General features: G+C 35.1%; 86 protein-coding genes, 5 pseudogenes, 1 riboswitch and 2 other annotated features. Of the genes and pseudogenes, 60 read left to right on the top strand and 31 right to left on the bottom strand.

Features of this window, described 5'->3' with window-relative positions; genetic code table 11:
* Positions 1-1,379: IS200/IS605 family accessory protein TnpB-related protein (locus tag KFD70_RS20695; protein ID WP_431613310.1), on the top strand; the 1,379-nt coding region annotated here is incomplete at its 5' end.
* A gap of 293 nt (positions 1,380-1,672) precedes the next feature.
* On the opposite strand, the gene KFD70_RS20690 is transcribed toward KFD70_RS20695, so the two are convergent.
* Positions 1,673-2,434: a class I SAM-dependent methyltransferase gene (locus KFD70_RS20690; RefSeq protein ID WP_336451397.1), complete on the bottom strand. Its 762-nt coding sequence runs from the start codon at positions 2,432-2,434 to the stop codon at positions 1,673-1,675.
* 581 nt (positions 2,435-3,015) lie between these two features.
* Between KFD70_RS20690 and KFD70_RS20685 the strand changes: the two genes are divergently transcribed.
* Entirely contained in the window at positions 3,016-3,792 is a 777-nt protein-coding gene (locus tag KFD70_RS20685) for a TerC family protein (protein ID WP_336451396.1), read from the top strand.
* Between the two features lie 46 nt (positions 3,793-3,838).
* Here KFD70_RS20685 and KFD70_RS20680 read toward each other — a convergent pair whose 3' ends face one another.
* The 5 genes from KFD70_RS20680 to KFD70_RS20660 form a co-directional block, all read right to left on the bottom strand.
* Positions 3,839-4,138 carry a Fe-S cluster assembly protein HesB gene (locus KFD70_RS20680; RefSeq protein WP_336451395.1) on the bottom strand — a complete coding sequence of 100 codons (300 nt, stop codon included), beginning with the start codon at positions 4,136-4,138 and terminating at the stop codon, positions 3,839-3,841.
* A gap of 97 nt (positions 4,139-4,235) precedes the next feature.
* Positions 4,236-4,745, bottom strand: coding sequence for a GNAT family N-acetyltransferase (locus KFD70_RS20675; RefSeq protein ID WP_336451394.1), 510 nt, complete (start codon positions 4,743-4,745; stop codon positions 4,236-4,238).
* Positions 4,742-5,347, bottom strand: coding sequence for a GNAT family N-acetyltransferase (locus tag KFD70_RS20670; RefSeq protein WP_336451393.1), 606 nt, complete (start codon positions 5,345-5,347; stop codon positions 4,742-4,744). The genes KFD70_RS20675 and KFD70_RS20670 overlap by 4 nt, the downstream gene beginning before the upstream one ends.
* Before the next feature lie 103 nt (positions 5,348-5,450).
* Complete coding sequence (locus tag KFD70_RS20665; RefSeq protein WP_336451392.1) at positions 5,451-6,914, bottom strand: amino acid permease; 1,464 nt, start codon at positions 6,912-6,914, stop codon at positions 5,451-5,453.
* Between the two features lie 113 nt (positions 6,915-7,027).
* A riboswitch (Lysine riboswitch) is annotated at positions 7,028-7,220 on the bottom strand.
* Positions 7,221-7,630: 410 nt separating this feature from the next.
* Positions 7,631-8,530: a sulfite exporter TauE/SafE family protein gene (locus KFD70_RS20660; protein ID WP_336451391.1), complete on the bottom strand. Its 900-nt coding sequence runs from the start codon at positions 8,528-8,530 to the stop codon at positions 7,631-7,633.
* 209 nt (positions 8,531-8,739) lie between these two features.
* On the opposite strand from KFD70_RS20660, the gene KFD70_RS20655 reads away from it, so the two are divergent.
* From KFD70_RS20655 to KFD70_RS20620, 8 genes and pseudogenes are all read left to right on the top strand, one after another.
* Positions 8,740-9,543: a VOC family protein gene (locus tag KFD70_RS20655; protein ID WP_336451390.1), complete on the top strand. Its 804-nt coding sequence runs from the start codon at positions 8,740-8,742 to the stop codon at positions 9,541-9,543.
* 14 nt (positions 9,544-9,557) lie between these two features.
* Complete coding sequence (locus KFD70_RS20650; protein WP_336451389.1) at positions 9,558-10,499, top strand: aminoglycoside phosphotransferase family protein; 942 nt, start codon at positions 9,558-9,560, stop codon at positions 10,497-10,499.
* A 14-nt stretch (positions 10,500-10,513) separates the two neighbouring features.
* Complete coding sequence (locus KFD70_RS20645; protein ID WP_336451388.1) at positions 10,514-11,254, top strand: metallophosphoesterase family protein; 741 nt, start codon at positions 10,514-10,516, stop codon at positions 11,252-11,254.
* Positions 11,255-11,403: 149 nt separating this feature from the next.
* Positions 11,404-11,601, top strand: coding sequence for a hypothetical protein (locus KFD70_RS20640; RefSeq protein WP_336451387.1), 198 nt, complete (start codon positions 11,404-11,406; stop codon positions 11,599-11,601).
* A 688-nt stretch (positions 11,602-12,289) separates the two neighbouring features.
* A complete protein-coding gene (locus KFD70_RS20635; RefSeq protein ID WP_098125440.1) occupies positions 12,290-12,772 on the top strand; it encodes a DUF2975 domain-containing protein in 483 nt (160 codons plus the stop codon).
* An 11-nt stretch (positions 12,773-12,783) separates the two neighbouring features.
* Positions 12,784-12,999, top strand: a complete 216-nt coding sequence (locus tag KFD70_RS20630; protein ID WP_336451386.1) for a helix-turn-helix domain-containing protein — start codon at positions 12,784-12,786, stop codon at positions 12,997-12,999.
* A 48-nt stretch (positions 13,000-13,047) separates the two neighbouring features.
* Positions 13,048-14,295, top strand: a complete 1,248-nt coding sequence (locus tag KFD70_RS20625) for a DUF4153 domain-containing protein (RefSeq protein WP_336451385.1) — start codon at positions 13,048-13,050, stop codon at positions 14,293-14,295.
* A gap of 302 nt (positions 14,296-14,597) precedes the next feature.
* Positions 14,598-16,266: pseudogene (locus tag KFD70_RS20620) on the top strand (IS200/IS605 family accessory protein TnpB-related protein).
* 285 nt (positions 16,267-16,551) lie between these two features.
* Here the strand turns inward: KFD70_RS20620 and pdxR are convergent.
* On the bottom strand, positions 16,552-18,015 hold the full coding sequence (pdxR, locus tag KFD70_RS20615) for a MocR-like pyridoxine biosynthesis transcription factor PdxR (RefSeq protein ID WP_336451384.1): 1,464 nt from the start codon (positions 18,013-18,015) through the stop codon (positions 16,552-16,554).
* A 128-nt stretch (positions 18,016-18,143) separates the two neighbouring features.
* On the opposite strand from pdxR, the gene KFD70_RS20610 reads away from it, so the two are divergent.
* Positions 18,144-19,055, top strand: a complete 912-nt coding sequence (locus KFD70_RS20610; protein ID WP_336451383.1) for a DMT family transporter — start codon at positions 18,144-18,146, stop codon at positions 19,053-19,055.
* A gap of 36 nt (positions 19,056-19,091) precedes the next feature.
* Here KFD70_RS20610 and KFD70_RS20605 read toward each other — a convergent pair whose 3' ends face one another.
* Positions 19,092-19,538: an NUDIX hydrolase gene (locus KFD70_RS20605; RefSeq protein ID WP_336451382.1), complete on the bottom strand. Its 447-nt coding sequence runs from the start codon at positions 19,536-19,538 to the stop codon at positions 19,092-19,094.
* 129 nt (positions 19,539-19,667) lie between these two features.
* Between KFD70_RS20605 and KFD70_RS20600 the strand changes: the two genes are divergently transcribed.
* Positions 19,668-20,069: a DUF3980 domain-containing protein gene (locus tag KFD70_RS20600; protein WP_336451381.1), complete on the top strand. Its 402-nt coding sequence runs from the start codon at positions 19,668-19,670 to the stop codon at positions 20,067-20,069.
* Between the two features lie 184 nt (positions 20,070-20,253).
* Here the strand turns inward: KFD70_RS20600 and KFD70_RS20595 are convergent, their stop codons facing one another.
* Positions 20,254-21,237 (bottom strand): ornithine cyclodeaminase family protein, encoded by a 984-nt coding sequence (locus KFD70_RS20595; protein WP_336451380.1) that lies wholly within the window; start codon positions 21,235-21,237, stop codon positions 20,254-20,256.
* Positions 21,238-21,291: 54 nt separating this feature from the next.
* Positions 21,292-22,593, bottom strand: a complete 1,302-nt coding sequence (locus tag KFD70_RS20590) for an MFS transporter (RefSeq protein ID WP_336451379.1) — start codon at positions 22,591-22,593, stop codon at positions 21,292-21,294.
* Positions 22,594-22,779: 186 nt separating this feature from the next.
* Here KFD70_RS20590 and KFD70_RS20585 point away from each other — a divergent pair, with 186 nt between their 5' ends.
* From KFD70_RS20585 to KFD70_RS20570, 4 genes are all read left to right on the top strand, one after another.
* Positions 22,780-23,250 (top strand): GNAT family N-acetyltransferase, encoded by a 471-nt coding sequence (locus KFD70_RS20585; protein WP_336451378.1) that lies wholly within the window; start codon positions 22,780-22,782, stop codon positions 23,248-23,250.
* A 31-nt stretch (positions 23,251-23,281) separates the two neighbouring features.
* Complete coding sequence (locus tag KFD70_RS20580; protein WP_336451377.1) at positions 23,282-23,851, top strand: histidine phosphatase family protein; 570 nt, start codon at positions 23,282-23,284, stop codon at positions 23,849-23,851.
* A gap of 170 nt (positions 23,852-24,021) precedes the next feature.
* Entirely contained in the window at positions 24,022-25,059 is a 1,038-nt protein-coding gene (locus KFD70_RS20575) for an NAD-dependent epimerase/dehydratase family protein (protein WP_336451376.1), read from the top strand.
* 240 nt (positions 25,060-25,299) lie between these two features.
* Positions 25,300-25,518 carry a penicillin-binding protein gene (locus KFD70_RS20570; RefSeq protein WP_336451375.1) on the top strand — a complete coding sequence of 73 codons (219 nt, stop codon included), beginning with the start codon at positions 25,300-25,302 and terminating at the stop codon, positions 25,516-25,518.
* Positions 25,519-25,617: 99 nt separating this feature from the next.
* On the opposite strand, the gene KFD70_RS20565 is transcribed toward KFD70_RS20570, so the two are convergent.
* Positions 25,618-26,145, bottom strand: a complete 528-nt coding sequence (locus KFD70_RS20565; RefSeq protein WP_431613309.1) for a hypothetical protein — start codon at positions 26,143-26,145, stop codon at positions 25,618-25,620.
* Between the two features lie 214 nt (positions 26,146-26,359).
* On the opposite strand from KFD70_RS20565, the gene KFD70_RS20560 reads away from it, so the two are divergent.
* The 10 genes from KFD70_RS20560 (at position 26,360) to KFD70_RS20515 (ending at position 33,806) form a co-directional block, all read left to right on the top strand.
* Positions 26,360-26,701 carry a PadR family transcriptional regulator gene (locus tag KFD70_RS20560; RefSeq protein ID WP_336451373.1) on the top strand — a complete coding sequence of 114 codons (342 nt, stop codon included), beginning with the start codon at positions 26,360-26,362 and terminating at the stop codon, positions 26,699-26,701.
* Complete coding sequence (locus tag KFD70_RS20555; protein WP_336451372.1) at positions 26,698-27,210, top strand: hypothetical protein; 513 nt, start codon at positions 26,698-26,700, stop codon at positions 27,208-27,210. Before KFD70_RS20560 ends, KFD70_RS20555 begins: the two co-directional genes overlap by 4 nt.
* An 8-nt stretch (positions 27,211-27,218) precedes the next feature.
* Positions 27,219-28,688 carry a serine hydrolase domain-containing protein gene (locus KFD70_RS20550; protein WP_336451371.1) on the top strand — a complete coding sequence of 490 codons (1,470 nt, stop codon included), beginning with the start codon at positions 27,219-27,221 and terminating at the stop codon, positions 28,686-28,688.
* Positions 28,689-28,719: 31 nt separating this feature from the next.
* Positions 28,720-29,187, top strand: a complete 468-nt coding sequence (locus KFD70_RS20545) for an NUDIX hydrolase (RefSeq protein WP_336451370.1) — start codon at positions 28,720-28,722, stop codon at positions 29,185-29,187.
* 115 nt (positions 29,188-29,302) lie between these two features.
* Positions 29,303-30,286 carry a DUF4003 domain-containing protein gene (locus KFD70_RS20540; RefSeq protein ID WP_336451369.1) on the top strand — a complete coding sequence of 328 codons (984 nt, stop codon included), beginning with the start codon at positions 29,303-29,305 and terminating at the stop codon, positions 30,284-30,286.
* Between the two features lie 314 nt (positions 30,287-30,600).
* Positions 30,601-31,503 carry an alpha/beta hydrolase gene (locus KFD70_RS20535; RefSeq protein WP_336451368.1) on the top strand — a complete coding sequence of 301 codons (903 nt, stop codon included), beginning with the start codon at positions 30,601-30,603 and terminating at the stop codon, positions 31,501-31,503.
* A 166-nt stretch (positions 31,504-31,669) separates the two neighbouring features.
* Positions 31,670-32,212: a TetR/AcrR family transcriptional regulator gene (locus tag KFD70_RS20530; RefSeq protein ID WP_336451367.1), complete on the top strand. Its 543-nt coding sequence runs from the start codon at positions 31,670-31,672 to the stop codon at positions 32,210-32,212.
* Between the two features lie 178 nt (positions 32,213-32,390).
* Positions 32,391-32,819 carry a MarR family winged helix-turn-helix transcriptional regulator gene (locus tag KFD70_RS20525; RefSeq protein WP_336451366.1) on the top strand — a complete coding sequence of 143 codons (429 nt, stop codon included), beginning with the start codon at positions 32,391-32,393 and terminating at the stop codon, positions 32,817-32,819.
* Between the two features lie 29 nt (positions 32,820-32,848).
* Positions 32,849-33,487, top strand: coding sequence for a nitroreductase family protein (locus KFD70_RS20520; protein ID WP_336451365.1), 639 nt, complete (start codon positions 32,849-32,851; stop codon positions 33,485-33,487).
* 25 nt (positions 33,488-33,512) lie between these two features.
* Complete coding sequence (locus KFD70_RS20515; RefSeq protein ID WP_336451364.1) at positions 33,513-33,806, top strand: putative quinol monooxygenase; 294 nt, start codon at positions 33,513-33,515, stop codon at positions 33,804-33,806.
* A 48-nt stretch (positions 33,807-33,854) separates the two neighbouring features.
* Here KFD70_RS20515 and KFD70_RS20510 read toward each other — a convergent pair whose 3' ends face one another.
* Genes KFD70_RS20510 through KFD70_RS20500 form a run of 3 tightly spaced genes read right to left on the bottom strand, consistent with a single transcriptional unit; the run spans position 33,855 to position 37,025 of the window.
* Positions 33,855-34,955: a DUF4018 domain-containing protein gene (locus KFD70_RS20510; protein WP_420792335.1), complete on the bottom strand. Its 1,101-nt coding sequence runs from the start codon at positions 34,953-34,955 to the stop codon at positions 33,855-33,857.
* Positions 34,933-36,099, bottom strand: a complete 1,167-nt coding sequence (locus tag KFD70_RS20505) for a DUF58 domain-containing protein (protein ID WP_336451362.1) — start codon at positions 36,097-36,099, stop codon at positions 34,933-34,935. The genes KFD70_RS20510 and KFD70_RS20505 overlap by 23 nt, the downstream gene beginning before the upstream one ends.
* On the bottom strand, positions 36,096-37,025 hold the full coding sequence (locus tag KFD70_RS20500) for an AAA family ATPase (protein ID WP_336451361.1): 930 nt from the start codon (positions 37,023-37,025) through the stop codon (positions 36,096-36,098). Before KFD70_RS20500 ends, KFD70_RS20505 begins: the two co-directional genes overlap by 4 nt.
* Before the next feature lie 217 nt (positions 37,026-37,242).
* Between KFD70_RS20500 and KFD70_RS20495 the strand changes: the two genes are divergently transcribed.
* The 3 genes from KFD70_RS20495 to KFD70_RS20485 all read left to right on the top strand — a co-directional run bounded on the left by KFD70_RS20495 (position 37,243) and on the right by KFD70_RS20485 (position 38,546).
* Positions 37,243-37,566, top strand: a complete 324-nt coding sequence (locus KFD70_RS20495) for a PadR family transcriptional regulator (protein WP_336451360.1) — start codon at positions 37,243-37,245, stop codon at positions 37,564-37,566.
* A gap of 1 nt (position 37,567) precedes the next feature.
* Positions 37,568-38,101, top strand: a complete 534-nt coding sequence (locus tag KFD70_RS20490; RefSeq protein WP_336451359.1) for a DUF2812 domain-containing protein — start codon at positions 37,568-37,570, stop codon at positions 38,099-38,101.
* Positions 38,102-38,273: 172 nt separating this feature from the next.
* Positions 38,274-38,546, top strand: a complete 273-nt coding sequence (locus tag KFD70_RS20485; protein ID WP_336451358.1) for a hypothetical protein — start codon at positions 38,274-38,276, stop codon at positions 38,544-38,546.
* 74 nt (positions 38,547-38,620) lie between these two features.
* Here the strand turns inward: KFD70_RS20485 and KFD70_RS20480 are convergent, their stop codons facing one another.
* Positions 38,621-38,866 (bottom strand): DNA alkylation repair protein, encoded by a 246-nt coding sequence (locus KFD70_RS20480; RefSeq protein WP_336451357.1) that lies wholly within the window; start codon positions 38,864-38,866, stop codon positions 38,621-38,623.
* Between the two features lie 327 nt (positions 38,867-39,193).
* Between KFD70_RS20480 and KFD70_RS20475 the strand changes: the two genes are divergently transcribed.
* From KFD70_RS20475 to KFD70_RS20455, 5 genes are all read left to right on the top strand, one after another.
* A complete protein-coding gene (locus KFD70_RS20475; RefSeq protein WP_336451356.1) occupies positions 39,194-39,577 on the top strand; it encodes a VOC family protein in 384 nt (127 codons plus the stop codon).
* 14 nt (positions 39,578-39,591) lie between these two features.
* Positions 39,592-40,134: a GNAT family N-acetyltransferase gene (locus tag KFD70_RS20470; RefSeq protein ID WP_336451355.1), complete on the top strand. Its 543-nt coding sequence runs from the start codon at positions 39,592-39,594 to the stop codon at positions 40,132-40,134.
* A gap of 4 nt (positions 40,135-40,138) precedes the next feature.
* Positions 40,139-40,717 carry a kinase gene (locus tag KFD70_RS20465; RefSeq protein ID WP_336451354.1) on the top strand — a complete coding sequence of 193 codons (579 nt, stop codon included), beginning with the start codon at positions 40,139-40,141 and terminating at the stop codon, positions 40,715-40,717.
* A 90-nt stretch (positions 40,718-40,807) separates the two neighbouring features.
* On the top strand, positions 40,808-41,311 hold the full coding sequence (locus KFD70_RS20460) for a GNAT family N-acetyltransferase (protein ID WP_336451353.1): 504 nt from the start codon (positions 40,808-40,810) through the stop codon (positions 41,309-41,311).
* Positions 41,312-41,478: 167 nt separating this feature from the next.
* Positions 41,479-42,039, top strand: coding sequence for a class I SAM-dependent methyltransferase (locus tag KFD70_RS20455; RefSeq protein WP_336451352.1), 561 nt, complete (start codon positions 41,479-41,481; stop codon positions 42,037-42,039).
* Between the two features lie 330 nt (positions 42,040-42,369).
* Here the strand turns inward: KFD70_RS20455 and KFD70_RS20450 are convergent, their stop codons facing one another.
* Complete coding sequence (locus KFD70_RS20450) at positions 42,370-43,014, bottom strand: alpha/beta family hydrolase (RefSeq protein ID WP_336451351.1); 645 nt, start codon at positions 43,012-43,014, stop codon at positions 42,370-42,372.
* Positions 43,015-43,176: 162 nt separating this feature from the next.
* Here KFD70_RS20450 and KFD70_RS20445 point away from each other — a divergent pair, with 162 nt between their 5' ends.
* The 5 genes from KFD70_RS20445 (at position 43,177) to KFD70_RS20425 (ending at position 48,021) form a co-directional block, all read left to right on the top strand.
* A complete protein-coding gene (locus KFD70_RS20445; protein ID WP_336451350.1) occupies positions 43,177-44,220 on the top strand; it encodes an ArsR/SmtB family transcription factor in 1,044 nt (347 codons plus the stop codon).
* An 81-nt stretch (positions 44,221-44,301) separates the two neighbouring features.
* Complete coding sequence (locus KFD70_RS20440; RefSeq protein WP_336451349.1) at positions 44,302-45,519, top strand: MFS transporter; 1,218 nt, start codon at positions 44,302-44,304, stop codon at positions 45,517-45,519.
* Between the two features lie 82 nt (positions 45,520-45,601).
* Positions 45,602-45,928 carry an antibiotic biosynthesis monooxygenase family protein gene (locus KFD70_RS20435; RefSeq protein ID WP_241818558.1) on the top strand — a complete coding sequence of 109 codons (327 nt, stop codon included), beginning with the start codon at positions 45,602-45,604 and terminating at the stop codon, positions 45,926-45,928.
* Positions 45,929-46,672: 744 nt separating this feature from the next.
* Positions 46,673-47,197: an RNA polymerase sigma factor gene (locus tag KFD70_RS20430; RefSeq protein WP_336451348.1), complete on the top strand. Its 525-nt coding sequence runs from the start codon at positions 46,673-46,675 to the stop codon at positions 47,195-47,197.
* Positions 47,194-48,021, top strand: coding sequence for an SH3 domain-containing protein (locus KFD70_RS20425; RefSeq protein ID WP_336451347.1), 828 nt, complete (start codon positions 47,194-47,196; stop codon positions 48,019-48,021). The genes KFD70_RS20430 and KFD70_RS20425 overlap by 4 nt, the downstream gene beginning before the upstream one ends.
* A gap of 11 nt (positions 48,022-48,032) precedes the next feature.
* Here KFD70_RS20425 and KFD70_RS20420 read toward each other — a convergent pair.
* Positions 48,033-49,812, bottom strand: a pseudogene (locus KFD70_RS20420) (peptidoglycan D,D-transpeptidase FtsI family protein).
* Positions 49,813-49,968: 156 nt separating this feature from the next.
* Between KFD70_RS20420 and bla the strand changes: the two are divergent.
* The 3 genes from bla (at position 49,969) to KFD70_RS20405 (ending at position 55,626) form a co-directional block, all read left to right on the top strand.
* Complete coding sequence (bla, locus tag KFD70_RS20415; protein WP_479845600.1) at positions 49,969-50,745, top strand: subclass B1 metallo-beta-lactamase; 777 nt, start codon at positions 49,969-49,971, stop codon at positions 50,743-50,745.
* Positions 50,746-51,131: 386 nt separating this feature from the next.
* Positions 51,132-53,264, top strand: coding sequence for a peptidoglycan D,D-transpeptidase FtsI family protein (locus KFD70_RS20410; protein ID WP_336451344.1), 2,133 nt, complete (start codon positions 51,132-51,134; stop codon positions 53,262-53,264).
* 382 nt (positions 53,265-53,646) lie between these two features.
* Positions 53,647-55,626 (top strand): penicillin-binding transpeptidase domain-containing protein, encoded by a 1,980-nt coding sequence (locus KFD70_RS20405; RefSeq protein ID WP_336451343.1) that lies wholly within the window; start codon positions 53,647-53,649, stop codon positions 55,624-55,626.
* Positions 55,627-55,710: 84 nt separating this feature from the next.
* On the opposite strand, the gene lsrF is transcribed toward KFD70_RS20405, so the two are convergent.
* Genes lsrF through KFD70_RS20385 form a run of 4 tightly spaced genes read right to left on the bottom strand, consistent with a single transcriptional unit; the run spans position 55,711 to position 59,400 of the window.
* Positions 55,711-56,493, bottom strand: a complete 783-nt coding sequence (gene lsrF / locus KFD70_RS20400; RefSeq protein WP_336451342.1) for a 3-hydroxy-5-phosphonooxypentane-2,4-dione thiolase — start codon at positions 56,491-56,493, stop codon at positions 55,711-55,713.
* A gap of 6 nt (positions 56,494-56,499) precedes the next feature.
* Positions 56,500-56,862: a cupin domain-containing protein gene (locus KFD70_RS20395; protein ID WP_336451341.1), complete on the bottom strand. Its 363-nt coding sequence runs from the start codon at positions 56,860-56,862 to the stop codon at positions 56,500-56,502.
* A 25-nt stretch (positions 56,863-56,887) separates the two neighbouring features.
* Entirely contained in the window at positions 56,888-58,450 is a 1,563-nt protein-coding gene (gene lsrK / locus KFD70_RS20390) for an autoinducer-2 kinase (RefSeq protein WP_336451340.1), read from the bottom strand.
* Positions 58,450-59,400 (bottom strand): sugar-binding transcriptional regulator, encoded by a 951-nt coding sequence (locus KFD70_RS20385; RefSeq protein ID WP_336451410.1) that lies wholly within the window; start codon positions 59,398-59,400, stop codon positions 58,450-58,452. The genes lsrK and KFD70_RS20385 overlap by 1 nt, the downstream gene beginning before the upstream one ends.
* Positions 59,401-59,580: 180 nt before the next feature.
* Between KFD70_RS20385 and KFD70_RS20380 the strand changes: the two genes are divergently transcribed.
* The 8 genes and pseudogenes from KFD70_RS20380 to KFD70_RS20345 all read left to right on the top strand — a co-directional run bounded on the left by KFD70_RS20380 (position 59,581) and on the right by KFD70_RS20345 (position 67,731).
* Positions 59,581-61,074: a sugar ABC transporter ATP-binding protein gene (locus tag KFD70_RS20380; protein WP_336451339.1), complete on the top strand. Its 1,494-nt coding sequence runs from the start codon at positions 59,581-59,583 to the stop codon at positions 61,072-61,074.
* Positions 61,071-62,048 (top strand): ABC transporter permease subunit, encoded by a 978-nt coding sequence (locus KFD70_RS20375; protein WP_336451338.1) that lies wholly within the window; start codon positions 61,071-61,073, stop codon positions 62,046-62,048. The genes KFD70_RS20380 and KFD70_RS20375 overlap by 4 nt, the downstream gene beginning before the upstream one ends.
* Positions 62,045-63,043 carry an ABC transporter permease gene (locus tag KFD70_RS20370; protein WP_336451337.1) on the top strand — a complete coding sequence of 333 codons (999 nt, stop codon included), beginning with the start codon at positions 62,045-62,047 and terminating at the stop codon, positions 63,041-63,043. Before KFD70_RS20375 ends, KFD70_RS20370 begins: the two co-directional genes overlap by 4 nt.
* Positions 63,040-64,083, top strand: a complete 1,044-nt coding sequence (gene lsrB, locus KFD70_RS20365; protein WP_336451336.1) for an autoinducer 2 ABC transporter substrate-binding protein LsrB — start codon at positions 63,040-63,042, stop codon at positions 64,081-64,083. Before KFD70_RS20370 ends, lsrB begins: the two co-directional genes overlap by 4 nt.
* A gap of 175 nt (positions 64,084-64,258) precedes the next feature.
* On the top strand, positions 64,259-64,858 hold the full coding sequence (locus tag KFD70_RS20360) for a VOC family protein (RefSeq protein ID WP_336451335.1): 600 nt from the start codon (positions 64,259-64,261) through the stop codon (positions 64,856-64,858).
* 115 nt (positions 64,859-64,973) lie between these two features.
* On the top strand, positions 64,974-66,020 hold the full coding sequence (locus tag KFD70_RS20355; protein WP_336451334.1) for a DUF2332 domain-containing protein: 1,047 nt from the start codon (positions 64,974-64,976) through the stop codon (positions 66,018-66,020).
* Between the two features lie 149 nt (positions 66,021-66,169).
* Positions 66,170-66,745, top strand: a complete 576-nt coding sequence (locus tag KFD70_RS20350) for a sigma-70 family RNA polymerase sigma factor (protein ID WP_336451333.1) — start codon at positions 66,170-66,172, stop codon at positions 66,743-66,745.
* Positions 66,735-67,731 (top strand): annotated as a pseudogene (locus tag KFD70_RS20345) (hypothetical protein). The gene KFD70_RS20350 and the pseudogene KFD70_RS20345 overlap by 11 nt, the downstream one beginning before the upstream one ends.
* A gap of 159 nt (positions 67,732-67,890) precedes the next feature.
* Here KFD70_RS20345 and KFD70_RS20340 read toward each other — a convergent pair.
* The 3 genes and pseudogenes from KFD70_RS20340 to KFD70_RS20330 all read right to left on the bottom strand — a co-directional run.
* A pseudogene (locus tag KFD70_RS20340) lies at positions 67,891-68,148 on the bottom strand (transposase domain-containing protein); the annotation flags it as partial.
* 195 nt (positions 68,149-68,343) lie between these two features.
* Entirely contained in the window at positions 68,344-68,889 is a 546-nt protein-coding gene (locus tag KFD70_RS20335) for a hypothetical protein (RefSeq protein WP_336451332.1), read from the bottom strand.
* Positions 68,890-69,231: 342 nt separating this feature from the next.
* The gene (locus KFD70_RS20330) at positions 69,232-69,840 is read right to left on the bottom strand and encodes a TetR/AcrR family transcriptional regulator (protein WP_336451331.1); all 609 of its coding nucleotides are present in this window, start codon (positions 69,838-69,840) and stop codon (positions 69,232-69,234) included.
* 182 nt (positions 69,841-70,022) lie between these two features.
* Here KFD70_RS20330 and KFD70_RS20325 point away from each other — a divergent pair, with 182 nt between their 5' ends.
* Positions 70,023-70,457, top strand: a complete 435-nt coding sequence (locus KFD70_RS20325) for a hypothetical protein (protein WP_336451330.1) — start codon at positions 70,023-70,025, stop codon at positions 70,455-70,457.
* A gap of 287 nt (positions 70,458-70,744) precedes the next feature.
* Here KFD70_RS20325 and KFD70_RS20320 read toward each other — a convergent pair.
* Positions 70,745-71,104, bottom strand: a pseudogene (locus tag KFD70_RS20320) (IS6 family transposase); the annotation flags it as partial.
* A 269-nt stretch (positions 71,105-71,373) separates the two neighbouring features.
* On the opposite strand from KFD70_RS20320, the gene KFD70_RS20315 reads away from it, so the two are divergent.
* Together KFD70_RS20315 and KFD70_RS20310 are read left to right on the top strand one after the other, a co-directional pair.
* Entirely contained in the window at positions 71,374-72,252 is an 879-nt protein-coding gene (locus tag KFD70_RS20315) for an aminoglycoside phosphotransferase family protein (RefSeq protein ID WP_336451329.1), read from the top strand.
* Between the two features lie 210 nt (positions 72,253-72,462).
* On the top strand, positions 72,463-72,843 hold the full coding sequence (locus KFD70_RS20310) for a VOC family protein (RefSeq protein WP_241816274.1): 381 nt from the start codon (positions 72,463-72,465) through the stop codon (positions 72,841-72,843).
* A gap of 147 nt (positions 72,844-72,990) precedes the next feature.
* Here KFD70_RS20310 and KFD70_RS20305 read toward each other — a convergent pair whose 3' ends face one another.
* A complete protein-coding gene (locus KFD70_RS20305; RefSeq protein WP_336451328.1) occupies positions 72,991-73,575 on the bottom strand; it encodes an HAD-IA family hydrolase in 585 nt (194 codons plus the stop codon).
* Between the two features lie 266 nt (positions 73,576-73,841).
* Here KFD70_RS20305 and KFD70_RS20300 point away from each other — a divergent pair, with 266 nt between their 5' ends.
* On the top strand, positions 73,842-74,594 hold the full coding sequence (locus tag KFD70_RS20300; protein ID WP_336451327.1) for a phosphotransferase: 753 nt from the start codon (positions 73,842-73,844) through the stop codon (positions 74,592-74,594).
* 149 nt (positions 74,595-74,743) lie between these two features.
* On the opposite strand, the gene KFD70_RS20295 is transcribed toward KFD70_RS20300, so the two are convergent.
* Complete coding sequence (locus KFD70_RS20295; RefSeq protein ID WP_336451326.1) at positions 74,744-75,124, bottom strand: VOC family protein; 381 nt, start codon at positions 75,122-75,124, stop codon at positions 74,744-74,746.
* A 302-nt stretch (positions 75,125-75,426) separates the two neighbouring features.
* Here KFD70_RS20295 and KFD70_RS20290 point away from each other — a divergent pair, with 302 nt between their 5' ends.
* Together KFD70_RS20290 and KFD70_RS20285 are read left to right on the top strand one after the other, a co-directional pair.
* A complete protein-coding gene (locus tag KFD70_RS20290) occupies positions 75,427-75,918 on the top strand; it encodes a nitroreductase (protein ID WP_336451325.1) in 492 nt (163 codons plus the stop codon).
* Positions 75,919-75,957: 39 nt separating this feature from the next.
* On the top strand, positions 75,958-76,524 hold the full coding sequence (locus tag KFD70_RS20285; protein ID WP_336451324.1) for a GNAT family N-acetyltransferase: 567 nt from the start codon (positions 75,958-75,960) through the stop codon (positions 76,522-76,524).
* Between the two features lie 317 nt (positions 76,525-76,841).
* Here the strand turns inward: KFD70_RS20285 and KFD70_RS20280 are convergent, their stop codons facing one another.
* Genes KFD70_RS20280 through KFD70_RS20270 form a run of 3 tightly spaced genes read right to left on the bottom strand, consistent with a single transcriptional unit; the run spans position 76,842 to position 78,234 of the window.
* Positions 76,842-77,294: a VOC family protein gene (locus KFD70_RS20280; RefSeq protein ID WP_336451323.1), complete on the bottom strand. Its 453-nt coding sequence runs from the start codon at positions 77,292-77,294 to the stop codon at positions 76,842-76,844.
* Positions 77,295-77,774 (bottom strand): GNAT family N-acetyltransferase, encoded by a 480-nt coding sequence (locus tag KFD70_RS20275; RefSeq protein ID WP_336451322.1) that lies wholly within the window; start codon positions 77,772-77,774, stop codon positions 77,295-77,297.
* Positions 77,775-77,814: 40 nt separating this feature from the next.
* Positions 77,815-78,234, bottom strand: coding sequence for an SgcJ/EcaC family oxidoreductase (locus KFD70_RS20270; protein ID WP_336451321.1), 420 nt, complete (start codon positions 78,232-78,234; stop codon positions 77,815-77,817).
* Between the two features lie 201 nt (positions 78,235-78,435).
* On the opposite strand from KFD70_RS20270, the gene KFD70_RS20265 reads away from it, so the two are divergent.
* Together KFD70_RS20265 and KFD70_RS20260 are read left to right on the top strand one after the other, a co-directional pair.
* Complete coding sequence (locus KFD70_RS20265; RefSeq protein WP_336451320.1) at positions 78,436-78,972, top strand: GNAT family N-acetyltransferase; 537 nt, start codon at positions 78,436-78,438, stop codon at positions 78,970-78,972.
* A 20-nt stretch (positions 78,973-78,992) separates the two neighbouring features.
* The gene (locus KFD70_RS20260) at positions 78,993-79,517 is read left to right on the top strand and encodes a cysteine hydrolase family protein (RefSeq protein ID WP_336451319.1); all 525 of its coding nucleotides are present in this window, start codon (positions 78,993-78,995) and stop codon (positions 79,515-79,517) included.
* A 132-nt stretch (positions 79,518-79,649) separates the two neighbouring features.
* On the opposite strand, the gene KFD70_RS20255 is transcribed toward KFD70_RS20260, so the two are convergent.
* Positions 79,650-80,087, bottom strand: coding sequence for a YndM family protein (locus tag KFD70_RS20255; protein ID WP_241816258.1), 438 nt, complete (start codon positions 80,085-80,087; stop codon positions 79,650-79,652).
* Between the two features lie 178 nt (positions 80,088-80,265).
* Between KFD70_RS20255 and KFD70_RS20250 the strand changes: the two genes are divergently transcribed.
* Both KFD70_RS20250 and KFD70_RS20245 read left to right on the top strand, forming a co-directional pair.
* On the top strand, positions 80,266-83,763 hold the full coding sequence (locus KFD70_RS20250) for a DUF4020 domain-containing protein (RefSeq protein ID WP_336451318.1): 3,498 nt from the start codon (positions 80,266-80,268) through the stop codon (positions 83,761-83,763).
* A 112-nt stretch (positions 83,764-83,875) separates the two neighbouring features.
* Positions 83,876-84,108 (top strand) — a binding site (T-box leader).
* 56 nt (positions 84,109-84,164) lie between these two features.
* Positions 84,165-84,399 (top strand) — a binding site (T-box leader).
* Between the two features lie 139 nt (positions 84,400-84,538).
* A partial coding sequence (locus tag KFD70_RS20245) for a bifunctional 3-deoxy-7-phosphoheptulonate synthase/chorismate mutase (protein ID WP_431613308.1) occupies positions 84,539-85,431 on the top strand: 893 nt, incomplete at its 3' end.

Here is an 85,431-nt window from a genome sequence, read left to right as displayed (position 1 = left end):
AGAAGCTTAAGAAGCTCAAGAAAAAGTTGAAACAAGAACGGACAAAACTAACAAATCTTCGCAAAATCAAACAAAGTTGTGTGAAAGGGACGCTGACGTTTCTGAAAAACACCCGCTTCGCAAAGCACAACAACCTCATCTCTTTATCCCGTAAAAAAGACACCTTAATTTGGCTAAATGAATATCTGTTTGAACACCAATACTTAGATGTTCAAATCAAAAGAATTCAGGCGAAAATCGGTCATCTCACTCACAGACAATCCCGTTTAACGCAAAAACTTTCATCTGATCAAACGCATATTCCAAGCGCAGTATTTGGAAGTAAAAAACTGTTTCGCTCGCAATTTACCATCCGCGAGTTTGTACGGAACCATGACAAATGGAAAACATTATTTTCTCGTGCTCGAAATAAACAACTGATCCTATCTGGCCGGAAAGATGCCAAACATGGCAATTTTGTATTTCAGTATGTGCTGGAGACAAAAGAATTGTGGATGACGACAAGTTCCGGAAAAACACTTATGTTTCCAGCTGTTATGTTCCCATATGGGCAAGAAATGATTGAAGAAGTAATCACAACTCAATTACAGTGTAAGAATAAGAAAAAGGATGGCAAACCGATTGCGTGGTCTGTGGAAGACTATGGTTCCTATTATATTGTGAAATGTGTAGTCGATGTACCAGAAAATCCACACACGAATTACAGTACATCAGATGGTGTGATCGGTGTAGATTGTAATCTTGAGCATTTTGCTTGGGCACATGTAACGAAGGATGGGAATTATAAAGGAAGTGGTTCCCTTCGTTTTTCTATTATGGGTAAATCTACAGGACAAATCACAAAAATCATCGAAGTGGAAGCCATTCGCTTAGTCGACTTAGCGGAGCGGTATAATAAAACGATTGTCATCGAGAAGTTAGATACAACCCAATCGAAAACAGGAGATCGATACGGAAATAAACAAGCAAATCGAATGAAGAGTATGTTCGCGTATGAGAAGATGACAAGTGCAATTCTGAATCGTGCTGATAAAAGAGGTGTGGCTGTCTTTCAAGTGAATCCCGCTTACACTTCAATCTCTGGAAAGATGAAATACATGCGGAAATTCGGCATCTCTATTCATCAATCCGCTGCTTTTACGATTGGGCGTCGTGGATTAGGATATAAAGAAAAAGTGCCTCGGGTGCTTCAGCCTTATATTCCAAAGAAAGACGCACATCACTGGAGTCATTGGCATCAATTAAACAATCAATTGGATATTCGCATACATCATTTCTATCAGCTATACGATGTAGATCAACCGACAGAAGCTTTACAAATCGAACAGTTACACTTGTTTGAAAATGAAAAGAAAAAACTAGAGAAATTGTTTGCATAAAGAAACAGAGCACTTTGTCCCAGATTTTTACGCTTATTACCAGAGCAGATAATAGGTCTAGGAACTGGATGCATGACAAAGTGTTCTGGCCTCGATATAAGAAAAAGTAGTTGTACCTATTTTGTTTGCCTTTTGTCGGAAGATAGAATGGGTCGTCTTACTACATATAGACACTACCGAACTCTATATCGTTGTATCCTCTTTGTTGAACGAGAGGAACTGTTTTTGTGAGGACAGAGACAGGGGAATCCCCAACCTCAAGCTCTTGTAGAGGTAGGTGGGGGTAGTTCAATTTATATATTTTGAGTGTTAATCATAAAGCGATGTTGTTTCGCATCAAAATACCCTTTTTGCAAGATAATCTGATGTATCTTATATAATTCATTTATATATGTTTCAGTTTTGAAATCAGGTACTTGCCATGAGATTACTTGTAAATAATAGACGAGAGCGCCGATATCATAAAACCTTTGAACAGGAAACTCTTCTTTATATGTTAAAACTTTAAAACCATGTTGCTTAATCTCACTTAGAGCAGTTTCTAAATTCCAATTTGTAAATTCAGAATTAAGCGGTACCCCTAGCGCTTCATTGATTTCAGCGCAATCCAGTCCACCTACTTGCTGAGTAAGAAAGATGCCATTTGGAGAGAGGATTCTCTTTACTTCGGAAGGTGAGTAAGATTCATGTTGATTTAAAATGAAATCGAACTGACCATTTTCAAATGGTAATGCGTTATCATCTGTTACTTCTACAACTTCTATACCTAAAGGTTCTAACTGCTTTTTGGAGATAGGAATATTAGGAGCATAGCCTTCCGTCGCGTAAATAGTAGCAGGAAAAGGGCGTAACAAGGATAAAAATTCTCCCCCGCCTGTTCCCATATCAAGCATAGAAGTAGCATGTTGCATAAGCGAGAAAGCCATGCTTCCGTAAGACCACGAAAGTAATTGACTTTTCATACGCCCCGTTTCCGTAATAAAGGAAAAATCCCATCCACTAAAACTCGCATTTGCATTTTCTAAAAGTGCTAAAAATAATTTGTCATTTTTCATATTAGATCCTCCTGTTTATTATATGAGTAGTGAATAAACAGTGGGGGAGGACCTCTAATTACAATATACGGTTGTTACGTTTCGTGTTCTAGTATATTCATAAGGAATCACTCCTGGAAAAGTCTGTTGTTTTATCTTCTAGGTTTGTAAGTAGGATACCTGCTAACAGTAATAAATAAAATAGGTGTAGCTGTAGTATTTATTGTACGAACCTGAAACGAGAAAATTGATATCTCTAGATGATGATATGCAAACTTTTTGTTTTGGGGGCACTTCAACCTACACCGAAAACAAATTATTAAAACTGTAAAAACGTTTCTAGCCAAAATAATCTTTAGCGCAAAGGTGTCATAGTTTTTATTTCAAATCATGTTTCATAATAATAAAGTTGTTTAAAAATGTCATTCATGTTAGTTAGCGGTACTTTTTTGTTTTGGTTGAAATTACAATAAATAGAAGACGAAGAAGTAACTGTCAAAATATTTTAGCCATAAGTTTTAGGATTTCATTTGGCTTAATGGGAAATTCTATTGTTAGCAAAGCTTTTACCTAATTTTTAGTTTTAGAAAGGAGAGAAGTGGATGGAGTCATTATGGCTAGAGTATGCTTGGGCACTATTAATTCTAATCGGATTAGAAGGATTGTTATCGGCTGACAATGCCCTTGTACTAGCAGTGATAGCCAAGCATTTACCCGAAGATCAGAAAAAAAGAGCTATAAATTACGGAATCATTATGGCCTTCGCTTTCCGATTTGCTGCCCTTTTTGCTATTTCATTTATTGCAAATGTCTGGCAGATACAGGCAATAGGAGCAGCTTATCTTCTTTACCTAGGATTAAAGCATGTCATTCAGGCACGATTCGGAAAAGAGAATAAGAATATTCATAAGGACGATGAAAAGGAATCGGCAGGTAAAGGGTACTGGTTCACAGTAGGAAAGATTGCATTAGCTGACCTTGCTTTTGCAATTGATTCGATACTAGCTGCGGTTGCTCTTGCCCTGGGTCTTCCAGATTCACCGCTAGACGATTTCGGTGGTATGGATGGAGGACAGTTCATTGTTGTTCTTCTTGGAGGTATTGCCGGACTTATCTTAATTAAATTTGCAGCAACCTGGTTTGTACAACTTCTTGAAAAACGTCCAGCATTGGAAACAACAGCATATGCAATTGTTGCCTGGGTCGGTGTCAAACTTGCTGTAATTACACTTGCCCATGAGGATATTGGTGTCTTAGACCATGATTTTCCACACAGTACAGCTTGGACTTTGATCTTCTATGGCGTATTAGTCGGTATTGCCCTAATTGGTTGGTTTGCGCCGGGAAATAAGTCAGTTCAGAAAAGTTCTACAAAGTAAAAATGAAGAATTCCCCATGCTTCGGTTAAGAAACAGGGGGGACTCTTCATTTTTTTATCGATAAACCATACACAAGTGTTTCACTAGGAGTCGTAATACTAAAACCAGTCGTTTTATAATCAAGTTTTAATGTATCGCCAACATAGTCTTTTGCAAACTCATCCATTTGAATAATCAGTTGTTCCTCTTCATAAACAACTTCATTTGAGTTATATTCATCAAAAATTAAATCAACATCAACAAATATACTGCAAGAATTCGTCATCGTACCTCTAATACGTATAATAGTTTTATCGTTTGATTTATGTAATATTGCTTTTGCCTCATCTGTTACGCGAATGTTCATGGAATCCCAACTTTCGTTTATAGTTCTTATTCTATTATTGCAAAAACATGAGGAATAGGGAAGTAAAGGGATTCGTTGAATGATACACGCATAGAGATTATGGTTTGGAAAGTAAAGATCGAACTGTAAATGTTTGTGTGAAGCATAATTCGTTATCAATTATTTTCTCAACTTCTTGATACATGATTTCATTCTTTTGATAAAATTTTTTCCAGAAGTTTACCGCTTTTGTGTTATTTTTTAGTTGCATGACATAATAAGTTCCGTTGTACTGTTTCAATAGTTCTAAAATCGCTTGATTTGCTATCTTTTTACCGCGATATGCTTTTAATAGAAAAAAGTCGTTAATACAATAATTGGTTTCAGGTGTGGTGAATGGTGAACGTGCAAACAGAAGAAAACCAATATATTTTTCTTCATATTTAATCAAGTAGGGAACAAGCTCTTCTCGAGTACAAATAAGTTCAAAAGCATCAAATTCAAAAAATCCCTTTTCATTCGGATGAAGGGTAGGAGAGAATTCGGATAAATCATGTAAGTATAACGAATAAAAATTTCTTAATATCTCTCTTTGCGCTGTAGAAACAGCTTCAAGGGTAATGTTCATTTTAATACCGCCTTTTGTAAAAATAACTCCTTTGTAATCTGAAAGTACAGCATACCTTCATATTCTTGAAGTGTTTTCTCCAAGTTTTGTACAGTTTCTTTGAATTCAAATCCAAGTCTATTTAATACATGAATAGATTTTTTATTTTCTGGAAAGACGGAGGCCATAATTGTCTCGATTTCAATAGTTGAAAAAGCATATTGTAAAAGAGCGGACGTTGCTTCGGTGGCAAAACCTTTTCCCCATGTATCACGCGAAAGTGCGTAATATAGTTCAGTTGAAGTTGGTTCGAAATCAGATGGACCTAATCCACAATAGCCGATTAATTTTTGAGAAGTCTTTTCTATAATAGAAAGATTAAATTTACCAATATGGTTTACAGTATTTCTTTGATTCATATCTATGCTCCAGTAAATAATATCTTCAATTTCTTTAAGAGAATAAATAGGTTCTGGAATATAGAGATTTACTTCAGGTTGTTTTTGTAATTCGTATAAGGCTGATGCATCACAGATCCTATAAGGTCGTATATGTAGTCTTTCTGTTTCAATTCGAGCATTTACAAACATGTATGTCACACCTTCTTTATGTTGATTTTTCACATGTAATACACCATTCGACAGAAAATGAGTATATCCTTTCAATATGAAAATTCATTCCAGCAAAAAAAGGTGAGCAAACATAGCGTTTGCTCACCTTTCTCACTTATAGTTCACATTTATCAAGAGGTATTACTTTTGTTTTCTTTGTAAATTTATATCCTAACCACAATACAAGGAAGAGTGGTAATCCGATATAAGAAACGAGTACACCGTTCCAATCGATTGATTCCCCCATAAATGCACCGTAGTTTTGTCCTAAGATAACAATGATACAAAGTGCAAATGCGAAAATTGGACCAAATGGGAACCATTTTGCTTTATAAGGAAGGTCATTTAAATCTTTTCCTTGTGCAATATATGCTTTTCGGAAACGATAGTGACTAATAGCAATTCCGACCCATGCGATAAAGCCAGACATTCCAGAAGCGTTTAATAGCCAAACATATACAACGCCGTCGCCGTATAAAGAAGCTAAGAAAGCAGCACATCCAACTAGAGATGTTGCAATTAAAGCGTTAACGGGTACACCACGACTATTTAGTTTACCTAAAAATTTTGGTGCTTTTCCTTGACGCGCTAAGTCCCAAAGCATACGAGTGCAAGCATACATACCAGAGTTACCAGCCGATAAAACAGCTGTTAAAATAACAGCGTTCATAACAGAAGCTGCAAATGCTACACCTGCTTTTTCAAATACAAGTGTAAATGGACTTACTGTTACATCACTTGCTGCAAGACTTTCAGTTGTATAAGGAATCAATAAACTGATAACAAGAATGGCAAAGATGTAGAATAGTAGAATACGCCAAAAGATAGAACGAATTGCTTTTGGAATACTACGTTCTGGATCAGCCGTTTCACCAGCAGCTACACCTAATAATTCAGTTCCTTGGAATGAGAAACCAGCAGCCATAAATACACCGATGATTGCCATGATACCGCCGTTAAATGGTGCATCCGCAACAGTAAAGTTTTTAAATCCAACAGGTTCGCCGCCCATAATGCCGAAAATCATCATAAATCCAACAATTAAAAAGATAATAACAGTTGCTACTTTAATAAGAGCGAACCAATACTCTGCTTCACCAAACCCTTTAACAGATAAATAATTAAAAAGAAATATAATAGCTAAACAAAGACCACTCCAAATTAAAGAAGGGGTATTTGGAAACCAAAATTTCATAATTAATGTAACTGCTGCTAGTTCAGCTGCAACAGTAATTGCCCAGTTATACCAATAATTCCAGCCGAGTGCAAAGCCAAGTGATGGATCGACAAATTTTGTTGCGTATGTGCTAAATGAGCCCGTGACAGGCATATACGCTGCTAATTCAGCTAAGCTTGTCATTAAAAAGTAAACCATAATTCCGATTGCCGCATAGGCTAAGAGAGCTCCGCCAGGTCCTGCTGTGTGAATGACACCACCACTAGCAAGAAAGAGTCCGGTACCAATTGTACCGCCGAGAGAAATCATTGTAAGGTGGCGAGATTTTAACCCACGCCTTAGTTCGCCTTTTCCTTGTGTAGATTGAGTTTTAGAGGTAGCTTGATTCGCCATGCTATTCATGTTCAACACTCCTTTTCTTATAAGATTAGGAAGGAACGGGGAAGAAAAATACAAAAAACCGCCAAAGGAATTTGGCGGAACGTTTCACAAATAACCACCCCATCATACCCTTCCGTTAAGATAGCACCCCACGTTTACACGGTATTTTGTAAACGTGACAGTTCTGTTCCTATTCGGAGACAGCCCCAGCCTATATTTCCAGAGAAGAAATACAAACTTCGGCAGCATTTCCTTTAAAGCGGAGTCATTGACATTCTCTGTGTCTCATCCGTTTTACTAATAAATGCCGCAACCTCTACCTCATCGGATTGATGAGGATTTGTTCATTGCTATGATTTTTAATATATGGCAATTGTAATTAGTTTCTGAAAATATTGCAAGGAATTTTTGTAGGAAATTATCAAAAATAATCGGTTATTGTATGGGAAACGTTTTCAAAATTCCACCCGAACCTACTGAAATATGTAAAAAATGATAAAAAAATTGTTATACAAATGTTTCGCAAAAAGATAGGGAAAATCCTCTAAAATTAAAAGAAAATTCAGAAAAGTAAATTCGACATTGTTTATGTAAACATAGTTATGAATGAATGCATGAAGTTTGTAAGTGGAAAAGAGAGGTACGACAATTGTAAATGAATAAATTTGAAGTGAGGAATTAAAAAGGTAAGCAAACACATCATTTGCTTACCTCCATACTCCACAACTCGTTCTGATTTAAGGCAAAACACGTTTTTGACCAGTCGTATATCCAACATTTTGTTTTGCAGATACGGAATGATTCCGAACTGAAATGAAAAGTGCAATAATAACGATAAGACCAACTGCAACATAGGAAAGGTTAATAATTGTTGGATCTACTTTAAATGATGTAAGCAGCGTCCGGATATTTGTAAAAATAATGAGCCCGCCAACGAGTACACCAAGTAAATGGGAAGGAACAATTCGTACTAACCATGCAGCAATTGGAGCTGCCAAAATGCCACCTAACATAAGAGCAAATACCCAAACCCAGCTCACTTGTTCCCATCCTAATGAAATGAAAAATCCAATTGTTGCGGCTAATGATACCGGAAATTCACTTGTATCAACAGAACCGATTACTTTGCGTGCTTCATTTCCTCGTGCCAGTAGTACTGGTGTAGTGATAGGACCCCAGCCACCGCCGCCAGTTGAATCAACAAACCCAGCGAATAATCCAAGTGGGATAAGTTGTTTACCAGACATACGTTTATTTGATTTCACAATTTGTTTTTGAATAATAAATCGCAATAAAATGTAGACGCCTAACGTAAATAAAAAGAGTGAAATGTACGGTTTAATTAAATCGCCTGGTAAGTTACTTAAAAAACATGCACCGACAAAAGCGCCAATTGCACCAGGCAATGTTAGTCTGGAAACAGTATATTTATCAACGTTTCCAAATCGAATATGAGATACACCAGAAGCTGCAGTTGTAACAACTTCCGCTAAATGTACGGAAGCGGAAGCGACAGCAGGTGCGATTCCAAACATTAATAATAATGAGGAAGATGTTACCCCATACGCCATCCCAAGTGCTCCGTCAATCAGTTGAGCAAAAAAACCAATAATAGCAAAGACAATTAATTTCTGCATGTATAATCCCCCTGTAATAATAAATAAAAAGGCTCTTTTCTCGAGTGAGAAAAGAGCCTTTGGTTTTTCCAATCAGCTTAACATTTAGTTTTTATTATTATAATGCATATTAATCTGATAAAGCAACTGGGTTTTTAAAGTTTTTTAAATTGATTGAAATGACAGAACAGTTATATAATAAAAAGATGTAGATAAAGGGAGGGAAAATCATGTTAGCATTTGATCATCTCGTTCATGCTGTTGGGTGCACACCAAAAGAAGCAGAAGGGAAAATGAAGGAACTTGGATTTCATACCGTGCAAGGCGGGGAACATACGAACTGGGGAACGTGGAATAGTTTATGTTATTTTGATTTATCTTATATTGAATTTTTAGCGGTGCAACATGAAGATAAAGCGAAGAAAGCGGATAATCCACTTGTTCAAGAGACTGTTGAGAAATTGCAACATGGAGAAGGAATGCTCCAAATTGCCCTTCGTACAAATCATATTGAAGAATTAGCTGTAAAGCTTATGGAAAAAGGGTTGCAAGTGAAAGGACCATTCGAAGGAAAGCGAATGAGAAACGACGGACATCTTATAGAATGGAAAATGTTATTTGTAAAGCAGGAAGAGAGTAGACCGAAATTACCTTTCTTTATACAGTGGGAAGAAGTTGATGAGGACAGAAGGAGAGACTTACAAGAAGTAGGTGTCATTGCCCCGCATCGCAATGGTGTAAAAGAAATTCAGACCATATACTATGCTGTGAAAAGTGTACGTGAAACAGTAGAAAGATGGAAAGAGATCCTTGAGGTACAAGTGACTTCACCAGAAAAACATAAAGAATGGAATGCACTTTGTCAAAGCATCGTACTAAAAAATGTAAACATCCAATTTTGTGAACCGATCGATGAAGGATTTGTGCGAGAACAGTTAGTACAACATGGGGAGTGTCCTTTTGCTGTTGAATTACAAGGAGCAAATAAGCAGAAGAGTAAAAAGCAAGTGCTAGACAGTTCATACGTATATTAATCGGGGGAATCAATGTGCAAGAAGTATTAAGGGAATTAGAAAAACAATTAAATTGGCCTCGCGCAGTAAAATGTACCGTTATTTCAAAAGGATTTTCATTAGATCAAAAGTATAAAATTGAATTAGCAAATCAGGAACGCTATTTTATTAAAGTGTGTGATAGTTTGACTCGTGAACGTAAGCTTGAAGAATATGAATATATGAGCCACTTTGAATCATTAGGGATACCAATGCCAAAACTACTTTATTTCGTAAATCTGGATAAATTAAACCAATGTGTACAAGTATTTGAATGGATTGATGGAGAAGATGGGGAAGACATACTTGGGAAATTAACTGAGAAAGAGCAATACTTAGCTGGAAAACGGGCAGGGGAAGTATTAAAGACAATTCATTCAGTGAAGAGAAAGAATATAGAAGAATCTTGGGAAGTGTTTCGGTGGAGTAAGTACGAGAGATACTTGCAAGCATTAGAAGAATATGAGACTGATTTTATTGATTTAAAATCGGTGTTAACTTTTGTAGAAAATCATAAACATTTACTGCGAGGCCGGCCTATCGTATTTTTACATGACGATTTTCACCCAGCGAATCTTATGTTTTATCGTAATGAGTTTCGTGCTGTTATTGATTTTGCAAGATTTGATTTTGGAGATCCGATTCATGATTTTTACAAAATGCCTTTGTTTACAAATGATATAAGTGTACCGTTTGCGGTTGGACAAGTTCACGGGTATTGTGGTGGTGAAGCATCGCTTCATTTTTGGAAATTGTATGCACTGTATGCAGCGATGATTTTCCCAGCAGATATTGTGTGGGCAAATCGAATCACACCTAATTTACTAGATGGAATGAAAATGAGGCTAAGAAGGACTTTAGAAGAACATGATAGTTTTACATCCTATATTCCAAGTTGGTATAAATCTTTTAATAAAGATATAATAAATATAGAATAATTGGAGGTGTTTATATGGATAAAATAGCGGTTATTTCAGATATTCATGGTAATATCCCTGCGTTAGAGGCGGTTCTTGAAGATATAAAATTAAGAGGAATAGAACGAATTTTTTGCTTAGGCGATTTAGTAGGGAAAGGGCCGCAGTCTAGTGATGTAATTGATATAGTGCAGAAAGAATGCGAGCATGTTGTGATGGGAAACTGGGATGATTTTATCACAAAACCAACTGAATTTGAGACAATAAAGTGGCATCAAAGGCAGCTTTCAGAAGAACATGAGGATTATTTAAGAGGGTTACCTTTTTCAATTGAGTTTATCATGAGCGGGAAATTCATTCGAATGTTTCATGCTTCACCTCGAAGTCTATACGAAAGAATTCAACCGTATGCATCAAGAGAAGAGCGCGTAAGCATGTTTGAAAATAGTGATCTGACAGAAAATATCGAAGGTGAAAGAAAACCAGATGTTGTTTGTTATGGAGATGTTCATCAAGCATATGTTCAAAATTTTAGAGGGAAAACATTATGTAATGCGGGAAGTGTAGGGAATCCGCTTGAAATTACACAAGCTTCTTATTTAATTTTTGAAGGAATGTATAATCAAAAAGAGGCAGCGAGTTTTTCTATTCAACTTGTTCGCGTACCGTATGACATTGAAAGGGCGATTCAGCTGGCAAAAGACGTCAGCATGCCAGAGCTTGATGAATACGCACAAGAATTGACGACTGCTATGTATCGTGGATTAAAAAAGTAGATGGGTGTTTGAAGGGAAAGGAAGCCTCCTAAAAATGTACAATTAAACACTATATTGAATTGTAAAAATCACCATATATTTCTATATTTGTTTTGTGTATAATTATTATATACATAGAATTTTTCGAAAAAAGAATAGGAGGCGATTGTATGAATAAAAAGTTTAGAATCTTAATGAAAATTACACCTCCTCTAAGTATATTCTTCATTTTAATTGGTGTAGTATTTGGCGTATTAGGAGTATTGGATCAAAATATAAAAACAATAACTGGATCACTATTTATTATTGCACAAGCCGTAATTGCAATCATATATACGAAGTCTTTTAAGAAAATATGGGGTCAGTAAGTTTGAAGGAAGCAGGTGCAAGAAATTTTTCTTGCACCTGTTTTATGTTCATTTTATCCCGCTATTCGCGGGTAGTAAGACCTCCACCTCAAAATTCAGCGAAGGCAATGTCCAATTCCGACGTCCTGCGATTCTGAGCGAGCTATTTTCACTTTTCTAATGAAGGTAGGTGGGGGATCAACTGCCCGTAAAAGCCTGATTGATGAAGGGTGATTAAAGTTTCACTTGTGGATTTGAAATAAAGTTACGAAGTTTATAAGAAAGACGCGATGTTTATAAAAAAATTGCGATGTTTTGCACCATTGGATCTGTTTATCTAAAGGGATGTTTTTATAGTGAAAAGAAGATCTGCACTGAAAGGTGAAGTAAGGAACTGTTGAGTAGCAATAAAGTTACTCTACTAAGGGGCCAGATCGTTGAACAGCACCTGTATTGAAAATTGGATATTTGTGTTTGAAATACAAAAGAGATTGTGAAGGTTTGCGCTTAAACTAAAGGGCAGGTTAGCTGTACAAGTTATAAATTTAATGGTTTAAAGTTATAGAGCGTTTCTTTGAATGAGGAATGCTTTTTATTTTTGCTTAAAAAACATACAATAAAAATATTGTTTAAATTAATAAAAATTTATTGTAAAACGATAAATTGTATATTAAAATCAAAATCAGAATAAATAAGTGAGGTGCTTTTTATGGAAAAAGTAACAACGTTGTTTTTAAAAATAGCTGTTATTCTTTTAGGAGTCCCAGTTCTTGCTCTGTGCATCTTTTTGGTGCCTGAGATGGCGAATCTTGCAGCAAAATTGCTTCCACAGTTTGCTTTTATAAAATATCTCGTTTTTATCGCTTTTGATGCATCGGCTATACCTTTTTACTTTGCTTTGTATCAGGCTTTCAAACTCTTATGCTATATTGACAAAAATAAAGCTTTCTCCGATTTATCTGTAAAAGCTTTAAAGAAAATCAAATACTGTGCCATCACAATCAGTATTTTGCATGTGCTAGTTTGGCCGCTCTTCTATATCTTTGCGGAAGTCGACGACGCACCAGGAGTTATCTTTGTCGGATTGGTTGTTCCTTTCGCTTCGATGGTTATCGCAGTCTTTGCGGCTGTTCTCCAAAAACTTTTACAAGATGCAATTAATATCAAATCAGAAAATGATTTAACGGTCTGAGGTGAATAACAATGGCAATTATAATTAATATTGATGTGATGTTAGCAAAAAGGAAAATGAGCGTAACAGAACTTTCGGAGCAGGTTGGAATAACAATGGCAAACCTTTCTATATTGAAAAATGGAAAGGCAAAAGCGATTCGATTATCCACTTTAGAGGCAATTTGTAAGGCTTTAGAATGTCAGCCTAGAGATATTTTAGAATACAAAAGTGACGAAGACAGTTAAACATTGTGGAGGAAGCTTAATATAACAATTATTAGGAGAGGTATAACGATGGACATTAACAATTTGATTATTGAAAATATTACTAACCCTCATGAGTTGGAGAGAATGTATAGAAAAGACCCGAAAGCTTTTAAAAAGTCATTCTCACACGCATGGGAACAAAATCCTGATTCTCAGGTTCTTGGTGTTTGGTATGAAAGATTGCATTTCAATGAGACGGCAAATACAGAAAAAACGTCCTTGCTTCAAAAAGGTTTCTTATTCATGGGCATTTTAGCCATTCTGGCCGGGATAAGCACCAGGATCATTTTCCATTTTGTCGAACAGGAAGCAATTGCTCCAATTAACCTAGCTTTTGGTATAATTCCCTTTATTGCTGCCTATTTTGTTTACAATAATACTCCGAAAAAAAGTGTTATTTATTCCCTTGTAGCGTTGTTCTTAATTTCTGGGTTTTATCTTAATATGCTACCATTAAATTATAAAGACAGTATTATCCTTGCTTATTTACACCTTCCTATATTCTTATGGGTATTGGTAGGGCTTGCATTTACAGGAAATGAATATTCAAAAGGCAGTACAAGACTAGCCTATATTAAATTTAATTTGGAATATTGTATTCTCTACGCCAGCATGGCAGTTAGCGGAATGGTACTAGCAGCATTAACCATGCAGTTATTTAGCTTTGTTGACTTGGATATAGAAGACTTCTATTTTAGTAATGTCGTTTTATTCGGTGCTGCCGCTCTCGCTATTGTGGCTACATACCTGGTATCAATGAATCTTAAACTTGCTAAGAATATTACACCATATATAGCTAAAATTTTTAGTCCTCTTGTCCTGGTCACATTGTTGATCTATCTTATAACGGTTATATGGGTCGGGAAAAATCCATTCTTGGACCGCAATTTCCTGATAGCCTTCAACGGAATACTCCTTGGTGTATTGGCCGTTACCATATTTTCCATTATTGAGAGCGACTCAGACGAGAAAAAGAACATTTCAGATTATATAAATTTCACCTTAATTGTTCTTGCGCTTATCATTGACAGTGTGGCTTTGTCGGCCATCGTGTTCAGACTTTCTTCTTATGGGATTACGCCTAATAGACTTGCTGTTTTAGGAGTAAACATACTTATCTGGGCAAATCTAATTTGGATTATGCTCTCCTATATACGTTTTTTACAAAACAAATCCGGACCTTCAACTATCCAAGATGCCGTTACTAAGTATTTGCCAGTCTATGGACTTTGGGCAGCTTTCGTTACATTTACTTTTCCTATAATTTTTAATTAGAAAGGCTCTGTTAATGTAACGAAAAGTTAATCTTCTATAACGTATAAAATCCTTAAAGCCGATATTATGCAGCTTTTTATACAGAGTTGCATAATATCGGCTTATTTCCCATATAATATGGGTTTGTGGAGATTTTTTGGTTAAAATTTATCGATTTAACCGGGAAGACTCCCTCCTCTAAACGAAGTGAAGGTGGGGGATGAATCGTTTTTTTCTTTTTAAAGAAAACGTCTCTTTTTTTGTGGAACAAGGGTTCGGTTTGGTGTATAATGATCTTATCAAATAAAAAGAGGTGAGAACAGGTGAAGAAAGCGTATTTTTCGAAACGAATCTACAAGATAGATCTATCGTATGAAATGGTAGGTGTATTGACAGAGACAATCGAAACATTTAATCAGGCAAAACGCTTTGCGTTTCAAACGATTGTTCGTGAAAAACGTTGGAACCGTAAGTTGTATCCAGACAGTCTTCATCTTGTTCTCAAGCGGAAATATCAATTGAATGATTATTATGCAAACAGTGCGGCGCAAGAAGCAAAGGCGTTGTTTACAGGTTTAATGGCGTTACAAAAACTATATGAGAAGCAAACGCAAGAGAAGCTTAAGAAGCTCAAGAAAAAGTTGAAACAAGAACGGACAAAACTAACAAATCTTCGCAAAATCAAACAAAGTTGTGTGAAAGGAACGCTGACGTTTCCGAAAAATACCCGCTTTGCGAAGCACAACAACCTCATCTCCTTATCCCGTAAAAAAGACACCTTAATTTGGCTAAATGAATATTTGTTTGAACACCAATACTTAGATGTGCAAATCAAAAGAATTCAGGCGAAAATTGGTCATCTCACCCACAGACAATCTCGTTTAACCCAAAAACTTTCATCTGATCAAACGCATATTCCAAGCGCAGTATTTGGAAGTAAAAAACTGTTTCGCTCGCAATTTACCATCCGCGAGTTTGTACGTAACCATGACAAATGGAAAACATTATTTTCTCGTGCTCGAAATAAACAACTGATCCTATCTGGCCGGAAAGATTCTAAACATGGCAATTTTGTATTTCAGTATGTGCCTGAGACAAAAGAATTGTGGATGACGACAAGTTCTGGGAAAACACTTATGTTTCCAGCTGTTACGTTCCCATATGGACAAGAAGCCATTGAAGAAGTAATCACAACCCAATTACAGTGTAAGAATAAGAAAAAGTATGGCAAACCGATCGCATGGTCTGTGGAAGACTATGGTTCCTATTATATTGTGAAGTGTTTAGTCGATGTACCGGAAAATCCACACACGAATTATAGCATATCAGATGGTGTCATCGGTGTAGATTGTAATCTTGAGCATGTTGCTTGGGCAAATGTAACGAAGGATGGAAATTATAAAGGAAGTGGTTCCCTTCGTTTTTCTATTATGGGGAAATCTACAGGACAAATCACAAAAATCATCGAAGTGGAAGCGATTCGCTTAGTGGACTTAGCGGAGCGATATAACAAGCCGGTTGTCATCGAGAAGTTAGATACAACCCAAACGAAAACAGGGGACTGCTATGGAAGTAAGCGAGCAAATCGAATGAAGAGTATGTTCGCGTATGCGAAGATGACAAACGCAATTTTGAATCGTGCAGATAAAAGGGGCGTGGCTGTCTTTCAAGTGAATCCCGCTTACACTTCAATTTCAGGAAAGATGAAATTGAAGTGTAAGCGGGATTTCTATTCATCAATCCGCGGCCTTTACAATTGGTCGCCGGGGATTAGGATATAAAGAAAAAGTACCTCGGGTGCTTCAGCCTTATATTCCAAAGAAAGACGCACATCACTGGAGTCATTGGCATCAATTAAACAATCAATTGGATATTCGCATACATCATTTCTATCAGCTATACGATGTAGATCAACCGACAGAAGCTTTACAAATCGAACAGTTACACTTGTTTGAAAATGAAAAGAAAAAACTAGAGAAATTGTTTGCATAAAGAAACAGAGCACTTTGTCCCAGATTTTTACGCTTATTACCAGAGCAGATAACAAGTCTAGGAACTGGATGCATGACAAAGTGTTCTAGCCTCGATATAAGAAAAAGTAGTTGTACCTATTTTGTTTGCCTTTCGTCGGAAGATAAAATAGGTCGTCTTACATACAGACACTACCGAACTCTATATCGTTGTATCCTCTTTGTTGAACGAGAGGAACTGTTTTTGTGAGGACAGAGACAGGGGAATCCCCCACCTCAAGCTCTTGTAGAGGTAGGTGGGGGTAGTTCAATTCAACTCAACATCACTTGATTGTAGACAAGCTGTTATAGCTGCATGCAAACGAGAAATCCCATCATCTATTTGATTCATATCTACTTTCCCATACGATAACCGAATGTAACCATCTTTTGCCCCGAAAATACTGCCAGGCATGAAGGCTACTTGCTGTTTTAGACTTTGCATAATAAGCTGTTTTTCATTAATAGGTTCCTTTAATTTTCCCCATATGTAAATCCCGCCATTCGGGTTTAAAAAAGAAATTTTATCTTGAAGATAGTAGTTTAAGGAATCGATAAGTATATCTCTTTTTTGTACGAGCTGTCCCCGTAATTGCTTCATATGCGTATCAAAAGGAACAGTCTCAAAAAATTGCTGCATGAGCCACTGAGGAAAAATACTCATTCCTAATTCCATTTGATGCCGTGCATCTGATAATCTTTCCACTACTGACTGCGGAGCGACAAGCCAACCAATCCGAAGACCTGGAGCAATCATTTTCGATAATGAATGAACATAAATGACAGTTCCGTTCTCATCAATCGACTTCAAAGTAGGGCAAGGTTGTTTATTTTCCAATGTTAATAAGCTGGAAGGATCATCTTCTACGATCGGAATACGTAAGTCTGCGCAGAGAGAGAGCAGCTTCTTTCTCCGGTTCGGATGAAGCATCGTACCGGTTGGGTTTTGGAAATTCGGATTTAAAAAAATCATTTTAATCCGGTGCTTTCGGTATAGTTCATGTACATCTTCCGGGTTAATTCCATTCTCATCAACAGGCAACGGAAAAATTCGAATACCTGCTGACTGGAAGAGGGGTAAAGAGTAACAATGTGACGGACTTTCAAACGCAACTGCATCACCTGGATTTAATAAGCATTGAACGATAAGATGAAGTGCTTGTTGTGCCCCAGAAGTAATCATAATCGACTGTTCGGTCGCCTCAATTTTTAGGTAATCTTTCATATATTTCGCTGCGGCTTGTCTTAATGGAAGATAGCCTTGCGGATGATCATAGCTAAGTGATTGTGTTAAAGGTTGTTTATGTAAAATTTCTTGCAACTGCTCATGGGGGAACAAGTTACAACCAAGTTCTCCATTTGCGAAATCAATTATATTTTCATTTTGCTGGACTTGCTCTCGAATATGACGAAGTAGTGGTAAATTCGGTAAAAAAGTTCCACCATCTACGAAACCTCTCCAGTTGGGCGTGAATGTTGGTGAAACACCCCACATATGTGTGCTGACACGTGTGCCTCTTCCAGTTGTACTTTCCACAATTCCCATAGCGCGTAGTTCATTATAAGCAGTTGTTACAGTGCTACGGTTCACATTTAGCTGGATTGCTAGTTTTCGTTCTGACGGCAAGAAACTACCAGGAGGAAGCTCTCCGTACATAATTCGTCTTTCGATATAGTCGACAACTTGTTGGTATATTGGGATTTTACTTTCTGTATCTAACTGCCATTCCATATAAAACGACTCCTTCAAGTTTTAGCTGTTTTCATTATAGCAAATTGGCTGGGTGAAAAAACAGCCAATTGGACGGTGCAGTATCCAGCCAATTTTACTATGCTAAAGTAGTGGAAGGGGAGATTCGGATGAAACGATGGCAAATGGAATGGCTCCTAATATCAGTTGCTTTAATATGGGGAGCAAATTACACAATTGGAAAATATGGCGTGGCGTATATGTCATCCATTCAATTTAATAGCTTACGATTTTTAGTGGCATCTCCGGTATTATTATTGATTACATTTATTTTAGAACGATCGTTACGTATTGAAAGAAAAGATTGGCTTAGATTAGTAGCCGTTGGAATTGTTGGAACAACGTTATATCAAACGTTATTTATGTTATCTGTAAAATATACATCAGCAACAAATGCGTCTTTGTTAATCGCAATGTCACCAATTTTCACAGGGATTTTAGCAGTATTACACAAACAAGAGCGCTTTTCGATGAAAATTCAGATCGGCTCTTTATTATCGTTTAGCGGAGCAGCGCTTGTATTATTGACAGGGCATACGAATCAATCTACATATGAGTATGCTTGGTTAGGAAATGGAATTGGATTAGTCGCTGCCATTGCGTGGGGCTGGTATCCAATACTTGCACAGCCGCTTATCACAAAATATTCAGCGATGCGCATAACATCTTGGTCTACATTAATTGGCATTGTGCCACTTGTTATATATTGTTTATTTAATATAAACGCATTAACATGGCCAGCAGATATGCTAAGCTGGGGATCATTAGGTTATTCCATTGTTTTTGCGACAGTCTTTGGGCTGGCAATGTGGTACGTCGGCATCAGCAAAATTGGTTCTACAAAAGTAATGGTCTATATGTATCTCGTACCACTATTTGCAGTTATTGTCGCTGCAGTAACAATTGGGGAAAGAATGAATATGATGCAATTAGTCGGCGGGTTCGTTATCTTTATCGGTTTATATGTTGTGAAAAAAGGAGCGGTAAAAAAGCCGGCTCTCAATTTGAAAAAAGTGAGTTAATGTTAAGATGAGCTCTTTCTTAGGAAGGAGCTCATCTTATTTTTGTAATGCTAAAACTTGCTTCACAGCCCATTGTTGATGTTCGTGTATCAGTAGATGTTGTGCTTCGGAAGGGGAGAGCCAATGTAACATATGATCTTGCTCCATTCTATCAGTCTGTTCATCTATCTGCTTGCAAAGATAGAAATAACCGTCATTTAAATAATATATATCTTCTTTTTCAGCATAAAAATATCGTTCAGCATTGCCGATATATTGCTTAATCTCTATCCGCCAGCCTAGTTCCTCTAATAGTTCACGGTGCAAGCACGTTTCCTGTGTTTCGTCATTTTCCATACCGCCCCCTGGCAAGAAATACTTTGTTCCTTTTTTAATAATTGCTATTTCCGTATAATGCTCATTAAAGATAACAACATAGCAACTGGGACGCAATATATAGTGTTGGTTCTCCTTTTTATAACCAAAGGAGGGCTTTAGACTCATATAAAAATTTCTCCTTTCACAATATATAATTTCGAATATGATTGTAAAAAAATTCAAATTGAAAAGGGGGTATAGTCAAAAAAGCGAATATAGTAAGTATAAATGGCATACATAGGGGAGGTAACAATTATGATTAATCGAAAGTGTTCGCGCTGTAAAGAGATAACTGGCACAATGCATGGGGGAAAAGCAATTCAAGATGAATTTTTATGTGAAGATTGCTTGCAAAAAGGGGTAGAGAATGGGGGATTTGAAATGCCACAAGAAAAACCTTCCTATCTTTCTATAAAAATATTAAAAGTGATGAGCGTTATTTATTTAGTCGTTTCAATTTTAGCTTCTGTATATACCGCTTCTCTTATAAATGGACCTAGTCATGAATTTCAAACATCTATATCTGTCGAAGGATCTGGGGCAGTGGGCTTTATTGTACTAGGTTCCATATTTCAATCCATTTTAATTTTTTGCGCGATTTGGGTATTTATTGTGTTAGTAGAAACGGTGATTAAAATTTATGAGAAAATGAAGTGAGGGAATAAATTTCCCACCGAAAAACAATGAATGTGTAAGAGGTGTTATTTGGGAGTGTCTTATATTAATAGGAGGACACAAATCATGAATAACGCAAACAAACCATGACCGGTTATAGCGGAGTTAGAGATATAACAGTGTATGAGAAAACCGCCAATTATTGGCGGTTTTTATTCGTTTTATTTCATTCCCATTCGACCGGTAACTTTTCTGTATATTTTTGATAGATCGAACCAGCCACTACTGTATCTAAAAAGGCAACCCCAACAGATTTAAATAAAGTAATTTCATCAGGATTTGCTCGCCCTTGTTTATGACCTAAAATAATATCCCCAAGCTCACTATATATATTTGAAAAATCCCATTTGTTTTGCTCACTCGCAATTAGGAAATCTCCAGCTTCATGCTGCACACCTTCTAGTGTATCTACAATAATTTTCTCGCTGCGCTGTAGTGTAATGAAATCAAGTTCTTGCATATGAGGTTGATACGAACCAATTCCATTAATATGAGTACCAGGTTTAAGGTGTGTACCATCAAATACAGGAGTAGTGGAAGTGGTACTGCAAATGATGATATCAGCCATTGCAACCGCATCGTCAGCTGATTCCATAATTTCAATGGATCCACTCCAATTTGGATATAAGGAGCGTAATTGGTTTTTAAATTCAAATGCTTTTTGTATTGTACGATTGACGAGAAGAATGCGTGTTAGGAAACGAACTTCCATTACAGCTTGTATTTGTCCGAGTGCTTGAGCGCCGCAGCCAATGACAGCGCAAACACTAGCATCTTGCCGAGCGAAATGTTCTGTCGCAATACCGCTCATTGCTCCTGTTCGAAGCGTCGTTAAATAAGATGCTTCAATTGTTGCAACATGATCACCGGTGTTTGTTTCTGTTAAAACGATTAAGCTCTGTAGTGCTTTTTTTCCTTTTTGCGTATTTTGAGGGAAGATACTAACGATTTTCGTAGATGCAAATTCGATTGGAGCTACATAAGAGGGCATATAAAGGGAATTTGCCTCTTCTTGAGAGTGCTGGATATTCAGCCTTACAGGTGTTGTAATCTCATTATTCATATAATACTGGAATGCTTTTTCTACGTCTTGCAAGCAATCTTTCATTTTATAAATGTCTTTTACCATTTCTTCTGTAATATGAATCATGTAGATCATCCTCCTTTTTAATAGAAAAGGGGGAGATGGGAATCCCCCGATGGACTAGGCTTGAATATCTTGATTTTGTACATTCTCTGCAATTTGCTTCGTTGAAACTGCAGCGATCGCAATTAAAGAGATGCAGCAAGTGAGTACAATATATAAAGCTACTGGAATCCAAGAATTGTTATATACATTCATTAAATAAGCAGCAATCATTGGTGCTGTCCCACCAGCTAGTGCAGCGCCTAATTGATAACCTAACGTAACGCCAGTATAGCGTACTTGAGTAGAGAAAATTTCAGAGAATAATGTACCTAATACAGCTGTTACCGGTGCCCATAAAATGCCTAAACCGATAACAGTTGCGATAATGATCGAGAAAGTTGTTCCTTGGTTTAGTAGTAAGAAATAGGGAAATGCATATAAGAGAATTGCAACGGTACCCCATATGTACATTTTCTTTCTTCCAATTGAATCTGAAAGTTTTCCCATAATCGGAATCATAATAGTTGTAATGAGCATAGCGATTGTAACTGCGTTTAGGACAGTTGTATTTGGTAATTTCAGCTGCGATGTACCATAGAAAACAATGAATGTCGAGAAAATATAGAAAGGACCTGTTTCCGCTACCTTTGCGCCGGTCGCGATAAGTACTGATTTCCAATGATGACGCAAAGTATCAGCAATAGGTAGTTTGGAAATATTTCCGTTTTCTTTTGCCTTTTTGAAATCAGGTGTTTCATCTAATCCATTTCGAATCCATAATCCTATGAATACGAGTACCGCACTAAGAATAAACGGAACTCGCCATCCCCACGTCACAAAACTATCACCAGAAATCATTGTCATGAAAGAGATTGCCACAGTTCCAAGTAACATTCCAATTGTAACACCTGTTTGAGGAATGCTACCAAAAAATCCTTTTCTTTCCTTTGGTGCATATTCTACAGCTAGTAATAATGCACCGCCCCATTCGCCGCCAATTCCTAGTCCTTGAATAATTCGTAGCAATATTAAAAGAATAGGAGCGAGTATACCAATACTTTCATAGGAGGGAAGTAAACCGATACATACTGTCGCGCCTCCCATAAGAGAGAGTGTTAACACAAGTGTCTTTTTTCTTCCAATTTTGTCACCGATATGACTAAAGATAATCCCTCCAAGTGGACGAATAAAAAATGGAATACCAAAAGAAAGATAAGAAAGCATAAGTGCAACAAGAGGATCTTCGTTTACAAAAAATAATTTGTTAAATACAAGTGCGGCAGCAGTCCCATACAAGAAGAAATCAAACCATTCGATAGAACTACCTATTAAACTAGCTATAAGTGCTTTTCTTTGGACTGAACTTTGTTGTTGCATACATTCACCTCTTTTTGATTTATTTTTTCTAACTATTATGAATATTTTATATAAAAATGATTTTTATGTCAAAATTTGAAGATAGAAGGAAGTGATACGATAAGTAGCAAATACTATAAAATGTTACTTTTCATTAGGATGTTATGGTTCTATGTATAGAAAATAATAGAATGAGAGGGAGAACAAATGAAAGTTAGGAACATACACGGGGAAGATTATGTAGCAATCCATTCCGTGCTTAATGAATGGTGGGGCGGGAGAAATATGGCGGATATGTTACCGAAACTTTTCTTCGTTCATTTTCGGGAAACGAGTTTTATCATTGAAGAGGATGGTGAGATATTAGGATTTTTATGTGGGTTCTTATCACAAACATATAAAGATGAGGCATATGTTCATTTCATTGGGGTAAATCCGAAGCATAGAAGAAAGGGAATTGCTTCTGCGCTCTATTCTTATTTTTTTGATGCGGTACGCGTGAATCATCGTCATATTGTAAAAGCTGTAACATCACCCGTAAATAAAAGGTCTATTCAATTCCATCAAGAAATTGGATTTGAAATTGAAAAAGGTGATGAAGAAGTAGATGGAGTGTTTATACATACAAATTATGATGGTGATGGAGGGAGTAGGGTTTTGTTTGTGAAGAGGGTGTAGATAACAGTAAAAGATGTAAAGGGAGAGACGGATGAAAACATTCATTTACATGGTGAGACATGGTGAATCACCAAAAACAGAAGGAAATGAAAGAACAAGAGGGTTAACTGAAAAAGGAAAATTAGATGCTTATCGAATCACTGACATATTACAAAGAGAGGGCATTGAGGTCTTTGTTTCAAGCCCATACAATCGGTCCATCCTAACGATTCAGGGATTAGCAAAACGTTTAGGGCAAGATGTTGTCGTATTTGAAGATTTAAAAGAGCGAGTTTTTTCTGCTGGGGATAAGCGAATATCCGATAAGGAGTTAATGCCTTTATTAAAAAGATCATTTTCTAATCCCAATTTTGCTTTAATGGGAGGAGAATCTAATGCAGCCTGTCAAGGGCGGGCTATAAGAGTTTTAAAAGAATTATTGAACACTTATCGAGGACAGAAAGTAGTATTAGGCACTCATGGAGCTGTTATGACTTTGATGCTGGGGTATTATGACATTCAGTACGATTTGAATTTTTTACTACATACATCAAAACCAGATATATATAGAATGGAATTTCATGGTCAGGAATTGGTGGAGGTTAAAAGGTTGTGGAAATAAAGTGAAAATTTAAAGATAATGTTGTCATCCAAAAAGTGCCATACTATTTTGAACAAAAGCAACATCATTTATTAATTTTTTCATCATCTTCCGTAACCTTTTAAGTAGGAAAATCGTTATTTAAAATGAATACTAAATTAATAGGTTATGAAAATGGAAGGGGGAAATGTATGAAAGTCCTAATATTAGGAGGTACTCGTTTTTTAGGAAGAGCTATGGTAGAAGAAGCGCTGAAAAGAGGGCATGAGGTTACTTTGTTTAATCGTGGTACGAATAAAGATGTATTTCCTGAGGTGGAGCAGCTAATCGGCAATAGGGATAGTGATGTATCAATCTTAAAAAATCGGAAGTGGGATGTTGTAATGGATACATGTGGATTTGCTCCGCATCAAATGAAAAAAGTTGCTGCTGTACTTGGAGACAACATTGAACATTATACTTTCATATCCAGTATCTCTACTTATAAAGATTGGATTCCACTTCATATTAAGGAAGATTATGATGTACAACCTCTGCCACCTAGTGATAAGTTGAAAGCGATTGAGGCGGGAGAGATATCTCCTTACGAGTATTATGGCGCGTTGAAAGTGTTATGCGAAGAAGAAGCAGAAAAACATTGGCCAGGGCGTGTTTTGCATGTAAGAGCAGGGCTTCTCGTTGGATCATTTGACTATTCAGATCGGCTCCCGTACTGGGTTGGGCGTGTAGCACAAGGTGGAAAGGTAATGGTGCCGGGGCGTTCAGATCGTCCTGTTCAATTAATTGATGTAAGAGATGTGGCAACTTGGGCGTTCGATATGGCAGAAAAGAGAAAAGTAGGCACATTTAATGTAATAGGGCCGAGTGATGAATTAACAATAGAAGAATTATTAAATACTTGTAAAGTAGTAACAAACAGTAATGCTGAATTTGTATGGGTAGAAGAACGATTTCTACTGGAAAATAAAGCACAGCCATGGACGGAGATGCCTTTATGGATACCTGAAACTTTCCCGTTAGAGGGGGAAACAGAACCATGGAAAGGTGTTTTTTTCGTTAGTATAGAAAAAGCAGTTAACGCTGGTCTGTCTTTTAGACCTATTGAAGATACTATTTATGATGTGTATCAATGGGAGAAATCGAGAGGGGATATAGAACGAAAAGCAGGTATCTCAAGGGAAAGAGAGCAGGAATTGTTAGAGGCTTGGTTTCAGAAAGAGAAATTGTGATGAGGATATGTATTCAACAGAGGAGAATTTATTAGTGGATAATAATTTTTGTATTCTGATATATAGAATTTCATACATTGTTGTTATAGCGAGGATTCCAAAGATCTTCGCGATTTTTTTTGTATGAAATCTTGTATATGATAGTAAAACACTACTCTTTTAAAATATAGACTAGTAAACAAGCTATTCTTGTATCTGAACATATAATAGAGTGAATTCTCTATAAGGAGGTGTTTATAAATGAATCATAATCATGATAAATGCGTATGCGAACAGTTAGCAACTTTACCATTAGGTACAGAAGTAGATATTTTCCTAAGTGGAAATACAATCGAAGACGTAACTTTTGTTAATTTCAATATGGAAAATTTTTGTGCAACTTTTGTAGATAATACAACAGAAGCAGGAACTATAATTGTTTTAGATTGTGGAGATATTTTAGCACTTCGAATTCAATAGTTAGATAGGAAAAAGAGCTTTAAAAAAAGCTCTTTTTTCTTTTTATAAAGAAGAATAAAAAAGTTGCTCTTCTTTAATTGTGAATACATTGATGCAATCTTATGGAGATGAAAATCTAGCTGCTTCAAAATGTGTTCCTTCGTTATTCAAAATAGTCATGTTTCCTCCACTAATCATTGTCCATGCTTGAACTTTATCCATTTTCTTTAATTGTAAAATCGTACTTACTCTTACGGCATGGGATCGTCCAGCTAATTTTGGTATAAAATAGTGATCTTCTTTAACAACATCGATATCATTTACACGTATTAACATTGTTATAGTACGGGGAACATCAAAAGGAAACTTAGCAAGAAATGCTGCACCTGCAGTAATAGTATATACTCCCTTTCTTGTAGGAACAAAGGTCGAATCGGATATATTATACTCATCTTTTAAATCAAATTGTTTCGTTTCATACGTAATTTGTTGAAATTGTGCTGTAAGTATATTCTGGTTAACTGCTTTTATAGCTCTAAATGCGGAGGGTCTAATTAATTGTAGGAAAGCTACTATAAGGATTACCCCCTTTTTTACTAACGTATGAATGATACAAAAAGAGTGACTGGGCAAGAATTTTGGGGACATTAGAAAGAATGAGCTTGATGGCGATGACCTCATGCCCTTAAGTTGAAATGTTATCCCGCTATTCGCGGGCAGTAAGACCATCTTAAAATTCAGGAGAAGTAGGGGGGAAGGGACTTCATTTTTATCAAACTTTATTTTAACGATATTTCAAGAAAAGTTAAAAAATGCTAAATATATACTTGAATGAAGTATATATTTTTGTTAAATTTATCCTATGGATAGAACAAGTTTAATTAAAGGTCATTTAGAGATGTGTGTGTTATCTATTTTGTCAAAGGAAAAAAGTTATGGATATGAAATTATGAAGGAGTTAGAAAAACACAATTTAAAACTGAAAGGAGTAGGAAGCATTTATCCGATTTTGACTAAGCTTAAAGACCAAGAATGGGTTCATACTTACCGTGAAATGACAGAAAGTGGTAAGGTTAGAGTTTATTATGAAATCAATGGAAAAGGGGAAATGCATCTTCAGAAAAAAATCAACGAGTGGTTGGAGTTACAACAGGATATAAAATCCCTACTGCAAAGTGGTTTGAAAGGAGAACATTTCGAATGAACATGAAATTGAATATGGAAGAAGAACAATTTTTAAATGAAGTTCTTGAAGAATTAAAACAATACAAGGTAAGTTCAAAAAACAGAAAGATTTTGAAACAACAACTTTTAGAGCATATACAAGAATGCCGTGAACACGGCCAAAATAGTATCAATGATTTAGGAGATACAACAACATTTATTAAAGATTTTTTAGAAATGAATGAAATAGATCTTCATTCTGAAATAAAACAGATACAAAAATCAAAAAATAAAATTGGAATTTTATTTGTGATTGGATTCGTTACTTCAATCGTTACCTACCTCACGTCACAACTCTTACTTTCTATGTTTTTAACAGAATCATTTAACCCACTACATACTAATAACTCGTTTAACTATAATATTTTGTATCACATAGCAGATAATTCTTGGTGGAATTCTCTGTTAATGATTACTAGCATTTTAATTTCTGCACTAATTTCCATGCTGGTAGTGCTTTATATACGAAAAGTAAATATAAGCAGGTGAAATTTAATATGAAAATACTAAAATTCATGATCATTTTTATATGCTTATTATGGAACGTATTTGATTTATTTCTACCAGTCTCGAAAGTCTCCGCGGAAAAAGATATTAAGAATACGATAGACAACTATGTAGAAACTTTTTTTAAAGAACATCGAATTCCAGGCGCCGCGATTGCTATTGTTCATGAAAATAATTTGTTTTATTCGAAAGCATGGGGTGTAACGGGAGAAACTGAGGAAAAAGTAACTACTGAAACTCCTTTTACAATAGGCTCGATAAGTAAATCATTAACAGGTTTAGCTATAATGAAATTAATGGAAGAAGGTACCGTTCACCTAGAAGATCCAGTTCAAAAACACATCCCATGGTTTACACTGAAAGATAAAGAAGCAGCATCGAAAATAACAATTAAGCATTTACTTACTCATTCAAGTGGGATCAGTACGTATTCTGGTTTATCAATATCAGATAAAGAATCTAAAGATGTTAATGCTATTAAAAACAATGTGGAAAGTCTATCAAACGTTGTACTTACCGCTCGACCTGGAGAAAAGCATCAATATAGTAATGCAAATTTCTTAATTCTTGGTGCTCTTATTGAAGAAGTTACAAAGCAAGCGTATTCTGAGTACATGAAGAAGGAAGTTTTTTTACCATTAGGTATGAGAAGTGCGGCAGCTGACAATGATTCGGCGTATAAAAAAGGATATTTAGCTGGCTATCAGTCATGGTTTGGAATTCCTCGGAAAAGTTCGATAACATATGATAATGGCGGTGCACCATATGGATACATAACAGCAAGTGCGGAAGATATGGTTCAATATATAAAATTCCTTAGTGGACAAGAGAATGCCGATTTTTTAACTGAAAACACGATGAATCTTTATGTATCACCGCATGTTCAAACGGGTGAAACCCGTTACTACGGATTAGGGATAAGAATTACAAATCCAGATTCTGAGAAGAAAATGATATGGCATTCTGGTTCGACTACTGATTCACATGCAGAAATGTTTTTTATACCGGAAACGGGTTGGGGTGGTGTGATCCTCACCAATAAAAATCATATTCTGGAAGAAGAGGCGCTTTCCTATTTGAAGCAAGGCATTATAAATATAATAAATGGAGATGAACTAGTTGATATACCTTCCAATACTCCTATTGCTCAACTCGTTATAATTGGGGTAATATGCTTGCTTTTTATAATGCTTATTTACCTGTTTGTAAAGATGAAATCAAAAAAAATTCGTAAAAGAAGTATATGGTACATTTCCGGTCTTATTTTTTTCGTGCTATCTCTTGCTACAATCCCGATATTAATTTATAGTACGGATTCGCCATGGCATGCGATTTATATATTTTCTCCAGATTTAGCCTACTTATTAATTGGAGTGGTTACCTTTTTAGCGCTTAATGGCTTGCTTTGTATCATAATTGCTTATAAACAAAATTTGCAAGTAAAATATTTTAGTAGTTAAATTTCAAATCATTTAAGGGGGATATATAACAATGGATCTAACATTCAAATCAGAAAAAACGTGTTTTAACTATCGAGTCGGTGCAGTATGTAAACAGAATAATAAAATGTTAATGATTCAAGATGAAGGGGAAGATTTCTGGTATGTACCAGGAGGACGAGTGCAGATGCTAGAAAGTAGTGAAGCGGCGGTGAAGAGGGAACTTAGAGAAGAACTTGGGGTAGATGTGGATGTGAAAAGGCTGCTATGGACAGCTGAAAATTTCTTTACATATGATTCGCACCAATTCCATGAAATTAGTTTTTATTATGAAGTAGCGTTGCTGAAGCTCCCTGCAAAGGGAGAGGATACTTTTGTTCTTGAAGAAGACGGCAGAAGGTATGTATTTCAATGGGTACCTTTAGAGCATGTAAGTGAATATAACTTGAAACCGGATTTCCTAAAAGATAAAGTGCGTGATTTGCCGGTTCATATGGAACATATTATTAAGAATGAATAAGTATAGATAGGAAGATGGGAATTGGGACTTCACTAAGTCTGTATCAAAACAGTATTCCTAAATATGGAATTATAGTATAATAGAAGATAAGTAGAAGAAAAACGAGGGGGTCACTATGATTACATTACAACAGAAGCTGGAGCAGTACACACACATATATGCACAGCTAAAAGGGGAACTAAAGTGGAAAACGAGTGATTCTCGGACAGGGATGATGATTGCCGCTATGTATGCAGGCAGCGATAAACCGTTTCATCTTGGACGATTTTTAGAGATTAGTAGTTATATTAAAGATCAGGTAGGAATGTTTTCATACTTAAAGTCTTATCATCGCTTTGTGGTTGCGGCAACATTAGATATTCACTTTCCACATTACAAAGAAGCGTTTCGGAAGTTTCTAGACTTATATGAACGATTAGTTGATGGTGGATTTAGCCGAAGTATATTCACTTATCTGGCAGCAGCTGCGCTTTTACAAGAAGAAACGGTGCAGTATGACACACGTATTCAGCGGTCCATGCAAGTATATAAACGCATGAAAGAGGATCATTTCTTTCTTACAGGACAAAATGATTATCCGCTCGCTGTTTTGTTAGCAGGGCAACAAGAGAAAGTAGAAACGCTTATGGACCGAGTGGAACATCTTTATCAGAAGCTGGCGGCAGCTGGCATGCGCAAAGGGAATGATCTTCAATTTTTGAGTCATATTCTTTCTCTAAATAAGGATGTCAGTGAAGATATTTTAGGAGTGCGATACATAAACATATGGAATTCGTTAAAGCAAGAAAAAGTAAAAGTGAAACAGATGCATTATCCGGCAATTGGACTAATAGCTTTGCTTGAAGATGGAGAGAAAGAAGTCCGTTCTGTTCAGGCATTTATTGAGAAATTGCAAGGTGATAAGCTATTCCGCTGGCATACGGATGTAAGTATTCTGATTGCGATTCAGCTATTCGTAAGTCAGAAAGGTGCAGAAAGCCAAGCTGCCAATACAGGCTTGCAAACAATGATAGAGGTTCTTATACAGGCGCAGCAGGCAGCTATGATTGCAGCAATTACCGCTTCCTCCGCAGCAGCCACTGCCAGCAGTAGTTCATAACGTGTAATTTGCTGTATGAATGCAAGCGCACTGTCGCTATACTTAAGATTTTCCAAAAGAGCTACATACATTCATCTTATTTAACGAAAAAATCGCTTATCTGTTGATAAGTGATTTTTTGTTTCAACGTGATCCTCTATTTTATTTCCCCATGAAATTTTAAACATAATGACACAGATTAAAACGATTTGTGCACTAATACACGAATAGAAGTAATCTGGTTATTGATGATAATCTATCTCCGTTTATAATTAAACACACGAGTTACTTATTACTCGTATGTGCATTAAAAACACTTAAAAAGGAGAAATAACATGAAAAAATCAATCACATTTAAAAATAATAATATTAGTATGGCAGGGAATCTTTATTTGCCAGAAGGATTTGATGAAAATAAAAAATATCCTGCGGTTGTTACCGTTCATCCTGGTGGAGGAGTAAAAGAACAGACTGCAGGTTTATATGCACAGAATCTTGCTAGCAATGGCTTTGTTGCATTAGCATTTGATGCGTCTTATCAGGGAGAGAGTGGTGGTGAACCACGTTTACTTGAAGACCCGGCTGCGAGAGTAGAAGATGTGCGCTGTGCAGTGGATTATTTGACGACTCTTCCGTTTGTTAATGAAGAAAAGATTGGCGCACTTGGTATTTGTGCGGGTGGTGGTTACGCAGTAGCTGCAACTCAAACGGAACGTCGTATTAAAGCAGTAGCGACTGTTAGTGCGGTTGATATCGGTGCGATGTACCGCGGGCAGGGTGACCTTGCAACACAATTGCAAACACTTGAGGCTGTTGCTAAGCAGCGTACTGCAGAAGCGAAGGGTACAGAAGCGATGTTACTGACTTGGGCACCTGATACACTTGAAGAAATAAATGAAAATACACCTGTGCTTATGCGCGAAGCTTATGACTACTATAGAACACCTAGATGTCAGCACCCAAATTCTCCAAATCGATTTTTGTTTAGTAGTGTTGACAAAATTATGGAATTTTCAGCAACAAGCAATATAAGTAACTATTTAACTCAACCGATGTTATTGATCGTAGGAACTGAGGCTGATACACGTAACTATAGTGAAGAATTTTACGCGTTATCGAATGGACCAAAAGAATTGTTCTGGATTGAGGGAGCAACTCATATTGATATGTATGATAAATTAGAATATGTAACACCAGCTGTAGTTAAGTTAAAAGCCTTCTTTGGTGAAAATCTGTAATAGGTAAGAAAGATGAGGCCGTTTCCCAGTTTTGTATATAGGGAGACGGCTTTATATTGTTTTTGGGAGCTATATAGTTTACCTCCAAAAAAATGTTTGTAATAATCAAATGAATATGATTTGTGATAGTTGATTAAGTTATTTTTAGAAAGCTTGGTGATGTACATTGGCTATAGATAGACGAATAGTTAAAACGAAAGAAGCAATAAAAAATGCTTTTGTTGAACTAATGTCTGAGAAGAATTTCGATCAAATTACGATACAAGATATTACCGATAGGGCAAATATTGGTCGTAGAACTTTCTACTCTCATTACTTGGATAAATACGATTTACTAGATAAGTTCACTGAAGAACATATTAACGAGCTAGAAAAAATCTGTGCATGGTCATCGGATTTAGATTTTATAGATGCAAATGTAATCTGGTTTGAATACCTTGAAAACAATTATTCATTTTTCTCCACACTGTTAAAAAGTAAGGGAGCGCCTTATTTTCGTAGTCGGTTCCTTGAGTTTGTCATCAAAGAGTTAAAAGATGAAGTAAATGTAAACGAAGGAAAAAATCAAGGGTTAAATAAAGATGTCATTATTCAATTTTTAGGAGTAGCGATTGTAGGAATCGTAGAATCGTATTTCACGAATGAATTAAATGAACCATCTCGTGTCGTTGCGGAGCAGGTGGGAATATTGTTAGAGAGAAATTTATAATTTGAGCGGAATGAATAAAACCTCTTTGTAAAAGGAAAGAGGTTTTATTTTTTTTATGTCAGCAAAAAATAAATAAACAAAAGGGTTGCATTTTAAATTTTAATCAGATATATTAATTGATGTATCAATAATTGATATGTCAATTAATTGTGTAATACCTTTGCAAAGGAGGAGTACATTGACCAATTCATGTTCAAAGGAAGCGATTATTTTATATAAAATACACTTTCTTAATAAAGAAGTAAGTTCGAAGTTTGAAGGTTGTACAGGTATGAGTCAATCTAGGCTGGAGCTTATACTTCAGCTATATGAGGTTGATGAAATTAGTCAAAAAGCACTTCAACAAGAAGTGAATATTGATAATGCTGCGGTTACAAGACATTTAAAGCAGCTTGAGGAAAATGGAATGATTACAAGACGTAAAAATCCAGATGATAACAGGATTACTTTAGTTTCTCTTACGAAAGATGGACGAAATAAAGTTCATGCCTTTCAAGAAGAGAAAGAGCGCTTTGCGGCTACTGCGTTAAAAGGTTTAAGTGAAGAAGAGTGCGATAACCTTTTAAATATGTTAAATCGCATTGAAGCAAATATACAAGAAGTCTAAATATAAAATGGAAAAGGGAGATTACATCTATGAGTAACGTAACAAAAATAAATGATTTTACAGAAATTTTAACAGGACGTCGTTCGATTCGTAAGTACGATACAAACGTGAAAATTAGTAAAGAAGAAATGACAGAGATTTTAACAGAAGCAACGCTTGCACCATCTTCAGTAAACATGCAGCCTTGGCGTTTTCTTGTGATTGATAGTGAGGAAGGAAAAGCAACACTTGCGCCGCTTGCGAAATTCAATCAACTTCAAGTAGAAACATCATCAGCTATGATTGCGGTATTTGGTGATTTGCAAAACTTTGATAACGCGGAAGAAATTTATGGAACAGCCGTTGAACGCGGGTTTATGCCAGCAGAAGTGAAAGAAGATCAAATGCAAAAGCTTTCTGCTTATTTCTCTATGGTTTCACCAGAAGTGATGAGAGATACGGTTTTAATTGATGGTGGTCTTGCATCTATGCAGTTTATGTTAGCAGCACGTGCACATGGATATGATACATGTCCAATTGGTGGATTTGAAAAAGATAAAATTGCAGAAGCTTTCGGTTTAGAAAAAGATCGTTATGTACCAGTTATGTTAATTTCAATTGGAAAAGCAGCTGATAGTGGATACAAGTCAGTTCGTCTTCCAATCGATAAAATTGCTCAGTGGAAGTAATTTTAGATACGAGAGGGGAAATACCATGATCATTATTCACGCAGTATTTCAAGTAGACTCAGCAAAACAACAAGCATTTGTAGAAGAAATTCGGCCACTAATTCGTGCTTCCAGAGAAGAAAATGGAAACGTATCATATGATTTATATAAAGATACTGAAAAAGAAAATGTTTATACAATGGTAGAAGTTTGGCAAGATGCAGAAGCAGTGGCTGGCCATAATACAAGTGAACATTTTACTTCTTTTGTTAAAAAAGCGAATCAATTTTTGACAGCTCCATTGGATATTAAAGTTTACGATGCACAACTAGTAAAATAATCAATACCCCCTCGATTACTCTAACATAGAGCCCTCGAGGGGGGTGTTTTATTTTTTCTTCTTTTTCAATGTTTTTTGATCAGCGTAAAGTTTATTTACTTCTTCTTTAAATTCACGGAAAAGTTCAGTGTTCTCCTGATCAGCATATCGTACAGTATTGTAAGCTTTTATAATTGTATCCACTTCAATAGAAACACCTTCCTCGGTCTGAATTCGCTCCATCCATGCGTCAATTGTTTCACCACGATTTCTATTTAAAGGTGGTTTTAATTTCTTTTCTAGTTTGAAAATTTCTTTTCGAATTTCATTTTTTGGTGGTTTATTGTATCGTACTTGTTTTGTGCGTGTTCCTTCTTTATCTGTAATTAAAGTAGATTCAAAAACAGGGATAGTAGGTAATTTAAAATAATCGCGCTTTTTATAAACTTTCCAAATGATATAAACTGCGATGAAAGTAGTAATGAGAATCGTAATACTATTTACGAGTATCGGATCGAATTCTTGTGGAATCCCTTCTTCAATTTGTGGCTTATTTAACTGCCCCTTATTATTCCAAAAATCATCTGTATCTGTTAATTCAGCTGCTGAGAACAGTGGGTTTAAAGCAAATCCAAACCCTAAAGCGATTTTTTCAACGATAAAAGATAGAACGAGACGAATGTACGGAAATATTGGGATCAGCAAAGCGCTTATGATTCCAATCGTAATAAGAAAAATAAAGCGTACGAGTTGTTGATTTCGATTCGCACCAGTTAGCCAAAAGGTTATTAGAATATGTAATATTAGTAACATCAACTTCCATAACGAAGGAAATGGAGGATAGAATAACGCTGAAACGACAAACCATACAATAGCACCAATCGATTTTTGGACTGGGGAACTGAAATCCGTTGCATGTACGATAAAAAAGAACAGCGGTAAAAGCATTGTACCTAAAACAGAAAACGATAGAAAAACAGAACAACCAATGATTTGAAGGATTAAGAGTGCAACTAATCCTGTATTTTTCTTCTTTATAAATTTCTTTACGGCAAATAATGCTATGTAACTAGTTGATAAAAAGATCATTACACTTATTATTTCATCTCTTTCCGTAAGTAAAGAAAGAAGTAGAAGGAGAATAAAATCATGCACGTATTGTAGTCGCATTTTCAACTGGTTCCACCATCCCTTCATGATGAATGAGAAACGTAGGTTGCATTGTGAGAGGTAAATCTTCCTTTGGAATACCTAGATAAATCATCGTTGAAGAACGTTCTCTTTTCCGCATTATATAGTGAAGAAATCCTGGTTGTGGTAGTAATGTACTGTCATCTGAAATACGTGCCAATTCTTCTAATGCTTTTGCATAATGCATGTGTCCCTCATTCACTGGTAAATGTATAGGACCAGCTTCGACTAAAACGCTAATAAATAATTCAAACGGAATTTGATGTTTTGTTGCATATTGACAAATGTATGTTGTATAAGATACGAGCTCTTCAATATTATGTTTCCAGCCAAATCCACGTTCGGCAGCTAACGAAAGACAAATTGTCCAGTTGTAATTTTTAACAGATTCATATTGCTTCGCTTGTAAACTTTGCATTTTTGCAGAGGCTTTCCAGTGGATGGAACGAAAAGATTCGCGTTCGTATCGCTTTACGTCAATAATTGATGTTTCATCTTGGAAAAAGGAAAAGTTTGTTTTATAAGATCCCATTAATAATTGCTGAATTTCCTGTAAACCAGCTACTTTTTTAGGAGTAGGGTAAACGATAATTTCCGTTTTTAGTTTATCTAAAATTGGCAAATGTACAGAGAGAATTTGAAAAGGATCTCCAAGGACACATTCAAATTGTTCAATTTGAAACACGCCTCGTTTTGTAGTTGTTAATGATAACTCCCAATTTTGCTGCGAATGAGCAGGTTGAGAAAATGGAAAAGAAAACAATGTTTTCGATATTTTTGTAATTCCTTGATCCGTATGTGGAAGTAAGGATGGGTTCAAATGAAAATAACATGTACCATTGACAAGGGGTAATTTCGCACCATTTTTTAAACGGATATGTAATTGCCCAGTCTCTTCTGGAAATAAGCGAGTTGTTTGCTTGTCATTCATAATTTGGAACTGTTTTTCAATATAAGTAACATATCGATAAATAAAAAATGCAAACAAATAATAAAAGAAAAATAGAAACATGAAAAATCGTTGTGGTAGAACAAACGTAAATAGCAACGCAACTGGAATAGTTAATTGAATAATATGAGTTTGAAAAAATAAAGGTACAGTTACTACGCGCTGACCATTCATGATTGCTCAATCTCCACCGGAACATCTACTTCCTTTAAAATACTTTCAATTAACTTCTGTTTTGTCGTGCGCAGAGCACCTTCCATTGATAAAATGAGACGATGTTTCCATACGAAAGGAAGTAAAAATTGTATATCTTCAGGCGTACAGTATTCACGATCACGCAAAAAAGCTAATGCTTGTATCGCTCTGACTAAGGTAAGTGTTGCACGCGGACTAACACCGTTGGCGATATAATCATGATTTCGCGTAGCGTTAGCGAGCTGAATGATATAGAGCTCTAACGGTTCGGATACGTGTATTTCTTTTACTTTTTGTTGTACTTGTAAAATTTCTTCTAAAGTGATAACAGAACGCATGTTATCTAAAGGTTTGTTATTTCGAAAACGGCGCATCATTTTTAGTTCATCTTCTAAAGAAGGATAGCCAATTGAAATGGTCATTAAAAAACGATCGAGTTGTGCATCTGGAAGAGGGAAAGTTCCTTGTGATTCAATTGGATTTTGCGTCGCAATGACAAAGAATGGTTTAGGAAGAGGTGTGGACTGCTTTTCGAGTGTTACTTGGCGCTCTTCCATTGCTTCTAATAAACTAGATTGTGTTCTAGGCATAGCACGGTTTATTTCATCTGCTAGTAATATATTTGTCATAACTGGTCCGAATCTTAGTTCGAATTCACTCGTTTTCGGATTAAAATATTCAATTCCGGTTACGTCACTTGGAAGCACATCAGGGGTGAATTGAACCCGAGAAAATCCGCCGCCAATACTTTTGGCAATTGTCTTCGCTAGTAATGTCTTTCCTGTTCCAGGTACATCCTCAAGCAGCACGTGACCATCTGCAAGTAATGAAACAAGGAGCAAATCAACCACATTTTCTTTCCCAACAAAAACAGAGCTTATATTTTCTTTTAATGTATGTATCATAGGTATCATCCTTTCAAAAAATAGGAAATTACATTTGTTATATTTTAACAAATTTTTCTGAAAATTAATATAATAATATTTTTGTATAGAATAAATATAAAATTTCTAAAAATCACTTCGTTTTCAGTTGTATTTATTTGGAATAGGATATACAATATCGATATACGATGTATCGTAAGTCGATATATCATACACCGATGTATTGGAGGTAGTTATAATGAGTGTGAAAGCACAAAAATATATTCCATTGACAGAGGCAACGTATTATATTTTGTTGTCATTGGTAAAGCCTATGCATGGTTATGGGATTATGCAGATGGTGGAAGAAATGACGAATGGGGAAGTAAAGCTTGGGCCTGGTACGTTATATGGAAACACGACAAAGTTATTGAAAGAAAAACTGATTGTAGAAGTAGCGTCTACAGATAGAAAAAAATGTTACGTGCTAACCCCAATTGGTAGAGAAGTGTTAGAACTTGAATTTAAACGGTTACAACGTTCTATTCAAAATGGAAGAAATATTTTAGAAGAGGGGATGTAACATGGAAGGTAAGAAGACGTTTAAATTTTTTGCAGCGTGGAACCTAGAAAAAGAAGAGGCGTATTTAAGAAAAATGCATCAAGAAGGCTGGGCATTCCAAAACTACAATTTTATGTACACATTCAAGAAAACAGAGCCGAAGGATGTTGTTTATAAAGCAGATTTCAAATTAGATAATCGAAACTCACAAATGAATCAAAAAGAATACATTGAAATATATGAAATGTCTGGTTGGAAGCATGTAACAAGTTTTACGAAGTGGCACTATTTTTCTAAAGAAGTAACGGATGATCATGAATTACCCGATATTTATTCTGAAAAAGAAACGAAGATTGAAAAATTGATGGATTTAATGAGATTTTTTGCACTTATCTTTGCCATTATGATACCAGGTATGTATTTGAATTACTTAGGGCCTTCGGTCAATAGTCCTATTTGGATAAAACTTATTCTAGGACTTTGCGGGTGTATAGATGTATATGTATTAATAAGGTTATTTTGGAAGGTACGAGAATTAAAAAACGAAGTTTTGTGAACGACGCGGTTTCAAAACAAAGTACAGTTTCATTTCACTGATTGTATGTGACCATTGGATCCATTTATCCATCCATGCTACTACATATCATAGTAGATTTACTTGTACTTGTTCGATTATTTGTATTAAAGGGGAAAGTAATTTTACAGTGAGTTTTAAGAAGATATGGAGAATGAAAAAACGTTACTTGGAAAACAAGTGGCGTTTTTTTATTGGTTTCAAAAAGAGTTGTAGTGTTCAGATTGCTATGAAACACACAGTTACAACTTTATATAAAGATAAAAAAATTAGCCAAGAATTAGCAGAAGAAATAGAGAAAAGGGTAAATGATTTAGTTGAGAAACAAGAAAAACAAGTGGAAGTTGCATATAGTCAATTGCAAGAGAAGGTAAGAAAGCGATATGAAGAGATGAGTAGAGCAGAGCAGTTAAAAGTGAGTAATTGATAAATAATCCAAAAGGTAATGAAGTATTTTATGTTACCTTTTGGACTATAAAGGATGAATCGAGTTTCCTAAAGTTAAAATGATCGATTTTGCGCAAGTTTAATAAACTGTTCAGGATTCTCCACAAGACCACATACAGCACATTGCACGCGATATGTAGGTCCTTGATATGCCATATGAAAAGCATCCATAGTTTCATTTGTATATTCTTCTTCAATTTGACCAGTTTGTGGATTTAGTTTGACTGGTTTGACTTGTTGCTCAAGAATATTAAAGCGAGTGCGATTGGTTTTACAGTTTGGGCAAAGCATTGGTTCCATATGTATACACCTCCATTTGTAGCATTTCTTTATAGGAAGAAATTTATTCAAAAGTAAAAGGTATTGATGTAAAAGTAGTTGTTTTTAACTATTTATTCCAAAAAGTTTCTCAATATAAATCATCAATTGTTATATTTAAAATTCAGAAAAAATAAAATATAATCAATGTATGAGCTGGTTATGTCCAAACCAATCTCCTGTTTTATGCCAATATGTTTGAGGCCGAGAAATCGGCCTTCTTTTTTGTTTGCAATTATGAATACCGTAAACAAGGTTTTCTATATCCTTTGTCGAATTTTTAAAAGAGAATTTGAAAGGGGGATTACAATGAACTTAAAAATGAAATATGTCATTTTATATGTAGACCGGTATGAAGAATGTCTTCGATTTTATAAGGAGCTTTTACGCTTGCCAATAAAAGGGGAACATGGTACATACATTGAATTTGATACCGGGGCAACAATTTTAGCAATGAATAGTAGAGAGGATGTACGAGAGTTAACGGGATTGTCCATTCCAAATGGTGCACTAGAATCCTCTCATTTTGAAATTGGATTTGTTGTAGATGATGTTAATGAAACAATTTCGGGATTAAGAGAACAAGGTGTAAAAGTATTGGTGGAGCCAATCACGAAACCATGGGGGCAGACGATCGCTTATGTGTCTGATCCAGATGGGAATTACATCGAAATTTGCAGCTCATTAGAGTAGAGGGAGAAAAGAGAATGGGGTTTCCAATTTTAGAAACAGAGCGTTTAAAATTACGAGAATTAACACTATTAGACGCTGAAACAATGTTTCATTATTTTGAGAAGGAATCTGTTATCCGTTATTTTGGTATGGACTCGTTTCAAGATATTGAACAGGTGAAAAATACGATTCAAACTTTTAGAAAAAGATATGAAGAAGGAAATGTCATTCGCTGGGGAATAGAGTTAAAAGGAACAAATCAATTAATCGGTACATGTGGATTTCATTTAATCAATCCAAATCATAAGAGAGCTGAAATTGGCTATGAATTAGATGATACATATTGGGGGAAAGGTTATGCATCTGAGGCAATGCAGGTAATTCTTACATATGGATTTGAAACGATGCAGCTCATAAGAATTGCAGCAGTTGTTTATACAGAAAATGAAGCTTCACATCGGTTATTGAAAAGGGCTGGATTTCAAGAGGAAGGATTACTTCGAAAAAATATGATTCAAAACAATATTGCTCATGATACCGTAATATATTCATTATTAAACGAAGAGTGGCAAGGATAATATTTTGAAAGAGTTATTAAACCTTGTTTCACAAAATAAAAGTGAACGGTGGATTTTAGGTATAGATGGTTTAAGTCGTTCAGGTAAAACAACACTCGTAAAGCAGTTAGAAGGCAATATGAAAAAAGAAGGTATTCCGTTTTATTTTTTTCATATCGATGATCATATTGTAGAGCGCAATAAACGTTATGATACTGAATATGAAGAGTGGTATGAGTACTATCAATTGCAATGGGATGTGGAATGGTTACAAAAACATTTGTTTCAACAATTAAGGATGGAAAATCAGCTAAGCCTTCCGTTCTATAATGATCAAACGGATACGTGTGAAACGAAAGAGATAATTATACCGAGTCCTTGTACTATTATAATAGAAGGAGTCTTTCTTCAGCGAAAAGAGTGGCGGAAATACTTTGATTATATGGTGTATTTAGATTGCCAAAAGGAACAAAGATTTCTCCGCGAAAGTGAGAAAACAAAAAGAAATCGCGCCAAGTTTGAGCGGAGATATTGGAAAGCAGAAGATTTTTATTTGAGGACGGAATTTCCGAAACAAAAGGCTGATTTGATTATAAATGGATAAATTTATGTTTATTAAGCTAAAATACTAGTTAATTTGTATATATCGAATTATTTTTGCATGAAAATTTAGTTCACGAGGGGTTTATATTATATGGTTCGATTCATTATGGAAAAAGATGCAGAACCTTTTTTAGAATTATGTAAAAAGATTGATGAAGAAACGGAATTTATGTTATTTGAGGAAGGGGAAAGGGCTACTACAATTGAACAGCAACAAAATATGATCAAAAAAATAAATCAATCTCCTAATTCAGCAATTTTTGTTGCTGAGATTGAAAATAAATTAGTAGGATATTTGATGGCAATTGGTAGTAAACCTAAAAGAATCAGACATAGTGTTTATATTGTTGCAGGTGTCACACATGAAAATAGCGGCAAAGGCATTGGAACCCAATTATTTAAAGAACTTGAAAATTGGGCAAAAACGATTGGTGTAATTCGATTAGAGTTGACGGTAAGGATAAATAATACATCAGCAATTTCTTTATATAAGAAATTAGGTTATGAGGTTGAGGGAATAAAAAGAGCTTCTTGTATTATTGATGGAAACTTAGTTGATAGCTATTATATGTCTAAGATTTTGAAATACATGTAAGACGAGATTTTTAGTAACATTCATTTTTTAGTAAAAGTGTTCTTGTAAATCGAAAGTTTAAGGGGAAAACAGAATGCTAAAAAATCGTGTTAGGTTGAATAGAGGATTTCATAACGCCGTTTTTTATATGAAAGAGAATGAATTAAAGTTCTTATGAGGTGAAAGTGATGGTAATAAAACAAAACGAAATTAAAGTAGTAGTTGGAGCTGGAGCATTTAACAATAATCCAGGTTGGATTCAAACTCAAGAAGATGAACTTAACTTATTAGTTGAAACTACATGGGAAGAAAGATTTGAATATAATTCTATTTCAGCTATTTTAGCTGAGCATGTATGGGAACATCTTACTTTTGAAGAAGGTGTAAAAGCAGCTAAAATTTGTTATGAATTTTTAAAACCATCAGGTTATATTCGTTGTGGTGTCCCTGATGCATTTTTCCCAGATGAAACCTACCAAAATATAGTTAAAGTAGGCGGACCTGGACCTAAAGACCATCCAGCTGCAAGCCATAAAATAGTTCATAATTATAAAACATTAACTAAAATGTTTGAAACTGCTGGATTTGAAGTGGTTTTACTTGAATATTGTGATGAAAATGGGCAATTTTATTACAACGAATGGGATGCGAACGATGGTGTTATTTTCCGTTCAAAAAGGTATGATTCTAGAAATCAAGGAGATAAACTTGGTTTTCCATCGCTAATTGTTGCTGCGATTAAACGGTAAGTAATTCAACTAACGCATGCGTTAGTTCTATAAGTTCATGAGTCGCAAATGCGGCTTTTTTTGTTTGTGCAGTAATCCATTATGGTTTATTTCGTATGCAAATCTTTAAATTCCCTACACGTTTTGTGTCGTATGATTTATACCTTTTTTATTTTTATGAACGAGCTAACCTTCTCAATAATCAACGTAATACTTTTAGTTCGCTTCATTATAGCTTCGTAGATCGAAGTAAAAAAATAAACTACCTGTTCCCTATGCTGAATTTGGGCAGGTAGTTTATTTTTTTACTGGATGGCTATGACACAATTACTATCCTTTTTTATATGTATTTTAGTAATTCCTAACAGTTTGTTGGAGTTTTTCCATCACTCTTGAAATAGCTGAAATTGAATGGGCTGTTTCAAATTCTCCAACATTCATGGAGTGGTTTGCATTTGGGATAACATGAATTGTTACACTTGATTTATTTAATTGATCAATTTTATTTGCATTGTAATAATGGTCTTTATCCCCGATAACGAAAAGCCCTTCATGATGACTATTCAAGATTGAGTCAAAAATCGAATCGAAATGTATGAGAGGGGTGAATAAAATTATTTTTGACTTTAAGAATTCCTCTCTCTTCATTAAGTGATTCGCAATTGGAATTGTTCCGAGTGATTTTCCTAAAAAAATCGAATCGTTGTATTGCCCATTGTTTAAAACATCTACAATCACAGGATGAATATCATCCATCATTATTGTTGTTATTTCATCAATCGGTTTTTCCATCATTTGTTTATCGTAGGAGTAATGAATATGGACAACATCGATTTTGTTTTGGAGCATTAATATCGTCGAATAATAAAACAATGGTTTATCGTAATTGTAACCTGAACCTGAAAACATAAAGCAAATCGTTTTGAAACCCATTTCTATATGTGTATAACGAATCACTTTGTCGTTTGCTTGTATCTCCTTTTTAGTTCCTTTCATCCTGTTCCCCTCCGAAACTTTTAAAATATTATAACATGAATTATATCCATAAATTGATAATGTAATTTTATTTTGTCGGTTTATTTTTAATGTTCCGAAATTATAGAAGGTAAAATTCGGTGTTTATAGAATTTAATACATAACAAAATGAGGAGGGATACAATGGAAGTTTTACATGTAACAAGTAGAAAAAGAGAAACATATGACGTTCAAGTCAAGTATTCGATACTTTTCGAATGCGCTCTTGGAATTGCAGCGATTACGAATACGAGGCTGATTGATACGTTAGAAAAATCTCGAAGTGAATGGGAAGAGATGAGACAATCCGTATCGGTAGAATTGCAAGAGCATTTACATTTCGTAGAGAAACATAATACATGGAAAGCGTTGCTACAACTACTATATCAAGAAGATTTTCAGGATTTATATGAGTTTACTCAGTATATCAATTCGTTGTCAGAATCTGGATTAAAGTATATATGCATTCCATTTGTCGGCTATAAATATGAAGAAAAGAGAAAGAATGCAGCAAATGGCGAGAGGGAAGCAGTGCAAGCATTACAAGAAATTACAAGTAGCAATCCATTTTTCCCTGCTTACATCAATTTTATTTGTGAAGTGAATATACAGTTACTTAAAGATCACCTCATCGCCGTTATGACAGGCTGGTATGAAGCTGTTATTGAACCTGAAGCAGAAAAGTTATCACGCATACTAAAACAAGACCATGACATGAAACGTGAAATGAGTGAAAAGATGCAGCCAGAAGAGTTTGTTGAATGGGCAACAGGTGGTGTTACATATTTTCCAGAGCCAAGTGTACATCATGTTTTGCTGATCCCGCAATATACGTATCGGCCTTGGAACATTGAAGCGGATATAGAGGATACAAAAATATTTCATTATCCAATCGCTAATGAAAGCATACATCCAGAAGATCCATATGAGCCAAGTTATTTTTTAGTTCATAAACATAAGGCACTTGGAGATGAAGCAAGATTGCGCATCGTAAAATTATTGTTTGAAAAAGATCGTACATTGCAGGAGATAACGGAACAATTAAATCTTGGAAAATCAACCATTCATCATCATTTGAAAATTTTAAGATCAGCGAAGTTAGTTGAAATTCAAGATGCAAAGTATGTGTTGAAAAAGAAAGCAGTAGAGGCTATAGCAAAAGAGTTGGAAATCTATTTAAATCGTTAATTTACATCAAAAGGTAAAAATATTTTACCTTTCCAGAATACGCACAATAGGAGGAGAAATAAAAAGAAAAGTTGGTGCGAAATGGAGAAAAGTATTTTAAAAAATCGATCGTTTTTCTTTATGTGGATTGGTAGTGCGATTTCTGAATTAGGCGGTGCATTTGGTACGTTATGTAATTCTATTCTGATTTATCAATTAACGGGCTCGAAAATGGCTTTAGGGAGTATGTGGCTCCTTTACTTTATCCCGTCGCTTCTTTTACAACTTGTCATAGGTCCATTCATTGATAAGTGGAGCCGGAAATGGATTATGATTGTATCTCAGTGGACACGTGGACTAGCTTTTTTACTGCCTTTATTGATGATGAGTACTGGAAGTGTAGAGACGTGGCATGTTTTTGTTGTACAAATCATAGTCGGACTTATCACACCACTTTATGTACCAGCCAATCAAGCGATTACACCGACAATTGTATCTAAAGAAGAATTGCAAACAGCGAATGCTTATCTAGATGGTATGGTTCGTCTTATGATGTGTTTAGCCCCTGTATTAGGGGGAGTTGTTGTTGAGTTTATAGGAGTAAAGCTAACTTTATTTTTCGTCTGCTTATTTCTATTTATAAGCGGTACTTTACTGCTATTTATACAGGAGCATAGAGTGACTCAAGAAGTTCGTAAAAGTTGGTTCAAACAATCTATTGAAGGGTTCACATACTATTTCAAACAGCGGATTATCGTTTGGTTAGGTGTTTTTCTCACATTTGTTCAATTTGGAGTGGGAGTAGCGATGGTTACTAATTTACCGTATATAATAGATGAACTATCGGCAAGTTACGCGGCGTATGGCTATTTTTTGGCAGGTTTTCCTCTTGGGTATGTGATTGGCTCTATGCTAGTAGGAAAAGTAAAGCATGATAGTCGACGTTACCTTATGCTTGGGGCATTATTAATAGGGGGTGCAACTTATATTTCTTTAGGGCTCAATCAAAGCGTCATTTTAGCGGTCATTATCGAAGTTGTAGCGGGCGTATGTATGGCGTTTTTTAATGTTTATAACACGACCATATGCCAGCAAACAGTGCCAAATGATATGATGGGAAAAGTCTTTTCAGTACGATTATTTTTAATAAGAGGTGCGATGCCACTAGGTGTTTTAATTGGAGGAGTATTGAGTGAGCTATGGGGAGTAAGGGCGCTGTATATTTGTATAGGATCAATTATATGTGTGACGTCTTTCGCTGGAATCATGCTTCCATACTTCAAATTTCTCGATGAATCGATTCAAAAAAAATCCGCTTAAATATTTTAATTGAAAATAATTATCATAATCAATTATAATAAAAGAATACTAGAAATATTTACATACAAAGGGAGTGGGATCTATGTTTATCGAAACAAAAACATTTACAGTAAAAGAAGGTACTTCGGATCTTGTTGTTCAACATTTTACTGGAGAAGGAATCATTGAAAAATTTGAAGGATTTATCGATTTAAGCGTTCTTGTTAAAAAGGTGAGAAGAGGGGACGAAGAAGTTGTTGTAATGATTCGCTGGGAATCAGAAGAAGCATGGAAAAACTGGGAAACAAGTGAAGAGCACTTAGCAGGACATAGAGCAAGCCGCGGGAAGCCGAAGCCGGATCATATTATTCAAGTAGAGCATGCGGTTTATTATGTGAAGTCATCGAAATCTGCGTATCAGCAGTCTTAATCAAAAAAGGAAATGAATGTTGTGAAATAAAAGACATGGAAGTGTTATAAAGTTTTTTTATATTAATGTCTTATCTATAATATATGAAAAGAGTACATCACACGATATGTAGTGGTGTACTTTTTTATTTTATTCCGCATTAACGGGCAGTAAGACCCCCACCTCAAGGTTCAGAGAGAAACGGGGAAGAATAGGTGGGGAGCAACTGCCCGTAAAAGCCCGATTCGTGAAGGCTAATAATCAGTGGGGGATGAAGAAAACCCCCGCTGATTAAAGTTTCACTTTATTGGTACGTGTAAATGTTTAAAGAAACACAAATAATATTAAACATGTAAACAACATGAGAAAAAGACCTTTGGAGACTCAATTTTATTTTGCTGGTGATTATAAGTATCACCAGTATTTTTAAAAAGTTACGTTAAGCAAAATAGACATGAAATGATAATTCTATCCACATATAGGGTGAATGTACATATTTCTAAATGATACAACCTGTTGCATGGCAATGGTAGATTCTATACAAGAAATTGGATATGTAAGCACTTGAAAAAGAGAAACAATTCGTATGTCAAATGTTATAAGATTGCATACAAGTATCTTGGAATTTTAATGACAGAACTCTTCAGTATGATTTTTAATAGAAAATGGAACAAAAGCAACTTTTATCTTGTCTATATAAAGGAGTCAATTATAAAACATGAGGAAAGGTGTTTATGCTTATGCAAATAAGCTTGAGGTGTTGAGATGGAACATAAGGTTATTGAAAATTGCAACCATGATGAAATTGATTATGTTATAAGAGAACATTGGCAAGATGTATGGAATTATTCATTTATTATTACAAAAGATACCCATTTATCAGATGATATAACGCAAGAGGTGTTTATAAAAGTATTTAAAAAATGGAATTCATTTCGAAATGAGTCGTCTGTTAAAACGTGGTTATTAAAAATTACAAGGAATACAGCTTTAAATTATTTGAAGTCCTCCTATTTTAAGCGGATTTCTTTAGTAAGTTTCTTTCGAAATGATAAGGAATATCCGTCAGCAGAAAAACAATTTTTAGAAAAAGAAACTATGAATGAAGTTTGGGACATTGTATTAAAATTGCCACAAAAACATCGTGAAGTATTAATACTAGATGCAAAATATGAATTATCTTATGATGAAATTGCTGAAACATTAGGCGTGTCTATTGGAACTGTGAAATCTAGGCTACATCGCGCTCGTGCACGAGTTTCAAAAATATTATCGGAGGATGAATTATGAACAATGATAGAAAGCCGGATTGGTATAAAGAATTAAAAAGTGGGCCAGTGAAACAGCCTCAAGACGAAGAGGAATTTATTTATAAAATAAAAAAATCTATATACCAAAATAGGAAGGAAGATGGTCCGAAAATTAGACGGCCATTTCGTATAAAGGTATTCACTGCTGCGGTTGTTCTAGTTTTTACGGCTGTGCTGTTTAACTTTCAACAATTCTGGCCGGGCAAAAATGAACCACCAGTGCAAAGTAGCACTCAAATTGAAGTGAAGATGAAAGATGAATCTAATCAAGATCAATCATTAAAACAATTTATGGATGAATTAAATCAAAACACGAGCTTAAAAAATAAGAACGATTTATATAGAGTACTGGATGAAGAATTTGTTTTTAAGGGAAAACAGTATAGTGAAAATGAATGGAAGTTTGATGATAGTATTTTTCATGATTTACAAGTAGCTCTTGCAATGGGAGGAGAATTTGTGAATGATACGAAAACAGTATATAAAATACCTAGTGGATTGGCAGAAAGTAACCAAAAGAAGCAGGAACGCTTTTTATATGCTACTGTTGTTGGTGAAGAAACAAAAATTTTAACTCAACCCAAACCTGATTCACGTGTTTTATATCGGGTATCTAACGAAACTGTAAAAGCATGGATTCCGGAGAAGGTGAAGAATGATGGATATATAAAAATAACTACAATGAATGGTTATACTGGCTATGTAAAAGAAGATCATGTTTCAATAGATATTCAGTATTCTTTCATTTTTGAGAAACAAAATGATGGCATGTGGAAAATAAAGAGTATAGATTCTATATGGTAAAAGAGAAAGGTTCACTTTATTGAACCTTTCTCTTTATTTTTTATTCTCTTTTTGGAGAGTATCCCAAGCCTTTAAAATTTCCGCTGCAACAAGGGCTGCACTATTTGTTTCAGAATTACCACCAGGAATAATAACAGAAATAGCAATATGCGGATTTTGAGTAGGAGCATATGAAATAAATAGAGAATGATTGATAACTTTTTCTTGTTCGTTTGGCGAACCTGTAATTCCAGTTTTACCAGCAACGTCAAAGGGCAAGTTTTTAATTTCTTGTATATTTTGACTCATTCCACTTTGTAAGACATCCCAAGAACTTGAAGGATAATGATTAGAACTTTCTAAAATGGGTTTAAATTCTTTTGTTCTTTTATCATCGTTTTCCGTAATTGCATGCACCATTTGAGGTTTGTATTTGTCTCCTTTGTTTGCAAGAGCAGCTGCATATTGAGCAAGTTGGAGAGGAGTGTGCACTTCATTTGCGCCCCAAGAAGCATTCAATAAAGCAGAAATTCCACTCTCAAACTTACTAGATACATGCAACTTATATTGTCCTTCTTCTTCAAAGGGTAAATCAATCCCTGTTTTGGAGCGAAGGCCGAATTGTTTTAAATAGTTTGTCCACAAGGTTGCTACTTTTTCTAAATTCCCATTATTTTTATTGAATAATGGAATTGCTACTTTTGCTGTCATAAATGTATTTGATGAATTAATGATAGCTTGACTCGGTGTAATTTCACCAGTTGGAGTTCCAGCAGCATTGGTGATGTTATTTTGATTATTATACTGAAAACGCCCTTTATCTAAATATGTATCTTCAGGCTGAAAAAGCTTTTCGTTTAACCCAATTAATATAGTAAGCGGTTTTATAGTTGATGCCATATTTACATAGGAATCACCATACTTTAATTTTTGGATTGTTTTATTTTGAGCAAGTAATTTGACATTTTCTTTTTCAGACGATGATAAAGGTGTATTGAACATATTTGGATCAAAAACTGGCGAGTTAGCCATAGTTAATATTTTTCCTGTTTTAACATCTATCACGACAGCATAACCAGCAGTAGCATCAGGGGTTTTCTGAATTTGGGATCTTAGTGCTTCTTCTGTTTTTTGCTGAAGTTTATAGTCTAGTGCTAGCTGAATATCTTTTCCTTTTTGAGGACTTTGTATGTTCCATAAGAACTTTTTATTTTTCAATTTAAAAGTGAGAGTTTTTCCTGGTTTCCCTTTTAAATCATTTTCATATTGAAGTTCAATTCCGTTTTTCCCAACAGGAACATAATTAGAATCCGAATTGTTTTTTTCATAGTCAACATACCCAATTACTTGTGAAGCAATTTCATGATGTGGATAAACACGTACCACTTCATTTTTTACTATTACATTTTGGGAATTATTTTCGTTTATAAATGCGGCCTCTTTATCATTTAAGTTTGTATGTAATTGTATTTTATTTTTATCATGATGTTTACAAGATTTTTGTAATTGTGAATGTATGTCATCTACTGAAATTTTACGGTTAAACTTGGATGAAAACTGATTTAGAAAACTTGATATCTTCGCCACTTCTTGATTGGTTGGACAACCATTATTATAGACGTAATACGAAGACTTTATTTTTTTATTTGTGGCTAGTATGACTCCATTTTGGTCAATAATTTTTCCTCTTTCAGCTGCAGAAGTTGTGATAGTAAACGAAATAAACCTTGTTGTGAATAAAAACGTCAAAACAACTCCTAAAATGAAAAAAATCGCTAAAATTATCCACCTCTTCGATTTTTTATGTAACATAAAATCCTCCCTTACCCAGATTCTATTCTATATTAAAATTTATTATTTTTTTTGTAAATGTGGGAACAAATTTATCATGTGGATTGTCTATTAAGTGTAATAGCACTTTTAGAGAAAGAAGCTGCTAAGAAAGGAGCAATGATAGTGAAAAAGAAAATGATATTAAAAGTAGGTTTATGTACAAGTATATTGGGGTTTAGCCAATTTGTTAGTTCGATATTTCCAGTACAGGCTGCTGAAAAAGTAGAGCAAATAAAAAATAAAGATCAAGAGAAAGATGTATCTATTTCACAGTTGCATCCAAAGGTATGGATGCATACGAGTATTGGAGTGGTAAATGAAGCACGTATTCCTGCAAATGGTTTAATTCTTGAAACATCTAAAGGATTGGTACTGATTGATACACCTTGGAATGATGCTCTTACAGATCAACTGCTTCAAATACTAAAAAAACAATTTCCTACAAAAGAGGTCACAGAAGCAATTGTGACTCATGCTCATGACGATCGTATAGGAGGAATTAAAACGCTGATTAAAAAAGGTGTCAAGGTACACAGTACGGCTTTAACTGCTGATTTAGCAGAGAAACAAGGTTTTGATAGACCTCTTGGTGACTTGAAGAAACGCGATAATATGCGATTTGGTGATATAAACGTGGAAACATTTTATCCAGGAAAAGGGCATACACAAGATAACATTACAGTGTGGTTACCAAAGTATAAAATCCTATTTGGAGGATGTTTAATAAAATCATTAGATACACAAGAGATTGTACAGACTCCAGGTTCATATGTATCTAATTGGTCAAAGGCAATTAAAAAAGTAGAAAAGAAATACAATAATATAAATATGATTGTACCAGGACATGGAGATCCCGGAGATAATCGTTTATTTATTCATACATTGAACTTGTTAAAAAATAATGAAAATTAATATGGTATGACGGCCACGTAATATAGAGGAACATTCTAATTTTTGTTTTAGATATATTAATAAAAGAATAAGGGAAACTGCTTCTGATTGAATGCAGTTTCTCTTATTCTTTGTCGCGCATTAACGGGTAGTAAGCCCCCGCTTTAAGAGTCAGAGAAAAATGAGGAAGATAGGTGAGGGCTAACCATCAGTGAGAGATGAAGAAAGACCCCACTGATGGAAGTTTCACTTTATGTAAATAGAGGAACGATTCCACCTTTATTTCATTAATTGAGTGAAGCCCTACCTTTTAGTTTTTTTGTATAAAGAGTGGATAACGTATGAGCAAATTTGCATATAAAACTGTAATCTGAACGAAATTCATTAAAATAAAGTATGGAGGATATATGAAAAAGCAGACAGGAAAGAAGCAGAAGACATCGATATCTATCCGGTTAAACATCCTATTTTTTTGCGTATTTATACTGTTTTCGGCTATCATTTTTCAGCTAGGAAAAGTACAAATTGTTGACGGAGAGACTTATAAAAATCAAGTGAAAAAAAATGAAAACGCAACAACGAGTATTCCAGTTCCACGTGGGAAAATTTATGATCGAGAAGGGAAACCGGTTGTTGATAATAGAGCGCTTCGTACGATTACGTATACAAGATTGAAGGGAGTAAGCTCTGAAGACATTTTAAAAACAGCTAAAGATATTGCGAATATAATTGAAATATCAGAAGAAGAAATAAATAAATTAACTGAAGTAGATAAAAAAGATTTTTGGATGCAATTAAATAAGAAGCGTGCCGAAGCAAAAATCACGAAGCAAGACGAGGAAAAATTTAGAGAAAGGGGTGTAGAAGGGAAGGAGTTAGACAAGAGAATCGAAGAGTTAAGACGAAAGCGCATTACAGAAGAAGAATTAACAGAGCTCACGCCACAAGAGTTAAAAGTATTAGTTATTAAAAGTAAAATGAGTTCTGGTTATCAAATGACACCACAAATTATTAAAAAAGATGTGACAGAGCAAGAGTATACGAGGATAAGTGAAAATTTAGCAAAATTTCCAGGGATAGATGCGACAGTTGATTGGGAACGAAACTATGTAAATGGTGATTTATTTCGTTCGGTATTAGGTAATATAACAAGTGCTGAAGAAGGATTGCCAAAAGAACATTTAGATTCTTATTTGGTCCGCGGATATAATCGGAACGATCGCGTAGGGAAAAGTTATATTGAACAACGATATGAAGATGTATTACATGGAACAAAAAAAGAAGTTAAAAATAATATTGATAAAGCAGGAAATGTTATTCAAACGGAAACAGTCTCTAAAGGAAAAAGTGGTAACAATTTAACTTTAACAATTGATATGGAGTTACAAAAAAAAGTAGAAGAAAGTATAGAAAAAAATTTAAAAGCTTTTAAGAGTTCTGAACCATTAATGGATCGTGCTTTTGTTGTCATGATGGATCCGAAAACCGGACAACTATTATCTATGGCTGGTAAGAGATTGGTAGAAAAAGATGGGAAAGCAGAAGTAGAAGATTTTGCATTAGGCAACATGGTAACTTCTTATGAGTTAGGATCAGCTGTAAAAGGGGCTACTTTATTAACTGGATACGAAACCGGAGCTATACAACCAGGGACTCAATTTTATGACACACCTATGAAGTTTAAAGGTACGAGAGTTAAAAAATCATGGAATGTATCCGGATTTGGAAATATTAATGATTTAAGGGCTTTACAAGTATCATCAAATGTATACATGTTTCATACCGCGTTACAAATAGCTGGAGTGAATTATGTACCAAATAGTTCATTGGATATTAAACAAGCAGCATTTGACACAATGCGTTATTATTTTAAACAATTTGGTTTAGGCGTCCCAACAGGAATTAATTTACCGAATGAAATAACTGGACAAACAAGGCAGAAAGATAGTCAACCTGGTTTTTTATTAGATTTTTCTATTGGACAGTATGATACGTATACACCACTACAATTGGCACAATATATTTCAACCATTGCAAATGATGGATACCGAATGCAGCCTCAAATTGTCCAAGAGATTCGAGAACAAACAAGTAAAAAAGAAGAAATTGGGAAAGTTGTGCAATCTATGGAACCTGTTGTGTTAAATCGAGTGGATGTGAAATCGGAATATATTGATCGAGTAAAAGAAGGGTTTAGATGGGTATTTCAAGAAGGCGATGGAACCGGTGTTAAATATTTCCGAAACGCTCCGTATAAACCAGCTGGGAAAACAGGAACAGCGCAGACAGTATATGGAGGAGAAAGTAAAATTGGAAGGAACGAGAAGGGAGAACGTATTGAGTGTTACAATTTAACATTAGTTGGATATGCTCCATACGATAATCCTGAAATAGCATTTTCTGTAGTAGTCCCTTGGGTTCACAATGATAAAAGTGGTATTAATTCATTAATTGGAAAGGATATATTAGATATATACTTTGACTTGAAAAAACAACGTATGAATGGTGAAGCTACTAATATAGCGAATTCTAATCAATAACAGTGAAATTTAACTCTCTATAGGGAGGGCAATGATTACTAGGTTCCAAGATATCTTGTTTGCAGGCAGTAAGACTCTCACCTCAAAATTCGGCGAAAGTAAAGAAGTTAGGTGAGGATCAAATGCCCGTAAAAACCCGGTTATTATGGGCTATATAAGAGGCTTTTTGAATAAAAGAATGGAAGCAATTTTGTGGAATAGTAGCTAATACAGTTATTATTCCACATGATTTTTACCAAGACATAGAACATTATTAAATCTCAGGATCACATGAATCAGTAGAAAACGAGCGGATGTACACTATTTATAGCAAGTTACTAATGTAAAACGAATGACAAGAATTATTTAAGCTATTTTGATTTATTTAAAGGAGAAGTTTAAATTGAAAAAAATATGGATACTACTTTTCTTTTGTTTCACATTTATATTGGTAGGATGCAATAAAGGCGAAACTTCAGAACAAGCATTTGAAACATATATCAAATTATGGAATGACAAAAAATTTGCAGATATGTATGATCAATTGTCAGAACATGCAAAGGAATCCATTTCAAAAAAAGAATTTACAGAGAAAAATGAAAAAATTTACGAAGGTATTGGAGTTGAGAATTTAAAAGTTAAAAGAAAGGAAGTAATTAAAGATAAAACGGAAAATAAGGTCATTTTATTTACTGTAAGTATGGATACAGCAGGAGGAGAAATCTCTTTCTCACATGAAGCAAAACTTGTGCAAGAAAAAGATGGAGATAAGAAATCTTGGAAAATAAATTGGACCCCAGACTTTATCATTCCAGGGATGAAAAAAAATTATAAAGTCCGTCTGCAGACAGAGCAAGGAAAACGCGGTGAAATATATGATCGAAATGGAAAAGGACTTGTAATGAATGGAAAGGCAACTGAGGTTGGAATTATTCCAGAAAAATTAGGAGATACTGCAACACAAACGAAAGAAACAATAGCGCAATTACTTAATATGTCTGTCGAAGAAGTTGACCAGAAACTTACAGCAAAATGGATTAAACCAGATTCCTATGTACCAATTGGTATTTTACCAGAAGGACGAACACAAAGTGATTATATTTCGCTGGAAGGTGTTTCGTCTCGTCCGGTAAAAGTTCGTACATATCCATTAGGAGAAGCGGCAGCACACTTAACGGGATATATAGGAAAAGTAAATGCAGAGGAGTTAAAATCGCTTCAGAAACAAGGATATCAAACGGATGATTTAGTAGGTAAGACAGGGTTAGAGAAAGTGTTAGAAAATAAATTGCGCGGTGAAAAGGGTGGACGCGTATTTATGGAAGATGAGAACGGAAAAGAGATTAGAAACTTAGCAAAAAAAGAAGCAAGAGATGGAGAGAATGTTACATTAACAATCGATGCCTCCATTCAAGAAAAAATCTATAATGAAATGAAAAATGAAGCAGGATCTAGTGCAGCGATTAATCCAAAAACGGGTGAAACCATTGCACTTGTAAGTAGTCCTGCTTATAATCCCAATATAATAGTTAGAGGAGCATCAAAAGCACAACGTGAAGCATGGAATAATGATTTGAAAAATCCAATGATAAACCGTTTCACACAGGCAGTTGTACCAGGATCTGTATTTAAAACAATTACAGGGGCAATCGGTTTGGAAGCAAACGTTATAAATCCAACGGAAGAGTTTAAAATTGAAGGGTTAAAGTGGACAAAAGATTCATCATGGGGGAATTATTATGTAACACGTGTAAAAGATGCTAGTCCAATTGATTTCGATAAGGCAATGAAGTACTCTGACAATATTTATTTTGCAAAGCAAGCTTTAAAAATAGGAAAAGATCAGTATGTAAGTATGCTTAAGAAGTTCGGGTTTCATGAAAAGTTGCCAATCGAATACGAATTTCCAATTTCAATCATTGCAAAAGATGGGATTAAAAACGATATTCAACTGGCAGATACAGGATACGGTCAAGGACAAGTATTAATGACACCTCTTCATTTAGCTTTAACATATGCACCGATTGTAAATGAAGGGAATATTCCATCTCCACACCTGATACAAAAAGAAGTGAAGAATTGGAAAGAGAATGTGATTTCTAAAGAAAGTCAAAGAATATTAAAAAGTGCGTTAATAAAAGTAATTAATGATTCCGATGGTGCCGGGAGAATTGCCAAGATTGATGACATGACTCTTGCTGGTAAAACAGGTACAGCAGAACTAAAAGAATCAAAAGAAGCAGATGGAAAGGAACTCGGATGGTTTGCAGCTTTCGATGCAAATGCACCGAATATGATTGTTACAATGATGATTGAAGATGTGAAAGGAAGAGGGGGGAGTAATGTTCCAGGTGAAAAAATAAAACATATTTTTCAGAAGTGATACTTAGATTTAATCATTAAAAAAGAATCCTCTTATAAAGAGGGTTCTTTTTTAAAGTGAAAATACATTATTTAATCATCTGATTCAATTTTTCATCTCGTCATATAATTCTAGTCCTTCTTTCACATTCAAGCCATTTTTGACGATGCCATGAATCGCTTGAATCATCGCAGCTGGATGTTCAGACTGCCAAATATTACGTCCCATATCAACCCCAATTGCACCTTCTTGCAATGCTTGATACGTAATGGTTAATGCATCTTCAATCGAATCTAATTTTGGCCCTCCTGCGATGACGACTGGAGCAGGGCAAGTACTTGTGATTTTTTCAAATCCTTCACAGTAATATGTTTTAACAATGTCAGCACCCATTTCAACACATACACGTGATGCGAGTGCTAGGAAGCGAGCTTCTCGTTTTTGTAGTTCTTTTGCTACGGCTGTAATACCAAGGACAGGTAAACCGTAATCATGAGCTTCAGAAACAACATTAGCTAAATTCGTAACGGTTTGTGTTTCGTATTCCGAACCGACAAAAACAGATACGCCGACTCCGACTACATTTTGCCGCAACGCTTCTTTGATTGGGGTAACAATGGTCTCGTTTGCTAAATCTTTACCGACTACAGTTGCTCCACCTGAAACACGCATTACCATCGGTGTTTTGCAGTCTTCAGGAATACAGGAATTGAGTACGCCCCTTGTTAAAAAGAGAGAATCTGTATAGGAAAGTAAATGTTTCACTGTTTCTAATGGTTGCTCTAATCCATGAATCGGCCCTAAAAAGTAACCGTGATCAATTGCCAACATAACAGCTTTTCCATCAGGTAGAATTGTGTTTAATCGATTTTGAAATCCCCAAGTCATTATAAGTCACTCCTTCGTTAATTTTGGATTTTCGGTTTGCACCGTATCTTTTTCTTGTAAATGTGGTGATTTAATAAAAACAGCTTTAAAGATTTGATTTGAGTGGTTAATGAGATAGTGAGATTCGTGAGGACGAACTTGTAAGACGTCACCCTGTTTTACTGGAACTCTTTCGTTATCAATATAGAAATCAATTTCGCCTTCAAGGGCATAAAAAATCTCTTCACAAGTTGTATGATAATGATTTTGAAATTCTTGCCCAGGCTGAATGACTACAATCCCAAGGTCAATGTTAGGGCCTTTCAATAAATATTTAGGGCCATGGTTACCAAAGCGATAGGAGAAATCCTCTTCATTCACTTTAAGCATATTGTTCACTCCTTTATGTAATGGATTACAATGCACCTGGTGCGATCCACATATGTGATGTTAGTTCTTCATCTGCTAATGGGAGTTGTTTTTCATAAACAGATTTCCATGTTTGATAGAATTGTTGATATAGCTTGTGATGTTCAGCATTCGGTTCATATGTGCTTTCCCACTTTACAAATTCTTGAGCGATTGTTTCCATAGAGTCGTATATTCCGGCGCCAATTCCTGCTGCAATTGCTGTTCCTAAAGCAGCTGCTTCTTTGACAACTGGTACTTTGACAGGAATTCCAAGAACATCCGCAACGATTTGCGGCCATAGTTTTCCTTTTGCAGCGCCGCCCGCAAATATCACTTCAGAAGGGAATTTTCCGGTTAATGATTGTATTAACTTTAAATTACCAAGTGTTACAAATGCAGCATTTTCTTCAATTGCACGGAACAATTCTTTCTTCCCGCATTTATCAGCATCTAGGCTTAAATTAATAAAGGAAGGGGCAGCATGACGCCAAGATATATAATTCATAACATTTGAAAAAATCGGCATAATACCGTATGATCCGATCGGTACATGCTTTGCTTGTTCCTCTAATAATTCATAAGCATCCACACCAAGTTCATCTGCAAGTCGTTTTTCTTCCTGACAAAAGGCATCTCGAAACCATCGCATAACGAGACCTGGGAAAAACGCGATCGTTTCATATTGCCAAAGTTTTGGAATCACGTGGCAATTTACACGAATACGAGCATTTGGATCCGTTTTTGGATTTGTTATATTTACTTCTTGTTGCCAAAAGCTTCCCCCGCAAATAAAGGTTTGGTCAGGCTTTACGACTCCCGAACCGAGTGAAGCCATCTGAGCATCACCGCCACCAGCAACGACCAATGTCCCTGTATGTAACCCTGTTAACTCTGCACTTTGTTTTGTGACACTACCAATGACAGTACCGGCTTCATTTACAGTTGGAGAAAATGATAAAGCTAGACCACATTGCTCGGCAATCGAATTATTCCAAGTTCTATTTTGTAAATCAAAAATACCAGATGTACATCCATTTGAAGGATCTATTTGCAGTACACCACTCAATTTATAAAGAATCCAATCGTTCAACATTGTAAAGGAGTGGATTTTATCGTATATATCAGGTTGATGCTTTTTAATCCAAAGCAATCTAGGCAAAGCACCTAAAGAAAAGGTTTGCCCTGATTTTGCGTATAAATCCTCCTCAAGAAGGGGACGGATTTGTTTTAACTCACTTACTTCATGAGAAGCACGACCATCAACATTCGCGCATGCCCATATCTCACGGCCCTCTTTATCGTATAAAACAAAACCTTCCCGCATACTTGTGGCACTAATCGCTTTAATAGAGGAAGGGTTTGTATTGCTTTTTTGAAGTACATCTTTTGTACATTCTTGAACGAGTTTCCAATTCTCTACCACATCGAAATTCATAGAACCAGGATAACGAGGGTCCGCTTTATGAATCCATTCTTTTTGGCTCACCGCAAGCTGATTTCCTTCTAAATCAAAAAGGACAGCCCGGATACTACCAGTACCTGCATCGTAAGCTAATAGGGTATACATTATGATTCACCTTCCTTTCTTAATAGAGAGAGGGCGGTTTCTTCATCGGTAATTAATGTATGAATGAATTTCCCTTTTACAGCTCCATAAATGGCATCTAATTTTTCTTCGCCGCCAGCTACACCAACTACATGTTTCATTTTTTGAAGAATGGAAAGAGGTGTACCGATTAGTCGAGCATGGTGAGGGAGCTCAAGCAATTCTCCATATGCATTATAAAATTGTCCGAGAATATCTCCGGCACCATTTTGACTACGTATATAGGTCATTTCGCGAAGCGTTATTTTATCTTCTTTTAAAATCGTTGCATCTTGAGATAAACCACCAATACCGACTACTGCTGTATTAGCAAGCGAAGCGACATGCAGCATATCTTTAACGGACGGTTCCGAAAGGATACTTTGCGCCATTTCATCGGTAGATGCTAAAAATGGAGTAGGAATGATATGCAGTTCTCCTTGCATGTGATTTAAATAATTTTGTTTCCTAGGAAGATAGTGATTTACACCGCCTGTAAGGGTAACAATTGAAAGTTGCATAGATGGTTCAAAATGAATGTTTTCTAGCATTTTTGATATTGTTTCTCCCCAGCCAATCCCAAGTAAATCTCCTTGTTGTAGATGAGTTTCTAAATACTGTGCGGCAGCTTTTCCTAAAGAGTAGGTAGGACTCTCCACCGGTGTAGGGATAATGAAAGCGTCTTTTAAATGAAACGTCCGAATGAGTTCACGTTCAATACTCAAACAATGTAAGCCGGTGCCTTTTACATGAAATGTAACAATGCCTTCGGTGCGTGCTTTATCTAATAAACGAACGACTTTATTTCGTGAAATGTGAAGCAAGGAGGCGATCTCTTGCTGCGTTAGGTGATCTTTATAGTAATACCAAGCAACTTTTGTTAACAAATTTTCTTCAAAGTTTAGCTGTGACATCCCCTTCATCCCTTTCAACAATTGACCGATGCTTAAACATATGTATTTCATTTTGAGATTATACCGCTAGACGCAAGCAGGGATTTCAAGAAAAAATGTGTTCTAGATATGAAAAAAGAGATATACAATGCTACAAAACAAGTAGAACAAAAAATCATTTTCTCAAAAATTGTTCCACATAAAGGAGGATGACAAGATGTGGAGAACGTGCCCTTATTAGAGGTGAAACAAATTAGTAAATCATTTTCAGACCAACATGTATTAAAAGAGGTTACTTTAGAATTACAACGCGGAGATGTGTACGCTCTAGTAGGAGGAAATGGCGCTGGGAAATCAACACTGATGAAAATATTAACTGGTCTATACTCTTATGATACTGGGGAGATATATGTAAAACGAATGGTGCAAAGCTTTTCTAATCCAGCAGAAGCACATGCAAATGGTATTTATTTAATTCCACAAGAACCGTTAATTTTTCCTCATATGACAATTGAGGAAAATATATGTATCGGCATAAAAGCAAAGAAAAAAGAACTTCGTACAAAAGTAAAAGACTTGATAAAAAGTTTGGGATGGAATATAGAGCTAAGTGCAATAGGGAGTTCATTATCTATTGCGCAGCAACAATTAGTAGAAATATTAAGGGGATTAATAAGAGAAGCCGAGATTCTTATTTTAGATGAGCCAACATCGACATTAACAACTCATGAAATAAAGAGTCTTTTTGTGCTGCTGAGAAATTTAAAGGAAAAAGGAATCGGTATGATTTATATTACACACCGTTTCCCAGAAATTTTTGAGATTGCTAATAAGGTCGCTATTTTACGTGATGGAATGATAGTAAGTCAAGGTGAGGTATCAGACTACACATATGACATGCTAATGGAGGGGTTATTGCCAAAAGGTTATAAGCAAGAGGAGAAGAAAGTGGACACAAAAGAAACTATGAAACTTTCTCAACAAATATTAGAGGTAACAAATTTGTCGAGCTATGCATTTCAGGATATATCACTAACTGTACATGCTGGGGAGATTGTAGGAATTGCTGGTATGGTTGGGGCGGGGAGAACGGAATTAGCAGAAGTACTATGTGGATTAAGAACAATGCTGTCTGGAACAATTTCATTAGCAGGGGAGTCAATTGCAAAATGTTCAACGAATGAAAGGTTAGATAAAGGGATGGTATATGTTCCAGAAGATAGAGCGGGGAATGGTATCTTTTCAATTGCGTCTATTAAAGAGAATGTAACGGCAGCTTCTTTACAGCGAATGAGCAATTTTTTCTTAAACCACAAAAAAGAAAGCGCTTTAACGGAATCGTATATGAATAAGTTTCGGATCGTTGCTGCCCATATAAATGAAAAAATGACATCTTTATCGGGAGGAAACCAGCAAAAAGTTGTATTAGCAAAATATCTTGCTTGTAACCCGAAATTAATTATTTTAGATGAACCAACGCGCGGGATTGATGCGAAAGCAAGGTTAGAAGTGTATGAGGTAATTCAAAGTTTAAAACAATCAGGACTTGCAATTATACTTATTTCTTCAGATGTAGAAGAAATTATTCAATTGGCGAACAGAGTATATGTGATGAGAAATGGGAAGGTTGTTTCTCACTTAGAGAAAGGAGAAGTTTGTATAAATGAAGTTACACGTCTCGCATATGGGGGAAGGGAAGGTGTAACGGAATGAAACGCTTTCCAAATATATTTAAAATGCATGAAACTTCTATTATCATTTTATTACTTATTTACATAGCCTTCGTAGGAATGATAAATCCTAGTTTTGTTCAATTTAGCTCGCTTTCTTTAATGATGAAATCAAGTCTTATTTTAGTCATACTAGCTATTGGTCAATCGTTCGTATTATTTACGAAAAATATCGATGTTTCAGTCGGATCTATTATGGGGTTAAGCGCAGCAATTTGTGGAATGTTTTTGACAAATGGTAATAGTATTCTCATTTCAATCATTGCTGCAATCTTGCTTGGGGCTATCGTTGGTTTGATAAATGGAATAGGGGTTGCAAAGTTTGGTGTACCGGCAATTATTATGACATTAGGAATGTTAGGAGTTATTAGAGGAACGATGTTAATCTATACAGGTGGCAAATGGATTGAAGATATTCCTAATTCTTATAAACAAATGTCTTCTATCATGATACTAGGTCTTCCTGTTACAGTATCGATCGTTCTAGCTATTTTACTATTATTATATATCTTTTTAACAAAAGCGCCTTTTGGAAGATATTTTTATGCTGCTGGAGATAACGAGGATGGAGCACGTCTCATCGGAATACCGGTAGATAAGGTGAAAATATATGCATTTATTATTTCGGGAATAAGCGCAGGGGTTGCAGGATGCATATTTGTTATGAATATCGGATTTGTACCAAATCAAACTGGTACAGGAATTGAGTTGCAAGTAATTGCTGCCGCTGTTCTAGGTGGAATTCATCTAAAAGGTGGAACAGGTTCTATATTTGGAGCAGCACTAGGGGCTATTTTTTTAGAAGTTATAAGTAGTTCACTAGTCTTTTTAAAAATACCTGCTTTTTGGAATAGTACTATCTCTGGCTCTTTACTTTTGCTCATTATCATAGTAGATAGTATTTTGAAAAAATGGCAAGAAAAGCACCGCTTAGAAGAAAGAAGGATGAATTTATGAAGTATACACGTGGATTTTTAAGATGGGAAGGAATTCTTGTTGTATTACTTATTATAGAGTTTATTCTCTTTGGTTTATTTAACAGTGATTTTTTTCATGTTAGTAATTTACTTTTCAGTATGAATGACTTCGTTTTTATTACGATTGCCGCAATTCCAATGACATTTGTAATTGTAACAGGTGGAATTGATGTATCTGTCGGATCAGTCATGGGGCTTACCTCAATCCTTATTGGTGTACTCTGGATGAATGGAATTCCAGTTATGTTAGCTGTGATTATTGCTTTATTTATTAGTTGTCTAGCAGGTTGTATCAACGGGCTGATTATTAAAACGACAGATGTAGAACCTCTTGTTGTTACACTTGGAACGATGTTTTTATATGCAGGAATTGCTCTTGTTATCTCGGGGGGATCAAATGCCAGTGGATATGAAGGGATAAGTGGTTTACCAGATTCCTACGTACAACTTGCAAATGGGAGTTTTATAGGAATTCCTAACTTATTATGGCTGCTTTTGTTTTTGACCGTGCTATTTACGATCTTACTCCATCGAACGAAGTATGGTCGTTATGTCATGCTGACTGGTACGAACGAAAAAGCTGCTAAATATTCTGGAATTCGCACAAAAAAGGCAGTCATTCTCGCATATATTCTTTCTGGGTTAGGAGGTGGATTAGGAGGAGCTTTTTTAACCGCGTATTTCGGATCAGCTCGAGCTGATATTGGAAGCGAGACCATTCTGCCAGTTATTACGGCGGTTGTATTAGGCGGGACACTCATCACTGGAGGAAAAGGGAGCATTCTCGGAACAGTACTAGCAAGTATATTTATTGGCATGATGCAGTACGGTTTACAAATGACTGGTTTAACGAACGAACAGTCAAATGTTGTTATTGGTATCATACTTATCCTCTCTGTTATTATTAGGCATTTCAAATTACAGCAACTCACTATGTGGAAAAGAAGGGAATTGCATAAGGGGGAAATGTCATGAAAAGAAAACTGGGGATCATTATTATTATGTGCGTTTGTATCATCGGCTTAATTGCATGTTCCAGCAAAACAGCAGATAAGAAAAAAGCAGATGATGTGAAATTTGCATTCATTCCAAAATTAACAGGGGTTGGCTTCTTTACATCAGGTGGTGAAGGGGCAAAAGAAATGGGCGATAAGTTAGGTGTGCAAGTGAAGTATGATGGACCATCAGAGGCAAGTGTATCAGGCCAAGTGAAATATATAAATAATTTTATTAATCAAAACTATGATGCGTTAATGGTTTCATCTACATCGGTTGATGGACTTTCACAATCATTACAGAGAGCAAAGAAAAAGGGAATGACAGTATTAACGTGGGATTCTGATGTGAATCCGAAAGATCGTTCATTTTATATAAGTCAAGGAACGCCGGAGCAACTTGCAAATCTATTAATTCAAATGACTTCATCGCAAATTGGAGATAAAGGAAAAGTAGCATTCTTCTATTCGAGTCCGACTGTAACAGATCAAAACCAATGGGTAACAAAAGCAAAAGAAATTATAAAGGAAAAATATCCGAACTGGGAAATTGTAACGACGCAATACGGAGAAAATAACGCACAAAAATCATTATCGGTTGGAGAAAGTATTTTAAAAACATATCCAGATATCAATGCGGTAATTTGTCCGGATGCAACGGCGCTTCCAGCAATGGCGCAAGCTGCTGAAAATTTAAAAATGGATAAAAAGGTAGTTGTTACTGGGTTTTCAACACCTAATGTAATGCGTGATTATGTCAAACGGGGGACGGTTCAGCAATTTGGATTATGGGATGTAAAACAACAAGGAGCACTGGCAACTTATGTGGCAAATGAAATCGTTGTGAAAGGGAAAAAATTAAAGGTTGGGGATAGCTTTGAAGTTCCGAATATAGGTAAAGTAAAAGTAGAGCCGAATTCTATTCAAGGTTATGACTACGAAGCAGATGGAAATGGAATTATCGTACTGCCGGAACGAGTTGTGTTTACAAAAGATAATATTGATAAGTACAATTTTTAAGATGGGGAGTTCATTCCTAGGTATACGGGAATGAACTTTTTATTGTTTTTGATGAGATTTATCCTACAAAAGTATGAAGAGTTTTTTTATATAATTCCCTCTTTGGATAGAGGTGATTATAACACTATGTTTATACAATTATATTAAATATATATAATGCAGAGGAGAAATGTAAATGTTGTTTCATTATCATTTTTGGACGCCTCATTTAGAAGAGATGGAGAATTTTTATAAAAATTGTGGTTTCCGTATTTCTACAAGAATTGGAAAGTACAATGGAGAATTTCAACAATTTGATCCGCCAGTAACTTGGGATGATTTTCGTGATAAACAGATACTTTTTCGGATTATTGAGGCTAGAAAAGGCAAGATAAATATCACATTTGGCTATGGAAAAAAGGTTTCATTTGATCATATTGGTTTTCTTGTGTCAAAAGAGGAGTGCGAAACAATTTGTAAGCAAGCAGAAAAGCTACACTGGAAAGTAGATGTGGGAGAAAAGAGAACTTTTATTTTAACACCATATGGATTTCGCATTGAGCTTCAAACACATCTTGATGTAATAGATGACAGCGAGAGCATAGAAGAGTTGCAGAAAATTGTCATGTCAACAAAACAAACTGGATTAGAACAGGACCTTTCTTTTCTATTTCAAAAAGAAATAAAAAGTATTGAAACGATTCGTGATAATAAAACGATATTGAAACATGTATATTTGAATTCTTTCTATCAAAGGAAACAAACAGATCCGAATGGTGTGGAGATATATGCATAATATTCATTTGTGATTTTAAGTAGATTAACAGGATGTTTGTGAAAATATACCATTTCAAGTGATTGTGTTATGATTATTTTGAATATTTTAACTTGAGTTTAAAGGAGGAGTATGAATGCTAACGCCAGAACAAATCTCCAATTTATTTAAAAATTTTTCTACAAAAGAATGTAAAGGATCGAGCGATTTATACGAACATTTATCATTAAAAATTTCAGATGATGAGGAACTCCTTGCATTAGCCTCACATGCACAACTTGGTCAGCCAACCCCAAATTTATTACTTGGTGCTGTTCATTATTTATTATTGAAAGGGAATAGTCATGCATTAAAACAATACTATGGTAGTCTTGTTGGGGCTCCAGAAAAAAATTTGGAGCATGCTTTTCAACACTTTAAAAGTTTTTGTAAGCTTCATAGAGAAGAGATTATCACTATTTTAAAAACGAAGCTAGTACAAACAAATGAAGTAAGACGATGTGCGTATTTATATCCGAGTTTTTGTTATATGTTTCATAAAGTTAATAAACCTTTAGCGTTAATTGAAATCGGGACAAGTGCTGGTTTACAGCTGCTTTGGGATCAATATAGTTATTCATATGGAACAGAAGAGGTGTTTGGAAATAAAGACTCTAACGTTCACTTGAAATCGGAAATAAAAGGAGAGAATCAGCCATTTTTCCTAAAACAAAGTCCTCCTGTCACAGAAAAAATCGGACTTGATTTACATATAAATGATCTAAATAATGAGGAGGACTATTTATGGTTACGCTCACTTATTTGGCCAGAGCATACAGAAAGGCTTGAAATGTTTGATCAAGCAGCAGCTTGTTTAAAAGAACAATCTGTGAAACTGGTAGAAGGGGATGGAGTAGCTCTTCTCTCCGAGATTGCGGAACAAATTTCAGAGGATGCAGTAATTTGTATTTTCCACACACATGTGGCGAATCAAATACCAGAGAGTGTTAAACATAAATTAATAGATACAGTGAAAGAAATGGGCGCAAAACGTGATGTTTTCCACCTTTATAACAACATGTGGGATAGATATCTTCATCTTGATTATTTTATAAATGGAAAAGAATATAATGAAACAGTTGGAGAAACAGATGGTCATGCGCGGTGGTTTAGTTGGAGATTGGAAGATAAGTCATTATGCTAGGTTTTTCTGTATAACAATGAAGAGACAGCTAAAATTAGTTGTCTTTTTATTATTGAAATAAATAAATTTTTATGTAAAATGAACCTTTTGCGAGAAACGGGCGAATATAATGTGAAAGCTTTTTAGAGAATATGAGAGGAGAACGAGAATTGGATGAAATAGAACTAAAGGAATGGCTGCAGAGAATGGTCTCTGGAGATCAACAAGCCTTTCGGATTATTTATGAATTTACATGTAAAGATATTTATAGAACAGTAGTTTTTTTAGTAGTAGATAAGCAGGATGTAGAGGATATTGTGAATGAAGTATATATTCAAATGTGGAAGTCAATAGCTAATTATGATGTGAATCGTTCTTTCCGTTTTTGGTTACATGGATTAATTGTGAAACAAGTACAAGATTGGCGGCGTAGGTCATGGCGACGCTTTCGTATTTTCGAAAAGAAGAAAATGTATGCGCAAGATCAGTTTTACATAGTAGACGAGGATATTTTACATAAAGAAACACGTAGTGAGTTAGCAGACTTTGTACAAAAGCTTTCATATAAGCATCGTGAAGTCGTCATTATGCGTTATTTCCATGAATATAGCTTAGATGAAATTGCAGCGCTGCTTCATATACCTGTTGGTACAGTAAAGTCACGATTACATACAGCATTGAAGCGTTTACGAATTGAAATGGAGAATGTATCAGCTATACAGGAGGAGGAAGCAAATGGATTTTGAAAAGCATTTACGGGATGAATTGCAAAGGAAAGCCGAAGCAATGGAACCATCTAGTAATCTGCAAACAAGGGTAAAAAGCTCTTTTGATGCATACTATCAAGGAAATAAGAAGGATAGAAAATCAATGAAGAAAAGGCTGTTAATCGGGTTCATAGCCGTTGCTGTTCTTATACCGACAGGGACTTTTGCAGGTACAACGTTAATTGATAAGATCATTGGTACACCCCAGGAAGCAAGAAGAGATATGGGAATGACTGAGGATGGATATAAAGGAACGATAGAGAGAGTAGAAATTGCTAAGAAGTTATTTACAGAAGAAGAGTTTGAAAAATATATTGCTTTATTAAAAGAAGCGTATCATTTTTATAAAAAAGTTAGTGTTATGAAGAATGGAGAAAAACAATATACATCAACAGATCGCTTAAGTCCAGAAGAGAAAAAGAGAGATAGCGAGGTCATAGTGGAATTACAAAAGTATGAAGAAAAATTAGTTGCTCATTTCATATATACATTTGAACAAGCAGAAAAAATAGCTGGTTTTCCAATAAAACATCCTAGTTATATTCCTAAAGGGCATCATTTAATATGGGAAGAAGCAAAGGCAGATAGATGTGACGACAGGAAAACCGAGACCACTTATTACAATGAGATACGAAGATAGTAATGTGAAAAAAGGACCAACAAAATCAGATGCAGATTTAGGGTTTAGACTGTATCAATTTGGAGTATTTGATGAACAAAGAGATCATGTGGATAAACCGTTTGATCAGGAAACTGAAAAGGGACCACGCTTTTATAAAGAAATAAAAACATACAAATTAAAAGGATATGATATTATATTTGGAGAGTATGAAGGGTTGAATGTAAGAGGAATGAAATTAGTGGTTCCAGCCAGGGAAGGGAGAAATTCATACCAGGTTTATATAAATGAAAGTACGCTACCTAAAAAAGAGCTTGAGAAGATTTTACTGTCGGTAGTTGAATAGAGAGTGTGTAAAAAAATGGAGGTAACGAGTTACTTTCATTTTTTATGATAAATAGAAAGGGGGGATAAATTAAGCTCTACATGTTAAGTAGTGATTCAATAATAATCAATTCAATTGTTAACATAATATAATTATAGATAATTAATTAGTGTGGATGTTTTTGACCTTAATATACGTCTCGTCTACTCGCCAAGAATCATTCGTTTTCTTAAGATGACGACGAACTCTCTTATCTAGCTCAGGACCATATTGATGAACCCAACGCATAATCGTTGTATGAGCAATGGATAAGCCCCGTTCCTCCATCATTTCGACTAAATCACGAAAACTGAGGTTGTACCGCAGATACCATCTCACCGTTAATAAGATAACATCAGGCTGATAATGTTTCCACTTGAATACATGTTCCTTTTCCATATCAATCACACCTTTTCTAGAGTAATAGAATCAGTATATCCAAGTTTTAGAGATTACTTACGCGTATATTAAAGTTTTTACACCAGAACCAACAAAAACGAACTATAATTCGCATTGAATTAACAAACCAATTCACAGTATAAATCACAACAAAAAAGAGCTAGATTCCCTAGCTCTTTTAATTTAATGTTAGTGTCAATCAATATTTAGAAAGTAATCAAAGTCACTTGTTATCTGTATCACATATTCCATTTGTCCTGTATGTTCATTAGTACTTTGTTCTATTTTCATACTTCCATCTTTGTTGAAGTAACTGTGTAACGGGTTATTTCCACCATCGTTTGTCGTGTAATAAAAACCTTCTGGTTTTTCCACCTTTTTTAAGTCATCTTGAAAGTAGATTTCAGGTTCAACACCTTTTTTATCACTTTTAGGGTATTTAAATAAACCAATTTTTTTATAATACGACAATATTTCTGCTTTACTTAGTTTAGTAGATAGGTGAACAGATGCAATAACACCCCAATATCCACCATTTCCCCATACAAGGGATTTTCCATTAGCTTGTTCCTTTTCGATGACTTTGGTTTGTGGAGGAAGGGGATATTTAAATAGTTGTTCAGCAAAGTTATTAGAAATTCTATCTTTATTCGTCCAATATGAAAATCCTGTAATCAATATTATTACTACTAAAATGATTATCCCCATCTTACTAAATATCATTCTTCTTAATATATTCATTTTTAAAAGACCTCTTCCGCGAAATTATTGATAGTAAGATTTTAACATAAAAATCCATTTATTCTTAAAAGACACTCCTTTTCTCAAAGAAGTGTCTTCATTTGAAATATATAATATTGTTTAGCGTAAATTTCCCTTAAAAAATATGCAACATTTTATACAAGTTTCTGTACCAAAACAGCCAAACTTAAGCACAATAAATCTTGTCAAATCAATATTGTATAAAATCTTGCATATCGATTTTATATAAAAAAGAAGAAAAAACCTCATAAATACAAGGATTCTAGTAAAACCTTGCTACCGATAATTGTGCGTTATGTTAACATTATATGTATAGAGTATTCATAAATTATCATCCATACAAAACAATTCGATGAGTTTTAATTGTTCATAAACATCGATTTCTGGATCAACCATTGAACGAAGTTCATAACCTTCCAATAAACTGATAAGCATATTGACCATAACACAAACATCTATATCAGTACGAATTTGTCCTAACTCTTGTCCTCTACGGATAATCTTTGACATGAAGTCTACCCAAGCCTGATACTGATTTAGCATCCATTCACGAACCATTTGATTTTTCCTTGAAAGAACGACCATCTGATGATGAGCAACAGTCCATAACTCCCGATCTACTCCTCCTGTACCTGCATGTACTAAATTCATCAATCGTTTTAATACCAATTTAACATTACATGTTTCATCCAATAATTCGTTTAAAATCTCTTCTACGATGTGATCAAAATCTCGATCTAATCGATTTTTTATAACTTCATATAGCAATTCTTCTTTATTCTTAAAATGAACATAGAATGAACCTTTTGTTTTTCCAGCGCCTTTCATAATCTCATCAATACTCATTGCATCATATCCCTTATCTGCAAGCAATTGAAAAGCGGAATCGATAACTTTCTTTTTAGTTTCTTTACCTTTTATATACTTCATATACAAACCTCTCCTTTATCTATCCTATAAATTCGTAAATCATCCATATCGACATATTATATTTTTAATCATTTAAACAAATATTTGGTAATTTCAGTGTAATATTTGCAGATAATTCATAATAATATAAAAACATTATAACCGTTTAGTATGAATTTATCTAATAATAAGGAGTTGGTTTAATGACATTATCTCAAGGAATTATAAAAAAATGGTTGTTAGTATTTGTTTTATGTTTTTCAATGTTTTTTGCAATTTTTCCTCAATCTAAAGCAGATGCTGCTGGAACCCAGACTTTTACTACTGAGGATGGAAAATATGACAATACTGCTTATTCAAGTGGTGGTACAAATGTACAAATTGATGTTTGGAATTTAACGAGAATTACAGATAACTGGAATCCATTTCCAGTTCGTCCTACTCAATTATCAGTTCGCTTATGTACTTTTAATTCAGGAAATTGTACAGGATATAAAACATTCGACACAATTAAATCAGGTTATGGACGGGTACAGTTTTATAACATGTTACCTGGATCATATAATGTAGACATTAGGGATCATATATATTGGACTAAAGTAAGTGGCAAAAACTTGGTAGTTGAATGGAAAAAGTAACAAAGGTGATGCAAATATTCTTATTTTTTCATTAAAAAAATGTATTAGACTAAATCTAGTTGATTTAAACATGTTAACAGTACTTTGGAATATAACAAACGGTAAGCACCTAAAAGTTTATTTAATTAACTTCCGGCTTCAAGAATTATGTGAACACAAAAGTCCTCCAGTTAAACAATCTGGAGGACTTTTAATAGTCTTCTAAATACATTGAATCCCGATAATGAGACGTTATGTGAACTAGAAATGAATGTATTATACATAAGTTGAATTGTGTTTCTTCTTCAAAAAAAGTGCTTTGCAGCCTTCTGATCTCTTGTTTTACTTAGGCAAAAATCGATTGTGTTTCCTTTCGAATCAACAGCACGATACAGATACATCCATTGTCCTTTTACTTTGATGGACGTTTCGTTCACTTTCCATGAGTCATTTGTTTGTTTGAGATAACGTCGAATTCGCTTATCCAACTCAGGACCATATTGATGTACCCAACGTATAATGATTGTGTGAAATATGGATAGGCCTCGTTCCTCCATCATTTCCACCAAATCATGGAAACTTAAGTTGTACCGTAGGTACCATCTCACGGTTAATAAAATAATATCCGGTTGATAATGTTTCCACTTGAATAGATTTTGATTTTTCATACTGATCACGTCCTTTTTAGAATACTAGTATTAGTATGTCCAAGATTTAGAGATTACTTGCAATTATCTTGAGGTTTTTGCAACAGAACCTTTAATCTAATGGGGAGCAATGCTCCATAATACTCAACCAAAAAAACAAGTTGGGTGACATGTAATGATCCGAGGGGGTTACAATGTGATGAATTTTACGGGATGGAAATATCAGAACGTTTATGAAGGACACGACGGTTGCGAATTGTACGTCAGAGCTACGGAGGGGGGAGCGTGCGATGTGTGAGAAGATGCACGTTGACGAATTGGAAATTGACGAGCGCCTTGTGCGTAGTTTGCTTGTGGATCAGTTCCCAAACTGGGCAAAACTGTCCCTACGGCGGGTCGAGCCAATTGGCACGGTAAACGCCATTTTCCGACTTGGCGACGAATATTCCGTTCGGCTCGCACGAAGGGCAGGTCCGACGACACCAGAAAGTCGCGAGTTCACATGGCTGCCAAAACTTGCACCATTAGTTTCGCTTGATATCCCTATGCCTATCGCTCAGGGGCGTCCCAATAACGAATATCCATGGTTTTGGGAGGTACATACGTGGGTTGAGGGCGATACGGTGCCTATAGAGGAGATTGACGAGATTCAGGCAGCGCGTGATCTTGCAGTGTTCATCGCAGCACTGCAACAAGTCGATTCATCGGGAGGGCCGTTAGGACGTGGCATTCCTTTGGCCCAACGGGACAAGGACTTTCGATACTGGCTAGCGCGATTTGATGGCGACCCTGCAGTTTCTGCTGTGTGGGAGTCGGCTCTTGCTGCACCTCCGTGGAACGGCCCTCCTGTTTGGCATCACGGCGATCTAGATGTACGTAACTGGCTCGTACGAAATAAGCGCATTAGCGGTGTGATTGATTGGGGTGAAATGGGCATCGGCGATCCTGCGTGCGATGTGATGGTTGCATGGAAGTTGCATTCGCCAGCGGCGCGTGATGCGTTCCGTGAGGCTTTTCCGATGGATGACGCTACGTGGGCAAGGGCCCGTGGATGGGTCGTATCACAAGCAGTCGCAATCCTCGCTTACTACACGCCGGAAAACAATCCGATTCTTTACAATGAGGCGAAAGCCTGGCTCGATCTAGTGCTGAGAGACGAATTGTTTTGATTGGTGAAGTAGGGGGTAGTTGTACTTTGTTAGCTTGATAGCGATGTGACGCTACCCCTAAAAAATAAGAGATAAGAAATACATAAAGCCTCTAGAAACATTAAAAAATGTTAGAAATCTAAAAAATTTTTAATCATAAAAACACTTTGAAGAGAATGCTAGTTCGTATATACTGAATACAATTGAAGTAGAAGAAGGGAAGAAAAGATGATGATTCATAAAGTCGGTCAAATTATGTTATATGTAAACAATCAAGATGAGGCTATACAATTTTGGACAGAAAAAGTAGGATTCCACTTAGTTTCCGATGAAAATAACGGTCAAGGGTTTAGGTGGATTGAAATTGCGCCAACAGAGAAAGCTGAAACGAGCATTGTGCTACATAATAAAGAGTTAATTGCAAAAATGCAGCCTGAATTAAACTTGAATACACCATCCATGTTGTTTTTCACCCAAGACATCGATAAGTTATATAAAGACTTTGTAGGGAAGGAAATTACAGTCGGGGAAATTGTAAATATGCCGTCTGGTAGAGCTTTTAATTTTGCTGATCATGAGGGGAATTATTTTGCAATTATGGAGAAAAAGTAATTGTCGATTGGAAATGATATTATGTCGTTTTAAAGAATGTTAAGATCCTGCTTTACAGGGTCTTATTTTATTAGGCTCTGTTAATGAATTATGTTGATAATAATACAGTAAAAGAACCAAACTTTAGTCCTTTTACTGTATATATTGTTAATCGGCCACTTGTTTCGTTAACGCAATATCAATATTAAAAAACTCTGAGTAGTCCTGTAAATGATAATCAGCTAAATCACTTTGACTTTGAAATATGCATGTTGAAATTCCTAATTCTTTAGCGGGTAATAAATCTAATTCTCTGTCTCCAATAACTAAATCGATTCTGTGTTTTGTGTGTAAATGAACATATGCTAATGGATTGGGTTTTCGAGGGAAACCATCGTCAATCGTAACCATATCAGCAAAGTATTTATCCCATCCATAGTAATTTAAGATAGCTAAAACCCCGTCCCTATGCTTATGGGTCATAATTACATTTTTATTTGCAAATTTCAAGACTTTTTCTACATTATCAAACGGTTTCATTTCTTTTGGAGACAGTTTCTTCTGTAGAGTTTTTATTTCTTTTTCTTGATTGCTGGAAATGTTATAGTAATCAATTGCATGAGAATACGAAATTTTCAACTTTTCATAGATTTCCTGTTTATCCACCACATTTCCTAAAGCCTGAGAGAGTATGTTTGTATACGCAGGATAAGTATCAAATAATGTGCCATCAAAATCCCATAAAATGTTCAATTAAACCACCCTTTTTATAATTATATCAATATAAATTCGTTAAGCTAATGTAAACTCCTCCTTTTATAGACCTACCCGAATGGACGAACAGGGTATAATCCTAAATACGAGATTTAATAATGCATCCTTTGCGCCAATATTGTGAACAGAGTCTTTTAGTAAAGAAAGAGATAGTTTAGTAATGAAAGGTCTTCACTATAATTACATCGAATTTATTAGATGAAGTGTAAGGTATTATTGTAATTTATCTTAAGGAGAGGGAATACATGAACCTAGGTAATCCAATAGCTATTGGGAATACAGCGAAGATATATCTTTATGATAATAAAATTATAAAAGTATTTAAAAAGCATTTTCCAAATACAGAATCTTTATATGAAGCAAAGAAACAAAAATACGCTTATTCATGCGGGCTTCACGTCCCAAGGGTATTAGAAGTCAAAGAAATAAATAGTAGACAAGCAATAATAATGGAATATGTAAAAGGGAAAACAGTAGGTGATCTCTTAATTCAGAATATGGAACGAGCTGAGCATTACATAGGTATTTGTGTTAATACACAACAAAAGGTGCATGCTGTTGTTTCTGATTCGGATTTACTTGAACTGATGTCAGAAAAGCTACATCGCCAAATTGAATCTGTACGGTATCTAGATGAGAAACAAAAGAATAAATTGTTGAGGAAATTAGATTCAATGGTATTTGAACCTAGGCTATGTCATGGAGATTTTCATCCATTTAATTTGATCATGAATAATGATGACGTGAAAATTATTGACTGGGTTGATGCTAGCTCGGGAGATATTTGTGCAGATGTATACCGAACATATTTATTGTATGCCCAGTCTTCAGTAGAATTAGCTGAAATGTATTTACGTATATATTGCAAAAATACCGGTTTATCAAGGGATAATGTTTTGGATTGGGCTCCTATTATTGCTGGGGCAAGATTATCAGAAAATTTATCTTCAGAAAATATAGAACATCTAAAGAGGTTGGTAGACCAGTATTGTAATTAAGAGAAACGATAGAATCAGCATTTCTGTAATCACCAAAATTTTAAAACGCGACAGTATTAGACAGTAAAACCGTTCAAAATTTTCGAACGGTTTTTTGGTGTTATTGCATTTCATAATTTAAATATCAAATAATAAATAAATGTATTTTGCTAGATAGTTATCTCAATATGATTTCCTTCTGGATCACTAATTACGCTTTCATAATAGCCATCTCCAGTGAAGCGTGGTCCATTTAATACAGGATATCCAGCTTCTTTTAATGTTTTGGTTAGTTGATTCACATTTTCTTCACTACCAACAGAAAAAGCCAAGTGAGCATAACCAGTTATATTGGGATTAGGTTTATCTTCTATTCCTTTCTTTCGCATAATTTCAAGACGTGCTCCAGATTCAAAAGTAATAAAGTAAGATTCAAAGTGTTTAGCTTTATTGTGATATAAAGAATTTGCCTCTCCATTAAAGTATTGTGTATAGAAAGTGCGCATTACCTCTAAATCATTTACCCAAATCGCTATATGTTCAATTTTCATTTGTTTCACCAGTCCTATTCTTATGTGAATTTATATAGACTCAGCCAAATATTTATGGACTAATAATCAGTGGAGATGAAAACACTGATTAGAGCTTCACTTTATTAAATTTGAAACGATATTTCAAGAAATAAGAATGAATGCTGGAAGAAAGCGATTTTAGATATAGAAATGGAAAAGTTATTTAGCAAAGGTTTATGCTAATTTTTTGACACGGGAATACATAGAATTTGTAATAAAATGAGTCTTTTACATAGTAATAAAAGGTTTCTGGTAATTACAAGTAAGGAGGGAGAGAATTTATGGGTCAATATGAACAAATGTTACTAGTGGGAGCAATTATGTCTATTATACTATCAATTATGATTTTAGGGTCATTATATTATAATCCGCGTCTATGGCTAAATGACTATCCTAAGGATATTCAAAAAGCTGTTCTGCCAAAAACAATTGATGAAAAAAGACAAACTTTATATTTTGGAATTGTATATAATGTAATTCTTTTCGGAACACCGTTGATTTCAACTTTTTTACTAAATCAACATGAGAAATTATTGTTTATAGATGCTTTTTTGCATTCTTTTGGAATATTAATGATTTTTAATTTGGTGGATTTACTCATTATAGATTGGCTTATATTTTGCTGGATTACCCCGAGATTTGTTATTATTCCCAGTACAGAAGGGATGAAAGGATATAAAGATTATAAGATGCATCTAAGAGGGGCAATGATTGGTACGCCTTTCCTCATAATTGCTAGTTTATTCATTGCTGGAATTGCTATAAATATTTAGTACGAGGAATATATTATGTTTTAGTTAGAGGAGATAAGGATGGATATTTTTATTAGGAAACTAGAATTAGAAGATTTGAATGAATTTCCTGAAATTGATGATAGTTTTACGGTGGATTCTAAGCTAGTTCTTTCATTAAGGGCGATGGATCAACGAATAGAATACACAGTGCAAGAAATACCAAGCTATGAGAAAAATTATTCAGAGGATAGATATACGGAGGATCAAGAGGGTGATTTAGATTATAGCGAATATGTTAATAATCCAGATAAAATCATTTATTTGGCGTTTATGGATCACCAAATAATTGGAATGATTATATTAAAGAGGAATTGGAATGGTTTTGCTTACGTGGAAGATATAAAAGTAGATAAGCAGTTTAGACAGCTTGGAGTTGGCAAAAGATTAATTGAACGGGCAAAGCATTGGGCGCAAGCTTGTGAAATGCCAGGAATCATGCTGGAGACACAGTACAATAACGTTAGAGCATGCAAGTTTTATGAGAGTTGTGGATTTGTTATAGGTGGCTTTGATTTTCTTGTATATAAAGGGATAAATGAGCAAAGTGATGAAATTGCAATTTACTGGTATTTTATATTTGAATAGAAACAAGTAAAAGAAGAGTAACTTTAAAAATGTAAAGGTGCTCTTCTTTTATGAAGGATCTGTTAAAATATGTTAATGATTTTTAATAAAAATTCAAAGGAAACCCAATTTATCCCGCTACTTTAGGGCAATAATACTCCCACCTCAAAATTCGGTGAAAGTAAAGAAGTTAGGTAGGAGATAAACTGCCTGTAAAGGTCCGATTGGTGAGGGCTAATAATCAGTGGGGGATGAGGACCCCCCACTGATTAAAGTTTCACTTTATATAGGTTTCCCTATTCTGGGTTAAACTAATACCTCTTTAGTTGAATAGGATGCTAATTTGATTGTGTCCATTCACTTAAATACATACGCTTTGTAATATTTTTAGGGTTTTCAAGTTTACATATAAATTCTAAACTGTTCCCATCAGGGTCATTAAAATGGATTTTTGCATGAGCTATGCTACTATGTGCCATAACAAATGGTTCAATTGGTTTAAATCCAAATGTTTCTCTAGGTTCAAATCCTTTTTCATTCAACCAAGCAACTGAATTTTTTAATCCTTCTAAAGAAACTTGAAAAGCTATGTGTCTTATTGAAGGGTGATATTCAAGTTCTACTTTGTCTGTTTCCCATAATCCCAACCAACTTTTATTTTTTTCAATCCATAAGAATGCCACTTTATCTTCATGACGATGGGAAAATTCCAAACCAAGTCCTTTGTAAAATTCAATCGAACGCTTTAAATCGCTAACTGGTAAATGCGCTTCATATAATCCTATTATCATCTATATATACTTCCTTAAAATTAAGGAATATGTCATTTCACCGTATGTGTAAATGTTATCATCAGAAAAACCAAGTTTTTTATAGAATTTTTGGCCCGAAGCATTTTCAGGATGCACAGTTAAGCGAATGCGGTGGCAAGATAGATGAACGGTTTTTATATGGTCAATTATCGCTTTGATTGCCGTGGCTCCAAACCCTTTTCCTTGATATCCTTTGTCGATAAAAAAATGAAACAGCCAAAAGTCCTTTTGACAATCCGGTTCGTAGTGCAAATTAAAGAAACCAACCATTTTTTCATTATGATAAATTCCAAAAGGTTCAATCATTTTATCATCCGGCCTAATATATGCTTTAGCAAGTGCAATAGCAACAGGTGGTGTAATTTCAGAAACGAACTTTTGCTGCTCAATGTTTACAGAAAGCGTGAGAGCCTCTCGCCAATTGTCAGAAGTTATTTTCTTCAAAGTTACTTGAGGCATAAGTCGTAACCTCCAGTCTAAATAGGGGATATGGGAAAAGCTATTGAACTAGTGTATTCTGCCCGGCAGCAATTTTCCACGTTTCCTTTTCTTTGACCATTACATAAACAGCAAGACTGCCTTGCTCATCTTCTATTATTTTTCCTTCAGAGGTTGTTGGATATTGTCTAATATGTGTGATAGCTACGTCGGAACGTATAAATGTAATACTTTCAACTGTATAACAAGCATATGAATCACGAAGAGGTCCCGCTAAAAGAACTTTGTGCGTCTCATTGATTTGTTTCCAACCAGATAGCTTCTTGCCAAATGCGTTAACCCATGTGGCATTCAAGGTGAAGTGGCGATCTAATTCATCCGCATTATGTGCATTAAATGCATTTTCAACTTCAGTAATTGTATGCTGGATTGCATATATTTCTCCTTGTTGTTGTTCTTTTGAATCGAAAGCTTTAGACATATTTATTCCTCCTATGTTGGTTTGATATCTATAGATTACTAAATTAAAGTTTCTGTAACATCCAGCAAGAGTAGTATTTTTTTGAATAAAAACTGATACGAAGGTATGATGGCAAGGCGGTGTATCATATTCACTGTCTAATAAAAGGAGTAAACCCAATAAGTCTAGAATATTATAATGTTATGAATAAGGGGGAAAAGTATGTTATTGCAAAAAGGTAAATTGTCGATTAGATATGTTGTAGAAGATGATGTGAAAACCATCTCAAAATGGTTAACAACTTCAGAAGTTTTACAATATTACGAAGGACGAGATAATCCACAAACGCCAGAGCAAGTACGAACTCATTTTGTTCATAACATAAAGAGTGATGAGAAAAAATGTGTGGTAGAATACGCAGGGAAACCAATTGGATATATACAAATTTATCCCGTAGATTCAGAATGGAAAAATCTATATGGTTATATAAAAAAACAAAATATATGGGGGATGGATCAATTCATTGGCGACACAGCATATTGGAATAAGGGAATCGGTACAGAGCTTGTGAAAGCTGCGATTACATATATTATCAATGAATTAGAGGCAGAAGCAATTGCGATGGATCCAAGAGTAAGTAACGAACGTGCTATTCGTTGTTATGAAAAATGTGGATTTCAAAAGGTGAAAAAATTAAAAGAACATGAGCTTCATGAAGGGAAATTAGAAGACTGTTGGATGATGGAGTATAGAAAATAAGGGGAAGGGAGCGATGTATGATGAAAAAAGCATTGTTAGTAATAGATGTTCAAGAAGGTATGTATACAGCAGGAGGACCAGTATACAAAGGGCGGGAGTTATTAAAAACGTTGCAAGAGTTAATTCGAAAATGTCGTTTACATGAAATTCCTGTTATTTATGTCCAGCATAATGGCCCCAAAGGTCACCCTTTAGCAAAAGGAAAACCGGAATGGAATATTCATTCTGCCATTGCACCGAAAGATGGTGACATCATGATCGAAAAAGAAACACCAGATTCATTCCATAAAACGAATCTACGTAAAGTATTACAAGATAATGAAATTGAACATGTCATCATGTCAGGGATGCAAACTGAATACTGTGTGGATACGACGACTCGTAGAGCATTTAGTGAAGGATATAAAATAACTTTGGTTCGCGATGCACATAGTACATTTGACTCGGAGCAATTAAGTGCGGAAGAAATTGTTAAGCATCATAATACAGTACTGGGTGCATTTGCTGATGTTGTGGATTTCAAAAATATAAAGATTGAAGTATAAAATCGAATTGAAAGGAAATAGTGACAACAGATAGCGGAATGCTTCCATAATCTATTATGGAGCAATATAACCAAAAGAAAAGTTAATGTAAAAGAAGGATGTCATGATATAGTTTGTGACATCCTTCTTTGTTTATTTTTTCTTATCTTTATCTAAAATATTTTGTTCTTCAGCAAATTCAGTTCCATATGCGAATCGGCCATTCATATTAATTCGTTCACCTTTATGTCTTTCATGCGTATGAGAAAAACGATGCACAAATACTTCAGATAATGTAAAGACAAGAGCAGACAAAATACTCCCCCATGCGATTTGCATGTAATTGTCCAATAAAATGTTACCGAAAATCCACACGCTTAAATAGGTTAACAAAAAGTCAGCCATAATAGCAGCGGAATTGCCAACACGGTCCAAAAGGATTTTATCAACAAACATGTAAGAAACAATGGTTACGAATAAGCTAAAGGAAATAACGTCAACGATTGTTGCATCGAAAAACAAATCAAGCCCGATAGCAAAAGCAATGATACACGATACGAATTTAATAAGCACAATAGTAAAATTGCTCAAGGTGCACACCTCCTGTTTTTCCATAGTTTTGGTATAAAACGAGAAGTTCATACATTTCTACATGATCGTAAATAAAATTTTTTCATGTGGAACAACTTGTCTAAATATTAAAAAAACAAATGAAAAATGTTATAGTAAAATGAGAGCGTATGACATTTTTAGGTAAGGGGGGATCCAGATGTGGATTACTTCAGAAGTAGAAATTCCAGATGAATTATTTGATAATCTTGAGCAAGGTAGGCTTGTATTATTTGTCGGAGCAGGGGTTTCTATGAAAGGGAAATCAAACTTACCAAACTTTGATGATTTAGTGGATGAAATTGCGAACGCTTTATATGTCGACAAGCGTGAAATAACAGAACCACATGATTATTATCTCGGAAAAGTTGCGAAGACAAAAGATGTACATCAAGTGGCACAAGATCTTGTTGATGTGAAAAATTCAAAACCGAATCCATTACATTATGCAATTCCACGGCTTTTTTCAGATGATATCGATGTCCGCATTGTAACAACAAATTTTGATCAACATTTTACAAGTGTAATTCGAGAAATGAATCGAGATATCAATATATATTATGCACCTGCACTTCCAACAGGTAGAGCGTTTAAAGGATTAGCATATATACATGGTAATGTAGAACAGGAAAAAGAAAATTTAATATTAACAGATGGTGACTTTGGAAGGGCTTACTTGACGGAAGGATGGGCAAGAAGATTTTTAGTCGATTTATTTTCAAATTATACAGTATTATTCATCGGATATAGTCATAATGATCCTGTTATGAAATATTTAGCAACAGGCTTGCCGCCGAGTACAAGACGTTATGCATTTGTTGCACAAGGAGATAATACATATCATTGGGAGCATTTAGGAGTAAGGCCTATTGTCTATCCAAATAAAGCAAACAATCATCAAGCGCTTGTTCAAGCGGTGAAGCGCTGGGCTGAATTAATGGGAGATAATTATATTACAAAAAGAATGCGGATTCGCGATATCGTGACAGTCCCACCGTCAGTTGAACAAGAGCAATTATCATATATAAAGCAATCCGTAAAAAAAATTGAAACACTCCGGTATTTTATAGAATTTGCTCGCGATTATGAGTGGGTGGAATGGTTAGAGGCAGAAGGAAAACTTCAAAATTTATTTTTGCTGTCTGCTATCCATAACGAAGAGGATGAATTGCTGTCTGCTTGGCTCGTCAAACAATTTCTTTTTAGCCATCAAAAGGAATTATTTCAGCTTATTTATAGAAATCACTCGAAAATTTCTCCTTTGTTATGGCGAACGATTTGCACGTATTTAAACGAGACAAAAGAGCAGATTGAACCGCTACTATTCGCAAAATGGACATTACTTTTACTAGAAACAGCAGAAAAAAATAGCGGCTCTATAGAATTGGTTTCATATTTGTTACATAAATGTTCTTTTCCTGAACATAAAGAGATTTGCGTCTTATTGTTGGCGTTTATTTTGGATGGGAAAATTAAATTAAAACGTGTGAGAAAATGGGAACACGATATGCAAGATTCGATTGAATTAGAAGAAACAAGTCGGTTGCCAGTTTCGGTGTTTTCATTCGTACAACAGATTTGGGATGAAAGAATGAAACCGCACATTGCGTATTTTGCCGATCCCATTATGGTTATGGGATTAGAAAAAATGCAAATGTTATTTTTAAGACAGGCTGCATTGGAGAAAAAGGACGGTGTGACATATCATACAGTCGAATTTTCAGAGCATGATTTACAGCCAAAAGATTTTACATTTTTAATTCGTATTGTAAAAGAGTGTCTCACATATTTATGTGAAAATAATAAGAGAAAAGCTAACTACTATATCGCCCAAATGATTGAAACTGATAGTATATTACAAAAAAGAATTGCCATAGCTGCGATGAGTAAAAATATATTTGTAACTGACGATGAAAAAATGAAATGGTTATTAGAGCAAAAGTTACTTTTACATGTTACATATAGACATGAAGTATTTAAGTTTTTAAAGAACCATTATTCACTTGCTTCGGAACAAAGTAAGCAAGAAGTGTTACAAAAGGTGATGAAACAGCTTGTTAATGATAGGATTTTTGATGCTTGTTTTGTTATGGATTTACTTTATATATGTGATCCGGATAGTAATTGTACAGCAGAGGCATATAAAAAAATGAAACAAAAACACCCTCATTTTTCCCCAAAACGTTACGGTGAAAAGCAAGTAGAGGATGCTGTCCAAAGTATTACATGTAATGTAACAGCCGATGGGTTATTGCAGCTGAAAGACCATGAAATGATGGAACAAGTTAGGCTCTTTTCTCATGACGGTATTTTTGAACAACGACATTTTTTAGAAATGTTATCAAAAGCATGTAAATTGAATATAGAGTGGAGCATTTCACTTGCCTATCAATTAGCTAGGGAAAGTAAGGTAAGTAATGAAGTATGGTTTGTCTGTATTAGGGCATGGAGAAATAATCGCAAGCTTACAAATCAACAGATACAAAAAATCATTCCACTCTTACAACAATTTGTAAGAAATCCATCTTTTCATTGGTTAATTAGCAGTTTTCTTTATGAAATTAGCAACCGATTAGAAGAATTTCAAGAGGATAGTATACGGGTTGTGAAACGATTTTCCGTCTCTGTATTTCCTCAAGTGATGAGAAGTGATTTGAATTTCAATTTAGAAGAACATGACTTTTATAATGAATCTATTCAGCATCCTATTGGAAAGGTGACGTCAGTATTATTAAAGTTACTCGCGTATGACCACTTATACGATCGGAATATTTACGAATACTTGTTTTTATTTGAAGAACAAATGCGAATCTGTTCACGGAATACAAATTACATGTTTGCACGGTTAACGGCAGATATAACATTTTTATATCATATTGAGAAACAATGGTGTAGAAAAAATTTGCTCCCTTATCTTGATTTAAAAAAACAAGAAAAAGCAATCAAATATGCATGGGCAGGACTCTGCTATACACAAATAAATTTACCGTTATTTACAGAGATAAAGAGATACATTACATATGCGGCCCAGCATTTATATTTGTTACATCCTCATACAAAAGAAGTGTTCTTAAAGTGGCTCAGCTTTGTTTTTATTAAATGTGTATTGTATTGGGAGCAGCGAGCAGATTGGTTATATCTACTTTTTATACAGGAAACGGAAAACGACAAAATTAAGTTTATGGAACATTTATGTTATTATGTGAAAACATTAAGCGCAAGAGAACAACAAAAATTTTGGGAATTTTGGTTAGCTGGATTTTTAATGGAACGTCCAAAAATGAGTTCTATAACAGGTAGGGAATATGTCATGTTTTTACGCTTTGTTTTATGTATGGATGAAGTTGCAGAAAAGGGATTGCAAACAATTCTTACCCATTTTTCGCCACCATCAGAACGTTACAATCAAGCAGAAATAAAGCAACTATTTTTGTCTGTTTTAGAAAAGAAAAAGAACATGAAAGACCATGTAGAAGCCTATGGTGAGTTGTTTTTTTCGCTATTACAAAACCTTCACGAAGCAAATTCTTTTGAAAATGAAATCATTGAAATTAAACAATTATTAACAGAGTACCAATTGAAAAGTGATTTACTTACATCTATTCAAAACGAAATGATACGAATTGGAATTATAATGACAAATTTACAAGGTGGATAATGGGTAAAGAGTGGATTTTAAAAAAAACAAATAAAAAGTTATTGACAGTCTTTGAAAAAGCATTCTATAATACGAATCATAACTTATTCAATTTCAAAAACATTTGGATAAACAAAGTGCAATGAAGGGATCACAGTAGTGAGGATCTTACTGTAACAGAGAGCTGATGGTTGGTGTGAATCAGTACAGGGATAATCATGAATTACAGTCCTGGAGCATCTTTTTTGGATTAAAGACATATATTCTTTATGAAGAAAAGGCGGTCAAATGATCGTTAACAGTGAAGAGAGGTAGACGAAATTAGTCTACAACTAGGGTGGTACCGCGATAAATATCGTCCCTACTGATTGGATCAGTAGGGACTTTTTGTATTTTTTGTGGTATGGCTTGACAATGGAATATGACATGCGGTGAAAGGAAAAGGAGTAGTAGTTGTTTCCCTGTAACAGAGAGCTGGTGGTTGGTGTGAACCAGTACAAAAACAAGTGCGAATTACAGTCCTGGAGCATCTTTTTCGTAGTAAAGATTTGTTTTCTTTATGAAGGGAAAGACGGTCGAACGATCGTTAACAGTGAAGAGAGGTAGACGAAATCAGTCTACAATTAGGGTGGTACCGCGATAAATATCGTCCCTACTGAGTAGATCAGTAGGGATTTTTTGTACACAGAAAAGGCGGTATCGATCTCATACTAAGGTTTTGTAAGTTTTCAATTCAGAAAATAGGGAATTTTTATTCTCTTGCAATAGTTTTAAACATTAAAAGGAGGATTTTAAAATGGCAAATCATGAGTTAGAACAATTACGTAAACAGGTGGATAAAATCAATTTACAGTTACTAGAACTTTTAAATGAGAGAGGTAAAATCGTTCAAAAGATTGGAGAACAAAAGCAAGTGCAAGGTACGAAACGTTTTGACCCAGTACGTGAGCGTGAAGTGCTTGATATGATCGCAGAACACAATGAAGGTCCTTTCGAAACTTCAACAGTTCAACACATTTTCAAAACAATTTTCAAAGCGAGCTTAGAACTGCAAGAAGATGACAACCGTAAAGCATTACTTGTTTCACGTAAAAAGAAAAAAGAGAATACAATCGTTGATGTAAAAGGTGAGTTACTAGGAAATGGAACGCAAACATTCATCATGGGACCTTGTGCTGTAGAAAGCTTAGAGCAAGTTCGCCTAGTAGGGCAAGCGATGAAAAAACAAGGATTAAAATTAATGCGCGGCGGTGCTTTCAAACCGAGAACATCACCATACGATTTCCAAGGATTAGGGATAGAAGGACTACAAATTTTACGACAAGTAGCTGATGAATTTGATCTAGCGATTATCAGTGAAATCTTAAATCCAAACGATGTAGAAATGGCTCTTGATTACGTTGATGTCATTCAAGTCGGGGCACGAAATATGCAAAACTTTGATTTATTAAGAGCTGTGGGTAAAGTAAATAAACCTGTGTTATTAAAACGAGGTTTAGCAGCAACAATTGATGAGTTCATTAATGCAGCTGAATACATCATCGCACAAGGAAATGATCAAATTATATTATGTGAGCGCGGTATCCGCACATACGAAAGAGCAACGCGTAATACGTTAGATATTTCAGCTGTACCAATCTTAAAGAAAGAAACACATTTACCTGTTGTTGTAGACGTAACGCATTCTAC

This window comes from Bacillus pfraonensis (assembly GCF_050768835.1).
Lineage (GTDB): Bacteria > Bacillota > Bacilli > Bacillales > Bacillaceae_G > Bacillus_A > Bacillus_A pfraonensis.
The sequence above is the reverse complement of the archived record's forward strand: the minus strand, read 5'-3'. Positions and strand labels throughout refer to the sequence as shown.

Excerpts from the sequence above, each read along its gene's own strand:
- KFD70_RS20690 (WP_336451397.1), bottom strand. The coding sequence starts at position 2,434 with ATGAAAAATGACAAATTATTTTTAGCACTTTTAGAAAATGCAAATGCG.
- KFD70_RS20685 (WP_336451396.1), top strand. The coding sequence starts at position 3,016 with ATGGAGTCATTATGGCTAGAGTATGCTTGGGCACTATTAATTCTAATC.
- KFD70_RS20680 (WP_336451395.1), bottom strand. The coding sequence starts at position 4,138 with ATGAACATTCGCGTAACAGATGAGGCAAAAGCAATATTACATAAATCA.
- KFD70_RS20675 (WP_336451394.1), bottom strand. The coding sequence starts at position 4,745 with ATGAACATTACCCTTGAAGCTGTTTCTACAGCGCAAAGAGAGATATTA.
- KFD70_RS20665 (WP_336451392.1), bottom strand. The coding sequence starts at position 6,914 with ATGAATAGCATGGCGAATCAAGCTACCTCTAAAACTCAATCTACACAA.
- KFD70_RS20660 (WP_336451391.1), bottom strand. The coding sequence starts at position 8,530 with ATGCAGAAATTAATTGTCTTTGCTATTATTGGTTTTTTTGCTCAACTG.
- KFD70_RS20655 (WP_336451390.1), top strand. The coding sequence starts at position 8,740 with ATGTTAGCATTTGATCATCTCGTTCATGCTGTTGGGTGCACACCAAAA.
- KFD70_RS20645 (WP_336451388.1), top strand. The coding sequence starts at position 10,514 with ATGGATAAAATAGCGGTTATTTCAGATATTCATGGTAATATCCCTGCG.
- KFD70_RS20640 (WP_336451387.1), top strand. The coding sequence starts at position 11,404 with ATGAATAAAAAGTTTAGAATCTTAATGAAAATTACACCTCCTCTAAGT.
- KFD70_RS20635 (WP_098125440.1), top strand. The coding sequence starts at position 12,290 with ATGGAAAAAGTAACAACGTTGTTTTTAAAAATAGCTGTTATTCTTTTA.
- KFD70_RS20630 (WP_336451386.1), top strand. The coding sequence starts at position 12,784 with ATGGCAATTATAATTAATATTGATGTGATGTTAGCAAAAAGGAAAATG.
- KFD70_RS20625 (WP_336451385.1), top strand. The coding sequence starts at position 13,048 with ATGGACATTAACAATTTGATTATTGAAAATATTACTAACCCTCATGAG.
- pdxR (WP_336451384.1), bottom strand. The coding sequence starts at position 18,015 with ATGGAATGGCAGTTAGATACAGAAAGTAAAATCCCAATATACCAACAA.
- KFD70_RS20610 (WP_336451383.1), top strand. The coding sequence starts at position 18,144 with ATGAAACGATGGCAAATGGAATGGCTCCTAATATCAGTTGCTTTAATA.
- KFD70_RS20605 (WP_336451382.1), bottom strand. The coding sequence starts at position 19,538 with ATGAGTCTAAAGCCCTCCTTTGGTTATAAAAAGGAGAACCAACACTAT.
- KFD70_RS20600 (WP_336451381.1), top strand. The coding sequence starts at position 19,668 with ATGATTAATCGAAAGTGTTCGCGCTGTAAAGAGATAACTGGCACAATG.
- KFD70_RS20595 (WP_336451380.1), bottom strand. The coding sequence starts at position 21,237 with ATGATTCATATTACAGAAGAAATGGTAAAAGACATTTATAAAATGAAA.
- KFD70_RS20590 (WP_336451379.1), bottom strand. The coding sequence starts at position 22,593 with ATGCAACAACAAAGTTCAGTCCAAAGAAAAGCACTTATAGCTAGTTTA.
- KFD70_RS20585 (WP_336451378.1), top strand. The coding sequence starts at position 22,780 with ATGAAAGTTAGGAACATACACGGGGAAGATTATGTAGCAATCCATTCC.
- KFD70_RS20580 (WP_336451377.1), top strand. The coding sequence starts at position 23,282 with ATGAAAACATTCATTTACATGGTGAGACATGGTGAATCACCAAAAACA.
- KFD70_RS20575 (WP_336451376.1), top strand. The coding sequence starts at position 24,022 with ATGAAAGTCCTAATATTAGGAGGTACTCGTTTTTTAGGAAGAGCTATG.
- KFD70_RS20570 (WP_336451375.1), top strand. The coding sequence starts at position 25,300 with ATGAATCATAATCATGATAAATGCGTATGCGAACAGTTAGCAACTTTA.
- KFD70_RS20565 (WP_431613309.1), bottom strand. The coding sequence starts at position 26,145 with ATGTCCCCAAAATTCTTGCCCAGTCACTCTTTTTGTATCATTCATACG.
- KFD70_RS20560 (WP_336451373.1), top strand. The coding sequence starts at position 26,360 with ATGGATAGAACAAGTTTAATTAAAGGTCATTTAGAGATGTGTGTGTTA.
- KFD70_RS20555 (WP_336451372.1), top strand. The coding sequence starts at position 26,698 with ATGAACATGAAATTGAATATGGAAGAAGAACAATTTTTAAATGAAGTT.
- KFD70_RS20550 (WP_336451371.1), top strand. The coding sequence starts at position 27,219 with ATGAAAATACTAAAATTCATGATCATTTTTATATGCTTATTATGGAAC.
- KFD70_RS20545 (WP_336451370.1), top strand. The coding sequence starts at position 28,720 with ATGGATCTAACATTCAAATCAGAAAAAACGTGTTTTAACTATCGAGTC.
- KFD70_RS20540 (WP_336451369.1), top strand. The coding sequence starts at position 29,303 with ATGATTACATTACAACAGAAGCTGGAGCAGTACACACACATATATGCA.
- KFD70_RS20535 (WP_336451368.1), top strand. The coding sequence starts at position 30,601 with ATGAAAAAATCAATCACATTTAAAAATAATAATATTAGTATGGCAGGG.
- KFD70_RS20520 (WP_336451365.1), top strand. The coding sequence starts at position 32,849 with ATGAGTAACGTAACAAAAATAAATGATTTTACAGAAATTTTAACAGGA.
- KFD70_RS20515 (WP_336451364.1), top strand. The coding sequence starts at position 33,513 with ATGATCATTATTCACGCAGTATTTCAAGTAGACTCAGCAAAACAACAA.
- KFD70_RS20510 (WP_420792335.1), bottom strand. The coding sequence starts at position 34,955 with ATGCGACTACAATACGTGCATGATTTTATTCTCCTTCTACTTCTTTCT.
- KFD70_RS20505 (WP_336451362.1), bottom strand. The coding sequence starts at position 36,099 with ATGAATGGTCAGCGCGTAGTAACTGTACCTTTATTTTTTCAAACTCAT.
- KFD70_RS20500 (WP_336451361.1), bottom strand. The coding sequence starts at position 37,025 with ATGATACATACATTAAAAGAAAATATAAGCTCTGTTTTTGTTGGGAAA.
- KFD70_RS20495 (WP_336451360.1), top strand. The coding sequence starts at position 37,243 with ATGAGTGTGAAAGCACAAAAATATATTCCATTGACAGAGGCAACGTAT.
- KFD70_RS20490 (WP_336451359.1), top strand. The coding sequence starts at position 37,568 with ATGGAAGGTAAGAAGACGTTTAAATTTTTTGCAGCGTGGAACCTAGAA.
- KFD70_RS20485 (WP_336451358.1), top strand. The coding sequence starts at position 38,274 with ATGAAAAAACGTTACTTGGAAAACAAGTGGCGTTTTTTTATTGGTTTC.
- KFD70_RS20480 (WP_336451357.1), bottom strand. The coding sequence starts at position 38,866 with ATGGAACCAATGCTTTGCCCAAACTGTAAAACCAATCGCACTCGCTTT.
- KFD70_RS20475 (WP_336451356.1), top strand. The coding sequence starts at position 39,194 with ATGAACTTAAAAATGAAATATGTCATTTTATATGTAGACCGGTATGAA.
- KFD70_RS20470 (WP_336451355.1), top strand. The coding sequence starts at position 39,592 with ATGGGGTTTCCAATTTTAGAAACAGAGCGTTTAAAATTACGAGAATTA.
- KFD70_RS20460 (WP_336451353.1), top strand. The coding sequence starts at position 40,808 with ATGGTTCGATTCATTATGGAAAAAGATGCAGAACCTTTTTTAGAATTA.
- KFD70_RS20455 (WP_336451352.1), top strand. The coding sequence starts at position 41,479 with ATGGTAATAAAACAAAACGAAATTAAAGTAGTAGTTGGAGCTGGAGCA.
- KFD70_RS20450 (WP_336451351.1), bottom strand. The coding sequence starts at position 43,014 with ATGAAAGGAACTAAAAAGGAGATACAAGCAAACGACAAAGTGATTCGT.
- KFD70_RS20445 (WP_336451350.1), top strand. The coding sequence starts at position 43,177 with ATGGAAGTTTTACATGTAACAAGTAGAAAAAGAGAAACATATGACGTT.
- KFD70_RS20440 (WP_336451349.1), top strand. The coding sequence starts at position 44,302 with ATGGAGAAAAGTATTTTAAAAAATCGATCGTTTTTCTTTATGTGGATT.
- KFD70_RS20435 (WP_241818558.1), top strand. The coding sequence starts at position 45,602 with ATGTTTATCGAAACAAAAACATTTACAGTAAAAGAAGGTACTTCGGAT.
- KFD70_RS20430 (WP_336451348.1), top strand. The coding sequence starts at position 46,673 with ATGGAACATAAGGTTATTGAAAATTGCAACCATGATGAAATTGATTAT.
- KFD70_RS20425 (WP_336451347.1), top strand. The coding sequence starts at position 47,194 with ATGAACAATGATAGAAAGCCGGATTGGTATAAAGAATTAAAAAGTGGG.
- bla (WP_479845600.1), top strand. The coding sequence starts at position 49,969 with ATGATATTAAAAGTAGGTTTATGTACAAGTATATTGGGGTTTAGCCAA.
- KFD70_RS20410 (WP_336451344.1), top strand. The coding sequence starts at position 51,132 with ATGAAAAAGCAGACAGGAAAGAAGCAGAAGACATCGATATCTATCCGG.
- lsrF (WP_336451342.1), bottom strand. The coding sequence starts at position 56,493 with ATGACTTGGGGATTTCAAAATCGATTAAACACAATTCTACCTGATGGA.
- KFD70_RS20395 (WP_336451341.1), bottom strand. The coding sequence starts at position 56,862 with ATGCTTAAAGTGAATGAAGAGGATTTCTCCTATCGCTTTGGTAACCAT.
- lsrK (WP_336451340.1), bottom strand. The coding sequence starts at position 58,450 with ATGTATACCCTATTAGCTTACGATGCAGGTACTGGTAGTATCCGGGCT.
- KFD70_RS20375 (WP_336451338.1), top strand. The coding sequence starts at position 61,071 with ATGAAACGCTTTCCAAATATATTTAAAATGCATGAAACTTCTATTATC.
- KFD70_RS20370 (WP_336451337.1), top strand. The coding sequence starts at position 62,045 with ATGAAGTATACACGTGGATTTTTAAGATGGGAAGGAATTCTTGTTGTA.
- lsrB (WP_336451336.1), top strand. The coding sequence starts at position 63,040 with ATGAAAAGAAAACTGGGGATCATTATTATTATGTGCGTTTGTATCATC.
- KFD70_RS20360 (WP_336451335.1), top strand. The coding sequence starts at position 64,259 with ATGTTGTTTCATTATCATTTTTGGACGCCTCATTTAGAAGAGATGGAG.
- KFD70_RS20355 (WP_336451334.1), top strand. The coding sequence starts at position 64,974 with ATGCTAACGCCAGAACAAATCTCCAATTTATTTAAAAATTTTTCTACA.
- KFD70_RS20335 (WP_336451332.1), bottom strand. The coding sequence starts at position 68,889 with ATGAATATATTAAGAAGAATGATATTTAGTAAGATGGGGATAATCATT.
- KFD70_RS20330 (WP_336451331.1), bottom strand. The coding sequence starts at position 69,840 with ATGAAGTATATAAAAGGTAAAGAAACTAAAAAGAAAGTTATCGATTCC.
- KFD70_RS20325 (WP_336451330.1), top strand. The coding sequence starts at position 70,023 with ATGACATTATCTCAAGGAATTATAAAAAAATGGTTGTTAGTATTTGTT.
- KFD70_RS20315 (WP_336451329.1), top strand. The coding sequence starts at position 71,374 with ATGTGTGAGAAGATGCACGTTGACGAATTGGAAATTGACGAGCGCCTT.
- KFD70_RS20310 (WP_241816274.1), top strand. The coding sequence starts at position 72,463 with ATGATTCATAAAGTCGGTCAAATTATGTTATATGTAAACAATCAAGAT.
- KFD70_RS20300 (WP_336451327.1), top strand. The coding sequence starts at position 73,842 with ATGAACCTAGGTAATCCAATAGCTATTGGGAATACAGCGAAGATATAT.
- KFD70_RS20295 (WP_336451326.1), bottom strand. The coding sequence starts at position 75,124 with ATGAAAATTGAACATATAGCGATTTGGGTAAATGATTTAGAGGTAATG.
- KFD70_RS20290 (WP_336451325.1), top strand. The coding sequence starts at position 75,427 with ATGGGTCAATATGAACAAATGTTACTAGTGGGAGCAATTATGTCTATT.
- KFD70_RS20285 (WP_336451324.1), top strand. The coding sequence starts at position 75,958 with ATGGATATTTTTATTAGGAAACTAGAATTAGAAGATTTGAATGAATTT.
- KFD70_RS20280 (WP_336451323.1), bottom strand. The coding sequence starts at position 77,294 with ATGATAATAGGATTATATGAAGCGCATTTACCAGTTAGCGATTTAAAG.
- KFD70_RS20275 (WP_336451322.1), bottom strand. The coding sequence starts at position 77,774 with ATGCCTCAAGTAACTTTGAAGAAAATAACTTCTGACAATTGGCGAGAG.
- KFD70_RS20270 (WP_336451321.1), bottom strand. The coding sequence starts at position 78,234 with ATGTCTAAAGCTTTCGATTCAAAAGAACAACAACAAGGAGAAATATAT.
- KFD70_RS20265 (WP_336451320.1), top strand. The coding sequence starts at position 78,436 with ATGTTATTGCAAAAAGGTAAATTGTCGATTAGATATGTTGTAGAAGAT.
- KFD70_RS20260 (WP_336451319.1), top strand. The coding sequence starts at position 78,993 with ATGAAAAAAGCATTGTTAGTAATAGATGTTCAAGAAGGTATGTATACA.
- KFD70_RS20250 (WP_336451318.1), top strand. The coding sequence starts at position 80,266 with ATGTGGATTACTTCAGAAGTAGAAATTCCAGATGAATTATTTGATAAT.